The sequence below is a fragment of the Streptomyces sp. NPDC008163 genome (assembly GCF_042956885.1).
Classification (GTDB): Bacteria; Actinomycetota; Actinomycetes; order Streptomycetales; family Streptomycetaceae; genus Streptomyces; species Streptomyces drozdowiczii_A.
In genome coordinates this window covers 215658-330347 of sequence record NZ_JBIBHG010000009.1, presented here as the reverse complement: position 1 = coordinate 330347, position 114690 = coordinate 215658, and the positions used below count along the sequence as shown (strand labels likewise).

The window sequence follows — 114690 nt, the reverse complement described above, 5'->3', positions numbered from 1 at the left end:
ATCAGCGATACGGCGATGCCCAGCACCCGCCCCGCGGAGTCGTCCAGCCGGTAGAGCGACACCGACCAGGCGCGGTCGCCGTCCGGTGCGGCGGGGGAGCGGCCGACCACCTGGCGCGACACCTGCGGGACACCGCTGTCCAGGACCTCCCGCGCGGCCGCCGCCAGGCCGTCCGGGCCCAGGAACGACAGCGCCTCGTCGATCGGCCGCCCCAGGTGCCCGGCGGCGTCCATGCCGTCCATCCGTTCCAGCGCGGTGTTGGCGGACAGGAAGCGCAGATCCGGGTCCAGCACCGCGAGGCCGATCGGCGACTGGTCGACCAGGCCCACCGACAGCGCGAGATCCCGCTCCACCCGGCGCAGCACGTCCCCGTCGGCCGCGAGACCCAGCGCGTAGAACTCACCCCGGTCGTCCTGCAACCGCATGTTGCGGAACTCCAGCAGCCGGGTGGTGCCGTCCCTGTGCCGTACGGGGAAGACCCCGGCCCATGCCTCACCGCTGCTCATCACCTCGCCGAACAGGCGCAGCACCAGCTCGAAGTGCTCCTCGTCGACCAGCACCCGGGCGGCGAACTCGCCCAGCGCCTCCTCGGCGGAATACCCCAGGAGCCGTTCGGCCTGCGGGCTCCACAGGACGATGCGGCCCTCGGTGTCCAGGACGAGCGCGGCGACTCCGAGGACGTCGAGCAGACCGCTCTCGGACGACCGGCGCGCGCCCGCCCGGCGGGCCTCGCCCCAGCCGATCCGCATGTCATCAGTGCCGCCCACGGACGATCCTTCCCAGCCGTCACCGTGCCCGACGCAGGCCCGCCGTCTCCCATGATCGCCCCTGAGCCGCCGCCCCCGCAGCTTCGCGGGACGTGAAGAGGACGCGAAGGGAAGGGCCACCGGGGTTTCGCGGGCGAAATGCCGGTCACCCGCAGCGTACCGAGGCAAACGCGACGCACACGACTGTCAGGAGTGAGAGTCCATGGAGAACTGGCGCATGCACGCGGCCTGCCGCGACGCGGACCCGGACCTGTTCTTCCCCATCGGAAGCACCGGCCCGGCGCTCGTCCAGGTCGAGGAGGCCAAGGCGGTCTGCCGGCACTGCCCGGTACAGCAGGAATGTCTGCGGTGGGCGCTGGAGAACAACCAGGACGCCGGGGTGTGGGGCGGGCTCGGCGAGAACGAGCGCCGCGCCCTGAAGCGCCGCAACCGGCAGCGGACGCAACGCTCCGGATAAGGCAGGATGAAGCATGGACACCAAGGCTTGGATCATCGTCGGCGCGGCCCTCGCGCTGCTCATGCTGGCCGTCGCCGGCGTCCTCCTGGTGCGGGTCCTCAAGGCCAGGAAGCTGCTGGTGGACGCCGGTGTCCCGCTGCACAACAAGGCGCTGGTCTGGGCGGCGGTGCTGTACACCGTGTCGCCGGTCGACCTGCTGCCCGATCCGATGTACCTCGATGACATCGGGTTCCTCCTGCTGGCCCTGCGCTCGCTGCACGCCGCGGCGCGGGCCGCAGGGGTCGGCGGCCGCGCGGAGCACCCCGTCGAGCCCGGGCGGAACCTCGTTCCGTAACCCCTCGCGCACATTCCTGTGAACCCGGCGTGTCCTGATCGTTGACAGCTGGACGAGTACACGTCACTCTCCTGGGAGAGCGCTCTCCCAACCCGCCGCGGGATCCCCGTCCCGCACTCTTCCGCCAGGAGAGAATGTGCACAGAGCCGGTTCAGCCCTGCCCGCGAGACCCCGCGCGGGCACGCTGCTGATCACCCTTCTCGCCCTCCTCGCCTCGTCGCTGGTCATGCTGACCGCGCCGGGCGCCCGGGCCGCGGAATCCCTGCTGTCACAGGGGAAGACCGCCACCGCGTCCTCGTCCGAAGGCGCCGGATACGCGGCCTCGGCCGCCGTGGACGGCAACCTCACCGATACCCGCTGGGCCAGCCAGTGGAGCGATCCCCAGTGGCTCCAGGTGGACCTGGGCGCCACCGCCGACCTCACCAGGGTCGTCCTGACCTGGGAATCCGCCTTCGGCAAGGCGTACGAGATCCAGGCCTCCGACAACGGCTCCGACTGGCGCACCCTGAAGACCGTCACCAACGGCGACGGCGGCACCGACGACCTCGCGGTCAGCGGTTCCGGCCGCTACGTCAGGATGCACGGCACCGCCCGGGCCGGCGGCTACGGCTACTCCCTGTGGGAGTTCCAGGTGTACGGCACCACCGGCTCCACGAATCCCGACCCCGGCACCGGCGGGGCCGTCCGCGTCACCGGTTCGCAGGGCAACTGGCAGCTCACCGTCGGCGGCAAGCCGTACCAGGTCAAGGGACTGACCTGGGGCCCGTCCGTCAACGACGCGGCGCGCTACATGCCCGACCTGAAGTCCATGGGCGTCAACACCATCCGGACCTGGGGCACCGACGGCACCTCCAAGCCGCTGCTCGACGCGGCTGCGGCCAACGGCATCCGCGTGGTCAGCGGCTTCTGGCTGCAGCCCGGTGGCGGTCCCGGCAGCGGCGGCTGCGTCAACTACCTGACCGACGACGCCTACAAGTCCTCGTCGCTCACCGAGTTCGCCAAGTGGGTGGACACGTACAAGAGCCACCCCGGTGTGCTCATGTGGAACGTCGGCAACGAGTCGGTGCTCGGCCTGCAGAACTGCTACAGCGGTGACGAGCTGGAGAAGCAGCGCAACGCCTACACCAGCTTCGTCAACGACGTCGCGAAGAAGATCCACACCATCGACCCCGACCACCCGGTGACGTCCACCGACGCGTGGACCGGTGCCTGGCCCTATTACAAGCGCAACGCCCCCGACCTGGACCTCTACTCGGTCAACTCGTACGGCGACATCTGCGCCGTACGCAACACCTGGGAGACCGGCGGCTACACCAAGCCCTACATCATCACCGAGGGCGGCCCGGCCGGTGAGTGGGAGGTCCCCGACGACGCCAACGGCGTCCCGGACGAGCCCACCGACGTACAGAAGGCCGAGGGTTACACCAAGGCGTGGAACTGCGTCACCGCCCACCGGGGTGTCGCACTGGGCGCCACCTTCTTCCACTACGGCACCGAGCACGACTTCGGCGGCGTGTGGTTCAACGTGGTGCCGGACGGCAAGAAGCGGCTCTCCTACTACGCCCTGAAGAAGGCGTACAGCGGCTCCACCGCCGGTGACAACACCCCGCCCGTCATCAGCAACATGACGGTGCAGAACGCCGGCGGTGCCCCCGCGGGCAAGGAGTTCACCGTCCGCGCCGACGTCCGCGACCCGGACAACGACCCGGTCACGTACAAGATCTACCTGAGCGGCAACTACGCGACCGGCGACAAGGCCCTGGTGGAGGCCACCTGGCGGTCCACCGGCAACGGCACCTTCGCGGTGACCGCGCCCGCGCGGCTCGGCGTGTGGAAGGTGTACATCCAGGCCGAGGACGGGCACGGCAACGCCGGAATCGAGACCAAGTCGGTGAAGGTCGTGGTGCCCCCGGTCAGCGGCACCGACATCGCCCTCGGCCGCCCGGCCACCGCCTCCTCCGCCCAGGCCGGCAGCAGCGGCTGCCCCTGCACCGCGGCGATGGCGGTCGACGGTCGCCTCGACACCCGGTGGGCCAGCGACTGGAGCGACCCGCAGTCCATCCAGGTCGACCTGGGCGAGCGGAAGTCGTTCCGTCACCTCCAGCTGGTGTGGGACCCGGCGTACGCCAAGTCCTACGAGGTGCTGGTCTCGGACGACGGCAACTCCTGGCGGTCGGTGTACACCACGACCACCGGTGACGGGGACGCCGACGACCTCGACATCGCGCAGACCGCCCGTTACGTGAAGCTCAACCTCACCCAGCGGGGCACGGCGTGGGGCTACTCCCTCTGGGAGTTCGGCATCTACAGCTGACGACCGGGCGGGCACCGGCGGGTCCTCCCCGCCGGTGCCCGCCCCCCGTGCGTGTCGGTGGCCGCGCGGGGGAAGGCGAACGGCCATGGTTGAACGCATGAACGTCACCGACATCCTCACCGACGGGTACTCCCGCATCCAGGAGACCGTGCACGCGGCCGTCGAGGGCCTGGATCCCGACGACCTCCACGCCCGGCTCGACGACGACGCCAACTCGATCGCCTGGCTCGTCTGGCATCTGACCCGCGTCCAGGACGACCACATCGCGGACGCGGCCGGCACCGAACAGCTCTGGACCGCCCAGGACTGGGCCGGCCGCTTCGACCTGCCCCTCCCCGCCGACGCCACCGGCTACGGGCAGAACAGCAAGGAGGTCGCGGCCGTCCGCGTGGGCTCGGCCGATCTGCTCCTCGGCTACTACGACGCCGTCCACGAGAACACGCTCGCCTACATCCGGGGCCTGGACGGCCACGCGCTGGGCCGCGTCGTGGACGAGGCGTGGAACCCGCCGGTCACCCTGGGGGTGCGGCTGGTCAGCGTCCTGTCGGACGACCTCCAGCACGCGGGCCAGGCGGCGTTCGTCCGGGGCGTGCTGCAGCGCGGCTAGGCCGTGTCCGGAAAGTCCCGTCTGGCCCGCGACGCCTGGCACGCACTCTCGCCGCACCGGCCAACATCCCAAGTACGTCCAGTACGAGGGATGCCGGCCGGCACGCCGAGAGCACGCACCGGACGCCGCAGGCCACGCCCTGCGGGCGTACGACGGGACTTTCCGGACACCCCTAGAGCCTCACGCGCCGCGCGCGCGGGCGTAGTGGCCCGGGCCCGTACCCACGATCCGCTTGAAGTGGCGGCTCAGATGGGACTGGTCGTAGAAGCCCGCGGACGTGGCGACCGCCGACGCCGGGACCCCGCGCAGCAGCAGCCGGCGTGCCAGGTCGACCCGCCGGCCCGTGACGTACTGGTGCGGTGCCATCCCGAACTCGCGGCTGAACGCCCGTACCAGATGGGCATGGTGAGCGTGCAGCCGCGCGCCGGCCTCCTGGAGCGTGATGCCCTCGACATACGTCGCGTCGAGCAGCTCGCGCAGCCGGTGCGCGATCCTGCCGTCGTGGACGTACGGGGCGGAGCCGACCCGGTCGCCCAGATGCTGTTCGAGGCGTTCCGCGACGAGCGCGAGCCGGCTCGCCGCCTCCAGCTCGTCACCCGGGTCGGCGAGCGTGCGGTGGAGGCTGTCGATACGGCTGCGCAGCGCCGGGTCGTGCAGCACCGGCCGGTCCACCGCCCGGCCGATCAGGCGTTCGTCCACCTGGCCGGTGTCCAGGTACAGCACGCGCTTGCGGAAGCCCTCGGGAGTGGCCGCCTCGCCGTTGTGCGGGACGTGCGGCGGCAGCAGCGTCACCGTGTGGGTGAGCACACCGTGCTCGTGGTGGTCCAGGTCGTAGCGCACCATGCCCTCGTCCACGACCAGCAGCGTCCAGGCGTCGTGCGTGTGCATGGGATAGGCGTGGTCGGTGAAGCGCGCGTGGAAGACCTCGGCGATGCCCTCCACGGGCGGCGACCACGCGGTGATCTCGGGACGTGCTGCGGCCATACGCCGATCGTACGCCGCGCCCCATGTGCAAAATTCGTACAAGACCGGGCCCCGGACGGCCCGGCAGGCTCGGGGCATGACAGCTGAGACCACTGCCACCGCCCCCGTCCGCTTCGACACCAAGATCGCCGTGCTGCTCCGTGACGACCTGGAGACCTGGCAGCGGCTGAACGTCACCGCCTTCCTGGTCAGCGGTCTGTCCACGGCCGCCCCGGAGCTGATCGGCGAGCCCTACACCGACGCGGACGACACCCCGTACCTGCCGATGTTCCGCCAGCCGGTCATGGTCTTCGAGGGCACGAAGGAGATGGTCACCACCGCGCACACCCGTGCGGTGTCCCGGGGCGTGGCGCTGTCCGTTTTCACCTCGGACCTCTTCGCGACGGGCAACGACCGGGACAACCGCGCCGCGGTGCGCGCGGTGCACCGGGACTCGCTGGACCTGGTCGGGATCGCGGTGCACGGCCCCCGCAACGCGGTGGACAAGATCCTGAAGGGCGCCTCGATGCACCGCTGAACGGGACGGGCCTACGGTCGGGTGCCGGCGCCGGACAGATGGCTCAGGAACCACGCGCGCGCCCGCTCCGCGACCTCGTCCAGCGTGCCGGGCTCCTCGAAGAGGTGCGTGGCACCGGGGATGACGTCGAGCCGGCTCTCGCAGCGGAGCTCCGCCTGAGCCCGGCGGTTGAGGGCCAGCACCTGGGTGTCCCGGCCGCCCACGAGCAGCAGGGTCGGGGAGCGCACCTCGCCCAGGCGGGCCCCGGCCAGATCCGGCCGGCCGCCCCGCGAGACGACCGCACCGATGCCCGTCTCCCGGTCCGCACCCATGACGGCCGCCGCCTGGAGCGCGGCGGCCGCGCCCGTGCTGGCACCGAACACGCCGAGGGGCCCGGGCGCATGGCTCCGCAGCCAGGCGGTGGCGTCCACCAGGCGGCCGGCGAGGGCCGAGATGTCGAAGACATGGCCGCCCTCCGCCTCCTCGTCCGCGGTGAGCAGGTCGAACAGCAGGGTGCCCAGCCCGGCCCGGTTCAGCGCCGCCGCGACCGACCGGTTGCGCGGGCTGTGCCGGCTGCTCCCGGACCCGTGGGCGAACACGACGAGCGCCCCGGAGTCACCGGCCGGGGTGAGGGTGCCGGGCAGGTCCACCCCGCCGGCCTCCACCAGGACGTCGCTGGTCAGCCGGGGACCGGTCTGCCGGGCGGCCCGGGCCAGCAGCGCGACGACCTCCTCGTCCGGCGTCTGGCCGAAGTCCCGGTACCACTCGCCCACCGCCGAGAACGCTGCCGGTGACGACAGGCAGACCAGCTCGTCCGCCTCCTTCCGCAGCCGGGCCGCGGCGGACGGGGGCGCGACCGGCACGGCCAGCACCACATGCGCGGCGCCCTGCGCCCGGGCCACCGAGCAGGCGGCGAGGGCGGTCGCGCCGGTGGCGATCCCGTCGTCCACGAGGACCACGGTGCGTCCGGCGAGCGGGATGCGCTGCCGGTCGCCCCGGAACTCGCGGGCCCGACGCCGCAGTTCGGCCTCCTCCGCCTCCTGGACGGCCGCGATGTCGGAGTCCGACACGCCGGTTCCGCGCACGATGTCGTCGCTGATGATCCGGACCCCGCCCTCCCCGATGGCTCCGAAGCCCAGCTCGGGGTGGTGGGGGACGCCCAGTTTGCGGACCACGATGACGTCGAGCGGGGCGCCGAGCTCCTGCGCGACACGGAAGGCCACCGGCACACCGCCGCGGGGGAGGCCCAGCACGACGGGATCGCTCTGCGCGAGGGGCCGGAGGGCTTCGGCGAGCCGCCGGCCCGCGTCGGGACGGTCGGCGAACAGCACGGATCTCACCCCACATCGAGGACCACGCACGGCGGTCACCCGTCGATCGCCGGGCGACGCACGTACCTCATTCCAATCAACCGCGCCCGCGCGGCCCGCGCAAATCGGCGAACAGCACGGCACTCCGGCACGTGGATGAGAACGATCGACGGGGAGGGTGCTGGGCGTCCCGGAGCATCCGTGCACCGGGGAAGTCGTGGCGGCGGAACGGTCGTTCGGGGCGCCCGGCCGGAGCGCCGGGGGCCGCGCCTCAGCCGCCGTCGCCCCTCAGCGCCTCGATCAGGAGCAGCGCGATGTCGTCGCTGCCCGGTGTGACGTCCTTCGCGTACCGGACGAGGCTGTCGGCGACGGCCTCCATCGGGTGGCCGGTGTACAGGCCGAACTGCTCGGCGAGCGCCGTCGTCGACCGGTCGATATCGGTACCCGGGACCTCCACGAGCCCGTCCGTGTACAGGGCGAGCGCGGCGCCCGGTGGCAGCGGGATCTCGGTCGTCGGGTAGCGGGCGTCCCGGTCGACGCCCAGCAGCAGACCGGGCGGCAGCCGCAGCACCTCGGTCTCCCCGTCGGGGTGGCGCAGCAGCGGCGGCGGGTGGCCGGCCGTGGCCAGCAGGGCGCGGTGGCCCGCCAGGTCCAGATGGACGTAGAGGCAGCTGGTGAACAGGTCGGCGTCGAGATCGGCGAGGAGCCGGTTGGTGCGTGCCAGGACCTCGGCGGGCGGTGCGCCGGCCGACGCGTGCACCGCCGTGCGTACCTGCCCCATCAGGGCGGCGGCCGTCACATTGTGGCCCTGCACGTCGCCGATGGCGGCGGCCGCGGTGGTGGCGTCGAGCGGGATGACGTCGTAGAAGTCGCCTCCGATGCCCATGCCCCGGGTGGCGGGCAGATAGCGGGCGGCCACGTCCAGCCCGCCGATCCGGGGCAGCCTGTGGGGGAGCAGGTGCTCCTGGAGACTGTGGGCCAGCTGCTCCTTGGTGTCGTACAGGCGGGCCCGGTCCAGAGCCTGGGCGATGAGCCCGGCGATCGAGGTGAGGAGGGCCCGTTCCTCCGGCTCGAAGGGGCGCGTGCGCTCGTAACCGAACACCAGCGTGCCGACCGGGCGTCCGGAGGCGAACAACGGCAGGAAGGCCCACGCGGCCAGGCCCTCCTGGAGGGACGCAGGCCGGAAGGCGCGCCGGAACTCGTCGAAGGTCCGGTAGAAGGCGGGCACGCCGGTGCTGAGCACCCGGGCCACGGGGGCGTCGGATGTCAGGGGTGCGCCCTCGAAGCACTCCATCAGCTCGTCGCCGAAGCCCCGGTGCCCCTCGATGCGCAGCCGGCCCTCGGCCACGGTCAGCACGGCGAGCGCCTGGATACGGAAGGCGGGCACCAGCTGTTCGGCGATCAGCTCGACCACGTCCTGAATGCCCACGGCCTCCGTGAGCGTCGCGGCGAGGTGCATCAGGTGGTAGAGGGCGAATGCCCGGCCCGGGGTGAAGGGCGGGGTGTGGCCCGCGATCCTGGCGGGTGGCGTTCCCCGGTCGGCGCGCGTGATGTACACGCTGATGCCGGACGCGTCGGGATACAGGCTGAACGAGATCCAGTCATCCGGTGGCCGCAGAGCCACGAATGACGCCGGCTCCCGGCTGACCAGGGCTCCCCGGTACCGGTCCTCGGAGTGCGGGTCGGCAAGCCAGGGCAGGGACTCCCAGGGGACCGTTCCCCTCAGCTCCTCGGCGCGCGCCCCCACCAGACCGGCTCCGGCGTCGTTGATGTGGGTGATCCGGCCGCTGGTGTCCAGCGTGCAGAAGCCGCCGGGCAGCCGCGCGACGAAGTCCGCCGCCGCGGCGGCTTCGACGGGGGAGGCAGGCGTGGCGGCGACCGGAGGGATCACCCACAGCCCGTGGTCGGCGGTGATCGGATGCCCCTGCGTCCGGGCCCGGAGCAGCGCTCGCGCCGCGTCGTCGCAGATGCCTCGCACCGTCGCGCGTTCCTGCTCCGTCAGTCGCTCCGGGTGCGAGCCCGGCCACAGCAGGACGAGACCGCCCAGGCTCTCGGCGCCTGCGAGGACCGGCGAGGCGGCCAGGGAGAAGTTGTACGGCAGGACGAGCGCAGGGCGGGGATACCGCCGGGCCAGTTCCTCCTGGCTGCCGAGCCAGACGAGCCTCCGGTCCTTCAGCGCGTCCGACACCGGCAGCGGCGCGGACAGCGGAACCCGGACCCAGGGGTCGGCGATCTCGGACGGGACCCCGGCGAGTACCGCGAGGCGCAGGATCGAGCCGCCGGGCGGCAGCACGTACAGGAGCGCGACGGTGGCGCCCGTGTCCCGCATGGCGCGCGCCACCACCGCGTCGAGACGGAACCGCGCCGAGTCCGGCACGCGACCGCGATTGCCCATAAAAGTGACGATACGCCCACGCTTCGCGTGCGACACCGCGATACCGGCCGCCTCGACGCCCCCGGACCTCGCCCGGCCGGTCAGCCCGCCGCCGCCTCCCGGCTGATCTGCTCGAACCGCGCCCCCATCTCCGCAGCCAGCGCCTGCGCGGCCGACAGGGGGCGGACCATCACCATGAGGTCGTCGATCAGACCGTCCTCGTTCAGGTGCAGGAAATCGCAACCGGTGATCTCCCGGTCGCCGACCTTCGCGGTGAAGACGAGCGCGTGGTCACGCCCGTCCGGGCCGGCCATCTCCCGTACGTAGCGGAAGTCCCCGAAGACCTCCGAGACGGCCCGCAGGATCGCGGCCGTGACCGGCTTCCCCGGGTAGGGCTTGAACGCCACCGGGCTGGTGAAGACGACGTCGTCGGCCAGTGCGGCCTCGACCGCCGCCAGATCGTGCGCCTCGACGGCCTTGCGGAAAGCGAGCATCCCGACCTCCATAGTCAATTTGTTGAATAGGTGTGAACGACATTAATCACATGGGTGCTAGCGTGTCCAGATGTCCCTCAAGTACGCGGTCCTGGCAGCCCTGCTCGAAGGCGAGGCGTCCGGATACGACCTGGCGAAGGTCTTCGACGTCTCGGTGGCGAACTTCTGGTCGGCCACCCCCCAGCAGCTCTACCGCGAACTGGACCGGCTCGCCGAGGACGGTCTGATCGAGGCGCGTGTGGTCGAGCAGGTGCGCCGGCCGAACAAGCGGCTCTTCACGCTGACACCGGCCGGCCGCGACGCGCTCGGCGCGTTCACCGCCGAGGCGCCCCGGCCCACGGCCATCCGGGACGAACTGCTGGTGATGATCCAGGCCGTGGACATCGGCGACGCCGACGCGGTACGCGCTTCGGTCGAGGAGCGCATGGAGTGGGCGCGCGCCAAGCTCGCCCGCTACGAACGGCTGCGCCTGCGCCTGCTCGACGGCCGCGACGAGGCGGCGTTCCTCGCGGGGAGCGACCGCGTGGGCCCGTATCTGACCCTGATGCGCGGCCGGTCCTTCGAGGAGGAGAACCTGCGCTGGGGCGGGCGCGTCCTGGAGATCCTGGAACTCCGTTCGTCGGCACGGGTGATGGGCGGCGCGGACGCGATCTGACGGTGTTGTAGGTCCTGTCGTCACATTGCCGTCGCCCGGCAGACGGAATGTGACGACAGGGCCTAGGGTCCGCCCATGACTGAATTCGTACTGGTGGCAGGTGCCTGGCTGGACGAGACGGCATGGGACGAAGTGGTGCCGGGGCTGCGCGCGGCCGGACACGGCGTCCACCCGCTGACCCTGTCCGGGCTCGGCGGAAAACGGGACCGGCCGGTCGGCCGGCAGGCCCATGTGACCGACATCGTGGCCGAGGTGGAACGCCTGGATCTGCGCGACCTCGTCCTGGTCGGCCACAGCTATTCCGGCATCCCCGTGGGCCAGGCCGCCGAGCGCCTGGGCGACCGCGTGGCCCGAGTCGTCTTCGTGGACGCCTGCGTCCCCGCCGACGGTGAGTCGTTCGTCTCCGCGTGGTGGCAGGGGCCGGCGGCGCTCCAGGGGCAGCTCGACGCGAACAGCGGCCTCTGGGCCGTACCGGAGGCCGCCGAGTTCGCGGGCCAGGAGCTGACCGGCGACCAGATCGCGCGGTTCCGGAAGGGCGCGACGCCGCACCCCGGCGCCGCCCTCGCCGACCCGGCCGTCCTGGACCGCCCGCTCGGCGAACTGCCCGCGACCTACATCAAGTGCCTCCTCGAGGACCGGAGCCGGCCGAGGACGTGGTCCGGCTGCTGACGAGCGAGCGGTGGGAGCTGGTCACCATGGACACCGGCCACTGGCCGATGTTCTCCCGCCCCGACGAACTGGCCGCGATCCTCGACAAGGCCGCCTCCGCCTCCTGAACCGTGGGCGCGGTGGCCCGATCGGACGACCCGGACGAGCGCGCCCGGGCCGTGCGGGCTGCAATGGACGGGTGACCGCGCCCCCCGACGACTGCCTCGCGCGCAACGAGTGGATCTGCGGTGCCTACCTCAGCAGCCGCCGCCACATCCTCTGGGACGCGGCGCTGCAGCACATCCAGCTCACCGCGGTCTCCGTGCTCATCGGCCTCGTCCTCGCCCTGCCGCTCGCCCTCGCCGCACGACGCTGGCACTGGGCCGCCGGACCCGTCCTCGGCGTCACGACGATCCTCTACACCATCCCGTCGCTCGCCATGTTCTCCCTGCTGCTGCCGGTGTACGGGCTCTCCGCCTCGCTCGTCGTCGCGGGCCTCGTGCTCTACTCGCTGACCCTGCTCGTACGCAACGTGCTGGCCGGGCTGCGAGCCGTTCCCGAGGAGACCCGGCAGGCGGCGCGGGGCATGGGCTACGGCCCCGTCCGGCTGCTCGTCGCCGTGGAACTCCCGCTCGCCCTGCCCGCCGCGATGGCCGGGCTGCGCATCGCCACCGTCTCCGCGGTCTCCCTGGTCACCATCGGCGCGATCGTCGGCTACGGCGGGCTCGGCAACCTCATCTACGCCGGGATGAACACGTACTTCAAGGCCCAGGTGCTCACCGCCTCCGTCCTGTGCGTCGTCATCGCCGTCGCCGCCGACCTGCTCCTCCTGCTGCTGCAACGCCTGCTCACCCCGTGGACGAGGAGCCGGACGTGAACACCCTGACGGACGCCTGGTCCTGGCTCACCACCTCCGCGCACTGGCAGGGCCAGGACGGCATCGGTGCCCGGCTCGCCCAGCACTTCTACCTCACCGCCGTCTGCCTGCTGATCAGCTGTCTCATCGCGCTGCCCGTCGCCCTGCTCCTCGGCCACCTCGGCCGGGGCGGCGCGCTCGCCGTCAACATCTCCAACGTCGGGCGCGCCGTGCCCACCTTCGCCGTCCTGGTGCTCCTCCTGCTCACCCCGGTCGGCCGCTGGGGCGAGGGCCCGACGGTCGTGGCGCTCGTCCTGTTCGCCGTGCCCCCGCTGCTCACCAACGCGTACGTCGGCATGCGCGAGGTCGACCGGGACGTCGTCCGGGCCGCCCGGGGCATGGGCATGACGGGCCGCCAACTGCTCCTCCAGGTCGAGGTGCCGCTCGCCCTGCCCCTCATCATCACCGGGGTGCGCATCGCCGCCGTCCAGCTCGTCGCCACGGCCACCATCGCGGCGCTCGCGGGCGGCGGAGGGCTCGGCCGCATCATCACCGCCGGCTTCAACCTCGCCTCCACCCCGCAGGTGGTCGCCGGAGCGGTCCTGGTCGCGGCGTTCGCCCTGGTCGTGGAGGGGGTCTTCGAGGCGGCCCAGCGGTTCGCGCCGCGCCGGTTCGGGCTGCGCGTGGCGGAGGCGACCGCGTGAGGGCCCGACCCCGCTCCCGGACGGGCCGCCCGCCATGGCGCGTCCGGAGAGCCCCGTCCGGCCTGCGACGCCCGGCACGCACTCCCGCCGCGCTCCTGCTGCTGGCGGCCACCGCCTGCACCACCGGACCGGCGCTGGAGAACCAGGGCGCGGTCACCGCCCCGCCCGGCGACAGCAAGCATCTGACCATCGGCTCCGCGGGATTCACCGAGAGCGACCTCCTCGCTCAGATGTACGCCCTGCTGCTGGACCGCGCCGGATACTCCACCGAGATCATCTCCGTCACCAACCGGGAGATCTACGAACCCGCCCTCGAGAACGGCCAGATCGACGTCGTTCCCGAATACGCGGCCACCTTCGCCGACTGGCTCAACGCCAAGGGTCACGGTGCCGACGCCGCCCCCGTCGGCTCACCCGACCTCGCCGCCACGATGAAGGCCCTGCGTGCCCTCGCCGCACCGCGCGGGCTCACCGTCCTCGATCCCGGCAAAGCCGTCGACCAGAACGCGTTCGCCGTCACCGTCGCCTACGCGCGCGAACACCACCTGAGGACCCTCAGCGACCTCGGCCGCTCCGGCCTCCCGGTACGGCTCGCCGCAGGCGACGAGTGCGTCCAGCGCCCGTACTGCGCGCCCGGGCTGAAGAAGACGTACGGCATCGACATCACCGCCGTCGACCCGAAGGGCGTCGGCACCACGCAGGCCAAACAGGCCGTGCAGAGCGGCCGTGACCAGATGGTGCTGACCACCACCACCGACGCGACCCTGGACGACTTCGGGCTCGTCCTGCTCGCCGACGACAAGCACCTCCAGAACGCCGACTACCTCGTCCCCGTCGTCAACCGGGCCCGCGCGGGCGGCGCCGGGGTGCGCAAGGCCCTGGGCAAGCTGAACACCGTACTGACCACATCGGACCTGGCCCGGCTCAACGAGCAGGTCGACAGCTGGCGCCGGCTCCCCGAGGACGTGGCCCGCGCCTATCTGCGCTCCGAACACCTCGTCCCCGGCGAGAAGGGGTGAGCCCGCAGAGCGGCGCGCGGACCGATGACTCCGGGACGCCGCACCGGTCAACCCTTCGACACCCCCGGACAAGGCGGAGCGATGAGCACCCTGCGCGAAGTTCTCGAGAAGTACGTCCACGACGGATCGGTCCCCGGCGCCGTGGGCCTGGTGGCGCGCGGCGGACACGTAGAGGTGGCGGCGGTCGGCGACGCCGGTACGGACGACGGCACCCCGATGGCCCGCGACTCGGTCTTCAGAATCGCGTCGGTCACCAAACCGGTCACGGCCGCCGCGGCCATGACGCTGGTCGAGGACGGGCGGATCGCGCTGGAGGACCCGGTCGCGCCCTGGCTGCCCGAACTGGCGGCACCCGTCGTCGTCCGCATCCCCGACGGACCGGTGGAGGATGTGGTCCCGGCCGCCCGCCCCCTCACCGTGCTCGACCTCATGACCTCGCGCGCGGGCTACGGATTCCCGTCCGACTTCGCACTGCCCGCCGCCGGTCTCCTGTTCAGCGAGCTGAAGCAGGGCTCACCGCTGCCGCGCCGCGTCGCCCCGCCGGACGCCTGGATGGACACGCTCTCGCGCATCCCGCTGCTGGCCCAGCCGGGCGAGCAGTGGCTGTACAACACCTGCTCCGACATCCTGGGCGTGCTCATCGCCCGGGTCGCCGGGCAGCCGCTGCCGGAGTTCTTCGCCGAACGGATCTTCGGACCGCTCGGCATGAGCGACACCGGCTTCATGGTCCCGACGGAGAAGCTCGACCGCTTCACCGCGCTGTACCGGCCCGACGCGGACGGCGGAGTGGAGCTGGTCGACGTCCCGGCCGGGCAGTGGAGCAGCATGCCGGACTTCCCGTCCGGGGCCGGCGGACTGGTCTCCACCGCGGACGACCTGCACACCTTCGCCCGCATGCTGCTCGGCGAGGGCACGGTGGAGGGCCGGCGGATCCTGGCGCCCGCGTCCGTGCGGCAGATGACGACGGACCACCTGACGTCCGCGCAGCGCGAGGCCAGCGGGCTGTTCACGGAGGGCCAGGGCTGGGGCTTCGGCGGTGCGGTGGACGTCGACAGGACCGCCCCGTGGAACGTGCCGGGACGCTACGGCTGGGTCGGCGGCACCGGCACCACGGCGCACATCGTCCCGGCCACCGGCACGGCCGCGATCATGCTGAGCCAGGTGGAGATGACCGGTCCCACCCCGCCGTCCCTGATGCGCGACTTCTGGCAGTACGCGGCCGACGCCTGACCGGGGCGCGTCCCTCAGGCGTCCGCCACCGAGTCGAACCGCACCTCGTCGCGCCCCACACCCTGCGCGTCCGCGTCCACCGAACGCCGCAGGGCCTCATGGAGCTTCGCCGGGGTCAGCACCCCGAGGAAGCGCGCCCCGTCCAGCACCGCGATCCACCCCGCGTCCCGCTGGAGCATCTCGCTGAACGCCCGCTTCAGCGGCGCGCCCACCGGCACCCACGCGTCCATCCGGCGGGCCAGCTCGCCGACCGTGCCCTCGTCCCCGGCGATCCGCAGCGCGTCGGCCGACACCCAGCCGTGCAGCTCGCCCGCCTCGTTCAGCACGACCGCCCAGCGCGCACCGGCAGCGGCCAGCCGGGCCGCCGCCGCCCCCGCCGGCTCGTCCAGGCGGGCCAGCGGCGGCTGCTCCAGGTCGTCGGGTTCGATCGCGGTGACCGACAGCCGCTTCAGCCCCCGGTCCGCGCCGACGAACTCCGCCACGTACGGGGTCGCGGGCGAGCCGAGCACCGCGCCCGGCGTGTCGAACTGTTCGATGCGGCCCTGCCCGTACACGGCGATCCGGTCACCCATCCGGACGGCCTCCTCGATGTCGTGGGTGACCATCAGAACCGTCTTCCTCACCCTCGACTGGAGCTTGAGGAATTCGTTCTGCAGCCGCTCGCGCACCACGGGGTCCACCGCGCCGAACGGTTCGTCCATCAGGAGCACCGGCGGATCGGCCGCGAGGGCCCGCGCCACGCCGACGCGCTGGCGCTGGCCGCCGGAGAGCTGCGCGGGGTAGCGGGAGCCGTACACCGACGGGTCGAGCCCCACCAGGTCCAGCAGCTCGGCCGCCCGCTCCCGGGCCCTGGACCGCTTCCACCCGACCAGCGCCGGCACGGTCGCCGTGTTGTCGAGGACGGTCCGGTGCGGAAAGAGCCCCACCTGCTGGATGACGTAGCCGATGCCCCGCCGCAGCTTCACCGGATCGGTCTTCATGACGTCCCGGCCGTCCACCAGGATGCGGCCCGAGGTCGGTTCGATCAGCCGGTTCACCATCATCATCGTGGTCGTCTTGCCGCAGCCCGAAGGGCCCACCAGGGTGACCAGTTCCCCCTCGGCGACCTCGAAGGACAGCGCCTCGACCGCGGTCGTGCCGTCCGGATAGACCTTGCCGACCTGCTCGAACCGGATCATGAGAGCACGGTAGGAGCCCGGCGCCCGGGCCGCACACGGGCCGCGACCGTCCGGGGCACACCGGTGTGCTGAACTGTCCGGGAACCGTCCGATCCAGGAGCACCCTTGAACAGCTACCGGCAGCCCGGCCTCGTCCTCACCGACCACCGCTTCACCGTCCCGCTCGACCACGCCGACCCCGGCGGTGAGCAGATCGAGGTCTTCGGCCGGGAGATCGTGGCCGCGTCCAAGGCGGGCCGGGAGCTGCCCTACCTGCTGTATCTGGAGGGCGGTCCCGGCTTCGGCGCCCGGCGCTTCACCGGCGCCGAGGCATGGCTCGGGCGGGCGGTGCGGGAATTCCGGGTGCTCCTGCTCGACCAGCGCGGCACCGGCCTGTCGACGCCGGCCAACCGGCAGACCCTGCCGCTGCGCGGCGGGCCGCGCGAGCAGGCCGACTACCTCGCGCACTTCCGCGCCGACACCATCGTGCGGGACTGCGAATTCATCCGCCCACAGCTGACCGGCGGCGCGCCCTGGACGGTTCTCGGCCAGTCCTTCGGCGGCTTCTGCGCCGTCCGTTACCTCTCGTCCGCACCCGAGGGCCTGAACACCGTCCTGATCACCGGCGGCCTGCCCTCCCTCGACGCCCACGCGGACGACGTCTACCGGGCCGCGTACCCCCGTATCGAACGGAAGGCCGCCGCGCACTACGCCCGCTACCCGCAGGACGTCGAACGCGCCCGGGAGATCACCGCTCACCTCGCGGAGCACCGCCCCGAGAGTGCCGGGCACCGGCTGACGCCCGAGGGCTTCCAGTCCCTGGGCATCATGCTCGGCGGCGGCAGCGGCAGCCACCAGCTGCACTACCTCCTGGAGAACGCCTTCGTCCGCACCCCGCACGGCACCGAGCTCTCCGACAGCTTCCAGGAGGCGATGCGCACCGCGACCTCCTTCGCGGGACACCCGCTGTACGCGCTCCTGCACGAGGCCATCTACGGCCAGGGCGGGCGCCCCACGGACTGGGCCGCCGAGCGGGTACGCGCCGAGTTCCCGCAGTTCGACGCCGCCACGGCCCTCGCGGGTGACGGGCCGGTCCTGTTCACGGGCGAGTCCATCCACCCCTGGCACTTCGAGGTGGACCCCGCGCTGCGCCCGCTGCGCGAGACGGCCGCGCTGCTCGCCGCCCGCACCGACTGGGAGCCGCTGTACGACCCCGAGCGGCTGGCCGCCAACGAGGTCCCGGTGGCCGCCGCCGTCTACCACGACGACATGTACGTGGACACCGCCCACGCGCTGCGCACCGCCGCCGCGATCCGGGGGCTGCGCACCTGGGTGACCGACGAGTTCGAGCACGACGGGCTGCGCGCGGGCGGGCCCCGCGTGCTGGACCGGCTGCTCGCACTGGTCCGCGACGAGGCCTGACGTACATCGTCGCGGGGCCGGCCGTACGGCACCGGCCCCGCGACGTCTCAGCCCTGGAGGGCGTCCAGCGTCGCGTTCAGGCTCGGCGCCGAGCGCGGCGCGCGGTTGTGCGGGAGCTTCGACAGGGCCGCCGCCATCCCGCAGGTGTCGGTGACGGCGGAGAAGACGAGACCGGCGCCGACACCGGCGGACAGCCAGCGCGCGACGGGGTACTTGACGCCCGCCAGCAGCCCGGCCGCCACGAGCGAGCCGGCCGCCAGCCGGACCTGGCGCTCCATCGGCCAGGTGGCCCGGGCACCCTCCGGACGCTCCAGGCCGTGGCCCTGGCTCGCCCAGGCGGAGGTGCCGCCGGAGAGCGTCGCGGCCTCGATGTCGGCCGCCGACAGGAGGTCGCAGGCGCGCGTGGAACGGTTGCCCGAGGCGCAGACCAGGAGCAGCGCGCCGCGGGCGTTCGCGGACTTGAGCGCGGGCAGCGCTTCGTCGAGCCGGTCGAGGGGTATGTTCAGCGCCCCCGGCACGTGCCCCGCGGCGTACTCGCCGGGCGCGCGGACGTCGATCACGGTGAACTCCGTGAGGCGGGCGGCGGCCTGGGCGGGGGAGAGGGATACGGGGCTGGTCACGAGCTGTGTTCCTTTCGTTCACCGGGGTACGGGACAGGTCTCGCTCTCTCCTGCCCCGGACGGCCCAGGATACCCCCCTGGGTATCGAGTCGGTCGTGTCACGGGTCTCACCATTCCCTTGCCCGTTAGCCTGCTGATATGACCGAGCAGCTGAAGCCCATGCCCGAGGACTGGCGGCGCGCGCTCGCCGTGGTCGCGCACCCCGACGACCTGGAGTACGGCTGCGCGGCAGCGGTGGCCGGCTGGACCGACGCGGGACGCGAGGTCACGTATCTGCTCGCGACCAGGGGCGAGGCCGGAATCGACACCCTCGAACCGGAGGAGTGCGGGCCGTTGCGCGAGCGGGAGCAGCGCGCGAGCGCGGCGGCCGTCGGCGTCTCCCGTGTCGAGTTCCTGGACCACCGTGACGGGGTGATCGAGTACGGCGTCCCGCTCCGCCGGGACATCGCGGCGGCCATCCGGAGGTACCGTCCGGAGCTGGTGATCACGCTGAACCACCGTGACACCTGGGGCGGCGTGGCGTGGAACACTCCGGACCACCGGGCCGTCGGCCGTGCCACGCTCGACGCGGCGGCCGACGCGGGCAACCGGTGGACCTTCCCGGAGCTGGGGGAGCAGGGCCTCGAACCGTGGGACGGAGTGCGCTGGGTGGCCGTGGCGGGATCGTCCACGCCCACCCACGCGGTGGACGCGACCGCCGGTCTGGAACGGTCCGTGCAGTCCCTCCTGGCCCACCGCACGTACATCGAAGTCCTCACGGACGAAGACCCCGAGACCTACTGCCGCACCTTCCTCACGGGCAATGCCGAGGCCGCCTCCGAGCGTTTCGGCGGGCGGCCTGCCGTCACCTTCGAACTCTTCGCCCGGTAATCGCGCAAGGGTCGGTTGGTCGTAAAACCGCAGGTCCGCTCGCTGATGTTGTCCAGACCATTGACATGCAAGCGCCAGGATGTTGCATTCGGTCCCGTTGTGTTGCGCGACTTTGGTGTCTTGAGTGACCAATGGAGGACCTGTGACGCCTCGCCCGCCCCGCATCACCGCTCTCGCCGCCGCTGCGACCCTGCTCGCAGGCGGCATGCTCGCCGCCGGGCCGTCCGCCGAAGCGGCCGGCACCCCGCCCGCACCGGCCGGGGCCCGGGACACGCCCACGATCACCCCGACCCCGCAGTCCGCTGAGCGCCGCCCCGACCGGGTGACCGTCACCCCGACCGTCACCCTGATCACCGGCGGGACCGCCGACGGACCCACGCTCGACGTCGTGGAGACGGCCCTGCGCACGGCGGGCGCCCGCCACGTCGTCCGCGCGCAGCGCCCCGTTCCCGGCCGACTCACCGTGTACGCGGGTGATGCCGCCGCCCTCGCCGCGCAGAAGCTCGACGGGCCCGCCGAACTGCCCGCCGAGGGCTACGTCCTCGGGGTCGGCGCAGGCCGGATCGTCCTCGCCGGCAAGGACGCCACCGGCACCTACTACGCCGCGCAGACCCTGCGTCAGGTCCTGCCGCACCGGGGACACCCGGGCGCCGAGGTCGCCGGACTCGCCGTGCGCGACTGGCCCGGCACCGCGCTGCGCGGGGTCATCGAGGGCTTCTACGGCACCCCCTGGTCGCACGAGGCCCGCCTCGACCAGCTCGACTACTACGGCGAGCACAAGATGAACATCTACGTGTACTCGCCCAAGGACGACGACTATCTCCGGGCCAAGTGGCGCGACCCCTACCCCGCCGACCGGCTCGCGCAGATCAGGGACCTCGCCGACCGTGCGGCCCTGCGGCACGTCGAGTTCACCTACGCCCTCTCGCCCGGCCTCTCGGTCTGCTACAGCTCCGACGCGGACGTGAAGGCGCTCATCGGCAAGTTCCAGACGATGTGGGACATCGGCGTCCGCACCTTCGCGGTCCCGCTGGACGACATCAGCTACACCGACTGGAACTGCGACGCCGACAAGGCGAAGTGGGGGACCGGTGGCGGTGCGGCGGGCGCCGCCCAGGCCCATCTGCTCAACCGGGTCAACCAGGAGTTCATCGCCACCCACCCCGGCGCCCAGCCGCTCCAGATGGTCCCCACCGAGTACTACAACGTCAGCCCGTCGGCGTACAAGACGGCCCTGTCCCAACAGCTCGACCCCGAGGTGCTGGTCGAGTGGACCGGTGTCGGGGTCGTCGCCCCCACCATGACGGTCGCTCAGGCGGACGCCGCCCGTCAGGTATTCGGACACCCGATCCTGACCTGGGACAACTACCCGGTCAACGACTACGCGACCAACCGGCTGCTGCTCGGCCCCTTCAACGGCCGCGAGAAGGGGCTGCCCGGGCGGCTCGCCGGCATCACCGCCAACCCGATGATCCAGTCGTACGCGTCGAAGCTCTCGCTGTACACCGTCGCGGACTACTCCTGGAACGACGCCGCCTACGACCCGCGCGAGTCCTGGGGCAAGGGCATCGAGGAGTACGCGGGCGGCGACGCCCGGACCGCGAAGGCGCTGCGGGCCTTCGCGGACGTCAACTACAGCTCCGCGCTCAACACCGCGAAGGCGCCCGAACTGTCCGCCGCCATCGCCCGCTACTGGGAGTCCGGGGACGCGAGGCGGCTCGACTCCGTCCTGGCCTCGCTGGGCGCGGCCCCCGCCCGGCTGCGCGCGGCCCTCCCGGACCGGGGCTTCATCGCGGACTCCGGCCCCTGGCTGGACGCCACCGAGTCCTGGGCCACCGCCACACGCACCGCCCTGCGCATGGTCGAAGCGGCGCGCGCCGGGAAGGGCGCCCAGGCGTGGGAGCTCCGGCAGCGGCTGCCCGCACAGGTGGAGCGCGCCGCCTCGTTCACGTACACCGGGCTCGACGGGCGCAAGGTGCCGGTGCTGGTCGGCGACGGCCAGCTGGACGGGTTCACCGACGCCGCCACCGCCGAGTACGACCGGCTGCTCGGTGTGAGCGGCAGGCCCACGGCCTCGACCAGCCTGGGCACGTACCAGAGCAACACCGTCTCCCGGATGCTCGACGGCGACGACTCCACGTACTTCTGGAGCGACGGGGCGCCCGCGGCCGGGGACCAGCTGACCGTCGACCTCGGCGGGTCCCGGGCCATCGGCACCGTCACGCTCGCCATGTCCAAGCCGGGCAGCACCGACGACTACCTCCACGAAGGGGTCCTGGAGTTCTCGGCGGACGGCAGGAGCTGGCAGAAGCTCGCGGACCTCTCGGGGAAGCCCGACGTGGCGGCGGACCCGCCCGCAGGGACGAAGGCGCGCTATGTGCGCGCCCGGGCCACCGCGGGGCAGAGCAGCTGGGTCGTGGTCCGCGAATTCCAGGTCACGACCACGGACGGCGCGGTCAGCGGCAACCCGCCCGCCGCCACCGGCTCCTCGCTGCGCGCGGCGGCCGACGGCGACCCGGGCACCGTGTACCGGGGCGCGCGGGCGGCGGGCACGGGTGAGTCGCTGGTGGTGGACCTCGTCGCCGCGCGGCCGGTCGGCTCGGTGACGGTGCTGCGGCCGTCCGGCTCGGAGGGTACGGCCGATGTCCAGCTGCGTGCGGCGGACGGCACCTGGCGCACCGTGGGCGCGCTGCACGGCGCGTACACCGCCATCGACACCGCCGGGCGCACCGCCGACGCGGTGCGGCTCGCCTGGAAGGCCGGTGCGGCGGCGCCGGAGATCGCCGAGGTGGTGGTCGGCGAGTAGCCCTCGCCTGCGGCCGTGCGCCCGGCGCCCCGCGATCTTCGCGGACGGGGCCGGGCGCACGGCCGTGTGCGGGAGCGTTGTTTCGAAGGTTGTTCCGCAGGCTGTTCCCTCAGGGGCAAGCGACCGCTTAGTATGCGCCGGAGCAGTGGTAATGCCGACAGTGTTGTGGAGGCCCCTCATGCAGGCATGGCGAGTGCACCGGAACGGCGAGCCGAGCGAGGTGATGCGGCTGGAGGAGACGGACCGGCCGGTGCCCGGCGACGGGCAGGTGCTCGTCGAGGTGCTCGCGGCGAACATCAACTTCCCCGACGCGCTGCTCTGCCGCGGCCAGTACCAGGTACGGCCCCCGCTGCCGTTCACCCCGGGCGTCGAGGTCTGCGGCCGCACCGGGGACGGGCGCCGGGTGCTGGCGACCCCCGCCCTGCCGCACGGCGGTCTCGCCCAGTACGTCGTCGCCGACGAGGCCGCCCTGCTGGACGCCCCGGAATCCCTGGACGACGCGGAGGCCGCGGCCCTGCACATCGGCTACCAGACCGGCTGGTTCGGGCTCCACCGCCGCGCCCGGCTGAGGGCGGGGGAGACCCTGCTCGTGCACGCCGCCGCTGGCGGGGTCGGCAGCGCCGCCGTCCAGCTCGGCAAGGCCGCCGGCGCCACCGTCATCGGCGTCGTCGGCGGACCGGAGAAGGCGAAGACCGCCACCGCGCTCGGCTGCGACCTCGTCATCGACCGGCACACCGAGGACATCGTGGCGGCGGTCAAGGAGTTCACCGGCGGCCGGGGCGCCGACGTCGTCTACGACCCGGTCGGCGGAGACGCGTACGCCAAGTCCGTGAAGTGCATCGCCTTCGAGGGGCGCATCGTCGTCGTCGGCTTCGCGTCCGGCACGATTCCCACCCCCGGGCTCAACCACGCCCTCGTGAAGAACTACTCCGTCCTCGGCCTCCACTGGGGCCTCTACAACACCAAGGACCCGCAGGCCGTACGCGACTGCCACCGGGAGCTGACCCGCCTCGCCGCCGAAGGCGGCATCAAGCCGCTGATCAGCGAGCGGGTCGCGATGGGCGAGGCGGCGGCCGCCGTCCAGCGCGTCGCCGACGGCACCAGCACCGGCCGCATCGTCGTCCTCCCGTCAGGAGCCGCCCGATGACCGCACCCGACGCCGCCGAACTGCGCCGCCGCACCCGCGAACTGCTCGCCGCGCACCCCCCGGCCACCACCGGACGCACCGACTTCCTGAAGGCGCGCTTCGACGCCGGACTCGCCTGGGTGCACTACCCGGCCGGGCTCGGCGGCCTGGACGCCCCGCGCTCCCTGCAGCCCGTGGTCGACGCCGAACTCGCGTCCGCGAACGCCCCCGACAACGACCCGCGCCGCATCGGCATCGGCCTCGGCATGGCCGCCCCGACCATCCTCGGCTTCGGCACCGACGAGCAGAAGCAGCGGTTCCTGCGGCCGCTGTGGGTGGGAGAGGAGGTCTGGTGCCAGCTCTTCAGCGAACCGGGCGCCGGCTCCGACCTCGCCGCCCTCGGCACGCGCGCCGTGCGTGACGGCCAGGACTGGGTGGTCGACGGGCAGAAGGTATGGACCTCCAGCGCCCATCTCGCGCGCTGGGCGATCCTCATCGCCCGCACCGACCCCGACCTGCCCAAGCACCGCGGCATCAGCTACTTCATCTGCGACATGACCGACCCCGGCGTCGAGGTCCGGCCGCTCCGCCAGATCACCGGCGAGGCCGAGTTCAACGAGGTCTTCCTCACCGGAGTGCGCATCCCCGACAGCCACCGGCTCGGGCCCGTCGGCGAGGGCTGGAAGGTCGCCCAGACCACCCTCATGAACGAGCGCGTCTCCATCGGCGGCTCCCGCATCCCCCGCGAGGGCGGCATGATCGGCCCGGTCGCCAGGACCTGGCGCGAACGGCCCGATCTGCGCACCCACGACCTGCACCAGCGCCTGCTGACCCTGTGGGTCGAGGCGGAGGTCGCCCGGCTCACCGGCGAACGCCTGCGCCAGCAGCTCGTCGCGGGCCAGCCGGGCCCCGAGGGCTCGGGGATGAAGCTCGCCTTCGCCCGGCTCAACCAGGAGATCAGCGGTCTCGAAGTCGAACTCCTCGCAGACGAGGGCCTGCTGTACAGCGACTGGACCATGCGGCGGCCCGAACTGGTCGACTTCACCGGCCGCGACGCGGGCTACCGCTACCTCCGCTCCAAGGGCAACTCCATCGAGGGCGGTACGAGCGAGGTGCTGCTCAACATCGTCGCCGAGCGTGTACTCGGTCTGCCCTCCGAGCCCCGCAACGACAAGGACGTCGCCTGGAAGGACCTCTCCCGATGACCGCACAGACCGAAGCCGGCCAGGCCCCCGACCTCCTCTACTCCGAGACCGAGGAGGACCTGCGCGCCGCCGTCCGCTCCCTGCTGGCGGACCGCGCCGACGCGCCGTCGGTGATCGCCCGCACCGAGTCCGACACGCCGTACGACCCGCAGCTGTGGAAGGCGCTGGCCACCGGCATCGGTGCCGCCGGACTGCTCGTGCCCGAGGAGCTGGGCGGCCAGGGCGCCACGCACCGCGAGGCCGCCGTCGTACTGGAGGAGCTGGGCCGCAGCGTCGCGGCGGCGCCGTTCCTGACCAGCTCCGTCGTCGCCACCGAGACGCTGCTGGCGCTCGGCTCACCGGACGGGCCGGCCGCGGAGCTCCTGTCCGGGCTCGCCGAGGGGCGCCAGGTCGCGGTGGTGGCCGTGCCGTTCGCGGCCGCTTCGGCCGACCCGGCAGGTGTGCACGCCTCGGCCGCGACCGGCTCCCTGGCCGGGACGCTGGGCCCCGTGGCCGACGCGGCCGCGGCCGACGTGCTCCTGATCCCCACCGCGGACGGGCTGTACGCCGTCGCCACCGACGCCCCTGGGGTGCGCGTCGAACCGCTCGTCGCGCTCGACCTCACCCGACCGCTCGCCACCGTGACGCTCGACGGCGCCGCCGGAACCCGCCTCGCGGACGCCGGGGCCGGACGGCGCGCGGTGGACCGGGGGCTGCTCGCCGGTGCCGGGCTGCTCGCCTCCGAACAGCTGGGACTCGCCGAGTGGTGCCTCACCGAGACGGTGCGACACACCCGGGAGCGCCACCAGTTCAACCGGCCCATCGGTTCCTTCCAGGCGCTCAAGCACCGCATGGCGCAGCTCTGGCTGGAGGTGGTCTCGGCCCGGGCCGGCGCGCGAAACGCCGCCGACGCCCTGGCCACGGGCAGCCCCGACACGCCGCTGGCCGTGGCGGTCGCGCAGGCGTACTGCTCGAAGGTCGCGGTCCATGCCGCCGAGGAGTGCGTGCAGCTGCACGGCGGGATCGGGATGACATGGGAGCATCCCGCGCACCTCTACCTGAAGCGGGCCAAGGCCGACGCCACCGCGTACGGAACGGCGGGACGCCACCGGGACACCGTCGCCGCGCTCATGGAGCTGCCGGCCCCCTGAGGTTTCGCCGCAGGGGGCGCGGGAACGCCCCCGCGCCCCCTGCGCGACGGACTCCCCTTCCCCACTTCGGCGGCCTCGACCCAAGCCCTACCCGTTTGGCGGACACGCCGGTGCGCCGGACGGCCCGGGGGCTGCGCCACACTGACGCCGAATGCCGCAAATCAGGCGCGGCGGAGGAGGTTGGCCATGGCAATTTCGATCTCGGTGGTGCTGCTTCTGCTGATTCTCGCGGTGGTCTTCCTCCGCAACGGCGGAATGAAGCTCTCGCACGCACTGGTGTGCGGAATCCTCGGATTCCTCCTCGCGGGCACCAGCATGGCCCCCACGATCCAGGACGGCATCACAGCCACCGCGGACGTGGTGAGCGGCATCCGCCCCTGACCGCGCATGGGCACATCTCGATGGCCGGTCCCGTATGCGCACGGGCCCGGCCATTCACTCGGAGCCCGCGGCCTGCTCGGGGCCGGGTTGCAGTACGGGGACCGTCGCCGCCGAGCCCTGCCGGACCGCCTCCACGGCGGCCGCGTGCAGAGCGCGGCTCGCTTCCTCCGACGGACAGGGCACGGGGCTGCCCGCCATCGTGAACCAGTCGGCCGCATCGGTGTACTGCACGGTGATCTGTGCCGTGCCCTCGGCCCAAGTGGTGTGGATGGTCAGGTCGCCGGACAGCGGCCCGACCTCATCGGTGAGCACGCCGCCGTGCCCCGAATACACTCCGCGTGTTGTCCAGGACGCCCAGGTCATGCTTTCAGGCTCGCACCAAAGCCGCCGGATCGCGACCCGCGTGACCAGGGAATTCGGACGGTCGTCGCATCTTCGCCCGGCGTGCACGAAATCCCCTCGAACCCCGGCGACACGCGGGGCCGGGACGGGATGGCGGTCGATCGGGTGACACTGCCCGGTCATCCCACATGCCGGAGCCGCGCGGCGGTTAAGCATGCGGGCATGACATGTGACTCCCCCTCCAAGAACACCGGATTCCTCCGTGCCCACCGCGTGCGCGCCGCCGGCGTCGCCTGCGTCGTGGTCACCGCCGCCCTGCTGACCGGCTGCGGCCAGGACAGCGGCAGCACCTCCGCGAGCACGAAGACCTCGGAGGCGGCCCGCGCCGTGCCCGAGGCCACGAAGAGTCCGTCCCCCACCGGGAGCGAGAGTGCCTCGCCCGGCCAGATGACGGAGGACCAGCAGGAACGCAAGGACCTGATCTCCGCCACCAAGGTCACCTATGACAAGGCCATCACCACGGCCGAGGGCGAGGTCAAGGGCGGCAAGCTCGTCGATATCGAACTGAAGACCGCCGAGGACGCGGCCGACGACGATGAGAGCCCCAGCCCCTCTCCGACGGGCAGCCCCTCGCCCACCGGCAGCCCCACCGGCAGCCCCTCCCCGACGGGCAGCGCCGCGGCCGGCGCCCCGCAGTGGGTCGCGACCGTCGCCGCCAAGACCGGGACCAAGCACAAGGTCCACATCGACGCCGTCTCAGGCAAGGTCCTCAGCTCCTCCGAGGACACCGGCCAGAGCACGTCGGACAAGGCCAAGACGGCCAAGCGGATCACCCAGGCCAAGCAGACCCCGCAGCAGGCGGCGAAGGCCGCCACCGCGAAGCAGCAGGGGACGGTGACCGCCCTCGACCTGGACGACAACGACCAGGGCACGCTCGTCTGGAAGACCGACGTCGTGTCGAAGGACTGGAAGAAGACGACCTTCGACATCGACGCGTCGAACGGCTCGGTCACCCACCAGGAGACCGACAACGACTGAGCACCCCCCGCTCCCCGCGCCCCCGGTCCGTACGGACCGGGGGCGCTCGCGTCAGACGGACTTCACGGGCTCCTGCTGCTCGCCCGCCCCGTCCGGCGAGGCGAACTGCGTCCGGTACAGCTCCTCGTACCGGCCCCCCGCCGCCAGCAGTCCGGTGTGCGTGCCCCGCTCCACCACCCGGCCCTCCTCCACGACCAGGATCAGATCGGCGGCCCGCACCGTCGAAAGGCGGTGCGCGATCACCAGGGCGGTGCGCCCCTCCAGCGCCTCGGCCAGAGCCTCCTGCACGACCGCCTCGGACGTGGAGTCGAGGTGTGCCGTCGCCTCGTCCAGGATGACCACCCGCTGCCGGGCCAGCAGCAGCCGGGCGATCGTCAGCCGCTGGCGCTCACCGCCGGAGAGCCGGTATCCGCGCTCGCCCACGACCGTGTCGAGCCCATCGGGCAGCGAGGCCACCAGACCGTCCAGCCGGGAGCGCCGCAGCGCGTCCCAGATCTCGTCCTCGGTTGCGGAGGGCCTGGCCAGCAGGAGGTTGGCGCGCACCGAATCGTGGAAGAGATGCCCGTCCTGGGTGACCATGCCGAGCGTGTCACGGATCGAATCGGCGGTCAGATCGCGTACGTCGACGCCGTTCAGCCGTACCGCGCCCTCATCGGTGTCGTAGAGCCGGGGCAGCAGCTGGGCGATCGTCGACTTGCCGGCGCCGGACGAGCCGACCAGGGCGACCATCCTTCCCGGCTCCGCCCGGAACGAGACGTCGTGCAGCACCCGCGTGCCGCCCCGGGAGTCCAGGGTCGCGACCTCCTCCAGCGAGGCCAGCGACACCTTGTCGGCGGACGGGTAGCCGAAGGAGACACCGTCGAACTCCACGGACACCGGACCCTCGGGCACCGTACGGGCGTCCGGCTTCTCGGCGATCAGCGGCTTCAGGTCCAGGATCTCGAAGACCCGCTCGAAGCTCACCAGCGCGCTCATCACCTCGACCCGGGCGCCCGCGAGGGCCGTCAGCGGTGCGTAGAGCCGGGTGAGCAGCAGCGCCAGCGTCACCACCGCGCCCGGCTCCAGGCTGCCGTGCAGCGCGTAGTAGCCGCCCAGTCCGTAGACGAGGGCCAGGGCGAGCGCGGACACCAGGGTCAGCGCCGTGATGAACGTGGACTGCGCCATTGCCGTACGGATGCCGATGTCCCGTACGCGCCCCGCCCGAGCCGCGAACTCGGCGGACTCGTCGGCGGGCCGGCCGAAGAGCTTTACCAGGGTCGCGCCCGGCGCCGAGAACCGCTCGGTCATCTGCGTGCTCATCGCCGCGTTGTGCGCGGCCGCCTCACGCTGCATGCGCGCCATCCGCGAGCCCATCCGCCGGGCCGGCACGACGAACACCGGCAGCAGCACGAGTGCGAGCAGCGTGATCTGCCAGGAGATCGTCAGCATCACCGCGAGCGTCAGCACCAGCGTCACCACATTGGAGACCACCCCGGACAGGGTGTTGCTGAACGCCCGCTGGGCGCCGATGACGTCGTTGTTGAGCCGGCTCACCAGGGCCCCCGTCCGGGTCCGGGTGAAGAAGGCGACCGGCATCCGCTGCACGTGGTCGAAGACCGCCGACCGAAGGTCCAGGATCAGCCCCTCACCCAGCGTGGCCGACAGCAGCCGGGTGACCAGTCCGAGACCGGCCTCCGCCACGGCGATCACCGCGATCAGCAGGGCGAGACGGACGACCGTGCCGCTCTCCTTGCCCTGCACGATCGCGTCGACCACCCGCCCCGCCAGCATCGGCGTCGCCACGGCCAGCAGTGCCGTGACGACGCTGAGCACCAGGAACCGGTAGAGCTGCCGGCGGCGCGGCCGGGCGAACGAGGCGATCCGGCGCACGGTGGCCCGGGAGAAGGGGCGGCGGTCCGCTTGTGCGTTGATCGTGCTGTGCAGCGACGACCACGCGGTGACTTCCATGCTCATACGGGTGCCTCCGAGGCGGGACGGATCGGAACGGCCCCGGCGGCCGGTGCGGACCGGGGTGTGAGAGGAACGCTAGGAGCTCAAGCGAGCTTGAGGTCAAATGTGCGGAGCCCCGTGCGGACCCGGCGCCGGACCTGCGTAGAATCGGCCCCTGTTTCCGGCCGGACCACGGCAGACACGACCGATTGAGGCAGTTCGACGTGAGTTTCACAGACAGTTCCGAGGCACCGATCTACGCCGGTCTCGTGGAGGAGCACGGGGATGTGATGGCAGAGGTGCGCCGGGTGGCTGAAGAGACCATGCGGGAGGCCGACCGGGCCATCGACTTCAGCGATATCCGCAGGTCACCGGCGTACCGCTAGCCCACGAACCGTCCCGGCCAGGGCTTACGTCCGAGCGCTTCCGGACCCGCCGGTCACCCCGGCAGGCCCGCGCGGACGGCCCGGCCTCCCTACCCGCCCGGCACCTTCCGGGGGCGGTACGGCGATGTCTCGCACTGCGGACCCGGCTCTCCCGTCGGAGCATGGAATGAACAGTCGCCGACGACTTCGGGACGAAGGGAAGGCCGGATGGGTGGTGAACGGCATGAGCCACCGATCGACGCGTTCGAGGCGGAGCTGGACCAGATCCAGGCGCTGAACCGCATGCAGGCGCCCGGCCCCGACCCGGCCCGCCCCCCGGGGCCCGACCGGGATACCCGGGGCTCCGGCACCCCGGAAGAGGCCAGACGCCGCGACTCCCTGCTGCTCTCGGCCGGACACGCGGTCGCCGCCGCCGACACCCTCGACGAGGCCCTGAGACTCGCCGCCGGCCTGTACGCCCCCGATTTCCCGCTGGACGGGCAGTGCGTCTTCGGCGTCGCCGACGGCAACCTGACCGCGCTCGGGCAGTACGGATTCCGGCCCGGCGGCGCGGGCCGCGGTTTCCGCATGCCCATGAACACCGGCTACCCGGCCGCCGAGGTCGCCCGGACCGGGCGCGCCGTCTACCTGGGCTCGACGGAGGAGTACCGCCGCCGCTTTCCGGCCACCTGGCACCTGTCCGCGCGCAAGGGCCGCGAGGCGTGGGCCTTCCTGCCGCTGGTGACCGCGGGCCGGGTCGTCGGCGTCTGGCTGGCCGCCTTCCGCACCACCCTGGACTTCACAGCGAGCGAGCGGGCCCTGCTCACCGTCACCGGCCGCATGATCGCCCAGGTCCTCGAACGCGCCCGGGCCAGCCGCGCCGAACTGGAACTCTCCCGAGGCCTGCGCCGCAGCATGCACACCGCGGGCGCGGCCCTGACCGGGCTCAGCGTGGCCACCCGCTACGTGCCGACCGGCGGCGGCCTCATGGTCGGCGGCGACTGGTACGACACCATCGACCTGCCGAACGGGCGGATGGCCGTCGTGATGGGCGATGTCCAGGGACACGACGTGCACGCCGCTGGGCTCATGGCCCAACTGCGTACCGCCGTGCACGCGTACGCGGCCGAGGGGCACGGCCCCGACGCCGTCCTGGCACGCGCCTCCCGCTTCCTGACCACCCTGGACGAGGACCGCTTCGCGACCTGCCTGTACATCGAGGCCGATCCGTCCACCGGCGATCTGCACATCGCCCGCGCGGGTCACCCGCACCCCGTCCTGCGCATGCCGGACGGCACCTGCATGCTCAAGCACGTTAGCGGCGGGCTGCCGCTCGGACTGATGCCCGGCGAGGAGGACTACCCCATCGACACCGTGCGCCTGCACGAGGGCGAGATCCTCATGCTGTGCACCGACGGGTTCATCGAGAACGGCGGCCACGACATGTACACCGGCTGGGTGCGGGTACGCGACGCGTTCTCGCCCGGCCCCGCCGACGACCTGGAGGGCATGGCCGACCGGCTCATGGCGGCCGTCCTCGACCCCGGCCCCGGCGCCCGCGAGGATGCCGCCGCCCGCGACGGCGACGACATCGCCCTTCTGCTGCTGCGCCGCGACGCCATCCACGCCCGCGCCGAGGTCAGCCAGCGCCGGCTGATGCTCACCGTCGGCCAGGACCAGGGCGAGGGGCTGGCCGAGGCCCGCGCGGAGCTGAAGGCGCTGCTGCACGACTGGGCGCGCCCCGACCAGGTGGACACCGCCGTGCTCCTGGCGACCGAACTCCTCGGCAACGTGCTCGTGCACACCGACCAGGACGGCGCCCTCAACGCCACCGTCTCCGGTGAGACCGGCACCCGCCGGCTGATGGTCGAGGTCATGGACCGCGGCGACGAACTGCCTCACCAGCGCACTCCGGGCGAACTCGCCTCCTCGGGCCGCGGCCTGCTCCTGCTGGACATCCTCGCCGACCAGTGGGGCGTACGGCCCGAGCCGGAGGGGAAGACCGCCTGGTTCGCGCTGAACGAGGCCGCCCCGGCCGACGGCGGAGACATCCCGAACATCTGAGACCGGCCCGTCGGCGACCGGCCCGGCGTCAGGCGCTGCCGCCCGGCCGCTGCGCCGGCACCGCGCCCAGAAGCAGCCCGGTTCCGATCGCCGTCACGAGGGTGACCAGTTCCGTGAGGTCCTGGAAGCCCTCGATCGCGTACCCGCCTGCCAGCGCCGTCAGCCCCCGCATCCCCAGCGAGCCCACTGTCAGTGTGAAGAAGCCCGGCAGTACCAGGACCAGCCGGGGCGGACGCCCCGGACGGCGCGCCAGCCAGGTCGTGACCGCGCCGAGCACGACCGCCGCCGTGAACGTGCCGCCCACGTCACCGAGCAGCTTGGTGAAGCCCGTCTGCACGCCCACCGTCAGATACACGAGCACCAGGAGCACGCCCAGCAGCCGGGCGGGTACGGCGAAGGCCAGCAGGGCGCCCGCGGTGAAGACGAGCCAGCTCGCGAAGAGCACCCAGCGCGGCAGATCCGCCCCGGCCGCCACGTCGAACAGGTCCTCACGCGGGCGGCCCGTGACGACCAGGCCCAGGATCACGCCCACATAGAGCTGGACCAGGAGCGCGACCGCGTACACCAGCCGCACGGCACCGGTCGTGAGGTATCCGGCGGCCAGCTCGGCCGCCGCCGCGCTGAGATAGTCGCCCGGAACGAAGAAGAACAGCGCCGGAAGCATGAGCAGCACCGGGCCGCCGTGCGCGGGAGAGCGGGCGAACACCTCAAGGGCGAGCAGGGACACGGTCACCGCCGCGATCAGCGGCAGCACCATCGCCAGCCGGGGCAGCCGGTCCGCCGCGACGGCCAGGCACGCCGCGACCGTGGCGAGGACCGCGGTGCTCCCGACCTCGTACCAGGTCGGCTGCATCAGCGGCGCGAAGCCCACCGAGAACAGCACCACCCCCAGCAGCTTCGCCCACCAGGGGTACGGGGGAGCGGCGCGGGTGATCGCGGCGAGCCGGTCACCGGCCCCCCGGGCGTCCAGCCGGCCCGCCGCCACCTCGTCCAGGAGCGGCTTGAGCGCCACCACCCGGTCCATCCGGAAGGCTTCCGGGAAGGCACGCACCACGATGGCCGTGCTGCGGCCGTGCGAGGTGACCGCGACCGTGGCGGCGTCGGGCAGCACCGCCACCGACGCGGCACCGCCGAGGCCGCGGGCCGCCGAGGTGACGGATCGTTCGACCTGCTCGGCCCCCTCGCCGCTCGTCCCGAGCAGGAGCCGGGTCAGCCCGTCGAGGAAGCCGACGAGGGCGTCGTGACCTTCCGCTTCCCCGACGGGCTCCTTTCCCGTCACCGCGTTCAGCGCGGCGCGCGGGCGAAGGCGTGGAGGAAGAGGGCCTCCACATGGGCCATGTGCTCGATCTCCGCCGGGTCGACGCTCTCGTTGGGCGCGTGGATGAGGCACCGGGGCTCTTCGACGCCCATCAGGATGATCTCGGCCGAGGGGCAGGCGTCCGCGAGGACGTTGCAGAGCGGGATGGACCCGCCCTGGCCGAGGTACGCCATCGGCTTGCCGTACACGGTCCGCATCGCCTCGCCGAGCGCCCGGTACGCCGGACCGTCCGTGGCGGCGCGGAACGGCGCCCCGGCCTGCTCCGGCTGCACCTCGACCCGTACGCCCCAGGGGGCGGCCCAGGTCAGATGGTCCGTCAGCGCGTGCTGGGCGGTGTCGGCGTCGGTGCCCGGCGGGATGCGCAGGCTCACCCGCGCCCGGGCGGTGGGCGGGACGGAGGCGGAGGAGCCCACCACGGGCGGGCAGTCGATGCCGAGGACGGTGACCGCCGGGCGGGCCCACAGCAGATCGGACACCGAGCCGGTGCCCGTGCCGGTGAGGGGCACGCCGTCGAGGACGCCCGCGTCCTCGCGGAACTGCTCCTCCTCGTAGCGCGCCCCCTCCCAGGTGCCCGAGGCGTCCAGGCCGCGTACCCGGGTGGCCCCGGTTTCGGGGTCGCGCAGGGTGGAAAGCAGCTGGATCAGCGCGGCCAGCGCGTCGGGGGCCGGCCCGCCGAACATCCCGGAGTGCACCTCGCCGGCCAGCGTGTCGAGGGTGACCACGACGTTCACCACGCCACGGAGGGAGGTGGTGGCGGTGCCGACGCCGACGGCCGCGTTCCCCGTGTCGCAGACCAGCAGGGCGTCGGCGGCGAACTCCTCGGGGTGCGCGGCCACATACGCTTCGAGGCCGCCGGTGCCCTGTTCCTCCGAGCCCTCGGCCACAAACCTCAGCCCGACGGGAATGTCGTCGCCGAGCGCGCGCAGGGCGGTGAGGTGCATGACGATGTTGCCCTTGCAGTCGGCCGTGCCCCGTCCGTACCAGCGGCCGTCGCGTTCGGTCAGCGTGAAGGGCGGCGTGGTCCACGCGTCGTCGTCCAGCGGGGGCTGTACGTCGTAGTGGCAGTAGAGCAGTACGGTCGGGGCGCCGGGAGGGGGCGGGCGGTGCCCGATGACCGCGTTGCTGCCGTCCGGGGTCTTCGCCAGGTGCACGTCCCGCAGGCCGGCCTCGGTGAAGGCGTCGGCCACCCACTGGGCGGCCCGCTCGCATTCCTCGGGCGGGTACTGCCGGGGGTCGGCCACGGAGGGGATCGAGACCAGTTCGGTCAGATCCGTCCGTGCGCGGGACATCAGGCCGGAGATGCGTCCGGCGAGTTCGTCGGTGGCCATCAGCGCCTCACTGTGTTCTCGGTCCGGAGATCGGCGATCTTGTCCTCGATCTTGTCCAGCTTGTCCGGGCAGTAGATCTCCAGGATCTTCGCCTCGGCCCGGATCGCCTCGGTGTCCCCGATCACGGGGCGCATGCCGGGGCCGGTGGCGCCGTTGGAAATGCTGATCTTCCACAGCGCGGACTTGAGCGAGGAGCCCGGCTTCTCGCAGACCTGGCCGCCGTCGTCGCCCAGGGTGCGCTTGATGGTGCCGACGTCGGGACGGGGGTAGCCGGCCGCCGCGGCGGCGTCGGCCAGCTGCTCGGCCTTCTCCGTCGCCTTGTTGTTCGTCTTGACCTTCTCGTAGCGGATGATGCCGACGACCACGAGCGCCACCAGGAGGAGGATCGCGCCGATGTAGAGCCAGCGGTGCTCGGAGGCGAAGCGGGTCGGGCTCATGACGCGGCCTCCTCGCCGGCCGCCGCCGTGCGCCAGCCGGGTTTGCGCAGTTTCAGGAACAGCCACGGGATCAGCAGGCCGAGGATGACGAGCCCGCCACCGACGATGGCCACGTACACACCGACGCTGCCGCCGCCGAACTGCGAGGGCGGCACGAAACCGATGGCCAGGGCCGCGAGCGACGCCAGCAGACCGACCCCGCACAGCACGCCGAGCGCCGGCACGCGGTAGCCGCGCGGGTGGTCGGGCTGGGTCTTTCGCAGCCGGACGGCCGCCACGAACATCAGCAGATAGACGATGAGGTACACCTGCGTCGTGATGGTGGAGAAGATCCAGTAGACGCTCGACACGTTCGGGATCAGCGCGTACAGCAGCGCGATGACGGTGGTCACGATGCCCTGCGTGACCAGGATGTTCTGCTGGATGCCGTTCTTGTTGAGCCGCTGCAGATAGGGCGGCAGATAGCCCTCGCTGCGGGAGATCTCCAGCAGTCCCTTGGACGGCCCGGCCAGCCACGTCAGCATCCCGCCGAGCGCCGCCGACACCAGCATCACCGCGGCGATCGGCGTCATCCAGCCGACATGGAAGTGGGCGAAGAACGCGTCGAACGCCTGCATCACACCGGCCGTCAGGCTCAGCTGGCTGGCGGGCACGACCCAGCTGATCGCGAGTGCCGGCAGGATGAAGATCAGCAGCACCAGACCCATCGCCAGGAACATCGACTTCGGGTACTCCTTCGCGGGATCGCGCAGCGAGGAGACGTGCACGGCGTTCATCTCCATGCCGGAGTACGACAGGAAGTTGTTGACGATGAGCACCAGGCTGGCGAGCCCCGTCCACTGGGGGAGCAGATGGGCCGAGGTCATCGGCGCGGCGGAGGCGTTCCCCTGTCCGAGGAAGACCATGCCGAGCACGACCAGCACCGTGCCGGGGATCAGTGTGCCGATGACGAGCCCCCAGGAGGACAGGCCCGCCAGGGCCTTGGTGCCCCGGGACGAGACCCAGACGCCGGTCCAGTAGAGCACCATGATCACGATCGCGGTGTACAGGCCGTTGGACGCGAGCGAGGGATCGATGACGTAAGCGATCGTGGACGCCACGAACGCCAGGAGGCTCGGGTAGTAGAAAATCGTCATCGCGAACTGGCACCACACGGCGAGGAATCCGAGCGGCTTGGACAGCCCCTCGCTCACCCAGCGGTAGACGCCGCCGGGCCAGCCCGAGGCCAGCTCGGCCGAGACCAGCGCGGTCGGCAGCAGGAACACGACGGCCGGCAGGAGATAGAGGAAGACGCAGGCCAGCCCATAGACCGCCATCGTCGGTGCGGCCCGCAGGCTCGCCACCGACGCCGTGGTCATCAGGGCGAGCGTCAGCCAGCTGATCCTCGGTGCTGCCGGCCGGTCTCTGGCGGCGGTGCGTGCCGAGTCCTTCGGCAGATCCGCGGGCATGTCCATCGCGCTCATCTGTACCTCCGGTCGCGACGCCACAGGTGCGTTCAGAACGCCAGCCTTGGCCGAACAGGGCCCGTCCGCGCGCGGGGTCACCCGAACGGGTGGCCGGTGCGGTGTTCACGGCGGGCAGTGGCGCTGAAGAGGGCGTGCCGCAACCGTTGACAGGTCCCCCGGGAACTGGCTTCATGAGCAACGCCCTTGGGAGCGCTCCCACGCCCCCGTGGATCACGCACGCACCCCCGCACACACCCGGCACCCCCACCGACGTGACGAAGGGAAAGTCCGTTGCGCTCGCTCACCCTCCCCGCCCTGCGAAGGCGGTCCCGAAGACCAGGTCCGCTCGGGGCCGTGGCCCTGACGCTCACCGTCGGCGCAGGCCTGCTGCTCCCGTTGTCCCTGCCGGCCGGCGCGGCGGCCGCTCCCGCGTTCGACTACGGCGAGGCGCTGCAGAAGTCCGTCCTCTTCTACGAGGCCCAGCAGTCCGGAAAGCTGCCCGATACCAACCGCGTCTCCTGGCGCGGCGACTCCGCCCTGGACGACGGCAAGGACGCCGGCCTGGACCTGACGGGCGGCTGGTACGACGCCGGGGACCATGTGAAGTTCGGCCTTCCCATGGCCTACTCGGCCACCATGCTCGCGTGGGGCGGTACGGAGCAGAGGGCGGCGTACGAGGCGTCGGGCCAGCTGCCCCACCTGCGGAACAATCTGCGCTTCGTGGACGACTACCTCGTGAAGGCCCACCCCTCGCCCAGCGTGCTGTACGGGCAGGTCGGCAACGGCGGTGACGACCACAAATGGTGGGGCCCCGCCGAGGTGATGCCGATGAAGCGCCCGGCGTACAAGATCGACGCCTCCTGCCCCGGCAGCGACCTGGCCGGCCAGACCGCCGCGGCCCTGGCCTCGTCCTCGATGGTGTTCTCGGACAGCGACCCGGCGTACGCGGCGAAGCTGATCACCCACGCCAAGCAGCTGTACACCTTCGCCGACACCTACCGCGGCAAGTACAGCGACTGCATCACCGACGCGCAGAGTTACTACAACTCCTGGAGCGGGTACAACGACGAGCTGGTCTGGGGCGCCATCTGGCTGTACAAGGCGACCGGCGACGCCGCGTACCTCGCCAAGGCCGAGACATACTACGACAAGCTCTCCACCGAGCCGCAGACCACCACCCGGTCGTACCGCTGGACGCTCTCCTGGGACGACACCTCCTACGGGGCGTACGTGCTGCTCGCGCAGCTGACGGGCAAGCAGAAGTACATCGACGACGCGAACCGCTGGCTGGACTGGTGGACGGTCGGCGTCAACGGGCAGCGGGTGCCGTACTCGCCCGGCGGCCAGGCCGTGCTGGACAGCTGGGGATCGCTCAGATACGCCGCGAACACCGCCTTCGCCGCGCTGAGTTATTCCGACTGGCTGACCGGTGACGCCACCCGCAAGGCCCGGTACCACGACTTCGCGGTCCGCCAGATCGACTACGCCCTCGGCGACAACCCGCGCGGATCGAGCTATGTCGTCGGCTTCGGCGAGAACCCGCCGGCCAAGCCGCACCACCGCACGGCCCACGGCTCGTGGACCGACCAGATGACCAACCCGGTGGAGACCCGGCACACGCTGTACGGGGCACTGGTGGGTGGTCCGAGCGCACCCGACGACTCGTACACCGACGACCGCGGCAACTACGTCAACAACGAGGTCGCCACCGACTACAACGCCGCCTTCACCGGAGCGCTGGCCCGGCTCTACGCGGAGTACGGCGGGACCCCGCTCACCGGCTTCCCGAAGCCGGAGGAGCCGGACGGGCCGGAGATGTCCGTCCAGGCATCGGTGAACGCGGCCGGCGCGAACTTCACCGAGATCAAGGCGTACCTGATCAACCGGTCCGCGTGGCCCGCCCGCGCGCTCACCGACGCCTCGGTCCGCTACTACTTCACGCTGGAGCCCGGCGTCGCACCCGACGACATCAGCTTCACCACCAACTACAACCAGTGCGGCGAGGTGACGGGCCCGACGCATCTGGAGGGCGACGTCTACTACGCGACGGTGGACTGCTCGGACACGGACATCGCGCCCGCCGGCCAGTCCGCGTACCGCAAGGAGGTCCAGTTCCGGATCAGTTCGGCCGGTGCCTGGGACCCGTCGAACGACTGGTCGTACCCGTCGACGGCGACGACCCCCGGCGGCACGCCGGTCGACGCTCCGCACATGGTGCTCCTGGAGGGCTCGGCGCCCCAGTGGGGGAGCGCCCCGGACGGCACCGGCCCCGGGCCGGATCCCGACCCGACGACCACCCCCGACCCGACGGCCACCCCCGACCCCACCCCGACGCCCGACCCGACGGACACGCCCGACCCCGCTCCGGGGGCCTGCGATGTCAGCTACCGGGTCAGCCAGGCGTGGGGCACAGGTTTCACCGCCGATGTGACGGTGAAGAACACCGGGTCGGCTCCGCTGGACGGCTGGCAGCTGGCCTTCGACTTCCAGGGCGCCGAGAGCGTCAGCAACGCCTGGAACGCGACCGCCACGCAGAGCGGCACCCGGGTCACGGTCAGGAACGCCGGCCACAACGGCTCCGTCCCGGCGGGCGGCAGCGCCTCGTTCGGGTTCCAGGCGAACGGCGCCCCGGCCACCGACCCGGACTCCTTCACGCTGAACGGGAAGGAGTGCGGCTGAGTCCGCTCAGCGGGGGCAGCTCCAGTGCCCCTTCACCCAGTGGGTGTCCCAGTGACCGGGGACGTACACCTTGGTCCAGTGGCCCTTGACCCACTGGGTGTGGTGGGTCCAGTGACCGGGCTTCCAGTGCCCGTGCCGGTCGTAGTGTCCGGGGTGCCAGACCTTCTGGTCGGCGTAGTGGCCCTTGTGCCACTGCTTCGTCCAGTGGCCCTTGACCCACTGCTTCTGCCAGTGGCCCTGCTGCCAGGTGCAGTGGCCGTGGTGGTGGGTCGCCGCGGATACGGCGGCCGGTGCGGGGGCCGGGGCGGCCTCCGCCGCCCCGGCGGTCCCCAGGGCGGCACCTCCGGCGAGCAGGCCGGTCGCGGCGGCGCCGGCCAGCAGGCGGCGGACTCGGGTGGAAGCGGTCATCGGACGCACCTTCCTCGTGACGGAACGGATCCCCGAGCCCCGAGCCCCCGTGAAGGAAAATTGCCAAGAAAATATAAATATAGCCCGAATGGGGGAATATGGCTGTTCCGTCCGAGGGTCGCCCGTCACGCCCCGGTCGGCGTCCTGACTGCCGCGTACGTCCCCGACACCGCCGCCAGCACCATCACGCAGCCCGTGAAGACCAGCCCCGCGTCGCGCAGCCCCACCGCGGTCGCCAGCGCGCCCACGCCCACCACCGGCAGGGAGATGCCGGTGTAGGCGACGACGAAGAACGCCGAGATCGTGCCGCCCCGGTGCTCGGCGGGGGCCGCCTCGCTCACGAGCGTCAGCGCGGCCCGGAAGGCGAGCCCCTGGCCGATGCCCCCGCAGACCGCGCCCAGCACGAGCAGCACCAGCGACTTCGCCGGCAACGACGACGCGACCAGCGAAAGCCCCACGATCAGCACGGCACAGCCGAGCGGCAGCGCCCGGCGCGCCCCGATGCGCGGGGCCAGGGACTGTCCGACCGTCGAGGCGCAGAACACCGAGAACACCACCGCGCCCGTCACCGCCAGGTTGTGCACGTCCAGCGTCTCGGCCGCGAAGCTGGGGGCGACAGCGGTGAACAGGCCGAGCAGCGCGAAACCGGCGAAGGCGGCCAGCGAGGCCGGCACGAACACGCCCTTCACCTCGGCGGGCACCCTGACACCCTGCGGTTCGAGCCGGGGCCACCGCCGAGGTCCGGCCACCGTCTCCGCCAGCCGCCACGTGATGAGGCACGCCACGGCGACCAGACCCAGGTGCACCCAGAACGGCAGGGACAGCGGCCAGGGCGTGTACTCGGCCAGCACACCGGAGAGCAGCGGGCCGCAGCCCAGCCCGCCCATGTTCGCGGCCGTAGCGGCGAATCCGGCGCGCGCCTTCTGCCCCGGCGACGCGAGTTCGATGACCGCCGCGGTCGCCGCACCGCTCAGCAGGCCCGCCGCGCCGCCGGACAGCACCCGCCCGGCGAAGAGCAGGGGCAGCCCGCTCTCCAGCAGGAAGCACCCCGCGCTCGCGGCGGACAGTGCCAGGGCGGCCAGCAGCACGGGCTTGCGGCCCACCTTGTCCGAGTAGTTGCCCGCGACCAGGAGTACCGAGATGACCGCGACGGCGTACACCGCGAAGACCACGGTCACCATCAGCTCGGAGAACCCGATCTCCTTCTGGTACAGCCCGTAGAGCGGGGTCGGCAGCGTGGTGCCGGCCATGCCGATGGCGAAGACGACCGCCGCTGCCAGGTAGCCCGCGCGGCGCCCGCCCGTCCGTCCCGTATCCTCACGCACCATCACGCACGCCACTCTATGCAGCGGGCGGCCCCCGGTCAGGGCGACGGGCGCCGGCCCGCCGCAGCCCGAAAGAGAGCCACCATGAGGATCGCCGACGCGCAGGTCGTCGTCACCAGCCCCGGCCGCAACTTCGTGACGCTGAAACTGACGACGGACGAAGGAATCACCGGTCTCGGCGACGCCACGCTCAACGGCCGGGAGCTCGCGGTCGTCAGCTACCTCACCGACCATGTGGTGCCCCTGCTCACCGGCCTGGACCCGCACCGGATCGAGGACACCTGGCAGTACCTCTACCGGGGCGCCTACTGGCGGCGCGGCCCGGTCACCATGGCCGCCATCGCCGCCGTCGACGTCGCCCTGTGGGACATCAAGGCGAAGGCTGCCGGGCTGCCGCTCTACCAGCTGCTCGGCGGCGCCTCCCGCGACCGCCTCACCACCTACGGCCACGCCAACGGCCGCGACATCCCCGAACTCCTCGACTCCGTGCGGCAGCGGCTGGCCGAGGGCTACCCCGCCGTCCGCATCCAGACGGGCATCCCCGGCCTCAAGGCCGTCTACGGTGTGCACACCACCGACGAGCAGGGCGAGCGCGTCCTCCACCAGCAGACCCGGCCCCTGGTCGAGGACTGGGACACGGACGCGTACCTGCGCCACACTCCCGCCGTGTTCGAGGCGGTTCGCGCGGAGTTCGGTGCCGGGATACCGCTGCTCCACGACGCGCACCACCGCCTCACGCCCATTCAGGCGGCCCGGCTCGGCAAGGACCTGGAACCGTACCGCCCGTTCTGGCTGGAGGACTGCACCCCCGGCGAGAACCAGGAGGCCCTGCGACTCGTACGCCGCCACACCACGACGCCCCTCGCGCTCGGCGAGGTCTTCAACACGGTGTACGACTACCAGACGCTGATCACCGAGCAGCTGATCGACTACGTGCGCAGCGCGGTCACCCACTTCGGCGGGGTCACCCCGCTGCGCAAGCTCTTCGACTTCGCGGCGCAGTACCAGATCAAGAGCGCCATCCACGGGCCCGAGGACATCTCCCCGGTCGGAATGGCCGCCGCCGTCCACCTCGGCTTCGCCGTGCACAACTTCGGCATCCAGGAGTACTCGGGCCACAACGCCCTCACCGAGGAGGTGTTCCGGCACGCGTACACCTTCACCGACGGCTTCCTGCACCCCGGCGAGGCGCCCGGCATCGGTGTGGAGCTGGACGAGGAGCTCGCGGCGGCCCACCCGTACGAGCAGACCTACCTGCCGGTGAACCGGCTCCGGGACGGCACCGTCCACGACTGGTGAACGAGGGGCCCGGGAGCGCCCGGGCCCCTTCCTCCGCTACGGGAACGCCGGCTGGAGGCCCGCGTACACCCCGTGGCGGCCCAGCAGTTCCTCGTGCGTGCCGACCTCCGCGATCCGGCCGCCCTCCATGACCACGATCCGGTCGGCCCCCTGGATGGTGGAGAGGCGGTGCGCGACGACGAAGACGGTCCGGCCGTGCACCAGCCGGGACAGCGCCTCCTGCACCAGCGCCTCGGAGCGGTTGTCCAGTGCCGAGGTCGCCTCGTCGAGCACCAGGACCCTCGGATCACGGATCAGTGCCCGGGCGATCGCGAGCCGCTGCTTCTGGCCGCCGGAGAGCCGGGCACCGCGCTCCCCGACCACCGTGTCCAGGCCCTGGGGCAGCCGACGGACGAACTCCATGGCGTTGGCGTCCTCCAGGGCGCTGAGCAGCGTCGCCTCGTCGGTGTGCCCGAGCCCGTACGTGACGTTGTCGCGGATGCTGCCCTCGAAGAGGATCGACTCCTGCGGCACGACCGAGAGGAACCTCCGGTAGCTGCGCAGGTCGAGCCCCGCCATGTCGGTGCCGTCCAGGAGGATGCGCCCCCCGGTGGGCCGGATGAACCCGATGAGCAGATTGAGGACCGTCGACTTGCCCGCCCCCGACGCGCCGACCAGGGCGATCGTCTCGCCGGGCCGCGCGGAGAGCGTGAACCCGTCGACGGCGGGCCGCTCGTCCTCGTACGCGAAGGAGACGTCCTCGAAGTCGATGCGTCCGGTGACCTGCTCCAGCTGCGCCTTGCCCGCGTTGTGCTCCAGGTCGGGAGCCTGGAGCACCTCACCCGCCGAACGCACCGACTCAAGGCCCTTGGTGAGGATGGGGGCGAGCCCGAGGAGCGTGGTCACCGAGCCGGTCAGGACGGTGAAGAAGGCGCTCAGCATGACGACGTCACCGGCGGTGACGGCCAGCCAGCCGTGGTACGCGACCAGTGCGGACCCGGTCAGGCAGAGCACGCCCAGCGTGTTGAGCAGGACCCAGGCCAGCGAGCCGAAACGGCCGTTGAGCATGTCCAGGCGCAGACCGGCGGCGAACACCTGCCGCAAGGAGCCGTCCACGCGCCCCAGCGCGGTGCGCTCCAGACCGTGGGCGCGGGTGATGGGGATGAGGGTGGTCATCTCGCCGACCCGGGACGACAACTGCTCCACCTCGCGCCGGAAGGACTCGTTGTGGCTGCGCAGCCTCCCCCTCAGCTTCATCACGAGGAACCCGGCCGCGGGCACGACGACCAGGAAGACGGGCAGGAACGAGGGGACGCGGATGCCGATGACGACGAGCCCGCCGACCAGTGTCACGACGGCCCCGAGCCCCATGTCGGCGCTCTGCTGCACCATCTGCTCGACGGCTTCGACGTCGCGGACCACCTTGGCCTGGAGCACGCTGGAGCTGACCCGGGCGTGGTAGCCGACGGACAGCTGCTGCATCCGGCGGCAGAGCGCGGAGCGCAGGGTGATGCCCATGCGGCGGATGCTGCCGCCGAGGCAGCGCACGTACCACTGATGGAGCGGGTAGTTGAGGACGAGGACGAACAGCAGGAGGCCGGTGGCCTTCCAGAGCTCGGTTTCCGCACCGTGCTGGACCACCACGTCCAGCACGGTGGCGGTGATCAGGGGGAGCAGCCATATGGGGCTGTGCTTCACGGTGAAGAGGACGACGGCCAGAGCCAGTCGCCCCCGGTCGGGGCGGAAGAGGAGTGCGAGGGTGCGGACCGGGTGCTCGCCGCGGTAACGGTGGTCCAGGTGGTCGAAGGGCGCCGGGGATTCGGCGGAGGGGTGGGATACCGCTTTCTGCATGACACCATCCCAACCCGCTACCGATGCCCGGGGCAACTGTGTTCCACCTAGGGGACAGGGGGCCTTCGGCGGTTCGGAAGCGGTCAGCGCGCGGGGAGTCCGCTCGGCCGCGGTTCCGGTGCGGGCTCCTCGCGGCGCGGGCGTCCCACCGTGGCGATCGCGCTGGTGACGAGGCCCGCCAGCAGGCCCCAGAACGCGGAGCCGATGCCCAGCAGCGTCACGCCCGAAGCGGTGGCCAGGAAGGTGACGACGGCCGCCTCGCGCGACGCCTTGTCGGCGAGTGCGGTGGCCAGCGAGGACTCGATCGTCGCGAGGAGCCCGATGCCCGCGATCGCCAGGACGAGTTCGTGCGGCATGGCCGTCAGCAGTGAGGCGACGGTCGCGCCGAGGAGCCCCACGCACAGGTAGAAGAACCCCGCCCACACAGCCGCGAGATAGCGCTGGTCGCGGTCCGGGTGCGCCTCGTCGCCCGTGCAGATCGCGGCCGTGATGGCGGCGAGGTTGAGCCCGAACGCCCCGAAGGGCGCCAGCACGGCGTTGGCCGCACCCGTCCATGTCATCAGCGGGGACACCGGCACGTCGTCGTACCCGGAACCGCGCAGTACGGCGACACCCGGCAGATTCTGCGAGGCCATGGTCACGACGAACAGCGGCGCGCCTACGCTGATGAGCACCTTCCAGTCGAACTCGGGCGCGGTGAAGACCGGTGTGGCCAGGGAGAGCCGGACCTCGGCGGTCCGCCAGCCCCCGGTGAACAGAGTGGCCACCACCCCCGCGGCGAGCGCCAGCAGCACCGCGTAACGCGGCAGCAGACGGCGGCCCAGCAGATAGATCACGAACATCGGGAAGGCGACCGCGAAGCTCTGGTGCATGGTGCTGAACAGGCCCGTGCCGAACCTCAGCAGCACCCCCGCGAGCAGTGCGGCGGCCAGCGGCACGGGGATGCGGTTCATGACCCGGGCGAACCAGCCCGTGACACCGCTCACCACGATGAGCAGCGCCGAGAAGACGAACGCGCCGACGGCCTGCGCCATGGAGACCCCGCTCAGACCCGTCGTCAGCAGAGCCGCCCCGGGTGTCGACCAGGCGGTCACGACCGGTGCCCGGTGGCGCATCGACAGGCCGGCACTGGTGCAGGCCAGTCCGACGCCGAGCGCCAGCATCCAGGAGCAGATCTCGCGCGCGTCCGCCCCGGCCGCCTTCGCGGCGGTGAAGACCAGTGCGGCGGAGCTGGTGACCCCGACCATGACGGCGATCAGCCCGGCCACCACGGCGGAGGGAGGCGCGGCCGAACGTATGCGGGTCAACGCGGACATGAGTGAGCCACTTCCGGGATGCTGCCGGGCGTTCCGTATACGGAACGTTCTGTTTGTGGAACACTAGAGACGCGGGCCGGTGCCCGTCAACCGGATGGGCGAGCGGGCGGACGGCGATGGGGCTGAACGAGGACGTGGGGCGCAGGCTGCGGGCCCTGCGGCACGGCATGGACGTGTCGCTCTCGGAGCTCTCGCGGCGCTCCGGGGTCGGCAAGGGCACGCTCTCGGAGCTGGAGAGCGGCCGCCGCAACCCCACCCTGGAGACCCTGTACGCCCTCACCACCGCCCTCGGTCGCCCCCTGAGCGCGGTACTGAGCGACCCGCTGCCGGACGGCGCCCCCGTCGAGCGGCGGGCGGGTGTCTCCGGCAGCGCCGTCACCGCCGTGCTGATCGAGCGGTACGAGGACGGGGAAGCGGTCACCGATGTGTTCCGGGTGACCATTCGCGCCGGGGCGGTCCAGGAGTCGGAGGCCCACGTGCCGGGTACGTCCGAGAGCCTGATGGTCCTCGCGGGCACCGCCGTCGTCGGGCGCCCGGATGACCTCAGCACCGTCGGGCCCGGGGCCTCTGCCCGGTGGCGGGCCGATGTGCCGCACGTCTACGGCGCGCCCGACGGCGATGTGCAGGGAATCCTCTTCGTGCGCTGTCCGGTCACGGGGGGAGAGGCGGGGCTGCAACCGCCCCTCCCGCCGGAGTGATGGTCAGCTCGCGCCGAGAAGATTGACCAGGCGGATGTAGCGCACCCAGTCCCAGTGCGGACCCGGGTCGGTGTGGTCGGTGCCGGGGACCTCGACGTGCCCGAGGATGTGGGCCCGGTCCTTGGGAATGTTGTGACGGTTGCAGATATTCGCCGTGAGCAGCGCCGACTGCTCGTACAGGGAGTCGGTGAAGTACGCGGGCTGGTCCACCCACCCCTCGTGCTCGATGCCGATGCTGCGGGTGTTGTAGTCCCAGTTCCCCGCGTGCCAGGCGATGTCCTTCTCCCGCACCATCTGGTTGACGTACCCGTCGCCCGAACGCACCACATAGTGCGCGGAGACCTGCTTCGCCGGGTTCTGGAAGATGGACACCGTCTTGGAGAAAGTCTCCTGGGTGACATGGATGATGACGTACTGCACGGGGTACGCCGAAGGGCGCGAAGACGCCGTGTAGTTGGACGTCGAAGCGGGAACCCACTGCGCCGCCGGATAGTCCGTGGTACCCGTCGTCGCGGCGGCGGCGCGGACGGAGGCGGGCAGCAGCGCTCCCGCCGCCGCGACCGCGGCGCCCTGGAGGATTCTTCTGCGTTCCATGCGAACTCCTGTGGGGGTGAGACGGGCAGGGATACGGAAGGTGCGGCGCCGGGCGCGGGTACCGGCCGGCCCGTCCGCTCACCGGAACGTGCTGTCCGATGTACGGCCGAGCCGAGTGCGGGCCCCACCGTACGGGTGACACGCATGTCACGGAAGACGGCCGGTACCCCAAATCCTGTCCATACACGGGGTGTTCGGGCGCAGCCGACGCGCCGTCAGACGCCCTGTGCCTCCGCCCAGGCGGCTGCCGGATCATCGTCGGACGGACCCGCCGGGAACCACTGACCGTTCTCCTTCCGGTACGGATACCAGCGCCCGTCCGGCCCGTAGCGGAGCTGGAGGCCGCCGTCCGCCGACGTCCAGCGGTTGCGCTCGGCCCGCAGCCCGGGCGCCTCGTCCTCCTCCCACGCCTCGGCCAGCCGGGTCCTGGCCCGGGCCAACGCCTCGCCGTCCAGGGACCGGTCCTCGTCCAGCACGGCGAGCGCGGTCGCCCCACCGTACCGCCAGGCCGCGACCGCGGCGGGGAGCCCGGCGCGCGTCTTCCCCGCGCCGCTCGCCAATCGGTGGAGGATCCACGGCTCCGGGCGCCCGTCGGCGGCCAGCCTGACCGCGTCCTGGCGCACCGTCAGCACCTCGGGTACCGGCCGCCCCTCATGACCGGGCGCCAGGGCGTCGGCGAGCATCCGGTGCGCCCGGGCGGCCGCGTCCCGCACGAGCATCTCCAGCGCGGTCGGGTCCACCCCCGCCTCGGGGTCCGTCTCCGTGTCGAGCGAGGGGGCGGCGCCCGGCTCCCCGGGAAGCTCCGGAGGCGCCGGCAGAGCGGGCAGGATGGAGCCCGCGGCATACGCCTGATCCGCCGGTACGCCGGACCCACCCGGCTCCGGCGCCCGCTGCTCGGCCCCGGCCGTGAACTCCGGCGCCCCGGCCGTCGCCGCGATCCGCTCCTGGAGCCCGTCCAGCAGTATCCGCTCGCCGCGTCCCCGCATCAGCAGCAGCACGAACGGGTCCTGGTCCAGGAGCCGCGCCACCTGGTAACAGAGGGCGGCGGTGTGCAGACAGTGGTCCCACGCCTCACAGGAGCACCGCGGCTCCAGGTCACCGATGCCCGGGAGCAGATCCATGCCGGCCGCCGCGGCGTCCTCCACCAGGTGCGGCGGCATCTCCCGGTCGAGCAGCGCGGCGATGTGCCCCGTCCGCTCGGTCGCCATGTCCAGGAACCGGTCCCACTCCAGCTCGTCCAGCTCCTGGAGCAGCACATCGCTGCGATACGTGCTCCCGTCCCGCTCACGCACCACCGCCGTGATCCGGCCGGGCCGCACGGACACGGCACCGACCCCGCCCTCCCGGGCCACGCGCCGCCCCGCCTTCAGCTGCCGCAAGTCCAGAGCGGTGTCCTCCAGCGCCTTGAGCCACGCCTTTCCCCACCAGGAAGCGGCGAAACCGCGCCCCGGGGCCGGAGGCAGGGCGGCGAAGGTGCGTTCCTGCCCGGCCACCCCGTCCTCCCGCCCGTCGCCGCCCTCGGCGAACTCCTCGTTCTCGTATCCGTCCCTCATCGCGTCCCCCCTCGAAGCGCCACCAGATCGGCCAGCTCCGCGTCGCTGAGCTCGGTCAGCGCGCTCTCACCGGACCCCAGCACCGCGTCGGCCAGCCCCTGCTTGCGGGCGAGCATGTCCGCGATCCGGTCCTCGATCGTCCCCTCGGCGATCAGCCGGTGGACCTGCACCGGCTGCGTCTGCCCGATCCGGTACGCACGATCGGTGGCCTGTGCCTCGACCGCCGGGTTCCACCAGCGGTCGAAGTGCACCACATGACCGGCCCTCGTCAGATTGAGCCCCGTGCCCGCGGCCTTCAGCGACAACAGGAACACCGGCGCCTCGCCCGCCTGGAACCGGTTCACCATCGCCTCCCGCGCGGCCACCGGTGTGCCGCCGTGCAGGAACTGCGTGCCGATACCGCGCGCCGCCAGATGCCGTTCGAGGAGCCGGGCCATTCCGACGTACTGGGTGAACACCAGGACCCCGGCCCCCTCCGCCACGATGGTGTCCAGGAGTTCGTCCAGCAGTTCCAGCTTGCCCGAGCGTCCGGCGATGCGTGGCTCGTCCTCCTTGAGGTACTGCGCCGGGTGGTTGCAGATCTGCTTGAGCGAGGTCAGCAGCTTCACCACCAGACCGCGCCTGGCCATGCCGTCGGCCTCCGCGATCGCCGCCAGCGTCTCCCGTACCACCGCCTCGTACAGACCCGCCTGTTCGGGCGTCAGCGACACCGCCCGGTCCGTCTCCGTCTTCGGCGGCAGCTCCGGCGCGATACCGGGATCCGACTTGCGCCGGCGCAGCAGGAAGGGCCGCACCAGCGCGCCCAGCCGCTCCGCCGCCGCCGGGTCCCCGCCCTCCACCGCCCGCGCGTACCGGGTGCGGAACGTGCCGAGCCGGCCCAGCAGCCCCGGCGTCGTCCAGTCGAGGATCGCCCACAGCTCGGAGAGGTTGTTCTCCACCGGGGTGCCGGTCAGCGCCACCCGCGCCCCGGCGCCGATGGTGCGCAGCGCGCGGGCCGTCGCCGAGTACGGGTTCTTCACATGCTGCGCCTCGTCCGCGACGACCATGCCCCACCGGGCCGAGGCGAGCCTCGGGGCGTCCAGCCGCATCGTCCCGTACGTCGTGAGCACGAACCCGTCCGCCGCCAGGTCCTCCAGGGTGCGGGACGCGCCGTGGAAGCGGCGGACCGGGACACCTGGGGCGAACTTCTCGATCTCGCGCTGCCAGTTGCCCATCAGCGAGGTCGGGCAGACCACGAGCGTGGGCCCCGCACCGCCCTCCAGGGTCTGGCGGTGCAGGTGCAGTGCGATCAGGGTGATCGTCTTGCCGAGGCCCATGTCGTCGGCGAGGCAGCCGCCGAGCCCGAGCGAGGTCATGGTGTGCAGCCAGTTCAGGCCCCGGAGCTGATAGTCCCGCAGAGTCGCGGTGAGCGCGTCCGGCTGACCGACCGCCGGCTCCCCGTCCTGCCGGGCCGGGTCGGCGACGCGCTCACGCAGCCGTTCCAGCCAGCCGGTGGCCCGGACCTCGACCCGCCGGCCGTCCATCTCGGCGGAACCGGTCAGCGCCGCGCCCAGCGCGTCGATCGGGGTGACCTTGCGGTCCTGCGTCTCCCGGGCCCGCCGCGCCTCGTCCGGGTCGATGAGCACCCACTGGTCGCGCAGCCGCACCAGCGGCCGGCCCGCCTCGGCCAGCCGGTCCAGCTCCTCGCGGCTGAGCTGCTGGTCGCCGAGGGCGAACCACCAGTTGAAGGTCAGCAGCGCGTCGGACGACAGCAGCGGCGCGGCGTCCGACGCGGTGCGCCCGAGCCCCCGGGGCGCGCCGCCGTCCGCCTCCTCGCCGTCCGGTCCGATCACCGCGCGCGCCGTGAGCTTGCGGGCGCTCAGCTCCTTGGGCCAGTGCACCTGGACGCCCGTCGCGGCAAGCGCCCGCGCGGCGGGGCCGAGGAGGTCGGTGATCTCCTCGTCGGCGGGGTCCACCGCGTCGGGCACGGCCGCCGAGAGCAGCGGGGTGAGGGTCGGCCAGGCGCGGGCTGCCCGGCGCAGCATCAGCAGGGTGTCCATCCGGGCGCGCGGTCCGAACGCCTCCGCGGCCGGGCCGCCGCCCGCCCACACCTCGGCGGCATCGGCCACCACGGCCGGGTCGCTGACGCTGTGGATCTGCGGCACCACGCGGAACGAAGGCCCCTCGGCCCCGTCCAGCCCCCTGACCTCCACGCGCAACGACAGCCGTACGCCCGCGTCATGTCCCGCCGCCACATCGGCGGCCCAGGCCCGGTGGCCGGGCAGACGCTGCGGCTCCCACGCGGTGAACGCCGGCCCGCCCGCGGCGAGCGGTGCGGCGGGTGACCGGGGCAGGGAGTCGGCGACCGCGTCGAGGAACGCCCGCACCAGGCACTCCGGTTCGGGCAGGAGCAGCGGTCGGGCCGCCGCGTCGACGGGCACGGCGTGGGCGGTGGGCGGCATGGAGGCGGCCAGCGTACGGACGCGCATCAGGTCGTCCGGGGTGAGCGGCCCGGACCGCCAGCTGTCGTGGTCCGTGGCGCTCAGCCCCGGAAGGAGGAGGCCCCGGGCGGCGAACTGGAGGGCGAGCAGCCCCGCCGCACCCCAGAACGCCACCGCCGCGGAGGCGTGCGCCGCCGACCGCGCACGGGTGAGCACGGGCAGCCCGTCCGCGACGGACAGGAGGCGCGCCGGGACCTCGTACGGCAGGGCGTCGGGGCCCGCGACCGTCAGCGTGCCGGGCTCGCCGGGGCCTTCGGGCGGGCTGCTGCCGTCGGGGTGCCAGAAGGCGAGGCGGCCGGTGCGGGACGGGTCCGAGGGCAGGAAGACCACGGAACAGCCGGCGAACGCGGAGATTGCGGAGAGGGAAGCGGAGGAAGGGCTGTGCACAGCGATGTCAGAGTCCTCAAATTTGACTAGCCGACCGAGGTCGCCGAGGGTACCTCAACTTCCGCACCTCGGGGCCGCTGCTTCATGTGAGGTGTGCCACGTAGTGGCACGGGTGCGGGCCCCGGTGCGGTCGGCCCCCCGTCCGGGGCTGGTGCTGGCCCCACCATGCCCTTTGGTGGTGGCGCCATGGCTCTGAGTAACCACCGAACCGTACGTTTCTGGGGTCGGAGCGGAATCGAGACCGGAGACATCATGCCCCAGGCCATTCCTGCCGCAGCGGAACGAACGCGTGACGGCGCCCGAAGCCCAGGAAGCGACTTCGCGCCGCTGCTGCGAGACGCCAAGGCGCAAGGACTCCTCGAACGGCGCACCGGCTGGTACGCGGTTGGAATCACCGTCAACCTGCTCGCCCTGGCGGCCGTGGCCACCGGCATCGTCCTCCTGGGCAACACCTGGTGGGTGCTGCCGCTCGCCCTGCCCCTGGCGCTCCTGTGGGCCCGTACCGCATTCGTGGGACACGACGCGGGGCACGCCCAGATATCCACCAACCGCAAGGTCAGCCGTGTGATCGGCCTCCTCCACGGCAACCTGCTGCTCGGCATGAACGAAGCATGGTGGAACGACAAGCACGTACGGCACCACGCCAACCCCAACCACATCGACAAGGACCCCGACGTCGGGGTGGGCGCCCTCGTGTGGACCCAGAAGCAGGCCGCGCAGCGCGAAGGGTTCGCCCGCTGGCTCACCCGCAACCAGGCCCGGCTGTTCTTCCCGATGCTGCTCCTCGAAGGTATCGCCCTCAAGATCTCCGGATTCCAGTACCTGAAGCAGCAGTCCCCGCGCGAGCGAACCCTGTCCGCTTTCCTGCTCACCGCGCATCTCGGCCTCTACGCCGCCCTGCTCCTCACCGCCATGTCACCGGGGAAGGCCGTCGTCTTCGCGCTCCTGCACCACGCGCTGTTCGGACTCCACCTCGGCATGGCCTTCGCCCCGAACCACAAGGGCATGGAGATGCCCGACCCCGACGGGGACCGCTGGGACCACCTCCGGCGCCAGGTCCTCACCTCGCGCAACGTACGCGGAGCGGTCCTCACCGACTGGTTCCTCGGCGGCCTCAACTACCAGATCGAGCACCACCTCTTCCCGAGCATGCCCCGGCCGCACCTGCGCCTGGTCCAGCCCCTGGTCAGGGCCCATTGCGAGACCATGGGGCTGCCGTACACGGAGACCGGACTCGTCGAGTCCTATCGGCAGGCGCTCACCCATATGCACGAGGTCGGTGCGCCGCTGCGGTGACCGGGCGCTGTGCGAGTGACGGAACGGGCACCAGGAACCGATGAGGGCGCGCGGACGTTCTCACCATCAGAGGCGGCCACGGGTCGCGGAGGAGGTACGGACGATGTCGAACAGCGCCAAGGTTGCCATCGGGGGAGTCGTCGTCGCGGTCGTCCTGATGCCGTTCATCGGGTTCTGGCTGTCCCTGCTCGTGCTCGTCGGCGTTCCCGCGCTCGCGTATCTCGCCCTGGACCCCGGCCAGCGCCGACGGCTCCGTAGGATCACGCGCAAGGAGATCGGCCGCTGAGGGCCGTCCGCTGAGAGGGGTATCCGCCGTGAGTGGCACCGTGACCGCTGTCAGCAGGAGCGAGACCTACAGCTTCACCAAGCCCAACCACGAGAGCGTCACTCTGCTCGCCGGCCTCGGCGTGGAGGGCGATGTGCACGCGGGGGTCACGGTCAAGCACCGCTCCAGGGTCGCCCAGGACCCCACGCAGCCGAATCTGCGCCAGGTGCACCTCATCCACGAGGAACTGTTCGAAGAGGTCCGGGCGCTGGGCTTCGAGGTGGCGCCCGGGGACATCGGCGAGAACATCACGACCCGGGGCATCGATCTGCTGGCCCTGCCCGTCGGCACCCTGCTGCACCTCGGTGACGAGGCGGTCGTCGAGGTGACCGGACTGCGCAATCCGTGCATGCAGATCGACACCTTCCAGGGCGGCCTCCTCAAGCAGGTCGTCGGCCGCGACGAGGCGGGCAACATCGTCCGCAAGGCCGGCATCATGAGCGTCGTCACCGTCGGCGGCGTGGTCAGGCCCGGAGACCCGGTCGGGATCGAGCTCCCCGCCGAACCGCACCGGCCACTCGAACGCTCTGACCTCGCCCGCCCCCCGAGCCCGTCCGATCCCAGCGGCGGTCATCCCGCCGGCGATCAGGACGGGCGTACGGCTATGGCGTCCAGGGCCTTGAGGAGACCGGGCAGTTCGGGCCCGCGCCTGACCGGCAGGATCTCGCCCGGGACCTCGTCCAGGAGCATGAAGGCGATGTCGTCGGTCCTGGCCACCATCGACCAGCCGGGGCCGTCGGCCCGGATCATCCGGGCGTCCCCGGGCGCGAACGAGGACCGGATGCGGCCCGGGGGCGGCGGATCCTTCAGATAGCCGCGCGCCACGGCCAGCGCCAGCCGGATACCGGGGTGCGGGCCGGGAGTCTGCGGCTGCGGTGCGTCGTCCGGGGCGGAGCCCGTCGCTTCGTCGTCCGGGCCGGTGTCCGCCGCGTCGTCGTCCGAAGCGGAATCCCTCGAGTTGTCCGTGGTGGACTCCGGCGCGTCGTCCATCTGCTCGCGCCAGGCGGCCCACTGCGAGGCGATGGCGTCCGCGCCCATGCGGCGCTGGGCCGGGCCCCACACCTCTGTGTCGGGAGGCGACAGGGGGGCCGGGTCCTCCCCGTCCGGATCGGGTTCCGGGTCGTGCGGGGCCGGCACCCCCGGCGCGGCGACGGCCACGGCGAGCGGCCAGCCGGGCAGCGCGGCGACCACCGAGCCGTCGTCCGGCGACAGGTCGTACTCCATGCCGCAGTCCCACGACGCGATCGCCACCGCCACCAGGGACACGTCGTCCACGACGACGGTCCACCGGGCGCCGTCCGAGTCCTGGCCCAGGACCAGGCCGTAACCCTCGGCGTACGGCTCGAGCCCCAGCGCCGCGCAGGCCGCCGGATAGTCGTCGCCGAGCACACTGGGGAACTGCGCGGGCGTCAGCAGGATCGCGGTCAGCACATACAGCGCGTCCTCGTCGACTGCGTCGTCCGTCCCGGTCACAGTGTTCTCCTCGTCCGTCATGGATTCCGTCGGCGCACCCTAACCAGTGGGTAACCCCGCCGTCGAGGCCCTGACAAGCACGGATGTCCCACGGGGGCGCCCCCGGCCCCACCCGGCTCAGGCGTCGGAGAGGCCGAGCAGCTCCCGCGCCACGACCTGCGGCGATTCGTTCCGTTCACGGGCCAGCGCGATCACCGCCCGACAGGCCAGCTCGCTGACGCCGAAGGAGAGCTGCTCCGGCGACACCCAGCCGCTCGCCTCGTCCATCCGTTCCTCGTCGTCCTCGGCCGAAGCCGCGACGAACACGGCCGCCGCCTCGAAGAGATTGTGCTGCCTGCGACCGGCCGTCGCGGGGGCCGCCGCCGGGCGGCCGGCCCTGCGGCCCGTGGTCACGGCTCTGCGCAGGACACCGAATATCGCGGTCATGGGGAACCCTGCCTTCCGTCAACACGTCAACGCGCGTGCGTCGCGCGTACTCACCGTCTTGCCCCCGGACGTAGGCTGGGACACTCGACCTGGACAAGGGAGACGGTGCGGTGAAGCGTTACGACCGGCTGAGGGAGATCCAACGCCTCGATCCGGAGCGGGACTTCCTGGAGATCTACCGGATCACCGTCACCTACGAGTTCCCCTGGGACGTCACCCGCGCCCTCGAACTCGCCCTCTACCGCACCTATGCCGTCCCCAGCATCGGCCGTCTCCTCGCCGAGACAGCGGAACTGACGGACCGTACGCAGAAGCGGTACGACGACACCGCGCTCCTCCTGGACACTGTCGTCGAGCACGGCTTCGACAGCGATCCGGGGCGCACCGCCCTGCGCCGGATCAACCGGATGCACGGTGCCTACGACATCAGCAACGACGACATGCGCTACGTCCTGTGCACCTTCGTCGTCACCCCGAAACGGTGGCTCGACGCGTACGGCTGGCGCCGGCTCTGCGACCACGAGCTGCGCGCGTTCGCCGCGTACTACAGGACGCTCGGCGCGCGCATGGGAATCAAGGACCTGCCGCAGACGTACGAGGACTTCGAACACACCCTGGACACGTACGAGGACGCGCACTTCGGCTGGGACGCGGGCGCGCGCTCGGTCTCCGACGCCACGCTGGACCTGATGGCCTCCTGGTACCCCCGCCCCCTCGCACCGCTCGTGCGCGGCGCGAGCCTCGCGCTCCTGGACGACTCGCTGCTGAGTGCCTTCCGCTACGAGCGCCCGGCGCCCCTGGCCCGGAGCCTCACCCGGGGTGCGCTGCGGCTGCGCGCACGCGCCGTACGCCTGCTGCCGCCGCGCACCGCACCCCACTACGCCCGGCAGAACCCCGAGATCAAGGGCTACCCCGACGGTTACGAGGTGGCGGCCCTGGGGACGTTCCCCACCCCGGGCGTGCAGGGCTGCCCGGTCCGTGATCTCGCGCAGCCGGAGGCCGACACCCCCTAGGTGGTCCTTTCGTTCGGATCAGTGCGGCGCAGCTGCGCCAGCTCCTCGTTCATCGCCTGCAGGAAGCGGATCACGACACGCAGCTCGTCGTCGGCGAACTGCGTGCGCGCCGCCTCCGTGCCCGTCGCCAGCGGCTTGAAGAAGTCACGGGCCACAGGTTTCGCGGCGGCCGCGTAGTGAAGATGCACCACACGCCGGTCGCTGCTGTCCCGTACCCGCCGGATGTGTCCCGCGCGTTCCAGCCGGTCCAGACACGCGGTGACCGCCCCTGAGGTGAGATTCAGCTGTTCACGCAGCCGCCCCGGTGTCATCGTGTGGCCGCCCTCGCCCCGATCCGCGTCGAGGATGGCGACCAGGGCCTGCATGTCCGTCGGGTGCAGACCCTGTGCCTGGGCGAATTCATGTGCGATGCGGTTGAACTCGCTGTTCATGCGGCGCAGCAGCACAGCGAACGACTGGAGGCTCGTGGGCCCGTCGTCCATGCCTCTGCCCGGGCTCTCGTCTGCGGTGCGCATGCCTCTACAGTAATATCTCTTGATCGTTGAGATAATGAATGACCGAGAGACTTCGGGTCATGTGTGTCATGTGTCGATCCCTGAGGAAGCAATGAAGCCCCCACCGAGGCACCGCATCGTCCGCTGGCTCGTGCCCGTAGCCCTGCTCGTCGTCTGGCTCGGAATCGGCGGGACACTCGGCCCGTACGCCGGAAAGCTCGGCGAGGTGGCGACCAACGACCGGGCGGCGTTCCTGCCGCGCAGCGCCGAGTCGACCCAGGTCGCGGACGAGCAGAAGGCGTTCCAGCGGTCCGGGACCGTGCCCGCGATCGTGGTCTGGACCGGCGACGACGGGGGTCTCCCGGACGGCGCCCGCGCCTCCGCGACCCGTGCGCTCGCCTCCCTGGCCGGGAAGCCCGGCGTGGTCGGCACACCGTCGCCCGCGCTGCCGTCCGAGGACGGCGAGGCCCTGTCGGGCGTCGTGCAGCTGCGCTCCGACCTCGGCGACGAGCTGCCGGACACCCTGGACCGGGTGCGCGGGGCCGCCGGTTCGGTGGCGGGCACGAACGCCGAGATCGCCGGGCCCGCGGCCACCCAGGCCGACCTCAAGGACGCGTTCGCCGGGATCGACGGCCTCCTCCTGGGGGTGGCGCTGGCCGCCGTCCTCGTGATCCTGCTGCTGGTCTACCGCAGCGTGCTGCTGCCCTTCCTGATCATCATCAGCGCGGTCTTCGCCCTCGGGCTGGCCTGCGCCATCGTCTACGTCCTCGCGGACCACGGCGTCGTCCTCGTGGACGGTCAGGTCCAGGGCATCCTGTCGATCCTGGTGATCGGGGCGGCCACCGACTACGCGCTTCTCCTGACCGCGCGTTTCCGGGAGGAGCTGGCGGTCCACGGCGACCGGACGGCAGCCGCCCGCGCGGCCCTCCGCCGCTCCTTCGGCGCCATCGTCGCGAGCGCCGCCACGGTGGCGCTGGGGCTGCTCGCGCTGCTGCTCAGCGACCTGACGAACAACCGGGCCCTGGGGCCCGTCGGCGCGATCGGCATCGTCTGCGCGGTGCTGAGCACGATGACCTTCCTGCCCGCCGTGCTGGTGCTGTGCGGGCGGGCGGCGTACTGGCCGGCCAAGCCGCGCCCCGTGGACGAGGCGACCGGCGGGCACGGGATCTGGCGCCGGGTCGCCGCACGGGTCGACCGGTCCCCGCGCAAGGTGTGGCTCTCCTGCGCGGTCCTCCTGGTCGCCTGCGCCGCGTTCGCCCCCACCTTGAAGTCCCACGGCGTCCCGCTGGACGAGATCTTCGTGAACGACGCCCCTTCCGTCTCCGCCCAGGCCACGCTGAGCAAGCACTTCCCGGGCGGCTCCGGGAACCCGGCCGTCGTCATCGCCGACGCCGACAGCGCCGACGAGGTGACCGCCGCCGCCGAAGCGACGCCCGGGGTGGCCTCAGCCGCCCCTGTCACGGCGTCGGGACGGCCCGGCGGGGGCAAGCCGCTCGTGGTCGACGGCCGGGTCCGCGTCGACGTCACCCTGAAGGACGCGGCGGACAGCGACGGAGCGACGGAGACCGTCAAGCGCCTGCGTACCGCTGTGCATGCCGTACCCGGGGCGGACGCGCTCGTCGGCGGGTACACGGCACAGCAGTACGACACCCAGCGCACGGCCGAGCGCGACCGGAACATCATCGTTCCCGTGGTGCTCGTCATCATCCTGCTGATCCTGATGGGCCTGTTGCGGTCGGTCCTGGTGCCGGTGCTGCTGGTGGCCACGGTCGGTCTCAACTTCCTGGCGACGCTCGGGGTCTCCGCCCTGGTCTTCAAGCACGCCTTCGGCTTCAGCGGTACGGACGCCTCGGTGCCCCTGTACGGATTCGTGTTCCTGGTGGCCCTCGGCGTCGACTACAACATCTTCCTGATGTCGCGGGTCCGGGAGGAGGCGCTGGCGCACGGAGCGCGCAAGGGGATGCTGAGGGGGCTGGTGAGCACCGGAGGCGTCATCACGTCGGCGGGCGTGGTGCTGGCGGCCACCTTCGCCGCGCTGATCGTGATCCCGCTCGCCTTCCTCGCGCAGATCGCGTTCATCGTGGCCTTCGGCGTGCTGCTGGACACGCTGGTGGTGCGGTCGCTGCTGGCGCCCGCGCTGGTCGTGGACATCGGGCCCAGGGCGTGGTGGCCGAGCGCCATCAGCCGCACCGCGCGAGAGAGGGAACCGTCACACTCCGGCTGACGGGAACCCGGACGCGGCCGGCCCGGCCACCGCTGACGCGGAGCCGGGCCGGTGGGGCGGTCACCCTCAGACGTTCACACCGAAGTCCTTCGCAATACCCGCCAGGCCGGAGGCGTACCCCTGGCCGACCGCGCGGAACTTCCACTCGCCGCCGTGCCGGTACAACTCGCCGAACACCATCGCGGTCTCCGTCGAGGCGTCCTCGCTGAGGTCGTACCGGGCGAGCTCGACTCCGTTGGCCTGGTTCACGACGCGGATGAACGCGTTGCGCACCTGGCCGAAACTCTGCCCCCGGCTCTGCGCGTCATGGATGGAGACCGGGAAGACTATCTTCGCGATGTCGGCGGGGACCGCCGACAGGTTCACGTTGATGGACTCGTCGTCGCCGTCGCCCTCACCCGTCAGGTTGTCCCCGGTGTGCTGGACGGAGCCGTCCGGGCTGTTGAGGTTGTTGTAGAAGACGAAGTGCAGGTCGGAGACCACCTTTCCGTGATCCGCGCACAGCAGCGCACTGGCGTCGAGGTCGTAGTCGGCCCCCGTCGTCGTGCGTACGTCCCAGCCCAGGCCGACCGTCACCGCGGTCAGGCCGGGCGCCTCCTTCGACAAGGAGACGTTGCCGCCCTTGGCCAGGGTCACACCCATGAACTTCCTCCAATGATCCCGTGGTTCACCGACCGCGACCCGCACGTTCCAGCCGGCCGCGGTCCGGCCGTCGCCCGGAGCGGACGGCGGCTGTCCCCTCACTCTTCAGGAAACGCGAGGATTTGCCCAGGGCGCGGGTGGCGTCCGGCCCGATTCATCGCACGGCGCGCGGGGAAGGCGCTCTGCGCCCCACCGGCTTCAGGTGTCTTCCGGTCAATGTTTCCGACGGCCCTGTGGGGAGAGGGGATCCGACTGACGATGGTCAGGTCCGGGGGCGCACGAAGCCACCGCACGTCACGACCAGAAAACCGCACAACTGCACGACCGTACGGGCGCCGCCGGGAGGCGGACCCGCGCGGCAGCCGTACGAACGGGGTGGCCCATGGCAAGCAGGAACAGAGCGACAGGGGCGGGGAGGAGGGGGAGCCGGCTGCGGCGGACAGCGGTGTCCGCGCTGTCCTTCCTCGTCCTGCTGGTCGCCGGGGTCGGCTGGGGGTATCTGAAACTGACCGGCAATATCGACACGTTCAGCGCCGATGGCGTCTCCGGCGACCGGCCGCCCGGCTCTTCCGGGGGACAGAACGTCCTCGTCATCGGGTCGGACACCCGCTCGGGCAAGAACAAGGGACTGGGGGGAGCCACCGGTGAGGTCGGCCGCTCGGACACCGTGCTCCTGCTGCATGTATACGCCGATCGCAAGCATGCTGTAGCCGTGTCCGTGCCCCGTGACGCCATGGTCGACATCCCCTCCTGCCGGAAGCCCGACGGGAGTTGGACCGCCCCGCGCCACCACAGTCAGTTCAACGGGGCGTTCTCGGTGGGGGAGACCGTCGAAGGCAATCCGGCCTGCACCCAGAACACCGTCGAGCAACTCACCGGACTGCGCGTCGACCACACCGTCGTCATCGACTTCGCCGGATTCTCCGCGCTGACCTCCGCTGTCGGCGGAGTGCCGGTGTGCCTGCCCAACGACATCTATCAGCGCGACCTCAACCCCAAGCGCACGACCCGGGGCACCCTGGTCTTCGAGAAGGGCCCGCAGACGGTGTCGGGTCAACGCGCCCTCGACTACGTACGGCTGCGGCACGGCATCGGTGACGGTTCCGACATAGGGCGGATCAAGAGGCAGCAGGCATTCGTCGCCTCCCTGGTGAAGAGGGTCAAGTCACGCGGCATGAACCCCACGGCCCTCCTGCCGCTGTCCGATGCCGCCACCGACGCGATGACCGTCGACCCCGGCCTCGGCTCCGCCGACAAGCTGCTCTCCTTCGCCCTCTCGATGAAGAACATCGACCTGCACAACACCAAGTTCGTCACCGTTCCGTGGCGGTACGAGGGCGAGCGCGTCGCCGTCGTGGAGCCGGACGCCGACGCGCTGTGGGCCGCCCTGAAGGCCGACCGCCCCCTGGACGCCAAGGCGGGCGCCGCCGCTTCCCCCAGGGCTTCGCGGTCCCCGGTGCCGGGTGCGGGCATCCAGGTCGCCGTCTACAACGGCACCACGGTGCCCGGACTCGCGGCCAGGGCGGCCGGGCTCCTGCGCGCGCAGGGCTTCACCGTCACCAACACGGCCACCGCGCAGGACCAGAACCGCTCCGCGACCCTCGTCGCGTACGGCCCCGGGCTGCGGGACGAGGCCCGCACCACGGCCGGGCTCTTCCCCGGCGCACGGGTCACCGAGACCGCCGATGCGGGCAGCGGCATCCAGGTCACCGTCGGACAGGACTACGCGGACGGGCCATCCGCCGCACCCGGCGCCGGGTCGGCCACCCCGGAGGTACCGGCCGCGATCGCCGACGAGGCCCGGTCGGCGGACGACGACCCGTGCGAGGACCTCTCCTACGGCTGAACGGAAGTGGCCGCTTACCGACCTGTGCCGGGCGCGGGGTGCTTGCCCGTACGTGACCCGTGCGCAAGGCTTGCTTGCGAGCGAGGCACGGGGAACGCGTGAACGGGGAGGAAACAGAATGGCGATGGACAGGGGACTCGACTGGCTCCTGGACGATCTCACCAAGCGGGTGGCGCACATACGCCACGCCCTGGTGTTGTCGAACGACGGTCTGGTGACCGGTGCGAGCACCGGGCTCGCCCGTGAGGACGCCGAGCACCTGGCGGCCGTCTCGTCGGGGCTGCACAGCCTGGCCCGTGGCTCGGGGCGGCACTTCCGTGCCGGAAAGGCCCGGCAGACCATGGTGGAGTTCGACGAGGCACTGCTCTTCGTGACGGCGGCGGGAGAAGGCAGCTGCCTGTGCGTGCTGAGTGAGGCGGAGTCGGACGTCGGTCAGGTGGCGTACGAGATGACGCTTCTGGTCAACCGAGTGGGACAACACCTCGGCGTGGGCTCACGGCAGGACGGCACCGGGGGAGTCGACCGGCTCTGACGCGCCTGACGCACTCCGGCCGCCGCCGGGCCCGTGGAGTTGTCCACAGGCTCGGCGGCGGTTGACTTCCCCGGACTACTCTGGTCGCAGAGAGTAATCGCTACGTGCGGGGGAGTGACGTCATGGCAACGACGAAGCAGCTGAAGAACATGGTGGGCAGGGTCGACTCGGGGCCCGGAGAGATGCCGGCGCCCGACACCGTGCGTGACGAAACGGGGTGCACGTTCGGCGCGGCCCGCGCTGCTTCGGAGCTCGGCCTGAAGCGCAACGAGTTCGACCTCGCCGTGTATCTGGGGGCGGTCCGCGTGACGGCCGGACCGGACGGCCGGCACAGGACCGACCAGGAGGAGATCGAGCGCGTACGGGCCCAGGACGGCTTCCCCGGCGTTCTGCGCGAACGGGTGCGCACGGTGGGGACCGCCGAGGGGGCCCAGCTGCTCGGGATCAGCCCGGTCCGGTTCACCCGGCTCGCCCGGGCCGGGTGCCTGACCCCCGTCGCCTTCTACCTCAACCGGTATCGGGCGGTGGTGTGGGTCTATCTGGCCCAGGAGCTCGAAGCGCTGGCCTCCCGATCGCCGGAGCTGTTGGTGGGCAACAGTCCGCCCTGGATGCGCGGCCGGCTGGACACCGGCGCCGACTGGCGGCCGCGCAACTGGCGTTCCCGACGGATCGAGCGTCTGCTCGCCCTCACCGACGACCCATGGGTGCGCGCCGCGATCGTCGCCCAGGGCCTGGATCCGGTCCAGCTGGCGGAGGTGGTGGACGACCCCTACGAGTGAGCCCACTTCTCCAGGGTCAGGCCGGAGGCGGTGTTCGGGCGGCGAGGATCGGTGGCTGGCCGCGAGGCGATGGAGCGGCTGATGACCGCCGACGAACCGGACGAGATCCTGTGGCGCAGGATCAGCCTGATCACGGAGCTGGACGCCGCCAGGGAGGCGCGTCCGGCACCACGACCGGGGGATGCGGCGGACGGGGCGCTTTCCGGTTCGGCCGTCTCGGTGCGGCCCTGTGTGCCGAGCGGGGCGGCGCTGCCGGCCGAGTCCGTCGAGCCCGGACCTGAGCCTGCCGGGTTCGGACCTGAGCTTCCCGCGCCCGGACACGAGGCTTCAGGGCCGGCGGCCACCCCTGCCCGGCACGCCCGGGCCGGGGGCTCCCCGGGGTTGCTGGCCCGGCTGCGGGGGCGTGCGGTACGCGGGTGGGGGCTCCGTCGGCCCCGGCCCGGCGGGCCGCCGCGCAGGGTGCGGCCGGGCCGGCGCCGGAGGGCGGGGAGCCGGGTCGGTGCGCACGTGGAGCGGGGTGCTCCGGATAACCGCTGGTGATCGCGGGTCCGGCCAGGCATCCTGAGCGCCATGTTGATCAGGGAAGCCACCCCCGAGGACTGGCCCGCCATCTGGCCGTTCTTCCATGAAATCGTCGCCGCGGGCGAGACCTTCACCTACCCCCTCGATCTCCAGGAGGCAGACGCCGCCGGCTGGTGGCTCCTGGAGCCACCCAACCGGACCGTGGTCGCGGTCGCCGACGACGGGACCGTCCTCGGCACGGCGAAGATGAACAACAACCACATGGGCAACGGATCGCACATCGCCAGCGCCAGCTACATGGTCGACCCCCGCCACTCCGGGCGCGGTGTCGGACGCGCCCTGTGCGAGTACACCATCGACTGGGCACGCACGGCCGGGTACCGGGCCATGCAGTTCAACGCGGTGGTCGAGACCAACACCCACGCGGTCAAGCTGTACCGCTCGCTGGGCTTCGACATCCTGGGCACCCTGCCCGAGGGGTTCGACCACCCGGCCGAGGGTTTCACAGGGCTCCACATCATGCACCGCCGACTCTGAGGACGGGACGGGCGCCGGGGGCGAGCGGGCGGTGCCGGCCCGTGTCCGGCATGTCCCAACCGGCGACGGTGTGGGGGTGGTTGTGACGCGGAAACGGCTGTGGGGCGGGTGCACACGGTGGGGAAGGGGGCAGTACTGTGCGCTGCACCGCCCATACGGGCGCGAAACATCTGCGGAGGAAATATCCATGACCATACCCAGGAGATCGTGGCGCGCAGCGGGAACTCTCGTCGCCGCCGCGGTGGTCGGCCTCTCCGGCGCGGTCCTCACCGCCGGTCCGGCCGCAGCTCACACCCCCACCTGGGACGTGACCTGTGACGGAGTGAGCCTGCACCTCACTCAGTACAACCCCGGCGTCACCAACGAGGTGACCGTCACCGTCGACGGCAACGCCCTGCTGCCGACGGAGAAGTTCGGCAAGGACTTCGAGAAGAAGCTTTCGCTGCCGGAGCACGACGAGCCGCTGACGGTCTACCTGGTCGTCAAGGCCGGGGACGGCGACCAGTACTCGAAGGAAGACACCAAGCAGGCGCCGGTGTGCGAGGACACCCCGCCGTCGAAGCCGACGCCGAGCCCGTCCAAGACGAAGCCGTCCGAGACACCCACCACGGCGTCCCCCAGCCCGACCGTCAAGCCGAGCGAGTCCGCTCCGTCGTCGTCCGCGCCCGTCGCGGCGGCGCCGAGCCCCAGCTCGCCGGACCTGGCCGAGACCGGCTCCTCGTCCGCCACGCCGATCATCGGTGGCGCGGCGGTGGCCGTGCTGCTGGCCGGCGGCGGCATCATGTGGTCGGTGCGCAAGCGCCGCACCGCACAGCACTGACGTAGACCGCGCCGCCCGGACGCGTACAGCGGAGGGGCGGCGGGGCCGAGGGGCGTACCGTCACGCGCGACGTGGCGGTGCGCCCCTCACCGTTGTCCGCGCCCGCCCCGCGGGCCGCCCCCGGGCGGTTCCGCGGTGTGCCGGTGCACGGGGGGTGTGGTGGGCGGCGCGCTCGGACCGATCTCGCACCAGACCGCCTTTCCCTCCCCCCGGGGCTCGATGCCCCAGCGCGTGGACACGGCGTCGAGCAGCAGCAGCCCCCGGCCCGACGTCGCGGTCTCGCCCGGTGACCGGCGGCGGGGCCACGCGCTGGAGCGGTCCTGCACCGAGAGACGCACCCGGCGGACCGGCTCGGGCAGCACCTCCAGGGTCAGGACGGCCCCGCCCTCCGTGTGCAGGAGCACGTTCACCAGCAACTCCCCGGTCACCAGCTCGGCGTCGTCGGCCAGTTCGGCCATGTCCCAGTCGGTCAGGGCCTGTCGCACGATGGTCCGCGCCTCGGACAGCCCCTCCGGGTCGGCCTGGTGGATGTACTGGTGGAGCCTCGGCGCCCGCGGCGACCCCGGGTCCGGGCTGCGCCGCAGCACCAGCAGGGCGACGTCGTCACCGGAGCCCCACCGCTCCCACAGCCGGTCCGACAGATGGTCGGCCAGCGCCTCCGCACCCGCCGGCCCCGCGCTGACCTCGGTGATCAGGGTGCGCACCCCCGCGTCGATGTCGGCGCCGGGCTCCTCCACCAGCCCGTCGGTGTACAGCACCAGCGTCTCGCCCGGCACCAGATCGAGCCGGGTCTCCGGATACTCCTCGTCGCCGAAGTCGGTCGAGATGCCCAGCGGCATGCCGCCACGCACCCGGGGGCTGCCGACCCGGCCGTCCATGTGCCGGATCAGCGGCCCGAAATGGCCGGCCCGCACCACCCGGACGGTCCCGGTCTCCAGATCGACCTGGGCATAGGCACACGTCGCGAACCGGTCCGTGTCCAGCTCGGCGAGGAACCGCGAGGCGCGGGCCAGCACCGTGGCGGGCGGATGCCCCTCGGCGGCGTACGCGCGCAACGCGATCCGCAGCTGGCCCATGATCGCCGCGGCGTGCGTGTCGTGCCCCTGGACGTCGCCCACCACGATCCCGAACCGCCCCTTGGGCAGGGCGATCACGTCGTACCAGTCACCCCCGACCTGACGGCCGCTCCACGCCGCGTGGTAGCGGACCGCGATCTCGCCGCCCTCGATGTCGTGGATGCGGCGCGGCAGCATCGCGGACTGCAACCCCGTCGCGAACTCGCGCTCCTCGTCGAACAGCTTGGCCCGCTGGAGGGACTGGGCGACGATCGCGGCGAGCCCGAGGCACAGATTGCGCTCGTCGGCCGTGAAGGCGGTGCGCTGCCGGTAGAAGAGGGCCAGTCCGCCGAGCGTCCTCGCCTGCGCGACCAGCGGCAGATAGGCCGCCGCCTGGAACCTCAGCCGGCCCACGTACGGCTCCAGCACCGGGTAGCGCCGCGTCAGCGCCGCCAGCGAGCCGACGAAGCGGGGACGTCCGCTGAGCACGGTGTCGGCCAGTGGATACGTCGGGTCGAGCCGTCCCGAGCCCAGCTCGTCCAGGACCTCCAGGGACTCACCGCTCAGCGCGATCACGTTCAGCGCCGCGTTGTCCAGCAGCCCGAGCGCCAGCCCGTCCGCGCCCAGCCGCGCCAGCCCGCCGGGACCGGTCAGGGCGGCGGTCACATCGTCCACCGTCACCGCACGCGACAAGGCACTCGTCGTGCGCTCGACGATGTCCGTCTGGCGGCGTCGCCGTTTTTCCAGCTCCAGCACGAAGTCCGAATGGGTGACCTCGGCCGTCGCGTCCCGCACCAGACCGATGACCCGGTGCGCCTTCCCGTCCTCGCCGCGCAGGATGCGCCCCTGGACATGCGTCCACTGGTCCCGGCCGTCGGCGAACGGAATCCGGAAGTGGACACTGTAGGAGCTGCCCGCGCCCTTCAGCGCCTCGTCCGTCGCCACGCCCAGACGGTCGCGCTCCTCCGGTTCCAGCAGCTCCGCCAGGGACTCCGGGCGAGCGTCGTAGTCAGCCGGGTCCAGACCGAAGACCAGCAGGCCGGCCTCGTCCATGTCCAGGGTCCGGGCATCCAGGTCCCAGTCGAAGCTGCCCGTCCGGTTCAGCGCGAGCCGTTCCGCCGTATCGGTCTCGGCGGCCGGCGTCCTGCCCTCCGGCCGACCGGGCGGGCCGGGAACGACCGGGGGCCGGTTCTGATCGGTCATTCCAGCTCCGAGGGTCGTCCGGCGGGTCCGCCGTACGGCGTGCCTCAATTGTCCGGCCGCTCCGGCGCGCCTGCCACAGCGGAACCACCCCGCACCGCCCGCCCCTCCGGGGCCCGCGCACAATGACACCGGAGGACCGTCCCTCGACCGGAGGACGGCACGGCACCCGGGCTGAGCGGAGCGCACGCATGAACCACGAGGACCCCGTCCTGCTGCACACCGAAGGGCGCGTCCGCCACCTCACGCTCAACCGGCCCCGCGCCCTGAACGCGCTCAACCACGCCATGGTGCGGCTCATGGCCGACGCGCTCGACGCGGCCGGGAGCGACGAGGCCGTCGTCGCCGTGCTGCTCACCGGCGCGGGGGAGCGCGGCCTGTGCGCCGGCGGCGACATCCGTGCCGTCCGCGACGACGCCCTGGCCAAGGGCACCGGCTCGCTGGACTTCTGGCGGGACGAGTACCGGCTCAACGCACGCATCGCCCGCTTCCCCAAGCCGTACGTCGCCCTGATGGACGGCATCGTGATGGGCGGCGGCGTCGGAGTCTCCGCCCACGGCTCCGTCCGGATCGTCACGGAGCGCTCCCGCATCGCCATGCCGGAGACCGGGATCGGGTTCGTCCCGGACGTCGGCGGAACGTACCTGCTGGGAGCCGCACCCGGTGAACTCGGTACGCATCTCGCGCTCACCGGCGAGGCGGTCGGCGCGGCCGACGCGCTGCTCTGCGGACTCGCCGACCACTTCGTGCCCGCCGAAGGGCTCCCCGGCCTCGTCGCCGCACTCGCCGAGTGCACCACCCCCGAGGCCGTCACCGCGACCGTCGCGGCCCACGCCCGCCCCGCCCCCGGAGGCGAGCTCGCCGCCCATCGCGGGTGGATCGACGCCTGCTACGCGGCGGACACCGTCGAGGAGATCCTGGACCGCCTCGCAGGCCACGGGGACCCGGCCGCCAAGCAGGCCGCGGCGACCATCCTGGCCAAGGCGCCCACCTCACTGAAGGTGACGCTCGAAGCCGTGCGCCGGGCGCGCCGCCTCGGCGGACTCGAAGCGGTCCTCGACCAGGAGTACCGCGTCTCGACCGCCGCCTTCGCGGGACCCGACCTGGTGGAGGGCGTCCGCGCCCAGATCGTGGACAAGGACCGCAACCCCCGTTGGCACCCCGCCGAGCTCGCCCAGGTCACCCCCGAGGAGGTGGCCCGTCACTTCGCGCCCCTCGGCGACCGCGAACTCGGCCTCGCACCGCTCCCCGAGGCCGGCTGAGGCACCACCGGCGGGGCTGAGGCACCCCGGCGGGACCGCCCCGGCGCTCTCCTCAGTGGCCGCTGCCCGTCAGGCTCGGCCGGAGCGAACCGACCAGTTCGAAGAACCGCGTCTCATTGCCCGCGAACCCCGCTCGCCGGAGCGCCCCGTCCGCCTCCTCCATCGGTGACGTGAGCAACGGCAGGTAGACCGGGGCGTCGTCCGGGTCGGAGAGGGCGGCCCGGGTGGCCTCCAGTAAACGGACATACGCCTGCGCCGCCGCGAGTTCGTCCTTGCGCATCTCAGCATCTCCAGTTCAGAGGTGTCGGACCCCACCAGCATCCCCCATGGGTCTGACAACAGCGGCCGGCGAGTGGCACGGCACGGCGACTATCGGCCGTCCGGACGACCCGCCGACGGCTCGACCTCCAGAAAACGGCGACCGCGCGGCCCCCGGTACAGCAGCGCGGTCCAGCCCAACTCCCGCAGCGCCGCCGCGCACCGGGTCAGCTCATCGGCCTCCTCGTACGCCGCCCCGCTCCCGGCCGGCCCCGGCCACTCCACCCGCACCGTGCCGGGCGACGCCCCCTCCGTCACCCGGTAGCCCTTCCCCGTACGCTCCCCTGACGGTCCGACCGCAGAGGCGGGGAGCCCGGCGGCTTCCAGGGCCAGGGCCACGGCCCGTACCGGACGGTGCAGTTCCCACGGGGCGGGCACCGACTCCGGGTCGGCCCGGCCGCCGTTCGCCAGCCGCCTGATCTGCAACAGCCCGGCCCACGCCGACCGCACCGAAGCGGCGCGCGCCGCCGCCTCACCGGGAGCCGACGGGCCGTCCCCGGTCGCCGGTTCGAACCCGTTCTCCTCCTCGCCGCCCATCCGCGACCCCCTCCTCCCGTCCCCGTGACGCACTGCTGCCAGTGTGCGCCGCACCACCGACAACGGCCGACCGGACGCGAAGCCGATAGGCTCCGGTGCTGCTCGTGAACACCGCGCCCCGAAGGACCCACCCCTGTGCCCGACACCGACCGGCCCGCCGGCACCGACCGTCAGGACGACGACGGCCGTGCCGCCCTGCGCGCCGACTGCGGCAGCTGCTTCGCCCTGTGCTGCGTCGCGCTGACGCTCACCCGCTCCGCCGACTTCGCCGTCGACAAGGCGTCCGGCACACCCTGCCGGAACCTCCGGGACGACTTCCGCTGCGGCATCCACTCCCGGCTGCGCACCGAGGGGTTTCCCGGCTGCACCGTCTACGACTGTTTCGGGGCCGGTCAGAAGGTATCGGTGGAGATCTTCGGCGGCCGGGACTGGCGGGCCGCCCCCGAGACCAAGCAGCAGATGTTCGAGGTGTTCCCGGTCGTCCGGCAACTCCATGAGCTGCTCTGGTACCTGACGGAGGCGGCCGGCCTCGCCCCCGCCCGCTCCCTGCGCGGCGAGATCCGGCGCACCCTCGAAGCGACCGAAGCCCTGACCCGCCTCGATGCCACCGCCCTGTCGGAGCTCGACGTGGCCGCCCACCGGGGCGAGGTCGCCGTGCTCCTCGGGCGCGTGAGCGAACTCGTCCGCGCCACGGCACCGGGCCGCCGGAAGCGCAGCCACCGAGGCGGCGACCTCATGGGCGCCCGGCTGCGGAAGGCGGACCTCCGGGGCGCCGATCTGCGCGGCGCCTACCTCATCGCGGCGGACCTCGGCGGCGCCGACCTGCGCATGGCGGACCTGATCGGCGCGGACTTCCGGGACGCGGACCTGTCCGGCGCCGACCTCACCGGCGCGCTGTTCCTGACCCAGGCGCAGGTGAACGCGGCCCGGGGGAGCGGTACCACCCGGCTCCCGCCGTCGCTCGCCCGCCCTGCCCACTGGACGCCGTGACCCGTCAGGCGGCCGGTGACTCCAGAGCCGCCTTGAGGCGTTCGAGCGTGGTGCGGATGTTCCGGCGCTGGAACGCGGCGAAGGTGTGCCCCCGCGTGGCCACCCGGTCGAAGGCATTCGCCACGACGTCCGGCCAGGCGCGGCGGTCGTCCGTCCACGTCTCCGTGACCCGGGTGCCGCCCTCCACCGCCTCGAAGCGGTACTCCCACGTGGCGATCGGCCCGCGCAGCAACGGCCGCCGCGCACCGATCGCATGGACCCGGAACGCGAACCGCCTCCCGGGATCGGCCGCCGTCACCGTGCACCGTGTCGTCCAGCTGACCGGCCCCCGCTTGTTGCGGCCGTCGAAGACCATGCCGACGTACGTCTCCCGGCGCTCGCCGCGCACCCGCGCGCCCAGGTTCTCCGGGCTCCACCGGCCCATCGCGGTGGGGTCGCTCAGCCGCGCGTACACGTCCAGCGGTCCGGTGCGCACGACGATGCTGTCCGACACGGACATGGTGCGGGGCATGAAGCACCTCCGATCCGCGGCCGGCGGCGGTCACCAGCGGGCGTCGGACCGGCCGCACGGCCGACGGGCTCCCGCCCCCACACCTTACTGACCGGTCACATAGGATTCGGAAGCGGGGAGTGACGCATCCGGCAGCCGGGAAGAGAACGCCCCGCGGCCGTGGTTCGTTGCACAGACGTCGCATCCGGAACACGCCGACGACCGACCGAGGAGCCCGCACATGCCCAGCCGCACCGATCCCAGCCGCACCGAGCCCGGCACCGCAGACCGCACCCGGCTCGTCGAACGGCTGATGGAGCAGTTCCCGCACGTGCCGCGCGAGGCCGTCATCAAGGAGGACCTGCTGCGCGGCGGCGTCGCCTTCGACGAGTCCGCGCTCAGCGACAACGAGGGCGGTGACGTCAAGCCGAAGTCGTACTTCATCTTCTCCTTCGACCACGGCACCCTGCCCGAGCTCGGCGCGGCCGCCCTGCGCCGCCCGCCCGAGGAGATCGTGCTCACCGGCGGCCCGTACGAGCTGCGGCGCACCGTCGTCTCCGTGCGTGTCAACCCCGCGTCCCCCTACCGTGTCGCGGCGGACGCGGACGGGATGCTGGGGCTCTACCTCGACGGCAGGCGCATCTCCGACGTCGGCCTGCCCCCGATGCCCGACTACTACCGGCACACGCTCGCCAACGGGAAGTCGGTCATGGAGGTCGCTCCGACCATCCAGTGGGGCTACCTCGTCTACCTCACGGTCTTCCGCGTCTGCCAGTACTTCGGCGCGAAGGAGGAGTGCCAGTACTGCGACATCAACCACAACTGGCGCCAGCACAAGGCGGCGGGCCGCCCGTACACCGGGGTGAAGCCCGTCGAGGAGGTGCTGGAGGCGCTGGAGATCATCGACCGGTACGACACGGCGAAGACCTCCACCGCTTACACCCTCACCGGCGGCGCCATCACCTCGCACATCGGCGGCCGGGACGAGGCGGACTTCTACGGCCAGTACGCCAAGGCCATCGAGGAGCGTTTTCCGGGCCGGTGGATCGGGAAGGTCGTCGCCCAGGCCCTGCCCAAGGCGGACGTGCAGCGCTTCCACGACTACGGGGTGCAGATCTACCACCCCAACTACGAGGTGTGGGACCGCCGGCTGTTCGAGCTGTACTGCCCCGGCAAGGAGCGCTACGTCGGCCGTGACGAGTGGCACCGCCGCATCCTGGACTCCGCCGACGTCTTCGGCGCCCGCAACGTCATCCCGAACTTCGTGGCCGGTGTCGAGATGGCCGAGCCGTTCGGTTTCACCACGGTGAAGGAGGCCATCGACTCGACCACCGAGGGCCTGCGCTTCTTCATGTCGCACGGCATCACCCCGCGCTTCACCACCTGGTGCCCGGAGCCGACGACCCCGCTCGGCAAGACCAACCCGGACGGGGCGCCGCTGGAGTACCACATCCGGCTCCTGGAGTCCTACCGCGCGACGATGGAGGAGTTCGGGCTCAGCTCGCCTCCCGGTTACGGCCCGCCCGGAGCGGGGAACGCGGTGTTCTCCGTCAGCTCCTTCATGGACAGCCTGCCGCCCGCCCCGGAGGACGCCCCCGGAGCGGAATGAGGGGTTACGCCTCCGAGGCGAGCTCGCGCACCACACGGGCGAAGCCCCGTACCAGCGCCGTGTCCGCGCCGTCCGCCCAGGCCAGGACCACGCGCAGCGGCTCGACATCGGTGAGCGGCACCCAGGACAGATCGGGGCGCGCGTAATAGCGGGCCATGCTCTCGGGTGCGAAGCAGATCGCGGACCCCTGCGCCACCTGCTCCAGCATCTCCTCGACGTTGTCGTTGGTCGGCCCCCAGACCGGGGCCGACCCGTCGGGGCGCGGATTGACGGCCCACCAGTCCACCCACTGCCGGGGCGCCCGCCGGGTCCAGAGCAGGGGCTCGTCCTTGACGTCGAGGACGGAGACGCCGGAGCGGGACGCCAGCGGGTGCGCCGTGGGCAGGCCGACGACACGGGACTCGGTGTGCACCGTCTCGTACGTGAGCCCGGTCAGGTCGTTGGGCAGCCAGACGAACGCCACGTCCGTGAGACCGTCCCGCAGCGCGTCGGCCTCCTGGCCCCAGTCGTACCGCTTGGGCGCCACCCGCACTCCGGGATGGAGGCGGGCGAACTCCGCCCGCGCCCTGGTGGTGAGTTCGCCCGCCCCGCTCGCCTCGAACCCGACCCGCAGCACACCCGTCTCGCCCCGCGTGTGACGCGCGGCCGCCGCGGTCACACGCTCGGCCTGCCGTACGGTGAGCAGCGCCTCGGCGATCACATCGCGCCCCGCCGCGGTCGCCGAGACTCCGCCCGCGTGACGGTCGAACAGCTTCACGCCGAGCTCCGTCTCCAGACTCTTGAGCGCGTACGAGAGAGCCGGCTGGCTGACGAAGAGCCTGCGGGCGGCCCGGCCCAGGTTCTCCTCCTCGGCCATCACCGTGAGGTAGTGCAGCTGGCGCAGTTCCATGGCGCGATCATAAGCCGTCTTTATCGCTCCGGTGAATCCATGTCTTGGACCGTCCTCGGGTGCGGATGACATAAAGGGATCACCACAACGCGCCGACGAAAAAACGGAGTTGGACATGAACACCGCCCCCGCCACCCCCGCCCGCGACAACGCCCCGGGCCGTGTCTGGCTGATCACCGGCGCCTCCTCGGGCTTCGGCCGGTCCATCGCCGAGGCCGCCCTCGCCGCCGGGGACACGGTCGTCGCCACGGCTCGCCGCCCCGAGGCGCTGGACGACCTCGTCGCCGCACACCCCGACCGCGCGGTCGCCGTCCAGCTCGACGTCACCGACACCGCCCGCATCGCCGACGTCGTCGCGGACACCGTGCTCTGGTACGGGCGGATCGACGTGCTCGTGAACAACGCGGGCATGGGACTCGTCGGCGCGGTCGAGGAGACCACCGACCGCGAGCTGCGGGACCTCATGGACCTCCACTTCTTCGGCCCCGCGGCTCTGGTCCGGGCCGTGCTGCCGCACATGCGCCGCAACGGTTCGGGCGCCGTGGTCCAGATGAGCAGCATGGGCGGCCGGTTCACCTTCCCCGGCGTCGGCGGCTACTCCGCGACGAAGTTCGCCCTGGAGGGGCTGTCCGAGGCGCTGGCCGCCGAGGTCGCCCCGCACGGCGTCAAGGTCCTGATCGTCGAACCCGGTTCCTTCCGCACCGGGTTCGCCGGCGGGGGCGCCCTGCGCCAGTCCGCGCCGCTGGACGCCTACGCGGACTCCGTCGGGCCGGTCCGCAGCGGCCTGCCCGAGTCGGACGGCAAGCAGGAGGGCGACCCGGCCAAGGCCGCCGCGGCCATCCTCACCGCGCTGGCCGCCGAGGACACCCCGCTGCGACTGCCGCTCGGCAACGACGCGACGGACGCCGTGCTCGGCGCGCTCGACGCCTCCCGCGCGGAGACGCTCGCCTGGGAGAAGGTCAGCCGCTCCACCGGCTTCGATGCCTGACCTCCCGTCCGGGTCACCCGTGCGTGTGTGCCGGAGCGTGCGCCCCGGCACACACGCGCATTCGCGCTCCCGGCATGGGTGAAGAGCGGGCGGGAGGGGAAGACAAGCGGAACAGAGCCAGCCATTTGTAGAGGCGGTGCCCATGCTGCACGGTGTCGATGTCAGCGCCTATCAGTCCTCGTTCGACACGGACGGACTGGACTTCGTCTTCATCAAGGCCACCGAGGGCCGTTCGTACGTCAACCCACGCCTGACCGACCAGACGAAACGTGCCCGCGACGCCGAATGCGTCGTCGGCTTCTACCACTTCCTGTGGCCCGGAAACATCACGGCCCAGGCCGAGTACTTCCTGAGCAAGGCGCCCGAGAAGGCGGGTGACCTGCTCGCCGTCGACTGGGAGCAGAACGGCGAGGGCACCCGGCCGAGCAACGCCGAGAAGGACCGCTTCATCCGTGAGGTCAAACGCCTCCGGCCGCACCACCGCGTCCTGCTCTACTGCAACCGCTACTTCTGGCTCAACCACGACACCACGTCGTACGCCGGGGACGGGCTCTGGGTCGCCGACTATGTGAAGGCGGGCAAGCCGCGCATCAAGGCTTCCTGGCGCATCCACCAGTACACCGACCAGCCGCTCGACAAGGACGTCGCGGACTTCTCCTCGCGGGCCGCGATGCGCGCCTGGGCGCGGAAGTGACGGCGGCCGCCACCGGTCAGTAGGACTGCAGCTCCACGAGATGCCCCCCGGGGTCGCGCACATGGGCGGTGCGCAGCCCCGGCCCCCACTCCGGGCGGTCGCACGCGGGCGCGGTCAACTCCGCACCGTGACCGAGGCAGAGGGCCAGCCCCGCGTCGACGTCCGCCACGCGCAGGACGAACATCGACCGGTCCTGGGCCGGCGGCGGGTCGGCGGGCAGATGCTTGGTCCCGGCGACCGTCGCCATCGCGCCCCGGTCGAACAGCACCAGTACACCCTGGCCCTCGACGTCCCAATGCGCGTACGGCCCCGATGCGTTGCCACTGGCCCGTACGGCACCGATCAGCTCCGGCAGTACGGCGTCGTAGAAGCGGAAGCAGTCGGCGAACCGGTCGACCAGCAGGCGGGGATGCAGCGCGTCCACAGAGGCTCCTTCAGTAGGTGCACACCCATCATTGGGTTGGCCCTACGATATACCCGATGAACGAAACCCCTCCCAGTCTCCTGGGTATGACGACCTACCTCATGTCCAAGACCGGCAAAGCGGCGCGCGGCAGGCTCGCCGACCGGCTCGCCGAACGCGGGCTGAGGCTCTGGCACATGGCGGTCCTCGCCGCGCTCGCCGACTTCGGCCCCCATGTGCAGCGCGAACTCGCCACGCGGCTCTCGATCGACCGCAGCGACGTCGTGAAGATCGTGGACGGGCTCGGCTCGTCCGGCCTGGTGGAGCGGGCCCGCGACACCGCCGACCGGCGACGCGTCACGGTCACCGTCACACCGGCCGGCCGCGCCCTGCTGGAAAGCCTCAAGTCCGAGGCGCTGGCGGTGCAGGACGACGTCCTCGCGCCCCTGACCTCCCGCGAACGCGCCCAGCTGACCGCCCTGTTGCTCCGCGTCCACGAAGGGGCGCGGGAGAACGCACCGGTACGGCCAGGTCGCTGACCCATTCGACGTGCCGGGTGCGGCAGAATTCTCCGGTGACCACACCCGCGGCCCAGCCGCCTCGTGACCGTGCGCTCGGGCGCGGCATCACCACCCTCATCCCGCAGGCCGCGCCCGCCACACCGGCCGAGCAGGCGGCGGCCGTGCTGACGGCCATGCGGTCCGTTCCGGTGCGCGTCGGCGTACTCCAGGCGGCGGTGGTGCTGCTGGAGGAGCGGGTGCGGGCCACGGAGGACGAGGCTGAGCGGGCCGCCGCGGCGACCACCGTGGCCATGCTCCGCAGCGCCATCGGACAGGCCGGCTGACCGCCTCCCCGATCACCTCCGTCGAATTCCCTTCGCGCCGACGCCGGAAGTGAGCCATCCTGATCACCGCTCCCGGCCGGGCGCGATGACCGAAGGGCAGTGGGAGCGCGTTGACGGGCAGCGGTGTGTACGAGACGGCAAGCGGTCGGGTGCGCGGACGCGCACCGCACGGGGGCGTCGTCGCCGTCCTCGGAATCCCGTACGCCGAGCCGCCGTTCGGCGAGAACCGCTTCCGGGCCCCGCGCCCGCGCGCTCCGTGGCCCGGAGTCCGCGACTGCGCGGAGTTCGGCCCCGTCGCCCCGCAGTCCGCCGAACTGCCGGGCGCTCCGGTCTGGTCACCCGGTGACGAGGACGTGCTGAGCCTCAACGTCTGGGCCCCCGCGACCGCACCGGGCCCGCTGCCCGTGCTGGTCTGGATCCACGGCGGCGCCTACACCTTCGGATCGAGCGCCCAGCCGGACTTCGACGGTACGGCCCTGGCCCGCACCGGCCTCGTCGTCGTCACCCTGAACTACCGCGTCGGCTTCGAGGGCTTCGGGCAGATCCCGGACGACGCCGGACCGCCCAACCGCGGTCTGCTCGACCAGCTCGCCGCCCTCGAATGGGTCCGCGACAACATCGCCGCGTTCGGGGGAGCCTCGGACAATGTCACCCTGGCCGGACAGTCGGCCGGAGCGACGTCCGCGGTCTGCCTGATGGTGATGGACCGCGCGCACGGGCTCTTCCGGCGGGTGATCGCCCACAGCGCGGTCGGCCCCGTCTTCGCACCGGAGCTCGCCGAGCAGGTCACCGCCCGCGTCGCCGCCGCCGCGGGGACCTCCGTGACCGGGGCCACCCCGCAGGAACTGCTCGCGGCTTCGGACCGGGTCGTCGGGGACTACCGCGACGACCCCGGCTCCGGGGCGCTGCACTGGGACCCCGTCATCTACGGACCGGTCGCCGACGGGGAGGTTCTGCGCGACGACCCGCTCGCCCTCGTCGCCGCCGGAGCCCCCCGGCACATCGACCTCCTCGTCTGCCATACGACCGAGGAGTACTGGCTGATGGACGCCGTCGGCAGCGCCTGCGAAGTCCCCACGGACGAACGCCTTCGGTGCTTCGCCGCCGACTTCGGCCTGCCGTCCGGGCTCGTCGACGGGTATCGCGCACTCATGCCCGGCGCCGAACCGTACGACCTCCACCTCGCCGTGTACGGGGACCTGATGTTCGCCGAGTACAGCAGCCGGCTCGCCGAGGCCCACACGGCGGCGGGCGGCCGCGCCTTCCTCGCCCGCTTCGACCGCAGGGGCGGGGGAGTGCGCGCCTGGCACTGCGCCGACGTGCCCTTCGCCTTCGGCAACGTGGACGACGAGCGCACCCGGTTCCTCATCGGCGGCGCCGCGCCCACGGCCGAGGACCGGGCCCTCGCGCACCGGATGACCTCGGCCTGGGCCGGGTTCGCGGCCATCGGCGACCCCGGCTGGGTGCCGGGCGCCGGCCACGTCAGGGTGTGGGAAACGCCCGGCCGGGCCGCGGCGCCCGGGCGCTGGACGGACAGCGACGCGGTCCGGGCGCTGTGGGACACGTACACCTACCGTCCCGCCCGCTCCTGACACGGCGGATCACATCGGGGGCAGCTCCAGCGGTCCCCGGCCCTCTCGGACCTTGCCGATCTCCCGCAGACCGCCGCGGAGGTCGGTTGTGGCCAGAACAGCCCGGTTGCCCGGACACGGCTTCTCCCCGTCCGGCTCCTCGGAGCAGAGGACGTACCCCGTCGGCCGGTCGACGGTGCCGGGCTCCAGGCGCCCGATCCACTCGTAGCCACTGACCCGCACGCGGGGGTGGGCCGCTTCCCGGCGACGGCCGGGGAGACCAGACTGACCGACGCGCCCTTCACCTCGGTTCCGTCCTTCCGCTGCCGCGCGCATGCTCCGATGTCCTTGAGCAGGCCGGTGACCGTCGCGTTGGTGGGGGACGCGGCGATCCACGGCGCCCCGGTCTGCGGGTCGACGGCGACCACCTCGTGGCCGCAGCGCCGGAACGCGCCGAGGAGCCCCCGCAGCGCCGCCGCGTCGCGCCGTCCCCGCTCCACCGCCTCGTCCATCACGCCCCGGCAGTCATGGGTGTCGCAGGTGCCCGCGTCGGCGTCCACCCGCATCCTGACCACGGCGTCGGGGTCGTCGGTCATCGCGAAGGTGATCTCCGAACCGCCGGAGCGCGGGAGCAGGGTGTGCGCGTCGATGACGCGGAGGACGCTCGGGTGATGCTTCGCGGCCGGCTTCTCGGCGTACGCGCGGTCCTCCTCGGTGGTGGTCACCCACCCGCACCCCGCGAGGGCGGCGGCGAGTCCGAACGCCAGTGCCCCGGCCGTTTCGGCCGCCGTCCTGCGCCGTCTCGGCGATCCGCCCATCTCCGCCCGCCCCCTGCTCGCGTTCCGGGCGTCCAACGGCCGGACCTGCTCCTTCATCTGATGTGACGGTAGGACGGCGCCGCGTGCGGGGGATGAGTACGGCTACTCAGCGGGCGGCCCGTACCGTCACCCATGTCATTGGCATGGACCTGCTAATGACTTCTCCGCTACAGTCCGGAGCGGCACACTCTGAGAGCGCTCTCACGGAGGACGCCTCGGACGCCTGCTGTTCCTCCCCCACCCAGCCGGAACAACAGAAGGGCCAAGACCTTGAGATGCTCCACAGCCTTGAGGACCGCACTCTCCGCCGTACTGCTCCTCGGAGCCTGGGCGGGCGCGGGCTTCCCCTCGGCCTCCGCCGCCGACACCCCTGCCACCGCTCCCGCGCCCGCATCCGACGGTCTGCTCACCGCCATGCAGCGCGACCTCGGCCTGACGGCCCATCAGGCAAAGGTCCGGCTCTCCCAGGAGAAGACCGCCACCGCGCTCCAGCCGAAGGCGCGCCACGCCGCCGGAGCGGCATATGGCGGCTCCTGGTTCGACCCGGCGACCGGCGGTCTGACCGTCGCCGTCACCGATGCCGGCCAGGCGAACGCCGTACGGGCCACGGGCGCCGCCGTGCGCATGGTGAGCCACACCGAGAAGCGCCTCGACTCGGTCAAGGCGAAGCTGGACAAGCTGGACGCCCCGCAAGGCGTCAGCAGCTGGCACGTCGACCCCCGCACGAACTCGGTCGTCGTGGACGTCGTCGCGTCGCAGCGTTCTGACAACGATGTCCAGGAGTTCGTCCGGAAGGCCCGCGCGGCCGGTCCGGTCACCGTCGAGCAGACCGCCGAGGCACCCCGGACCTTCTCGGCCGGGACCGTCGGCGGCGACCCGTACTACACGGGCAACGTACGGTGCTCCATCGGCTTCTCCGTCTACGGCGGCTTCGTCACGGCCGGGCACTGCGGCCGGGCGGGTGCCGGGGTCAGCGGCTGGGACGGCTCCTTCATCGGCAACTTCCAGGGCTCGTCGTTCCCCGGCGACGACTACGCGTGGGTCAGCGTGGGCAACGGCTGGTGGACGGTCCCCGTCGTCCTCGGCTGGGGCACCGTCTCCGACCAGCTGGTCCGGGGATCCAACGTGGCTCCGATCGGCGCCTCGATCTGCCGCTCCGGCTCCACCTCGCACTGGCACTGCGGCAATGTGCTCGCCACCAACGACACGGTCAACTACGCGGACGGCGCGGTCTACCAGATGACCAAGACCAGTGTCTGCGCGGAGGGCGGGGACTCCGGAGGCTCCTTCATCAGCGGTGACCAGGCGCAGGGTGTCACCTCGGGCGGCTGGGGCAACTGCAGCTCCGGCGGCGAGACCTGGCACCAGCCGATCAACGAGATCCTGAACCGGTACGGGCTGACGCTCCACACCGCCTGACCGCGATCCGCGCGACCCGGGGCCTGCCGAGCGGGACGGCGGGCCCCGGTGCGCGTGCCAGCCGGGGCGTCAGGCCAGCCGGAGGTCGATGAACGGCACGGTGTCGCCCGGCAGGACGTACCGCTCGGTCTCCACGAAGCCGTTCCGCAACGCGAACCGCAGGCCCTCGGGGTTCGACTCCAGGACACACGTCTCGATGACCTCGGCGCCGAGCTCCCGGGCCAGCTCCAGCCCGTGCGCGTACAGCTGTCCGCCGAACCCGTGGCCCCGGTGCTCGGGCAGGATGCGGGCGATCACGGTCCCCACCGGATGGTCCGTGCCGGGCGGGCGCACCGTGGAACACCCCACCAGTACGTCCCCCGCGTACGCGACGCACAACCGGTTGCGCCCCGCGCGCTCCTTCACTTCCGCGAACGACAGGGCGGCCGTCGGGATGATGGCGTTGTGGACGGACTGCCAGTCCAGGAGCGAGGCGTCGCACTCCACCCGCTCGATACGAAGATCGGTCATCGCGCCAGGAAACCGGTCGCGGGGGTGCGCGTCAACCGGCGCCGGAGGACGGGGCGGGCCGACCGGATTCGAACCGGCGTGCTCCTACATGCCGTGAAGGCGCGACGACCACTGCGCTACGGCCTACCCCGCCGGGCAGCCTACCGGCCGTACGGCCCCGGGCCTCAGCTGGTGTCACACCCGGGCCTCCCCTCGCACCTTCCAGGGACGGGAGAGACCCGAGGAGGCCCAAGTGACCACAGTGACCGGACCCGGCTCCGCGCAGACCGGTGCCGCGCCGGCGCCCATCCGCCGGGTGCGCGAAGTGCCCGTCTTCCGCAACCGCTTCGGCACGCTGTACAACGACGACGTCGTCGCCCCGTCCGGGGCCACCGGACAGTACCTGCGATGGCAGGCACGCAAGGAAGGGGCCGTCGTCGTACCGGTCGGCCCGGACGGTTACGCCTTCGTGGCGAACTACCGCTACCCGGTCCAGGCCGCCTCCCTGGAGTTCCCCCGGGGTGCGAGCGAGGACGGGGAAGGGCTCGCGGCGTCCGCCGTCCGCGAACTGCGCGAGGAGACGGGGCTCGTCTGCGCGTCGCTGCGGTCCCTCGGCGTCATCCACGCCGACACCGGCATCCTCGCCGCTCCGGTCCAGGTGTACGTCGCGGAGGTGGACGTGGCGACCGCCGGGCGGGCGGAGCCCGAGGCGATGGAATCCCTCACCGAGCCCGTCTGGGTCACGCCCGGGGAGTTGCCGGGTTGGCTGACCGAGGGACGTATCACCTGCGGCATCACCCTCGCGGCGCTCGCGCTCCTCCAGGCCCACCACCCGGCCGGGCGGCCCTGAGCGGCTTCGCTCGGCGCGCACGGCCGCTCAGGCCGCCCAGGTCCCGCGCAGCGCGGCCGTGGCGAAGCCCGGCCCGTACGCGACGGCGATCCCCTCGGCGCCGGCCGGCGGCGGTTCGGCGTGGGTGCGTTCGAGGATGCGGAGTACGGAGACACCGCCGAGGTTGCCCTCGTCGGCCAGGGTGGCGGTGGAGTGCCGGCTGTCGTGGGCGTCGAGGCCGAGCGCCGTCGCGGTGTCGCTGATGATGCGCGCGCTGCCGGGATGGATGACCCCGAAGTCGACGGAGGGCCGGCCGAGCCAGGACAGCAGAGCGGGCAGCACGTCGTCCGCCGCGCTCAGCGCCTCCTTCGTGCTGTCGAAGTGGAAGCCGGCCGGATCGAGGCGGCCGGCGTACCGGGTGAGGCTGTCCGGCAGGACGTGCTCGTAGGTGTCGGCCGGGGAACCCACGCGGAAACCGGGGCCCAGCCGGGCATCGGTGACGAGCGTCGCCGCCGCGCTGTCCCCGAACAGCACCTTGTAGATCATGTGCTCGACCGCGTCGTCCTGGTGGTTGTACACGGCGGAGATGACTTCGGCGGCGACCACCAGGACGGTCGCCCCGGGTCTCGCGGCCAGCAGGTCGACGGCCCGGATCAGCGCCTGGGTGCCGCCCGCGCACGCCAGCGTCGTCAGGGCGATCCGGCGGACGTCCGGCCGCAGGCCCAGCCGGTCGATGAGATGGATGTCCATGTTGGGGACCGACCAGCCCGTCGAATGCGTCGTGATGACGGCGTCCACATCGTCCGGTCCCACCCCGTACGCCCCGAGCACACCCCGTGCCGCCTGCTCCGCCATGTCCAGCGCGTCGGTGAACGCCGCCTCGGCCCGGGCCGTGACATCAGCGTCCCCCGACACCGTCGGCGCCGTCAGCGGCCGGGTGAAGTACCTGCTGCGCACCCCGGTGTTGGCCACGATGCGGAGGATCGCGGCGAGCCGCGGGTGGTCCGGGTGATGGGCGCGGATGTCGTCCGCGATCTCACCGGTGGTCACTTTGTGGGCGGGGAACACGGTGGTGGGGCGGGCTATGTAGGCAGGCACGACATCCTCCGGCGGGCACAGTGCGGCGGCGATGTGGGGGTGGGCACAACCTAAGCCACAAACGGCTGTTCCGCCCTGATCACAACACCGCGAAACCCCTGGAGGGAAGCCCCTACTGAGCGCGCAGTACCGGAACGCGGGTGTGCGCGCGCCGCGCGCCCGCGTGGAAGACGAGGACGATCATGCGCGCGCCCGGAGCCGCCATGGGCTGCGCGGCACACATCGTCACCCACCCCGGACCGTCGACGGCGTGACGGATGGGCCGTTCGTCGCCGTCCGGATGGATGTGCGCACCGCCCGACTCCCAGATCGGGGCGCACTCCGGGTCGGCCAGCACGTCCTTCTCCAGCCGGCGGAGCACCTCGTCGTCGGGCCTGCTGGCGAGCGCCGCCCGCAGTTGCGGCACGACCAGCGGCGCCCAGGCGGTGTCCCAGTCGATGAGCATCTCGCGGCCCTGGGGTTCGATGAGCATCCACCTCATCGTGTTCGTGGGCACGTTCCCGCCGGGGAACAGCCGCGCGAACTCGCCGTTGTGCGCGATGAGCTCCCAGGAGGCGTCGGTGATGTACGCGGGATGGGTCATCCCGTCGATGGCCTCCTGCCACACACCCGGGACCTCCTTGCCCGAGCGGGCGGTGAGCGGTCCCGGCGGGTCGCCTATCCCGGCGTACCGGCACAGCGACACCCACTCCTGCTCGTTGAGGGCGAAGAGCATCGCCACATCACGGAGGAAGCCGGTGTCCGGCCGCGGCCAGGCGCCCGACTCCAGCCGGCGATAGGTACCAGGGGTGCGGTGCAGCAACTGGTCGACCTGGTGCTGGGACAGCCCGGGGGCGCGGCGACCCTGCCGGGACGAACGGTGGAAACCGTGCCCGGTGGGGTCGATCAGCGCACGGCGGACTCTGAGCAGTGTCCGCAGTGCCGTCTTGTCCGTGTTGGTCATGCGATCAAATCCCCCGCGTATGAGCCCGGTTGCGCGGGCGTGAGCCTAATTGGCGCGACGTGGCTTAGCGCTAAAAACTGGACGTAGAAAACAGTCTGTTTACCTTCCATGCTGGAGCCCGTGAGGCAGCGGACCACAGCTCTTCGGGGCGGTGAGCCCGGGCCTGACGTGCGGTCTTCCTGCTGTCCTCTCCTGGCAATGTTCGCAGCCGGAATTCCGCACCCGTTCAGAACGGTGGCGGGAAGGGCTTGACCAGCAGACCGTATTTCGTCCCCCCGGCGGGGCGGACTGCGCACCACGGTCCGCTGATCTGGCTCTTTCCGTCACCCACCTCGGTCTCCCGGGCCGAGGCGGGGCGGTACTCGGTGCGGTCGGCAGCCCCCCTGCCGGCCGCACCATTCTCATCCCGGCGGGCACTGCTCCATCCGGAGCCCGTTCGTGCCCCCTCCGGTGCTCCGGTCCGGTGACACCGTCCCGGGTGTCAGGTTCGCCACCTGCCCCGGTTCCCCGTGACTACGGCCCCATCAGCGGCTTTCCCCGGCATCCGGCGCGACGCGAAGTCGTTGCTCTCTGGTGGAGAGGGGTTTCGCCATGTAGCGTCACTGCCGGAAGTCGTGGTTCGCCGAAACCGCCCGTGCTCCGGCGCGGGCGCCTTGCTGTGCAGGGGGCGGAGCAGGACACCACTGGGACCGCGTGGTGCGGCTCCCGATATCGACTGAGAGGCACCGGCATGGCCAGCGGAACCGTCAAGTGGTTCAACGCCGAAAAGGGTTTCGGCTTCATCCAGCAGGACGGCGGCGGGCCGGACGTCTTCGCTCACTACTCGAACATCAACGCCTCCGGCTTCCGTGAGCTCCAGGAGGGCCAGGCGGTGACCTTCGACATCACGCAGGGCCAGAAGGGCCCGCAGGCGGAGAACATCACGGCCGCCTGACGCCGTCGTACCACCGTCCGGCCCCCGGGGAGCACGCTCCCCGGGGGCCGGACGTGTGACACGGCCTTGTGCACGCCCTCAGCCGGCCACCGGCGCCTCGTCGCACTCGGACGCGACAGATGCCGTCGCCGTGTACATGGCCGTGCCCTTCTGGATGCCCTTCCCGACGACGCCCCGCTTCACCAGGGTCTCCAAGGTGTTGCGCACCACCTGCACCGAAGTGCCGCGCTCCGGGTGCGCCTGCGCCAGATCCGCGTGCACCTCGCGCACCAGGCGCGGTTCGCCCAGGGGCATCAGGGCGCGGATGAGCTGGTGCAGGGGAGGGGTCGCGGTGGGCGCCGCCTTCTTGGGGCTGGTCCTGGCCCGGGACGGCCTCGCCTTCGCGCGCCCGGCGGGCCGGGGGCCGGGGACGGGCGTGCCGGCCGGGGCGTCACCCCCGGCCGGCTTCGCACCGGTGCGCGGCGCGCGGCGCGGCCTCGGGGGCGCCGTCTCTCCCGGCAGCGCGGCCTGCATTCCGGTCAGCCAGGTCTCGTCCGCCCTCAACTGGTCCAGGCGGGCCCGCAGCCGTTCGATCTGTGCGGCGAGTTCCTTCTGCTCCGCACGGTTGTCGGTGAGATCGGTGGCGAATCGCTCGGCATACATCGTCTGTACGCTCTGCGACGCACTGTCCGCGTTGTTCATGATGGTCCACGCTCCTCGGGCCGGGGGTTTGCTGTCGCACGCCCCCATTCACCACCCGGAAGGACGCGAAAAGCGTAAATTGCGCCCAAGATCCAGCCGAAGGGATGAACGCCCGGGCGGAGACGGGGCGATCTCGTCGGCCGGGCCGCATGCGCAGGTCGGATCTCTCAACTCCGTTTGTGTGTACAGGTCTTGCATTGACGCATGCGTGTGCTGTTCATAACATCGCAACACCTGAAGCCGTGAATGACCGGATCTCGCCGATGACGAGACCGTTCGGCCGCCGCGGTATCCCCGTGCCGCTCCGTCCCCCACACGCTCCACACGTCCCCATTGACCTGAAGCAACCGCACACCACGCCGCTCGGCGTGCGCGCCGAGGGAGTCGGATGAGTACCCAGGCCGTCCAGTCGTACCTGACGCATGGCCAGAAACGTCTGTGGTTCCTGCACCAGATGGAACCCGACGACGCCTCGTACAACATTCCGCTCGTCCTGCGCCTCTCCGGAGGTCTGTCCGAGCCCGCCCTCCGCGCGGCCTTCGACGCGGTGGCAGCCCGGCACGAGGCGCTGCGCACCCGCTTCCCCGCCGAGGACGGCGAGCCCGCCGCACTGGTGGCCGCACCGGGCCCGGTCGACGTGGAATGCCGCGACCTGCGCGGTGAGCGGGACCGGCTCGGACCGCTGATCGCCGAGCGCACCAACCGCGCCTTCGACCTGGCCCGGGGCCCCTTGCTGCGCGTCGCCCTCTTCCGTACGGGAGACACCGAGCACGTCCTGTGCGTGGTCCTGCACCACATCGTCGCCGACGGCTGGTCCCTCAACGTCCTGCGCGACGAGCTGGCGGCGCACTACACCGCACACCTCCGGGGCGGGACAGCCGACCTGCCCGCTCCGCCCGCGCACCCGGCCGCGCAGGAGCGGGACGCGGACGAGGCGCAGGCGCGCGAAGCTCTCGCCTACTGGCGCGAACGCCTGGACGGCGCACCCGTTCTGGAACTTCCCCTCGACCGTCCCCGCCCCGAACATCCCTCGCCCGAGGGCGCCTTCCACACCCAGCTCCTCACCGGCGCCGGACCCGTGATCGACGCCCTGGCCCGGGCCCGCCGCTGCACCCCGTTCATGGTGCTGCTCGCCGCCTACCAGGCGACCCTGCACCGCTGCACCGGACAACGCGACTTCTGCGTCGGCGTTCCCACGGCGGGCCGGTCGGGTCCGGAGGCCGAACGGGTCATCGGCTACTTCTCGCGGACCCTGGTCCTGCGCTCCGACCTGACCGGGACGCCCACCTTCGCCGACCTGCTGCGCCGCGCCCGCTCCACGGTGCTCGGCGCCTTCGCCCACGACCGCATCCCCTTCGAGGAGCTGGCCGAATCCCTGCGCCTCGACCGGGACCCCGGGCGCACCCCGCTGTTCCAGACGATGCTGACCGTCCACACCCAGGACGCGGGGCTGCTCCGCGACGCGTCCTTCGCCGGTCTCGGCTGCACCGAACTGGACCCCGCCATGCGGGCCTGCAAGTTCGACCTCACCCTCGACGTACGCCGGGACGGCGAGGACGTGGTCGCCGTCTTCGGCTACCGCACGGACCTGCTCGACGGGGACCGGGTCGCCCGCCTCGCGCGCTGGTTCGAGACGCTGCTGCGCGCAGCGGCGGACGCCCCGGACACCCCGGTCCACCTCCTCCCGCTGCTGGACGAGGACGAGCGCGCCGCCCTGGACGCGGCCGGCCGGGGCCCCGCCCTGCCCGAGGGCCCCTCCACCGTGCACGACGCCATCGCCCGGACCGTACGCGACCGCCCCGACGGCGAGGCCCTGCGCGGGCGCGACGCCTCACTCCCGTACGCAGAACTGTGGGACGCCGCGGGCGTGCTCGCCGCGCGGCTGACCGCGCGGGGGGTACGGCGCGGGGACACCGTCGGTGTGCTGCTGCCACGCGGACCGCGTGCCGTCGTGGCGATGCTCGCCGCCTGGCGCGCCGGTGCCGCCTACCTTCCCCTGGACCCCGACTACCCGCCCGCCCGGATCGCGTACATGGTCGCCGACAGCGGCGCCCGCACGGTCCTGACCTCGCGAGACACCCCACCGATCGAGCTGCCCGCAAGCATGGGGACGCTGTACGTGGAGGACGCCGCCGGCCCCGGCACGGCGGGGGACGGGCCCACCCGCCCCCTCGCGCCCCACCCCGACGACCCCGCGTACCTCGTCTACACCTCGGGCTCGACCGGCAGGCCCAAGGGCGTCCTCGTCCCGCACCGGGCGCTCGCCGAGCGGGTGCGCTGGATGCGCGAGGGATACGGGATCACCGCAGAGGACCGCGTCCTGCACTGCGCCTCACCCAGCTTCGACACCTGTGCCGAGGAGCTGTTCCCCGCCCTGGCCGCCGGCGCCACCCTCGTCGTGGCCGACCCCGGCGCCACGCTGCCCGACCAGCTGGCCGAGGACTTCACCTCCGACGTCACCGTCATGGACCTGCCCACCCCGTACTGGCAGCACCTCGTCGGCGACCCGGACGTCGTCCCCTGGCCGGACGGGCTGCGGCTGCTCATCCTGGGCGCCGATCAGGTCCAGGCCGCCGCCGTCGGGGCGTGGCGCGAGCGGTTCGGCGACCGGGTACGCCTCATCAACTCCTACGGCCCCACCGAGACCACCGTCATCGCCACGACCGCCGGCCTCGGCGACGCGGACACCCGCGCCCGTCCGCCCATCGGCACCCCGATCGGCGGCGTCACCGCCACCGTGTGCGACGAGCACGGCGGCCCGGTCCCGCCCGGCACCCCCGGCGAACTCCTCATCGGCGGAACGGGGGTGACCTACGGCTACACCGGCCGGCCCGGCGCCACCGCGCGCGCCTTCGTCCCCGACCCGTACGGCCCGCCCGGCTCCCGCCGCTACCGGACCGGCGACCTCGTGCGCCGCAGGCCCGACGGCGCCCTGGAATTCCTGGGCAGGCTGGACGGGCAGCTCAAGGTACGCGGCTACCGCGTCGAACCCGGTGAGACCGAGAGCGCGCTCCTCGCTCAGCCCGGGATCGCCGAGGCGGCGGTCGTGGCCCACCGCGACACCCTGGTCGCCTACGTCGTCCCCGCCGCCACGGGCGTCGATCCCGCCGCCGCGCGGAGCGCCGTGGGAGCGCTCCTACCGGCCCACCTCGTGCCCGCCGCCGTCCTCGTCCTGGACCGGCTGCCGCTCACCCCGAACGGCAAGCTGGACCGTGCGGCCCTGCCCGCGCCCGAGCAGCGCCCCGAACTCCGCGCGAGCTACCTGGCCCCGCGCACCGAGGCCGAGGAGCTGGTCTCCGACATCTGGCGCGAGGTGCTGGACGTCGAACGGGTCGGCGCCCTGGACGACTTCTTCGACCTGGGCGGGCACTCCCTGCTCGCCACCCGGGTCATCGCCCGCGTCCGGGCCACCGCCGAACTCACCGTCCCCCTGCGCACCCTCTTCACCCACCGCACGGTCGCCGCCTTCGCCGAGGCCGTGGAGGCCGCCCTGACGGCCGAGATCGACGCCCTGTCCGAGGAGGAGGCCGCCGCCCTCCTCGCCTCGGACGGCGGCGCCCTGGAAGGAACCGGAACGCCGTCATGAGCGACACCACCACACCCCCGGCCGGGCTCTCCGACGCCAAGCGCGCCCTGCTCAGCCGCCGGCTCAAGGCCGGCCGCGCCGCCGCGTCGCGCCCGGTCGTCCCCCGGAGACCCGAGGGCGCCGTGCCGCCGCTCTCCTTCGCGCAGGAACGCCTCTGGTTCATGGAGCAGTTCGCGCCCGGCACCGCCGCGTACAACATCCCCGTCGCGCGCAGGCTGCGCGGCGCACTGGACCGGGAGGCGCTGGCTCACGCCGTGGACACCGTCACCGCACGCCACGAGACGCTGCGCTCCCGTTACCCGGTGACCGACGACGGCCGCCCCGTGCTGGAGATCGCGGCGCCCGCGCCCGCGCCGCTGCCCTTCGTGGAGGCGCGGGACGAGGGGCACGCGGCCCGCCTCGTGGACGAGGCGGGGGCCGAGCCCTTCGACCTGGCCGCCGGTCCTCTGCTCCGTACCCTGCTCGTACGTGTATCCGACCGGGACCACATCCTGCTGCTGGTCGTCCACCACAGCGTCAGCGACGGCTGGTCCAGCGAGATCCTGATCTCCGAGATCCTCCGCTGCTACGCGGCACGCCTCGCGGGGGACGGCGACCCTCTCCCCGAACTGCCCGTGCAATACGGGGACTTCGCGCAATGGCAGCGCGACCGGCTGTCCGGGGACGCGCTCACCGCCGAAGTCGCCTACTGGGCGGACGAGCTCGCCGGAGTGGAACCGCTCGTCCTGCCCACCGCCCGCCCCCGCCCGGCGCGGCAGACCTTCGACGGGGCCGGCTTCGGATTCCGGGTAGAGCGTGAACTCCTCGACCGGCTCGCCGCCCTCGGCAAGGCGCACGGCGCCACGATCCACATGGTGCTGCTCGCCGCCTTCCAGGAACTCCTGGCCCGGTTCAGCGGCCAGCGCGACTTCGCCGTCGGATCACCCGTCGCCGGCCGCCCCGAACCGGAACTCGAGGGCCTGGTCGGCATGTTCGTCAACGTCCTGGCCCTGCGTGCCCGGCTCGACGGCGACCCCACCTTCTCCGAGCTGCTGGAACGTACGCGCGAGACCTGCCTGGAGGCCTACGCCCACCAGGAGTTGCCGTTCGCGCAGCTGGTCACCGAGCTGAACGTGGAACGCGATGTCTCCCGCTCCCCGGTCTTCCAGGCGGTCCTGGCCGTTCAGAACTACGCCACCGGCCGCCAGGCCACCGCCGGTCCGGGCCTCGAAGCGGAGACCTACGGCCTGCGCGCCTCGGGCACTCGTTTCGACGTCGAACTCTTCCTGATGGAATGGCCGGACGGGCTGCGCGGCGCCTTCAACTACAACACCGACCTCTTCGCCGAGGCGGACATCGCCCGGCTCGCCGCCCACCTCGACCGGCTGCTGCGCGCGGTGGCCGACCGCCCCGACGTACCGCTTTCCGGGCTCGACCTGCTCTCGGACGACGAACGCGCCCTGGAAACCGACGATTTCAACCGGACGGAGGTGCCGGTCCCGGCCGACGCCACCCTGGTCTCCCTCATCGCCGAGCAGATCGCCCGCACCCCCGACGCCACCGCCGTGACGGCCGACGAACGCAGCCTCACCTACGCCGAACTGGACGCCGCCGCCGACCGCGTCGCCGCCCGGCTCGTCGCGTCGGGCACCGGTCCCGGAGACGTCGTCGCCGTCGGCGCGGAACGCTCCCTGGAACTGGTCACCGCACTCCTCGCCGTCCTGCGCACCGGCGCCTGCTACACCCCGCTCGACACCGAATATCCGCCCGAACGGCTCGCGTTCATGCTGGAGGACAGTGGCGCGCGAGTGCTCCTGACCCAGCGTGGCATGACCGTCCCCGAGGGCTGCCGTGCCACCGTCCTCTGCCTCGAAGACGACTGCGCCCCGTCGTGCGGGAGCGCTCCCACGACATGTGTTCCGGCACCGGACGACCCCGCTTACCTCATCTACACCTCCGGCTCCACCGGCCGCCCCAAGGGCGTGCCCAACACCCACCGCGCCATCGTCAACCGCCTGCTGTGGATGCAACGGAGCTACCCCATCGGGCCCGAGGACTCCGTGCTCCAGAAGACACCGGCCGGATTCGACGTCTCCGTCTGGGAGTTCTTCTGGCCGCTGATGACCGGTGCGCGCCTCGTGCTGGCCCGTCCCGGGGGCCAGAAGGACGCCGCCTACCTGACCGGACTCATCCACTCCGCACCCGTCACCGTCGCCCACTTCGTCCCCTCCATGCTGCCGCTGTTCCTCGCCGATGAGGGGGCGGGGCGGTGCACGGCCCTGCGCCGCGTCGTGTGCAGCGGCGAGGCGCTGCCGCCGGACACGGCGCGCGCCTTCCGCGAGACGCTGCCCGGCTGCGCCCTGGCCAACCTGTACGGGCCCACCGAAGCGGCCGTCGACGTGTCGGCCTGGGAGTGCGCGGGGCCGTCCGATGTGGTCCCCATCGGCTTCCCGGTCGACAACATCCGCCTCTACGTCCTGGACCGGGCGCTGCGGCCGGTGCCTCCGGGCGCGCCCGGAGAGATCCACATCGCCGGGACCGGGGTCGCCCTCGGCTACCACCGGCGGCCCGGCCTCACCGCGAGCCGGTTCGTCCCCGACCCGTACGGCCCGTCCGGCTCACGCCTCTACCGCACCGGTGACCTGGGAAGACGCCGCCCCGACGGGGCGCTGGAACACCTCGGCCGCATCGACCAGCAGGTCAAGCTGCGCGGCCTGCGCATCGAACCCGGCGAGATCGAGTCCGCCCTGCGCGCCCTGCCCCCGGTGAGCGAGGCGGCCGTCGTCATACGCGAGGACACCCCCGGCGACAAGCGGCTCGCCGCCTACCTCGTGACCACCGGCGAGGAGCCCGCGCCCGACCCGAAGGAACTGCGCGCCGCGCTGAAGCGGGCGCTGCCCGATTACATGGTGCCCGCCTCCTTCACCGTCCTGCCCGCCCTTCCGCTCACGCCCAACGGAAAGCTGGACCGCCGTGGGCTGCCCGCGCCCCAGGTCCACCGGGCGACCGGCACGGGCAGTGCGCCCGGGACCCCGGCGGAGCGGGTGCTCGCCGCGATCTGGGGCGAGGTGCTCGGCCTCGACGAGGTCGGTGCGGACGAGGACTTCTTCGACCTCGGCGGCCACTCGCTGCTCGCCACCCAGGTCGTCGCCCGCGCCCGCAGACTCCTCCCGGAGGCGGGTGCCAGGCCGGTCAGTGTGATGGACCTGTTCACCTGCCGGACCGTCAGGGACCTCGCCGCCCTCGCGGACACCCCCGAGGACGCCCGGGGTCCCCGCAGACTGCTGCACCGCCTCACCCCGCAGGCCCCGGGCGGACGGCTGCGCGCCACGCTGGTGTGTGTGCCGTACGGCGGGGGAAGTGCCGTCGTGTACCAGCCCGTCGCCGATCTCCTGCCCGAGGGCTACGAACTGTGGTCCGTCGCCATTCCGGGCCATGACGTCGGTGTGACGGAGGAACATCTGCCGTTCGGCGAACTCGCGGAGAGCCTGGCCGCCGAGATACGCGAACGGGTCCGCGGCCCGCTGATCGTGTACGGGCACTGCGGTGTCGGCACCGCGCTGGCCGTGGCGACCGCACGGCTCCTCGAAGCGTCGGGCCGCGAGCTCGAAGCGGTCTACGCGGGTGCGCAGTTCCCCTTCGCCAAGCCACGCGGACGGGTGCTCGGTGCCCTCTCGAAGGTGGCCTCACTGGAATCGCTGCTCGGCAACCGGGTGTACGTCAACTGGCTCACGGGCATGGGCGTCGACACCTCCCAGCTGGACCGGGAGCAGACCGAGTTCATCGTGGGCAACATGCGCCGCGACAGTCGGGCCGCCGAGGAGTACTTCACCGGAGCCATCGCCGACGTCGGGGCCGGCGCCCCGAGGCTGCGGGCCCCGCTGGTGTCGCTCGTCGGCGACCGCGACCCGGCCGCCGACTTCTACCAGGAGCGCTACCGGGAGTGGCTGCTCCTCGTGGAACGCTCGGCGGTCGCGGTCATCGACCAGGGCGGGCACTTCTTCGTGAAGTACCGGGCCGCCGAGGTCGCCGAGGCGGTGACGAGCGTCCACGAGGCGATCCGCGCCGAGACCACCGAGACCCTTCCCGCGCGCTCTCCGGACGCGGCCTGGTGGTTCCACGCGGAGACCGGGCCGCCGGGGGATGCCGAGGCGGACCGGGCGGACGGCGAGGCCCCGGAGGCATCGGGCGCCCCCGCCCCTGGGGCCGCTCGTTTCCTGGCCGTCGTGCTCGGGCAGTTGGGGTCGATCGTGGGTTCCGCGCTCACGGAGTTCGCCCTGCCCATCTGGATTCTGCTGGAGACGGGCTCCCTGGCCCGGTTCGCGCTGTACTCCGTCGTGGCGATGCTGCCCGGCATCCTCGTCGGCCCGCTGGCCGGCGCCGTCGTGGACCGCTTCGACCGGCGCAAGGTCATGCTCGCGGGCGACCTCGCGGCGGGACTCAGCCAGGTCGCCATGCTGAGCCTGCTGATCGCCGGGGCACTCGACACCTGGTATCTGTACGTGCTCCTCGGCGGTCTCTCGGTGGCGCTCACCTTCCAGCGCCTCGCGTACAGCTCCGCGATCCCGCAACTCGTCCCCAAACGCTATCTCGGCCACGCCAACGGGATCGTCCAACTCGCTTTTGGTGCGGCTCAGTTCGTCGTGCCACTCGTCGCGGTGGCGCTGATGGCGGGCGTCGGTCTGCGCGGCATCCTGATCCTCGACATCGCGAGTTACGTGGTCGCGGTCGCCGTACTCGGCTGCGTGAGGTTTCCCCGCACCCTGCCCTGGACCCGCCGGGAACCGGTCATCGATGAGATCAAACAGGGTTTCGCCTACACCTGGCGGCACCGGGGCTTCCGCTCCATGCTGCTGTGGTTCGCCGCGCTCAACCTCTTCCTGTCGCCGCTGTTCCTCCTGGTGACACCGCTGGTGCTGTCCTTCGACACCCTGGACGGGGCGGCGGCGGTCGCCACGGCGGGCGGGGCCGGAGCCGTCGCGGGCGGGCTGATCATGGGGGTGTGGGGAGGGCCCCGCAGACACCGGGTGCGCGGGATGCTCGCGCTGGCCGGGGTGTTCGCCCTGGCCGGGGCGGTGACCGGGCTGCGCGCCGACCTCTGGGTGATCGGTGCCGGTGCCTTCGGGATGTCCTGCGCCATCGCCCTGGTCAACGGGGTGTACTCGACCATCGTCCAGGTGAAGGTCCCGCAGCGCTTCCACGGCCGCGTCTTCGCCCTGAACACCATGGTCGCCTGGTCCACCCTCCCCATCGGCCACGGACTCGTCGCACCCCTGGGAGCCCGGCTCTTCGACCCGTTGCTGGCCGACGACGGGGTGCTGGCCGACAGCGTGGGCCGGGTGCTGGGCACCGGGCCGGGGCGCGGGATCGGGCTGATGTACCTCCTGTGCTGCCTGGTCATGCTGGCGCTGGTGGCCCTCGCGCTGCGGCTGCCGGTCCTGGCCCGCTTCGACCGCGATGTGCCGGACGCCGAGCCCGACGACCTCATCGGACTCCGGGAACGCGCGGCCGCGCTCGCCGCCACCTCGGGGGACGACCGGTGATCCGTATCGCGCCCCCGGGCTCCCTGGTCGAGCTGCTGGTCCACCGCGCCGCCCTCCATCCGGACCGCGTCGCCCTCCGCAACGGGCCGCGTGCCCTGGACTTCGGCACCTGGCACGACCGGGCCGCCGCCCTCGCCCACGGCCTCCTCGCCCGCGGTCTGCGTCCCGGCGACCCGGTCGGGCTGCGCTACGGCAGTACGGGGTGGACCGACTACGCGGTCGCCTACTGCGGGGTGCAGTGGGCGGGCGGCATCGCCGTACCCCTGTCCGACCGGCTGGCCCCGGCCGCCGCCGCGCACATCGTCGAGGACAGCCGGTGCGCCGGCGTCCTGCACGGCGAGGGCGGGCCACCGCCCCGGCTGCCCGCAGGGGTGTGGCAGGCGGCCGCGGAGGACATCGAGAGCGGGGCGACCGGTGCCGGGGACTGGCTGCCGCTGCCCGACCCGTCCGCACCCGCCCAGTACCTCTACACCTCCGGCACCACCGGCCTGCCCAAGGGCGTCCGGGCAAGCCACGCCAACCTCGCCCACGGCTGCACCCTCGACGAACGCCGCAGGCCCCTGCGCCACTCCCGCACCTTCCTGCACAGCTTCCCGATCGGCACCAACGCCGGGCAGACGATGCTCGTGAACTGCCTGGACACCGCGGCCACCGGAGTCGCCGCCCCGCAGTTCACCCCGCTGCGGTTCGCCCGGCTCATCGAGGAGCACGCGGTCGGCAGCGTCTTCCTGGTGCCGGCCACCGCCATCGAACTGCTCGCCTCCACCGCCCTCACCCGGCGCGACCTCAGCACGGTCAAGCTGGTCGGCTCCACGGCGGCGGCACTCCCGCAACCCGTCGCGCTCCGGCTGTCGCAGGCGTTCCCCGGCGCGCAGATCGTCAACTACTACACGTCCACCGAGGCCGCCCCCGCCCAGATCACCCTGCTCTTCGACCCCGGCCACCCCGACTCACCCGGCCGCCCCGCCGCACTCGACCACCTGCGCGTCACCGACCCCGAAGGGCGTCCGGCGGCCCCCGGCGAACCCGGCGAGATATGGCTGCGCTCACCCACCGCCCCCCGCGCCTACCTGGGCGCCCCCGACGCGGACGCCGAGGTCTTCCGGGGCAGCTGGGTGCGCATGGGAGACATCGGGCGGCTCGACGCGGACGGCTACCTCCACCTGCTCGACCGGGAGCGCGACGTCATCAAGTCCGGCGCCCACAAGGTGTCCACGATCCAGGTCGAGAACGCGCTGCACGCCCACCCGGACATCGCGGACGCCGCCGCCTTCGGCATCCCTCACCCCGTGCTGGGCAGCGTCGTCGCCGCCGTCGTCGTGCCCCGGCACGGCGAGCCGGACGTCACCCGGCTGCGAGCCTTCCTGCTCGACCGGCTCGCCGCGCACGAACTCCCGGCCCGGATCCTCTTCCGCGCCACCCTGCCCCGCAACGAGGGCGGCAAGGTCCTCAAACGCGAACTCCACCTGCTCCTGGACGACGAGGCGACCCCATGACCCCTGCTTTCGGAACACCGGTCCCGCTCGACCCGGCCCAGCACGGGCTCTGGGTCACCGAGCAGACCCTCGACACCGGTTCGGCGTACCACCTCAGCCTGGCCCTGCATTTCCGAGGACCCCTGGACCCGGCGGCCCTGGCTGCGGCCTGGCTCGACTGCGTGAGGGCCGCCCCCGTGCTCGCCTCTCGCACCGATCCCGCCGGGCCCCACCTGATCCTGGGCGAGGCACCACCCCTCCGGCTGGTCGCCGCCACGCCCGACGATCTCGGCAAGCTCCGCGAGGAGGAGACCGCCGCCCGCTTCGGACCGGGCGAGGCCCTGACCCGCGCCACGCTGTTCACCACCGCCCCGGACCACCACCTGCTGCTCGTGGTCGCCCACCACCTCGTCTTCGACGGCGAGTCCAAGGACCTCCTGGTCACCGGGCTGGCCCAGGCGTACCGGGCGATGACGGGGGAGAGCCGGCCACCATCGGCGACCGAGGCGCCGACACCCGCGCCGCCCGTCACCGGGGCGGCCGTCCAGGACGCGGCCCGCTTCTGGGCCGGCCGCTGGCGCGACGACCCCGCCCCCGCCCTCCCCGGTCTCACCGCCCGCCACGCGGACCCCGTCGCCCCCGCCCCCGGCACCGCCTGCGGCTTCCGGCGAGACGGGGAGTGGCACGCCCGCCTGGTGACCGCCGCCGCCGCGCTCGGAGTCACCCGCTTCGAACTCCTCACGGCGGCCTGGCACGCCCTGCTGCTGCGCTACGGCAACACCGCCCCGGCCACCGCGATCGAACTCTCCACCCGCGTGCCCGGTGCGCCCCGGCAGACCGGCCTCCACGTCAACGAACTGCCCCTCTTCACCGACCCGGGCCCACAGACCGCCTTCGCCGCCTTCGTCCACGCGGTCCGGGCCGAGCTGCGCGCCCTCTACGCCCACCGCACCGTCCCCCTCAGCCGCGCGGTGCGCGGACTCACCCCGCGCACCGCGCTGTGCCCGGTCTCCCTCAGCTACCGGCGGCGCGACACCTCCGAACCCGCCGACTTCGGCCCCGGCCTCGACACGCGCACCGAATGGACCGGCTTCGCGCGCACCGCCCGGAACATCGCCCACCTCCACCTGGTCGACGCGCCCGACAGCCTGGAAGGCAGCCTTCACTACCGCACCGCCGCCTTCGAGAGCGAGGCGCCCGCCCGCGTCCTGGACCACTTCCTCACCCTGCTCGACGGCGTCCTGGCCGCCCCGGACACCGCCCTCGGCCGACTGCCGGTCCTGCCGCCCCGGGAACGCGCGACGCTGCTCGCCGACACCACCCACGCCCCGGGCAGCGCCCCCGCCACCCTGCCCGAACTGTTCGCCGCCCAGGCCGCCGCGACCCCGGACGCCGTCGCCGTCATCGAGGGCGACACCACCCTCACGTACGCCGAACTCGACGCGGCCGTCCGCCGGCGCGCCCACCGGCTGCGCGCCCAGGGGGCCGGTCCCGGCGTCCTCGTCGGCATCGCGCTGCCCCGCTCGGCCGCCCAGCTCGTCGCCGCCCTCGGCACGCTCGCCGCAGGGGCCGCCTACCTGCCGCTCGACCCCGATCACCCGGCGGAGCGCCTGGCGTTCCTCCGCACCGACTCCGGGATCGCCCTGGAGACCGCCACCGACCCGGGGCCCGAGGACCTGGACCGGCTGCCCGAGGCCCCGCCGCCCGCGCCCGCGCCGCCCGCCCTCACGGACCCCGCCTATGTGCTGTACACCTCCGGCTCCACCGGTGTGCCCAAGGGCGTCGAGGTGTCGCACGCGGCCCTCGCCAACCTCCTCGCGGCGCTGCGGGACATCACCAGTACGGGGCCCGGCAGCCGCTGGCTCGGGCTCACCTCGCTCTCCTTCGACATCTCCACCGTCGAACTCTTCCTGCCCCTGGCCACAGGTGGCACCGTCGTCCTCGTCCCCGAGGGCCGCCACCGCGACGGCACCGCGCTCGTCGCGCTCGTGGACCGGCACCGGCTCACCCACGTACAGGCCACCCCCAGCGGCTGGCGCACCCTGCTCGCCGCCGGGCTCCACGCACCGGACGTGGTGGCCCTGACCGGGGGAGAGGCACTGCCCGATGCCCTGGCCCGCGAACTGCGCGCGGCGGTGGGCCGGTTGGTCAACGTGTACGGGCCGACCGAGACGACGGTGTGGTCCACGGCCGCCGAGCTCGGACCCGATGACCCCGTCACCATCGGCCGCCCGCTGGCCAACACCCGCACCTACGTCCTGGACGCCCGCCTCGAACCGCTGCCGCAGGGGCTGACCGGCGAGCTGTACATCGGCGGCGACGGCGTCGCCCACGGCTACCGGGGCCGCCCCGGACTCACCGCCGCCCGCTTCGTCCCGGACCCGTACGGCCCGCCCGGCGCCCGCCTCTACCGCACGGGCGACCTCGTCCGGCTCACCGCGGACGGCCGCATCGCCTTCGCGGGCCGGTCCGACACCCAGGTGAAGGTCCGCGGCCACCGCATCGAACTCGGCGAGATCGACACCGCCCTCGGCAGCCACCCGCAGGTCGCGCAGGCGGCGACGGTGCTGCGGGAGGCCCCGGACGGCGAGCCCGGACGGCTGGTCGCCTACGTGGTGCCCGCGCCCCACCGCGTACCACCCACGCCCCAGGCATTGCGCGACCACCTCGCCCGCTCCCTGCCTGCGGCGGCCCTGCCCGACGCGTACGTGCCCCTCGACACGATGCCTCTCACCCCCAACGGCAAACTCGACCGGGCCGCCCTGCCCGAACCACCGCGTGAGCGCGCCACCGGTGACACCCCCGTCGCGGACGCGGGCGACGAGGGCGTCACCGGCACCGTCCTGGCCATCTGGCGCGAGGTGTTCGACCTCGACGACCTCGGTCCCGACGAGGACCTGTTCGACCTCGGCGGACACTCCCTGACCATCACCGCCATCGCGGGCCGGATCCGCAAGGAGTACGGCGTCGCCGTGCCCTTCGACACCTTCTTCGACAGCCCCACCGTCCACGGCGTCGCCGCGTGCGTCGCCGCACTCATCGAGGAGAACCAGTGAACACACCCGCCCTCCGCTATCTGGTGGCGGTCAACGACGAGGAACAGCACGCCCTTTGGCCCGACGGGACACCCCTGCCCGCCGGATGGAGGCCCGAGGGGTTCAGCGGCACGGAGGACGAGTGCATGGCCCATGTCGACCAGGTGTGGACCGACATCAGGCCGCTGAGCCTGCGCCGCCGACTGGCCGGGAAGGAGGACCGTTGAGCACCGCCCAGGACCCGGCCGCCGGCCCACGCGCACGGATCGCCGGGCTCATCAGCGACGCCATGGACGGGCAGCTCGCCACGGCCGAGATCCTCACCGCCCGGGGCACCCTCACCGAACTCGGCGTCAGCTCACTGGCGCTGCTCCGGCTCGCCGACACCCTGGAGGACGAGTACGGCATAGAACTCGACCTGGCCGACCCGGCGTTCTACCAGGAGAGCGTCGACAGCCTGGCCGCCCGGCTGGTGGCGGAATGAACGGCCTCGCCACCGCCCGCACCCTGCACATCCCCTTCGCGGGCGACAGGGCGGGCACCGCACCCCTCACCTGGGGCCAGCGGGCCATCTGGAACGCGATCCTGCGCACCGCCCCCAACGACGTCTACTTCAACATCGGACGCCTGCTCCCGCTGGGGGAGCGGGGAAGGGCCACCGACCTGCCCCGGCTCGCCACCGCCCTCACCGCCCTGCTGGAACGCCACGAGGCACTGCGCACCCGGCTGTACGACGGCGAGGACGGCGACCCGCGTCAGTCGCTCACCGACTGCGGCGCCCTGCCGGTCACCGTGGTGGACGAGCCGGACCCCGACCGGACCGGGCCCACCGCACGCGCCCTGCTGGACGAACTGGCCGCCACCCGCTTCGACTACGCGCGGGAATGGCCGCTGCGCGTCGGCACCGTCTGCCACCGGGGCCGGGTCACGCACGCGGCGCTGGTCCTCTGCCACCTCGCGGCCGACGGCCACGCCGCCGAGCAAGTGGTACGCGACCTGCGGCTGTTGGTGCGCCGGGGCTCGGCCGGGCGGCCTCCGCGCACCAACCCCCTCGACCTCGCCCGGGACCAGCACACTCCCGCCGGTGTACGCCGCAGCGAACGGGCCCTCGCCCGCTGGGAGTCCTTCTACCGGACCATGCCGCCGACGATGTTCCCCCGGCAGGCCGCCGCACCCCGCACCCCCCGCTTCTGGAGTGGCAGGCTGGTGTCCGAGGCGCTGATGAGGGCGACGGACACGCTCGCGGCCGCGCACCGGATCAGCGGATCGACGGTCCTGATGACCGCCCTCGCCGCCCTGGTCGCAGCCGAGGGCGGCCACCCGGCGGCGGCCATGATGCCCATCGTCGCCAACCGGGCCGCCGAGGACCGGCGCGACCTGGTGGCGATGCTCTCCCAGGACGCGCCGTTCCTGCTCGACACGACCGGCGCCGAACGGTTCACGGACCTCCTGCCGGTGGCGTGGCGCGCGGCCCTGGCGGGCTACCGGGCCGGGTCCTACGACCCGGTCGCCTGGGAGGCCCTGCGCGAGCGCGTCGGCCGGGAGCGCGGCACCCCCGTACACCCGTACTGCTGCTACAACGACCAGCGGTTCTTCGTACGCCCACCGGACGAAGGCCCGCCGCCCGGTGCGGCGGAGCTGCGCGCCGCACGGTCCCGTACGGAGTTCGGCTTCCCGGCCACCGAGGACAAGCTCGGCTGCCGGTACTGCGTCCACGTCACCGAGGAGGAGGGCGTCCTCGCCGTCATGCTCACCGCCGACACCGCCTACCTCCCACCGCCCAGGATCAGGGCCCACCTGTGGGCGCTGGAGGAGATGGTCGTCGCCTCGGCGTGCGGCGATGCCCCGCTCCTCGCCGGGCTCCCGGCACTCCTGGCGCGCGCGGAGGCGGCGGCCTGACGTGCGACCACCGCCTGCTCACGGCCGTCGCGGGCGGCGCCCCCACGCGGAGATCATCGGCGCCGTCGCGAGATCGAGGCGGCCGGTCTCCACGTTCGTCAGATGGCGGTCGATCTCCTCGTCCGTGGCCAGCCCCGCCGCCACCAGGCGGCCACGGATCTGCCGCACCGTCGCCGCCTCCAGGACCGTGCACGCCGGAGAGGTGATCGGGAAGTAGGCGTCGGCCCGGACATCGTCGAGACCCGACTCGCGCAGCAGCCGTGGCAACGTCCTGCCGTACTCCAGGTCCGCACCGCGCCCGGCCATCAGCGACCGGAAGCCCGAACGCAGCCGATTGGCGAGCCGCTGCTCCGGCCCCGACTCGTCCGGGCACAGCAGCGGCTGCAACCCCGGGTCCGCGTCCTCCAGGAGCAGCACGCCGCCCGGCCGCAGCGCCCGGACCATCCGGCGCAGCGCCTCCGAACGGTCGGTGACGTGCACCAGGACCAGCCGCGCGTGCACCAGGTCGAAACCGCCCTCCGGGGGCGGATCGGCGGCCACGTCATGGGCCCGTACCTCGATCACCCCGCCCGCGACCCCCTCGGTCCAGGACACATCGATGTCGGTGGCCACCACCGCCCCGTCCGGGCCGACCCGTTCGGCCAGACCGAGCGGGACGGACGGCCCGCCCGCACCGACCTCCCAGCACCGCATGCCGGGACCGATGCCCAGGTGATCGACATGGCGGAACGTCACCGGGTCGAAGAGTGCGGAGAGGGCGCCGAAGCGGTCGCCCGCCTCCGACTGCTGGTTGTCCAGGAGATAGCCGTGATCGGATTCGTGCTGAGCCATGGCGCAATTCTGGCAGCCTGGCCGGAAAGGGCCGCATGACCTTCCCTGGAAAAGGATTCGACATGCCGGGGCGCGCGGCGGTGTGATGGTCCGGACCGCCCGCCGCACGCAGTGGGCCGACGACAGGGACCGCCTTTGGCATCCACGAGCGACCGCCCCGCCATCGACACCCCGCTGGTCAGGCGGCTGGTCGACAGCCAGTTCCCGCAGTGGGCCGGACTGCCGCTGGAACGGCTGGCCCAGGCCGGATCGGACCATGTGATCCACCGGCTCGGCCGCGATCTTTCCGTACGACTGCCGCGCCACGCCGGTGCGATCGGGCAGGCCCGCAAGGAGCTCACCTGGCTGCCCAGGCTCGCCCCGCACCTCCCGCTGGCCGTCCCCGAGCCGGTCGCGGTGGGGGAGCCGGGCCTCGGCTACCCGTGGCCATGGGCGGTGACCCGGTGGCTCGACGGCGAGCCCGCCACCGTCGAGGCCCTGGAGGACTCGGAGGAAACCGCCGTGGCGCTCGCCGGATTCCTCACGGCCCTGCAACGCTTCGAGGCCGACGGCCTTCCGCTCACCCCCGGCATCGACCGCACCGCGGACTCGCTGCACAGCCGGGACCACGCCACGCGCGCGGCGATCTCCGCGCTTGACGGTGTGTTCGACGCCGGGGCCATGACGAAACTGTGGGACGCGGCACTGGAGGCGCCCGCCTGGGACCGGCCCCCGGTCTGGGTGCACGGCGACTTCCACACCGGCAATCTACTGACCCGCGACGGCCGCCTCAGCGCCGTCATCGACTTCGGCGGATTCGGCCTCGGCGACCCGGCCTGCGACCTGATGATCGCCCACACCCTGCTGTCGGCGGACAGCCGGGCCGCCTTCCGCGCCGCGCTCGGCCCGGACGACGCGACCTGGACACGGGGGCGCGGCTGGGCCCTTGCCACGGGACTGAACGCCTACTCCTTCTACGGCGCGACCGACTCGCGCATCGCCGCGCAGACGACCCGGCAGATCCACGCGGCCCTCCTCGGCTGAACGTTCCCGGACCCGGTCGACCCTGCGGAACACCGGCAGGCAGACTGGGCCCGTGACGACACTGAGCAAGGGCGCCAACATGCCCGTGGCCGCATCCGCCGTCCGGGCCGTGCTGAGCTGGACGCCGGGGCCGGGCGTGCCCGACGTCGACGCCTCCGCGCTGGTGCTGGGCGCAAACGGGCGGGTCCGCTCGGACGGGGACTTCGTCTTCTACAACCAGCCCCGGCACGCCTCCGGGGCCGTACGCCACCTCGGCAAGCAGCCCGGCTCCGACACCCTGGAGGCCGATCTCGCCGCGCTGGGCGCCGATGCGGAACGGATCGCCCTGTGCGCCTCGGCGGACGGCGGCACCTTCGGTCAGGTGCCCGGTCTTGGACTGCGGCTGCTGGACGCCGTGTCCGGCGCGGAACTGGCCCGCTTCGACTTGGCGGCGGGCCCGGAGACCGCCTATGTGTGCGGGGAGCTCTACCGCCGGTCCGGCGGCTGGAAGTTCCGCGCCGTGGGCCAGGGGTACGCGAGCGGGCTCGCCGGCCTGGCGACGGACTTCGGCATCACCGTGGACGAACCCCGCACGACACCGGCGCCCGCCGCTCCCGGCGCGCCGCGCCTCGGCAAGGGCGAGGAGCACCTGCCGGTCGACATGCGCAAGCGGCTCTCGCTGCGCAAACAGCAGGTGGCCGTCAGCCTGGGCAAGCACGGCCTGGACCGGCTGACCGCCCGGGTGATCCTCGTCCTGGACGCCTCCGGGTCGATGAGCACCCTCTACACACGCGGCACCGTCGCGGGTGTCACCGAACGCATGGCGGCCGTCGCCGCCCAGCTGGACGACGACGGCGAGATGCAGGCATGGACCTTCGCCTCGAACCCGGCGCGGCTCCCCGACCTGACCATCGCTGAACTGCCCGAGTGGCTGCGGCTGCACGTGCGGGTCGGCCAGGTCGGCCTCTTCGGGCGGAAGAGGCCCCCGAAGGGGCTGGTCCCCGGCCAGGTCGACATGCGCGCGGTCGGCATCCAGAACGAGGAGCAGAAGGTCATCGCCGAGGTCCGGGAGTACGTGCGCTCGCATCCGGTGCCCGCGCCCACGCTCGTCCTGTTCTTCTCCGACGGCGGTGTGTACCGCAACGACGAGATCGAGCGCGAACTGCGCGCGGCGGTCGAGGAACCCGTCTTCTGGCAGTTCATCGGCCTCGGCCGGGCGCAGTACGGAGTACTGGAGCGGTTCGACACCATGCCCGGCCGCCGGGTGGACAACGTCGGCTTCTTCGCCGTGGACGACATCGAGCAGGTCTCCGACCAGGAGCTGTACGACCGCCTGCTGTCCGAGTTCCCGTCCTGGCTGCGGGCCGCCCGGCAGGCCGGCGTCCTGCGCTGAGCCGTACGGGTCATGAGCCGCCGGGCGGCCGGGTCACGGTACCGGTGACCGGGAGCCCCCGGCTTACGGTGGCGGCCGGCCACCCCGGCTCACGGAAGGCTCGTCCATGAAGATCACGGTCATCGGCGGTACCGGACTCATCGGCTCCCAGCTCGTGTCGAAGCTGCGCGAGGCCGGGCACACGGTGGAATCCGCCTCCCTGTCGACCGGTGTCGACCTGCTCACCGGCCGGGGCCTCGGCCAGGCGCTCACCGGCGCGGAGACGGTCGTCAACGTCACCAACTCGCCCACCTTCGACGCGGCGTCGCCCGACTTCTTCCGCACGACCATGAGGAACCTGCTGACGGCGGGCGAGCAGGCCGGTGTACGTCACCAGGTCGTGCTGTCCATCGTCGGAGTCGACCGGGTGCCCCAACTGGACTACTACCGGGCGAAGACGCTCCAGGAGGAGCTGCTGCGCGACGGGCCCACCGCGTACTCCGTCGTGCGGGCCACGCAGTTCTTCGAGTTCATCGACGCGATCATGTCGTGGACCTCGGACGAGGACACCGTCCGGCTCCCCGCCACCCGCCTCCAGCCCATCGCGACGGCCGACGTGGTCGCCGCCCTCGCGGACACCGCCACCGGTGCGCCGCTGAACGGGACGCTCGACGTGGCCGGGCCCGACGTGTATCCCCTGGACGAGCTCGGGCGCCTCACGCTGGCCGCCCGGGGCGACCGCCGTACCGTCGTCACGGACGACCGGGCGGGCATGTTCGCGGCCGTGGAGGGCGACATGCTCATCGCGGGACCCGGAGCGCACCTCGCCCGCACCTCGTACAGGGAATGGCTCGCCGGGGCCCGCTGACACGGAAGGGCGGCCACCGGGTGCGGACCGGAGCCCGTTCCCAGTGGCCGCCCTCCTGCCGGCCGGTGTCTCAGGTGTTGTTGGCCAGAGCCAGCAGCCGGGTGGCGTCGCCGTTGAACCGGTCGCGGTCCACGGCTCCCGAAATGCCGCCCACCGAACCGGAGTCGGTGTACTGCCAGAACGTCCAGTACGGGAAGCCCTTCGGGATGGTCGGGCTCGCCGCGCTCGTCCAGTGCGCGGTGAACAGCGGGCTGCGCGCCGACATGCCGCTCCAGCCGCCCGTGCACGAGTTCCACCAGCTGGCGCTGGTGTAGATGACGACGTCACGGCCCGTCTTGGCCTTGTACGTGTTGTAGAAGTCGAGGATCCACGACTGCATGGCGGAAGCCGACTTGCCGTAGCAGCCGCCCTCCAGGTCGAGCATCCCCGGAAGCGTCAGGTTGTCCCGCGACCACGCGCCACCATGGCCGGCGAAGTAAGTGGCCTGGGCCGCTCCGCTGGACAGGTTGGGACGCGCGAAGTGGTAAGCGCCCCGGATCACCTTCGCGTTGTAGGCGTTGAGGTAGTTGGCGTTGAAATTGGGGTCCTTGTACGTGGTGGACTCGGTGGCCTTGATGTAAGCGAACTTGATGCCCGCCGACTTCACCGACGACCAGTTGATCGAGCCCTGGTAGTGCGAGATGTCGATGCCGGGGAGCGTCGTCGCCTGGATGGACGCGCTGCTCTCCGGAGTGAGGTCGACGTGCCGGTTGTCCGGGGCGAACGTGTCGCCGTCGGCGAGGTAGCCGGCACCCATGTACCCGTCACCGAGCGGGATGGACCCACTCGACGACGCGGGCGGCTGCGGCGACGCCGAGGCCGGCACGGCGGTCATGGTGGGCACCGCCACCAAGCCGATGCCGACGGCTCCGAGGGCCACCAGCTTGCGGAGTGCGGGTCTGCGGCTGCGGATCGATAACACGGGAGCCTCCTGGGGTGAGCGGCACGAAGGGGGTCTACTCGCGTAGCATGTGGAGCGGTTCCGAGCGTAGCGGCGGGTCCGGGGGATGGCCTGTCACGGAGTGCGGGGGAGCGACTCGCTTGACGAGGGCACGACACGAGTGACGCATGAACACCACTGTGTCGTAAAGGGTTTTGGACTGGTCTCTGTGGTCCAGTCCAGTGAAGAATCCGGAGAGCTGGGGCGACACCGCCAACCGGGTGAGAAGTTTCACTCCGCTGAAACCCCGGCGCGCGCCCGGCGCTCCCCGAGGCGGCCGCCGGGGGCGGCATCGGCACCGGCCTACACTGCCCGGATGGAACCGGTCACGCTGGACGCACTCGACCTGCGGCTCCTGCACGCCCTCCAACTCGACGGCCGGGCCCCCTTCAGCAAGATCGCCGCAGTGCTCGACGTCTCCGACCGCACCGTCGCCCGGCGCTTCGGCAAACTCAGGTCCGGCGGCATCGCCCGCATCGCCGGAGTGACGAACAGCCACCGCCTCGGCCACGCCGAATGGCTCGTCCGGCTGTGCGTTCCGCCCTTCCGGAGCACCGTCCTCGCCCGCGCCCTGGCCCACCGCCCCGACACCGCCTGGGTGGCCGCCCTGTCGAGCGGCACCGAGATCGGCTGCGTCTTCCGCGTCGCCGGGGAGGGCCCGGCACCGCTGGCCGCGTTGGGCCGCCTGCCGTACGTCAGCCACGTCGAGGCACACCGGGTGCTGCGCCCGGTCATGGAACGGCGGTGGTCCGGCCGGAACCTGGCGCTGACCGACGACCAGATCACCGCGCTCACGCCCGAGCCGGCCGTCGACCCGGAACCGGTGGAGCTGACCGACCTCGACCACCGGCTGCTGCCCGCCCTGGCCGCCGACGGCCGCGCGGCCTACCCGGACCTGGCCCGGCGGATCGGCTGGTCGGAATCCGCCGTACGCCGACGGCTGCACGAACTGCGCCGCATGGGCGTGCTCCAGCTCGATGTCGAGATCGACTCGGGCCTCTTCGGCTTCTCCGTGCAGTGCATGCTGCGGCTCTCCGTCGCGCCCGGCAGCCTCGCCCAGGTGGCCCGGGCCCTGGCGGAGGACGCCGAAGCGGCCTTCGTCGGCACCATGACGGGCTCCCGCAACCTGGTCGCCGTCACCGTCTGCCGGGACGCCTCGGCCCTCGACACGTACCTCACCGAGCGTGTCGGCACCCTCGGCGGCGTCGAACGCGTGGAATCAGCCCTGGTCACCGCCTACTTCAAGCGCTCCGCCCCGGCGGGCTGAGACCCGCCGCTCAGCGTTCCGGGGCCGTACCCGTCAGCTCGGGTTCCAGACCTTCCGTCATCTCGCTGCGCCCCAGACCGGATTCGGCGCGCCACGCCTCGAAGGCCCAGGCGGTCCACGCCACCACGGCGAGCCCGAGCAGCCAGCCGCCGACCACATCGCTGAACCAGTGGACACCCAGCGCGACCCTGGTGAAGCCGACACCGAGCACCGACAGCACCGCCACCGCCCAGCACACCACCCGGCCGCGCCGGGGCACCAGCGGCAGCAGGACCAGCAGCAGCACCGCGAACGTCGTCGTGGCGGTCATCGCGTGCCCCGACGGGAACGAGAAGCCGGGCGCCCGCGCCACCGGATCCTCCAGCGACGGCCTGGCCCGCTCGACCACCACCTTCACCAGGAGGCCCGTCAGCCCCCCGGCCACCGCCGTCACGGCGGACCAGGCCGCCAGCCGCCAGGCCCGCCGGTACAGCAGCCAGCCGGTCAGCAGCGCGACCACACAGCGCAGCGTCAGCGGGTCCCAGACCCAGTCCGACAGAAAACGCAGCGCACTCGTCCAGCCCGGGTGCGCGAGCGCCGTGCTGTGCAGCCGGTCGGCCGCACCCGAGTCCACCGCCCGCACCGGCCGCCAGTGACCCTCCACGAGGACCAGCACCAGTGCGAACGGCACCGCGCACACCGCCGCGACGGCAGCAGCACCGAGCAGGCGCATCCCGAACGCGCGGTCAGCGGCCCGTCGGCGGTGCTCCCGCAGCAGACGTGTGGTGGTTCGTACAACCATTCATGCTCCCGGATCATCTTGAATCGGCCCGGGCCGGCGGGCGCGGGCAGCCTCCAGCTGCGCCGCGAAGGACAGCCCGAGGAACAGGGCTATGGAGGTCAGATAGGCCCACAGCAGCAGCGACATGAAGGCGCTCAGAGGCCCGTAGACCGTGTCGAAGGAGCCGCTGAGCGAGAGGTACTGGCTCAGCAGATACGTCAGCGCCGTCCACAGCACCAGATAGAGGGCCGCGCCGAAGGCCAGCCAGGTGTAGCCGGGCTGGTTGCGGCGCGGGGAGCGCCGGAAGATCGCGCTCGCCGACATCAGGGCCAGCAGCAGACCGATCGGCCAGCGCAGCAGGTCCCAGGTGAACCGCGCCGTGTCACTGAGGTGGTAGACCGTCGCGGCGGCCGCGACGAGGTCGCCGCCGACGACCATCAGGATGAACCCGAGCCCCAGCGGGATGCCGGCCGTCAGCGACATCACCAGACCCCGGAAGTACTTCTGGTGGAAGGGGCGGTCGCGCTCGACCCCGTAGATACGGTTGGCCCCGCGCTCTATCTGGCACATCGCCGTCGTCACGTTGACCAGCGAGAAGAGCAGACCGAACCAGAGCGTGAGCTGCGACCCCTCACCGGCGCGCCGGCGGCTGCGGTCGAGCGCGTCGTCCACCACCTCGGCGCTCGGCCCGGCCGCGATCCGATGGATCGTCAACTCCGCGAGCCTGCCCACGTTCTCGGTGTGCAGCGAGGCCGACAGGCCGACGAAGGCGATCACCAGAGGTATCACCGCGAGGACCGTCTGCAGCGCGAGTGCCCGTGAGTGGCTGAAGCCGTCGGCGTAACGGAACCGTACGAACGAGTCACGCACCAACGGCCAGCGCCCGTAGCGTCGCAGCGACGCCAGCGCCTCGTCCGCCGTCAGCTCGTCGCCCGTCATGTGACGGGTCTGCGGCACTCGCGTCGCCGTACCCATCACTCACCCCCGGACGGCAGGAGCACGGTCAGCGCTCCCGGACGCACCTCGGCGACGAGCCGGCGGCCCCGGTCGACCGGGTCGCCGTCCAGCTCCCTCGACTGCGCTGTGGCAAAACGGAGTTCGGCGCGGCGGAAGGTGAAGTACTCCACGGGTGTGCCGGCGGAGCCGCCCGCCTTCGGACGCCCGCGCAGCACCGCCCCGACGGCGCGCAGCCAGCCGCCCGGGCCGTGCGGGTCGAACACCGCGAGATCCAGGAGCCCGTCGTCGGGCTCGGCGGACGGGACGAGCGTGGCCCCGCCCTGTACGTCCCCGATATTGGCGAGCAGCACCATCCGCGCCGTACGACGGACCACCGGGCCGTCGTCCAGCTGGAACGACAGCGACATGCGCGGCGCCCGCAGACCGCGCAGCCCGGCGATCACATACGCGGGCCAGCCGATCGCGGCCTTCGCCGCACTGCCGGTGTTCTCCAGCATGGCGGCGTCCAGGCCCGCCCCGGACATCGCGGTGAAGTGGGTGGCGGGCAGGCCGTCGCCCTCGATCCGGCCGAGGTCGATCCGGCGCTCGGTGCCCGAAAGCGCGGCTGCCAGCGCATCGGCGGGCGCCACCGGCAGACCCAGGTTCCGGGCGAGCAGGTTGCCCGTGCCGCACGGCACCACGGCCAGCGGGACATCGGTGCCGGCCAGCCGGTCGGCCGCCGCCCGGATCGTCCCGTCGCCGCCGCACACCACGATGAGCGACGCGCCCTCGCGCACCGCCTCCGCGGCCTGCCCGCCGCCGGGGTCGTCGGCGGTGGTCTCGATGAACTGCGCCGCGTGATGCCCGTGCTGTTCCAGGACGAGTCGCAGGGTCTCGCGCTGCACCTCGTCCGTCACCGTCGGGTTGACCACGACCACCGTGCGGCCGGGGATCCGCTCGGCACGCTCGGCGGCCGCATCCTGGGCGATCTCCATCGCGTTCTTCGGGACCGGGGCCGGGCTCGTGCCCTCTGCCAGCAGGGTGCGGCCCGCCACCAGGAGCGACAGGGCGCCGTTCAGCATGCCGCCGAGCACGTCGGTGGGGTGGTGCATGCCCCGGTAGAGCCGGGCGAGCCCCACGAGGAGCGGAATGAGCAACAGCAGCCCGGCCAGCACCTTGTTGCGCCGGGTGCGCCCGCCGGGCAGGAGGGCCAGCACGGCGAGACCCGCGTAGAGGGCCGTCGCCGCGCCGGTGTGCCCGGAGGTGTAGCTCGCCGTCGGCGGAGACGCGTCGAGCCGGTCCACATCGGGGCGGTCGCGGTCCACGCATATGGTGATGACCAGGAACACCAGGGACTGGAGCGAGACACCGACGGCCAGGAAGACGGCCTGCCGCCACTTCGGGAGCCGGGGGAGCACCACCAGGCCCAGGCAGACCAGAACGGTGATCGCGATGATGGTGAGGGTGTTGCCCGCCTCCGACGCGACGAACGACATGTCGGTCAGGGGCCCGGTCCGCAGGCGCTCGAACCCCTCATTGACCTCGTCCTCGACGCTCAGGGGCCAGATCGAGTGCGCGGGCCCCGTGATCAGGAGCCCGAGTCCCACCATCAGAGCGGCCTGGCACACGGTGAGCGCGGCGAGGCGCAGCCCTGCCGTGCGGACACCGGTCGTCAGGGCGGGGGAGCGGCCCGGACCGGCGGGGGCACGGGGCTCCGTCGTCCGGACGGGTCTCTCCGGCTGGGTGGCAGACATGGGTTCCCCCTGTTCGGCGGTGGGGAAGGCTTCGGCCTTCCGGTGCACCGCCGTCTGCCCCGTAATCCGCCGGGCAGGCATGCAACGAGCCGCGGCCATGAATTCGCAGGTGACCGGGTGTGACCGGAGGAGGCGCGGGTACGTGGAGCGGCGTCCGGAGAACGAGAACCCGCGAACAGGAGGACGGTCATGGCGGTGCCGAAAACGGGTCTGCTGGTGCTGGACTGCGCCGAACCGCAGGAACTGGCGGACTTCTACGCCGCCCTCCTGGGCGCCGAGGTCCGTCCCGGTGACGACCTCGATGTCATCGAGGTGGTGGGCGCGGCCGGGATCCACCTCGCCATACGCAGGGACCACGGCTACGCACCGCCGAGCTGGCCGAGGCCCGACGATTCGCAACAGGCCCATCTGCGCATCCTGGTCGCCCGCGAGGACATGGACGAGGCGGAACGGGAAGCGGTCGGCCTCGGCGCACGTCCCCTGGACACCAAGAACAACGGCGGCCCACGCGACACCCGCCTCTACTCCGACCCCGCCGGACACCCCTTCACGCTGGCCACGCGCTCCTAGCGCTGTCCGCCGGCACCGATCGCACCTACCTACGACTAGGAGTCCCCATGTCTTCCTCGATCGTCGAGACCGTCGATATCAAGGCCCCGGTCGCCGTGAGCTGGGCCCTGTGGAGCGATGTCGCCCGCTGGCCCTCCTTCCTGAGCCACGTCAATCGCGTCGACCCGCTGGACGCGCGCCGGTTCGCCTGGCAGCTCTCCCTCCCCGGTGCCGACAAGGAGTTCGTCGCCGAACTCACCGAGGTGATCCCGGAGAACCGGATCGCCTGGAAGACCATCGAGGGCGTTCACCACGCCGGGGTCGTCACCTTCCACCGGCTGGACGACCAGTCGAGCCGGGTGGCCCTCCAGATCGAGTACGAGCCGCAGGGTTTCGTGGAGTATCTGGGCGCCCTCACCGGCCTGGACAAGGTGCTGGCCAATTACGACCTCGGCGAGTTCCAGAAGCTGGCCGAGCGGACCGCGCGGGGCGACTTCTGACGGTCCGGCGCTCAGTCCACGGGGTGGCCCGGCGGAATACCGATGGCGTCGGTGACCGACAGGAAGGGGAAACCCTCGTCCGCCGGGTGGTGCATCTCCTCCGGGGCGAGCAGATGCCCGATGTGGTCGCCGCCGTCGACACGCTGCTCGACGCGGCCGACGAACCAGGCCGGTGCCTCGTCCAGCACCGGCACCCCGCCCGGCCCGGCGTGCCAGGCGACCTGCGCGAACTTGTCCGTACGGTCGCCGGTTCCACCGCCGAAGAGCCGGGCCAGCCGGTCCTGGTCGCGGCGGAGCAGATGGACGGCCAGCCGGTCGGCGCGGGCCGCGATCCGGCAGGTCCGGTTCAGCTCCGACAGCCACACCATGAACCGGGGCGGCCGCATCGAGCACTGCGACCCGAAGCCGACCAGGCAGCCGGCCCGCTCCCCGTCCGCCTCGGCGGTCACGACGTACATCGGGTAGTCCAGCGCGTCGGTGAACCGGTCGAATGCGTGCACGGCGGGGCGCTCCTTGCCGGGGTCTCGGGTCTCTGACGGCACCACCCCGCCGGTTCGCGAACCGGCGGGGTGGTGCGTCGCCATACGTTACCCAGGGACGTGGACGGCGGCTCAGGCCATTTCGGGCTGCGGCTCCAGCTTCGGAACGGGGGCGGCCTTCGGCTCCCAGCGCCGGTTGATCCGTACGTACCCGTAGATCACCGAGCACATGGACAGGACGACCAACGGTCCGAACACCCACGGGTGGTGGGCCATCTCCAGCGACAAGTAGCGGTACGACACCAGGAGCGCGGCGAAGACCACGGTGCCGTAGGCGACCAGGCCCACGGCCGGCCGGTCCCAGCCCCGCTCCAGCGCGCGCATGCCCGTCTCGATCGTCAGCGTGAACACCACACCGGCGACGAGGTCCGCGCCGTAGTGGTAGCCGAAGCCCAGGGTCGCGGCGAGCGTGGCGAGGAGCCAGAAGGTACCGGCGTACCGGAGGAACTGCGGGCCCTTGCGGGAGTGGATGAAGATCGCGGTGGCCCACGCGGTGTGCAGGCTGGGCATGCAGTTGCGCGGGGTGATCTCGTCGAACGGCATGTGGTGCGGGGTGCCGACCGGCACGACGGCGTCGGGCCACATATCGGCCACCGCCCAGTGGCCGCCGTCGGAGCCGAACGCGAAGACCGGGCCGACCACCGGGAAGATCATGTAGATCGCCGGGCCGAGCAGACCGATCACCAGGAAGGTGCGCACCAGGTGGTGGCCGGGGAATCGGCGGTCCTTCGCCACGTTGCGCAGCTGGTACACCGCGACACAGACCGCGGCGACGGCCAGCTGCGCGTAGACGGCGTTGAGGAAGTGGGTGCCGGCCGAGCCGGTCGCGTTCACCAGGCGGCCCACCACCCAGGAGGGGTTGCCGAGCGCGTGGTCGGCGTTGGCCATGTACTGGTCGAGCACCTCGGGGCGGGTCTTGGACGTGATGACCAGCCAGGTGTCACCGGTCTTCCGTCCCGCCACCAGCAGCAGACCCAGACCCACTCCCTTCAGGAGCAGCATGCGCTCCTGGCCCGTGCGACGGGTCAGGGCGATGACCGTGACGCCCACGATCACCCAGAGGGCACCGTTTCCGAAGGGGTGGCCCTCCTCGACCGGGACATCGGCCATCCACCTGATCAGGGCGATGACGACGTCGATACCCGCGGCCACACCGAGCGCGACGAACCGCTGGCGCCAGGTGAGGACCACCATCATCAGACCCATGCTGGCGTACAGCAGGAAGCCCGATTTGGGAGCGATGACGATTTCCTGCACCTGAGTGGTGACCGGCCCCGGCAGCCCGTAGTGGCGTGCGGCGATCTCCAGCGCGACGAGGAACGCGAGTGTCACCACCGCCGCCCCGGTCCAGAGGATCACTCGTGGCCGACGCCATGCGGCGAAGGGTATTCGGCGGTCTATTCGCGAAAACACCCGCGATGTCCTAGATATCAATTCTCTGGCCGATGTCCTGGGTTTTGGTCAAATAGGTCGCTTTTCATGCCGCATGGCATGGTGTGCGGGCGATGAGGGTGGTCGCCGGGGTGGGATCATGCTAGCCGAGGCGTTTCGACGGGTATTTCGGTGGTCGTGTCCGCGTTCGAAAGTGGTGTCCCGAATGCGGTGTAGCCCGCCACGAGGGGCGGGCTACAGTGCTCCCTTCCGGAGCGGTTCGTGCGGACGGGCGGTCAGGACAGCGTGCAGCTCACGGTCGGCACGGCTCCGGCGGCCGGTGTGCCCTGGAAACCGAAGCTGGTGTGCGCTCCCGCCGCGAGCGCGCCGTTGTAGTCGGTGCTGGTGACGGTGACGGAAGCGCCGCTCTGTGTATAGGACGCGTTCCACATGTTGGTGATCTTCTGGCTGCCGCCGTAGGTCCAGGTCAGCTTCCACGAGGTGGCCGGTGCCGTACCCGTGTTGGTCACGGTGACGTCCACCCCGAAGCCGCTGCCCCAGTCCCCGTTCACCGTGTAGACCGCCTTGCAGCCGGTGTTGCCGCCGGAGCCCGTGGTGGTGGCGGTGACGGACGCGGAGGACGCGGAGGTGTTGCCGGCCGCGTCGCGGGCCCGGACGGTGTACGTGTACGAGGTGCCGGACGTCACACCGGTGTCGGTGAACGTGGTGCCGGTGGCGGTGCCGGCCTTGGTGGAGCCCCGGTACACGTCGTAGCCGGTGACCCCGGTGTCGTCGGACGCGGCCTTCCAGGACAGGGAGACGGACGTGCCGGTGGTCCCGGTGACGGTGAGGCCCGTCGGGGCCGTGGGCGCCTGGGTGTCGCCGCCGCCGCTGCCGCCCCCGTTGCCGAAGTCGGGCGCCTTGATGCTCGCGAGGTAGCCGTCCTTCACGGTGTCGACCGAGGTCCAGTCGTCCTTGAGGATGCCACCGGTGTCGCCGGAGTTCGGGTTCCAGGACCAGAAGGTCCACGAGAAGCTGTCGCCCCCGTACTGGCTGGTGGGCCGCAGATAGTCGGCGAGGGCCTTCAGCCACTTCTGGTCGGTGGTGGACTGGAGCGTCGTGCCGAACTCGCCGACCCACACCGGGGCGATGTTCTGCTTGAAGATGTAGCCCCAGTACTTGTCCCAGACGCCGGGCATGTTGGCCGGGAACGAGGAGTCGGTGAACCAGGGCTGCTGGGCGACGCTGGTGGCGTAGTCGTGCGCCGAGTACACCACCTTGTGCGGCACGCTCAGCTCCACCGGATACTGCCCGACGCCCATGAGGTTGCCGCCCCACCAGCCGGACACCCCGTCGAAGGTCTGCACGCCCTCCACGAAGATCAGCAGGTTCGGGTTGGCGGACAGTACGGCGTTCCCGCCGCGCTGCGCCGCGAGCCGCCAGTCCTTCGTGGTGTCACCGCAGCCCCAGCAGGCCGGGTCGTGCGGCTCGTTGTGCAGGTCGATGCCGACCACCGCGTCCTTGCCCGCGTACCGGGCGGCGAGGGACTTGAGGTTGGCGAGCCACGTGGACTCGGGGACGGCCGAGGTGTACCAGAGCGCGGACTGGCCCGCCGAGTCCGGGCGGTGCCGGTCCAGGATGACCTTCATGCCGACGCTGCCCGCGTGGTCCACGATGCGGTCCATCACCTGGAGCGAGTCGAGGCCCGCCAGATCGGAGTTCATCCCGGCCGAGTAGTTGATGCTCGCCGGTTCGGTGCCGGTGAAGATGTCGTCGCTGTAGGGCAGCCGGATGGTGTTGTAACCCAGCGACCGCATCTGGTCGATCATGCTCTTGTAGTCGCGGGACCAGAGTCCGTGCGGCACGTAGTTGGCGGTTTCGAAGCCGAACCAGTTGATGCCGGCGATGCGGACCGGCTGGTTGCTCGCGTCCAGGATCTGCCGCCCGCTGGTGTGCCAGTAGCCGGAGCCGGCGGCGGCCGTGGCGGTCGCGTCGGCCGATGCCGTGTGGGCGCCGGCGAGGGGCAGGAGCAGGGCCGCCGCGGCGACGGCGACGGTTCGGGCGGCTCTTCGGAAGGTGCGGAGAGGGTGAAGCACGGTGCTGGTTCCTCTCTCGGAGGCGCGGTGCGGGGCACGAGACGGAGTGGGAGCGCTCCCATCTGGCGCAATAAAAGCGATAGAGCAATGAGCATGTCAATGGGCGTGCGGCGTTCACATGTTGAACGCGCCAGGAGGCGCCGGTCCGGGCGGTCGCACCTGGTCGCGCGGAGCGCGGGGAGGGTGCCGCCGCGTGGGTCGCCCGGCCGGGAAACGGGCTGGACGCGCCACTCTCCATGCTGCAAGAATATTCCACATGACGCATGAACATGCATTGTTGACGAATGATCAGCCGACCTGGCCCACCGGCTTTCGCGGGTACACCGGTCATGGCGGGTTGCGCGACTTCGGGGACGACATCTCGATCGTCGCCTCGGACCGGCCCGCGACCAGCGCCGCCGTGTTCACGCAGAGCCTCTTCGCTGGTCCGGCCGTGCTGCTCAGTCGCAGGCACGCCGCGGGGCGCAGCCTCCGCGCCGTCACCACCCTGGCGCAGAACGCCAACGTCGCGACCGGGCGCCGGGGCGAGGAGAACGCCGCCGAGGTCGTCCGGCGCGT

General features: G+C 72.3%; 99 protein-coding genes, 1 tRNA gene and 3 pseudogenes (2 of these 103 running past the window's edge). 59 read left to right on the top strand and 44 right to left on the bottom strand.

The window, feature by feature from the left end:
- Positions 1-749, bottom strand: the 5' end (the start) of a protein-coding gene (locus tag ACFZAT_RS21935; protein ID WP_391266064.1) for a SpoIIE family protein phosphatase. It extends 1309 nt beyond the left edge of the window; only the first 749 of its 2058 coding nucleotides appear in the window; its start codon is at positions 747-749; its stop codon lies beyond the left edge, outside the window.
- A gap of 220 nt (positions 750-969) precedes the next feature.
- On the opposite strand from ACFZAT_RS21935, the gene ACFZAT_RS21930 reads away from it, so the two are divergent.
- From ACFZAT_RS21930 to ACFZAT_RS21915, 4 genes are all read left to right on the top strand, one after another.
- Positions 970-1224, top strand: coding sequence for a WhiB family transcriptional regulator (locus tag ACFZAT_RS21930; RefSeq protein WP_391265943.1), 255 nt, complete (start codon positions 970-972; stop codon positions 1222-1224).
- 13 nt (positions 1225-1237) lie between these two features.
- Positions 1238-1558, top strand: a complete 321-nt coding sequence (locus ACFZAT_RS21925) for a DUF1232 domain-containing protein (RefSeq protein ID WP_391265941.1) — start codon at positions 1238-1240, stop codon at positions 1556-1558.
- Between the two features lie 136 nt (positions 1559-1694).
- Positions 1695-3872 (top strand): discoidin domain-containing protein, encoded by a 2178-nt coding sequence (locus tag ACFZAT_RS21920; protein ID WP_391265938.1) that lies wholly within the window; start codon positions 1695-1697, stop codon positions 3870-3872.
- Positions 3873-3969: 97 nt separating this feature from the next.
- Positions 3970-4479, top strand: coding sequence for a DUF664 domain-containing protein (locus ACFZAT_RS21915; RefSeq protein ID WP_391265935.1), 510 nt, complete (start codon positions 3970-3972; stop codon positions 4477-4479).
- 180 nt (positions 4480-4659) lie between these two features.
- On the opposite strand, the gene ACFZAT_RS21910 is transcribed toward ACFZAT_RS21915, so the two are convergent.
- On the bottom strand, positions 4660-5463 hold the full coding sequence (locus ACFZAT_RS21910) for an AraC family ligand binding domain-containing protein (protein WP_391265933.1): 804 nt from the start codon (positions 5461-5463) through the stop codon (positions 4660-4662).
- A 76-nt stretch (positions 5464-5539) separates the two neighbouring features.
- Here ACFZAT_RS21910 and ACFZAT_RS21905 point away from each other — a divergent pair, with 76 nt between their 5' ends.
- Positions 5540-5980: a DUF2000 family protein gene (locus ACFZAT_RS21905; protein ID WP_391265932.1), complete on the top strand. Its 441-nt coding sequence runs from the start codon at positions 5540-5542 to the stop codon at positions 5978-5980.
- Between the two features lie 11 nt (positions 5981-5991).
- Here the strand turns inward: ACFZAT_RS21905 and ACFZAT_RS21900 are convergent, their stop codons facing one another.
- The 3 genes from ACFZAT_RS21900 to ACFZAT_RS21890 all read right to left on the bottom strand — a co-directional run bounded on the left by ACFZAT_RS21900 (position 5992) and on the right by ACFZAT_RS21890 (position 10137).
- Positions 5992-7290 carry a phosphoribosyltransferase family protein gene (locus ACFZAT_RS21900; RefSeq protein WP_391265931.1) on the bottom strand — a complete coding sequence of 433 codons (1299 nt, stop codon included), beginning with the start codon at positions 7288-7290 and terminating at the stop codon, positions 5992-5994.
- A gap of 250 nt (positions 7291-7540) precedes the next feature.
- A complete protein-coding gene (locus ACFZAT_RS21895; protein WP_391265930.1) occupies positions 7541-9664 on the bottom strand; it encodes a SpoIIE family protein phosphatase in 2124 nt (707 codons plus the stop codon).
- A gap of 80 nt (positions 9665-9744) precedes the next feature.
- Positions 9745-10137 (bottom strand): nuclear transport factor 2 family protein, encoded by a 393-nt coding sequence (locus ACFZAT_RS21890; protein ID WP_391265929.1) that lies wholly within the window; start codon positions 10135-10137, stop codon positions 9745-9747.
- A 70-nt stretch (positions 10138-10207) separates the two neighbouring features.
- On the opposite strand from ACFZAT_RS21890, the gene ACFZAT_RS21885 reads away from it, so the two are divergent.
- From ACFZAT_RS21885 to ACFZAT_RS21860, 6 genes and pseudogenes are all read left to right on the top strand, one after another.
- Positions 10208-10792: a helix-turn-helix transcriptional regulator gene (locus ACFZAT_RS21885; protein WP_391265927.1), complete on the top strand. Its 585-nt coding sequence runs from the start codon at positions 10208-10210 to the stop codon at positions 10790-10792.
- 75 nt (positions 10793-10867) lie between these two features.
- Positions 10868-11568, top strand: a pseudogene (locus ACFZAT_RS21880) (alpha/beta fold hydrolase).
- A gap of 71 nt (positions 11569-11639) precedes the next feature.
- Positions 11640-12317 carry an ABC transporter permease subunit gene (locus ACFZAT_RS21875; protein WP_391265925.1) on the top strand — a complete coding sequence of 226 codons (678 nt, stop codon included), beginning with the start codon at positions 11640-11642 and terminating at the stop codon, positions 12315-12317.
- The gene (locus ACFZAT_RS21870) at positions 12314-13000 is read left to right on the top strand and encodes an ABC transporter permease subunit (RefSeq protein ID WP_391265923.1); all 687 of its coding nucleotides are present in this window, start codon (positions 12314-12316) and stop codon (positions 12998-13000) included. Before ACFZAT_RS21875 ends, ACFZAT_RS21870 begins: the two co-directional genes overlap by 4 nt.
- Before the next feature lie 62 nt (positions 13001-13062).
- Positions 13063-14019 (top strand): glycine betaine ABC transporter substrate-binding protein, encoded by a 957-nt coding sequence (locus ACFZAT_RS21865; RefSeq protein ID WP_391266063.1) that lies wholly within the window; start codon positions 13063-13065, stop codon positions 14017-14019.
- Positions 14020-14100: 81 nt separating this feature from the next.
- Positions 14101-15249 carry a serine hydrolase gene (locus tag ACFZAT_RS21860; RefSeq protein ID WP_391265921.1) on the top strand — a complete coding sequence of 383 codons (1149 nt, stop codon included), beginning with the start codon at positions 14101-14103 and terminating at the stop codon, positions 15247-15249.
- Between the two features lie 14 nt (positions 15250-15263).
- Here the strand turns inward: ACFZAT_RS21860 and ACFZAT_RS21855 are convergent, their stop codons facing one another.
- Entirely contained in the window at positions 15264-16427 is a 1164-nt protein-coding gene (locus tag ACFZAT_RS21855) for a betaine/proline/choline family ABC transporter ATP-binding protein (RefSeq protein WP_391265920.1), read from the bottom strand.
- A gap of 105 nt (positions 16428-16532) precedes the next feature.
- On the opposite strand from ACFZAT_RS21855, the gene ACFZAT_RS21850 reads away from it, so the two are divergent.
- Positions 16533-17828: an alpha/beta fold hydrolase gene (locus ACFZAT_RS21850; protein WP_391265917.1), complete on the top strand. Its 1296-nt coding sequence runs from the start codon at positions 16533-16535 to the stop codon at positions 17826-17828.
- 47 nt (positions 17829-17875) lie between these two features.
- On the opposite strand, the gene ACFZAT_RS21845 is transcribed toward ACFZAT_RS21850, so the two are convergent.
- Positions 17876-18448: a rhodanese-like domain-containing protein gene (locus tag ACFZAT_RS21845; RefSeq protein ID WP_391265916.1), complete on the bottom strand. Its 573-nt coding sequence runs from the start codon at positions 18446-18448 to the stop codon at positions 17876-17878.
- A gap of 138 nt (positions 18449-18586) precedes the next feature.
- Between ACFZAT_RS21845 and ACFZAT_RS21840 the strand changes: the two genes are divergently transcribed.
- The 6 genes from ACFZAT_RS21840 to ACFZAT_RS21815 all read left to right on the top strand — a co-directional run bounded on the left by ACFZAT_RS21840 (position 18587) and on the right by ACFZAT_RS21815 (position 25966).
- Positions 18587-19318 carry a PIG-L family deacetylase gene (locus tag ACFZAT_RS21840; RefSeq protein WP_391265915.1) on the top strand — a complete coding sequence of 244 codons (732 nt, stop codon included), beginning with the start codon at positions 18587-18589 and terminating at the stop codon, positions 19316-19318.
- 142 nt (positions 19319-19460) lie between these two features.
- Complete coding sequence (locus tag ACFZAT_RS21835) at positions 19461-22124, top strand: beta-N-acetylglucosaminidase domain-containing protein (protein WP_391265914.1); 2664 nt, start codon at positions 19461-19463, stop codon at positions 22122-22124.
- 178 nt (positions 22125-22302) lie between these two features.
- A complete protein-coding gene (locus ACFZAT_RS21830) occupies positions 22303-23271 on the top strand; it encodes a zinc-binding dehydrogenase (protein ID WP_391265912.1) in 969 nt (322 codons plus the stop codon).
- A complete protein-coding gene (locus ACFZAT_RS21825; protein WP_391265911.1) occupies positions 23268-24455 on the top strand; it encodes an acyl-CoA dehydrogenase family protein in 1188 nt (395 codons plus the stop codon). The genes ACFZAT_RS21830 and ACFZAT_RS21825 overlap by 4 nt, the downstream gene beginning before the upstream one ends.
- Positions 24452-25585, top strand: coding sequence for an acyl-CoA dehydrogenase family protein (locus ACFZAT_RS21820; protein ID WP_391265910.1), 1134 nt, complete (start codon positions 24452-24454; stop codon positions 25583-25585). Before ACFZAT_RS21825 ends, ACFZAT_RS21820 begins: the two co-directional genes overlap by 4 nt.
- Before the next feature lie 186 nt (positions 25586-25771).
- On the top strand, positions 25772-25966 hold the full coding sequence (locus ACFZAT_RS21815) for a hypothetical protein (RefSeq protein ID WP_391265908.1): 195 nt from the start codon (positions 25772-25774) through the stop codon (positions 25964-25966).
- 54 nt (positions 25967-26020) lie between these two features.
- On the opposite strand, the gene ACFZAT_RS21810 is transcribed toward ACFZAT_RS21815, so the two are convergent.
- Entirely contained in the window at positions 26021-26329 is a 309-nt protein-coding gene (locus tag ACFZAT_RS21810) for a hypothetical protein (protein WP_026171776.1), read from the bottom strand.
- A 201-nt stretch (positions 26330-26530) separates the two neighbouring features.
- Between ACFZAT_RS21810 and ACFZAT_RS21805 the strand changes: the two genes are divergently transcribed.
- Positions 26531-27346, top strand: coding sequence for a PepSY domain-containing protein (locus ACFZAT_RS21805; protein ID WP_391265906.1), 816 nt, complete (start codon positions 26531-26533; stop codon positions 27344-27346).
- Positions 27347-27397: 51 nt separating this feature from the next.
- Here the strand turns inward: ACFZAT_RS21805 and ACFZAT_RS21800 are convergent, their stop codons facing one another.
- Positions 27398-29299 carry an ABC transporter transmembrane domain-containing protein gene (locus ACFZAT_RS21800; protein WP_391265903.1) on the bottom strand — a complete coding sequence of 634 codons (1902 nt, stop codon included), beginning with the start codon at positions 29297-29299 and terminating at the stop codon, positions 27398-27400.
- Positions 29300-29499: 200 nt separating this feature from the next.
- Here ACFZAT_RS21800 and ACFZAT_RS21795 point away from each other — a divergent pair, with 200 nt between their 5' ends.
- Together ACFZAT_RS21795 and ACFZAT_RS21790 are read left to right on the top strand one after the other, a co-directional pair.
- Positions 29500-29661, top strand: coding sequence for a hypothetical protein (locus ACFZAT_RS21795; protein ID WP_328903992.1), 162 nt, complete (start codon positions 29500-29502; stop codon positions 29659-29661).
- Positions 29662-29868: 207 nt separating this feature from the next.
- On the top strand, positions 29869-31704 hold the full coding sequence (locus ACFZAT_RS21790) for a SpoIIE family protein phosphatase (protein WP_391265900.1): 1836 nt from the start codon (positions 29869-29871) through the stop codon (positions 31702-31704).
- Positions 31705-31732: 28 nt separating this feature from the next.
- Here the strand turns inward: ACFZAT_RS21790 and ACFZAT_RS21785 are convergent, their stop codons facing one another.
- The 4 genes from ACFZAT_RS21785 to ACFZAT_RS21770 are packed head-to-tail and all read right to left on the bottom strand — an operon-like array spanning position 31733 to position 36250.
- Positions 31733-32983, bottom strand: coding sequence for a threonine/serine exporter family protein (locus ACFZAT_RS21785; protein WP_391265899.1), 1251 nt, complete (start codon positions 32981-32983; stop codon positions 31733-31735).
- A 5-nt stretch (positions 32984-32988) separates the two neighbouring features.
- Complete coding sequence (locus tag ACFZAT_RS21780) at positions 32989-34350, bottom strand: M20/M25/M40 family metallo-hydrolase (protein ID WP_391265898.1); 1362 nt, start codon at positions 34348-34350, stop codon at positions 32989-32991.
- Positions 34350-34787: a hypothetical protein gene (locus ACFZAT_RS21775; RefSeq protein ID WP_391265897.1), complete on the bottom strand. Its 438-nt coding sequence runs from the start codon at positions 34785-34787 to the stop codon at positions 34350-34352. Before ACFZAT_RS21775 ends, ACFZAT_RS21780 begins: the two co-directional genes overlap by 1 nt.
- Complete coding sequence (locus ACFZAT_RS21770) at positions 34784-36250, bottom strand: amino acid permease (protein ID WP_391265896.1); 1467 nt, start codon at positions 36248-36250, stop codon at positions 34784-34786. The genes ACFZAT_RS21775 and ACFZAT_RS21770 overlap by 4 nt, the downstream gene beginning before the upstream one ends.
- A 336-nt stretch (positions 36251-36586) precedes the next feature.
- Here ACFZAT_RS21770 and ACFZAT_RS21765 point away from each other — a divergent pair, with 336 nt between their 5' ends.
- A complete protein-coding gene (locus ACFZAT_RS21765; protein WP_391265895.1) occupies positions 36587-38911 on the top strand; it encodes a glycoside hydrolase family 9 protein in 2325 nt (774 codons plus the stop codon).
- A 6-nt stretch (positions 38912-38917) separates the two neighbouring features.
- Here ACFZAT_RS21765 and ACFZAT_RS21760 read toward each other — a convergent pair whose 3' ends face one another.
- Both ACFZAT_RS21760 and ACFZAT_RS21755 read right to left on the bottom strand, forming a co-directional pair.
- Positions 38918-39319, bottom strand: a complete 402-nt coding sequence (locus ACFZAT_RS21760; RefSeq protein ID WP_391265894.1) for a hypothetical protein — start codon at positions 39317-39319, stop codon at positions 38918-38920.
- 125 nt (positions 39320-39444) lie between these two features.
- Positions 39445-40647, bottom strand: a complete 1203-nt coding sequence (locus ACFZAT_RS21755) for an MFS transporter (RefSeq protein WP_391266062.1) — start codon at positions 40645-40647, stop codon at positions 39445-39447.
- A gap of 81 nt (positions 40648-40728) precedes the next feature.
- Between ACFZAT_RS21755 and manD the strand changes: the two genes are divergently transcribed.
- The gene (gene manD, locus ACFZAT_RS21750; RefSeq protein WP_391265892.1) at positions 40729-41943 is read left to right on the top strand and encodes a D-mannonate dehydratase ManD; all 1215 of its coding nucleotides are present in this window, start codon (positions 40729-40731) and stop codon (positions 41941-41943) included.
- Positions 41944-41979: 36 nt separating this feature from the next.
- Here the strand turns inward: manD and ACFZAT_RS21745 are convergent, their stop codons facing one another.
- Positions 41980-43773: an ATP-binding cassette domain-containing protein gene (locus ACFZAT_RS21745; protein WP_391265888.1), complete on the bottom strand. Its 1794-nt coding sequence runs from the start codon at positions 43771-43773 to the stop codon at positions 41980-41982.
- An 83-nt stretch (positions 43774-43856) separates the two neighbouring features.
- Positions 43857-45089 carry a benzoate/H(+) symporter BenE family transporter gene (locus tag ACFZAT_RS21740; RefSeq protein WP_391265885.1) on the bottom strand — a complete coding sequence of 411 codons (1233 nt, stop codon included), beginning with the start codon at positions 45087-45089 and terminating at the stop codon, positions 43857-43859.
- Positions 45090-45205: 116 nt separating this feature from the next.
- Between ACFZAT_RS21740 and ACFZAT_RS21735 the strand changes: the two genes are divergently transcribed.
- Positions 45206-45787, top strand: a complete 582-nt coding sequence (locus ACFZAT_RS21735) for a helix-turn-helix domain-containing protein (RefSeq protein WP_391265884.1) — start codon at positions 45206-45208, stop codon at positions 45785-45787.
- Positions 45788-45790: 3 nt separating this feature from the next.
- On the opposite strand, the gene ACFZAT_RS21730 is transcribed toward ACFZAT_RS21735, so the two are convergent.
- The 3 genes from ACFZAT_RS21730 to ACFZAT_RS21720 all read right to left on the bottom strand — a co-directional run bounded on the left by ACFZAT_RS21730 (position 45791) and on the right by ACFZAT_RS21720 (position 50801).
- Positions 45791-46381 carry an N-acetylmuramoyl-L-alanine amidase gene (locus ACFZAT_RS21730; RefSeq protein WP_391265883.1) on the bottom strand — a complete coding sequence of 197 codons (591 nt, stop codon included), beginning with the start codon at positions 46379-46381 and terminating at the stop codon, positions 45791-45793.
- A gap of 215 nt (positions 46382-46596) precedes the next feature.
- Positions 46597-47934, bottom strand: a complete 1338-nt coding sequence (locus ACFZAT_RS21725) for an SWF or SNF family helicase (protein WP_391265882.1) — start codon at positions 47932-47934, stop codon at positions 46597-46599.
- Entirely contained in the window at positions 47931-50801 is a 2871-nt protein-coding gene (locus ACFZAT_RS21720; protein WP_391265881.1) for an SNF2-related protein, read from the bottom strand. Before ACFZAT_RS21720 ends, ACFZAT_RS21725 begins: the two co-directional genes overlap by 4 nt.
- 252 nt (positions 50802-51053) lie before the next feature.
- Between ACFZAT_RS21720 and ACFZAT_RS21715 the strand changes: the two genes are divergently transcribed.
- The 3 genes and pseudogenes from ACFZAT_RS21715 to ACFZAT_RS21705 form a co-directional block, all read left to right on the top strand.
- A complete protein-coding gene (locus ACFZAT_RS21715) occupies positions 51054-52097 on the top strand; it encodes a fatty acid desaturase (RefSeq protein WP_391265879.1) in 1044 nt (347 codons plus the stop codon).
- A gap of 103 nt (positions 52098-52200) precedes the next feature.
- Positions 52201-52383, top strand: a complete 183-nt coding sequence (locus tag ACFZAT_RS21710) for a hypothetical protein (RefSeq protein WP_018523268.1) — start codon at positions 52201-52203, stop codon at positions 52381-52383.
- Positions 52384-52423: 40 nt separating this feature from the next.
- Positions 52424-52948 (top strand): annotated as a pseudogene (locus ACFZAT_RS21705) (MOSC domain-containing protein); the annotation flags it as partial.
- 59 nt (positions 52949-53007) lie between these two features.
- Here the strand turns inward: ACFZAT_RS21705 and ACFZAT_RS21700 are convergent.
- Positions 53008-53895, bottom strand: coding sequence for a hypothetical protein (locus tag ACFZAT_RS21700; RefSeq protein WP_391266061.1), 888 nt, complete (start codon positions 53893-53895; stop codon positions 53008-53010).
- Positions 53896-54012: 117 nt separating this feature from the next.
- Complete coding sequence (locus ACFZAT_RS21695; RefSeq protein ID WP_391265878.1) at positions 54013-54321, bottom strand: hypothetical protein; 309 nt, start codon at positions 54319-54321, stop codon at positions 54013-54015.
- 110 nt (positions 54322-54431) lie between these two features.
- On the opposite strand from ACFZAT_RS21695, the gene ACFZAT_RS21690 reads away from it, so the two are divergent.
- Entirely contained in the window at positions 54432-55334 is a 903-nt protein-coding gene (locus tag ACFZAT_RS21690) for an oxygenase MpaB family protein (protein ID WP_391265877.1), read from the top strand.
- On the opposite strand, the gene ACFZAT_RS21685 is transcribed toward ACFZAT_RS21690, so the two are convergent.
- Positions 55331-55849 carry a MarR family transcriptional regulator gene (locus ACFZAT_RS21685; protein WP_391265875.1) on the bottom strand — a complete coding sequence of 173 codons (519 nt, stop codon included), beginning with the start codon at positions 55847-55849 and terminating at the stop codon, positions 55331-55333. The genes ACFZAT_RS21690 and ACFZAT_RS21685 overlap by 4 nt on opposite strands.
- Before the next feature lie 91 nt (positions 55850-55940).
- Here ACFZAT_RS21685 and ACFZAT_RS21680 point away from each other — a divergent pair, with 91 nt between their 5' ends.
- Positions 55941-58052, top strand: coding sequence for an MMPL family transporter (locus ACFZAT_RS21680; protein WP_391265873.1), 2112 nt, complete (start codon positions 55941-55943; stop codon positions 58050-58052).
- A gap of 66 nt (positions 58053-58118) precedes the next feature.
- Here the strand turns inward: ACFZAT_RS21680 and ACFZAT_RS21675 are convergent, their stop codons facing one another.
- Positions 58119-58694: a TerD family protein gene (locus ACFZAT_RS21675; protein WP_391265871.1), complete on the bottom strand. Its 576-nt coding sequence runs from the start codon at positions 58692-58694 to the stop codon at positions 58119-58121.
- Positions 58695-59139: 445 nt separating this feature from the next.
- Here ACFZAT_RS21675 and ACFZAT_RS21670 point away from each other — a divergent pair, with 445 nt between their 5' ends.
- The 5 genes and pseudogenes from ACFZAT_RS21670 to ACFZAT_RS21650 all read left to right on the top strand — a co-directional run bounded on the left by ACFZAT_RS21670 (position 59140) and on the right by ACFZAT_RS21650 (position 63730).
- Positions 59140-60540 carry an LCP family protein gene (locus tag ACFZAT_RS21670; protein WP_391265870.1) on the top strand — a complete coding sequence of 467 codons (1401 nt, stop codon included), beginning with the start codon at positions 59140-59142 and terminating at the stop codon, positions 60538-60540.
- Between the two features lie 118 nt (positions 60541-60658).
- Positions 60659-61072, top strand: a complete 414-nt coding sequence (locus tag ACFZAT_RS21665) for a roadblock/LC7 domain-containing protein (protein ID WP_391265869.1) — start codon at positions 60659-60661, stop codon at positions 61070-61072.
- A 182-nt stretch (positions 61073-61254) separates the two neighbouring features.
- Positions 61255-62391, top strand: a pseudogene (locus ACFZAT_RS21660) (DUF6397 family protein).
- A gap of 30 nt (positions 62392-62421) precedes the next feature.
- The gene (locus tag ACFZAT_RS21655) at positions 62422-62910 is read left to right on the top strand and encodes a GNAT family N-acetyltransferase (RefSeq protein WP_391265868.1); all 489 of its coding nucleotides are present in this window, start codon (positions 62422-62424) and stop codon (positions 62908-62910) included.
- A 187-nt stretch (positions 62911-63097) separates the two neighbouring features.
- Positions 63098-63730, top strand: coding sequence for an LAETG motif-containing sortase-dependent surface protein (locus ACFZAT_RS21650; protein ID WP_391265867.1), 633 nt, complete (start codon positions 63098-63100; stop codon positions 63728-63730).
- A gap of 86 nt (positions 63731-63816) precedes the next feature.
- Here ACFZAT_RS21650 and ACFZAT_RS21645 read toward each other — a convergent pair whose 3' ends face one another.
- Positions 63817-65988, bottom strand: coding sequence for a SpoIIE family protein phosphatase (locus ACFZAT_RS21645; protein WP_391265866.1), 2172 nt, complete (start codon positions 65986-65988; stop codon positions 63817-63819).
- A 188-nt stretch (positions 65989-66176) separates the two neighbouring features.
- Between ACFZAT_RS21645 and ACFZAT_RS21640 the strand changes: the two genes are divergently transcribed.
- Entirely contained in the window at positions 66177-67247 is a 1071-nt protein-coding gene (locus ACFZAT_RS21640) for a 3-hydroxyisobutyryl-CoA hydrolase (protein WP_391265865.1), read from the top strand.
- 52 nt (positions 67248-67299) lie between these two features.
- Here the strand turns inward: ACFZAT_RS21640 and ACFZAT_RS21635 are convergent, their stop codons facing one another.
- Positions 67300-67527: a hypothetical protein gene (locus ACFZAT_RS21635; protein ID WP_073862049.1), complete on the bottom strand. Its 228-nt coding sequence runs from the start codon at positions 67525-67527 to the stop codon at positions 67300-67302.
- An 89-nt stretch (positions 67528-67616) separates the two neighbouring features.
- Entirely contained in the window at positions 67617-68102 is a 486-nt protein-coding gene (locus ACFZAT_RS21630; RefSeq protein WP_391265862.1) for a hypothetical protein, read from the bottom strand.
- Between the two features lie 135 nt (positions 68103-68237).
- Here ACFZAT_RS21630 and ACFZAT_RS21625 point away from each other — a divergent pair, with 135 nt between their 5' ends.
- Positions 68238-69092 carry a pentapeptide repeat-containing protein gene (locus ACFZAT_RS21625; RefSeq protein WP_391265859.1) on the top strand — a complete coding sequence of 285 codons (855 nt, stop codon included), beginning with the start codon at positions 68238-68240 and terminating at the stop codon, positions 69090-69092.
- A 4-nt stretch (positions 69093-69096) separates the two neighbouring features.
- Here the strand turns inward: ACFZAT_RS21625 and ACFZAT_RS21620 are convergent, their stop codons facing one another.
- Positions 69097-69603, bottom strand: coding sequence for an SRPBCC family protein (locus tag ACFZAT_RS21620; RefSeq protein WP_391265855.1), 507 nt, complete (start codon positions 69601-69603; stop codon positions 69097-69099).
- 220 nt (positions 69604-69823) lie between these two features.
- Between ACFZAT_RS21620 and ACFZAT_RS21615 the strand changes: the two genes are divergently transcribed.
- Positions 69824-71191 carry a radical SAM protein gene (locus ACFZAT_RS21615; protein ID WP_391265852.1) on the top strand — a complete coding sequence of 456 codons (1368 nt, stop codon included), beginning with the start codon at positions 69824-69826 and terminating at the stop codon, positions 71189-71191.
- A gap of 4 nt (positions 71192-71195) precedes the next feature.
- Here the strand turns inward: ACFZAT_RS21615 and ACFZAT_RS21610 are convergent, their stop codons facing one another.
- Positions 71196-72080, bottom strand: a complete 885-nt coding sequence (locus tag ACFZAT_RS21610; RefSeq protein WP_391265849.1) for a LysR substrate-binding domain-containing protein — start codon at positions 72078-72080, stop codon at positions 71196-71198.
- A gap of 115 nt (positions 72081-72195) precedes the next feature.
- Here ACFZAT_RS21610 and ACFZAT_RS21605 point away from each other — a divergent pair, with 115 nt between their 5' ends.
- Positions 72196-73068: an oxidoreductase gene (locus ACFZAT_RS21605; RefSeq protein WP_391265847.1), complete on the top strand. Its 873-nt coding sequence runs from the start codon at positions 72196-72198 to the stop codon at positions 73066-73068.
- A gap of 142 nt (positions 73069-73210) precedes the next feature.
- On the top strand, positions 73211-73762 hold the full coding sequence (locus tag ACFZAT_RS21600; RefSeq protein WP_391265846.1) for a GH25 family lysozyme: 552 nt from the start codon (positions 73211-73213) through the stop codon (positions 73760-73762).
- Between the two features lie 16 nt (positions 73763-73778).
- Here ACFZAT_RS21600 and ACFZAT_RS21595 read toward each other — a convergent pair whose 3' ends face one another.
- Positions 73779-74186, bottom strand: coding sequence for a VOC family protein (locus tag ACFZAT_RS21595; RefSeq protein WP_391265845.1), 408 nt, complete (start codon positions 74184-74186; stop codon positions 73779-73781).
- A gap of 56 nt (positions 74187-74242) precedes the next feature.
- Here ACFZAT_RS21595 and ACFZAT_RS21590 point away from each other — a divergent pair, with 56 nt between their 5' ends.
- The 3 genes from ACFZAT_RS21590 (at position 74243) to ACFZAT_RS21580 (ending at position 76601) form a co-directional block, all read left to right on the top strand.
- Entirely contained in the window at positions 74243-74704 is a 462-nt protein-coding gene (locus ACFZAT_RS21590) for a MarR family transcriptional regulator (protein ID WP_391265843.1), read from the top strand.
- A gap of 35 nt (positions 74705-74739) precedes the next feature.
- Entirely contained in the window at positions 74740-75009 is a 270-nt protein-coding gene (locus tag ACFZAT_RS21585) for a hypothetical protein (protein WP_391265842.1), read from the top strand.
- A gap of 110 nt (positions 75010-75119) precedes the next feature.
- Positions 75120-76601 (top strand): carboxylesterase family protein, encoded by a 1482-nt coding sequence (locus ACFZAT_RS21580; protein WP_391265840.1) that lies wholly within the window; start codon positions 75120-75122, stop codon positions 76599-76601.
- Here the strand turns inward: ACFZAT_RS21580 and ACFZAT_RS21575 are convergent.
- A complete protein-coding gene (locus ACFZAT_RS21575) occupies positions 76580-77455 on the bottom strand; it encodes a hypothetical protein (protein ID WP_391265839.1) in 876 nt (291 codons plus the stop codon). The two genes, ACFZAT_RS21580 and ACFZAT_RS21575, sit on opposite strands and share 22 nt — an antisense overlap.
- A 213-nt stretch (positions 77456-77668) precedes the next feature.
- Between ACFZAT_RS21575 and ACFZAT_RS21570 the strand changes: the two genes are divergently transcribed.
- Complete coding sequence (locus tag ACFZAT_RS21570) at positions 77669-78817, top strand: alpha-lytic protease prodomain-containing protein (protein ID WP_391265838.1); 1149 nt, start codon at positions 77669-77671, stop codon at positions 78815-78817.
- A 69-nt stretch (positions 78818-78886) separates the two neighbouring features.
- On the opposite strand, the gene ACFZAT_RS21565 is transcribed toward ACFZAT_RS21570, so the two are convergent.
- Positions 78887-79327, bottom strand: a complete 441-nt coding sequence (locus ACFZAT_RS21565) for a GNAT family N-acetyltransferase (protein WP_391265836.1) — start codon at positions 79325-79327, stop codon at positions 78887-78889.
- A 53-nt stretch (positions 79328-79380) separates the two neighbouring features.
- Positions 79381-79453: transfer RNA gene (locus ACFZAT_RS21560), tRNA-Ala, on the bottom strand.
- Between the two features lie 106 nt (positions 79454-79559).
- Here ACFZAT_RS21560 and ACFZAT_RS21555 point away from each other — a divergent pair.
- Complete coding sequence (locus ACFZAT_RS21555; RefSeq protein ID WP_391265835.1) at positions 79560-80156, top strand: NUDIX domain-containing protein; 597 nt, start codon at positions 79560-79562, stop codon at positions 80154-80156.
- Positions 80157-80183: 27 nt separating this feature from the next.
- On the opposite strand, the gene ACFZAT_RS21550 is transcribed toward ACFZAT_RS21555, so the two are convergent.
- Positions 80184-81233 carry a PhlD gene (locus tag ACFZAT_RS21550; protein WP_391265833.1) on the bottom strand — a complete coding sequence of 350 codons (1050 nt, stop codon included), beginning with the start codon at positions 81231-81233 and terminating at the stop codon, positions 80184-80186.
- 112 nt (positions 81234-81345) lie between these two features.
- Positions 81346-82176, bottom strand: a complete 831-nt coding sequence (locus tag ACFZAT_RS21545) for a helix-turn-helix domain-containing protein (protein WP_391265832.1) — start codon at positions 82174-82176, stop codon at positions 81346-81348.
- A gap of 730 nt (positions 82177-82906) precedes the next feature.
- On the opposite strand from ACFZAT_RS21545, the gene ACFZAT_RS21540 reads away from it, so the two are divergent.
- Positions 82907-83110, top strand: coding sequence for a cold-shock protein (locus ACFZAT_RS21540; protein ID WP_018104984.1), 204 nt, complete (start codon positions 82907-82909; stop codon positions 83108-83110).
- A 78-nt stretch (positions 83111-83188) separates the two neighbouring features.
- On the opposite strand, the gene ACFZAT_RS21535 is transcribed toward ACFZAT_RS21540, so the two are convergent.
- Positions 83189-83791: a hypothetical protein gene (locus ACFZAT_RS21535; protein ID WP_391265830.1), complete on the bottom strand. Its 603-nt coding sequence runs from the start codon at positions 83789-83791 to the stop codon at positions 83189-83191.
- 388 nt (positions 83792-84179) lie between these two features.
- Between ACFZAT_RS21535 and ACFZAT_RS21530 the strand changes: the two genes are divergently transcribed.
- Genes ACFZAT_RS21530 through ACFZAT_RS21500 form a run of 7 tightly spaced genes read left to right on the top strand, consistent with a single transcriptional unit; the run spans position 84180 to position 99308 of the window.
- Positions 84180-87377: an amino acid adenylation domain-containing protein gene (locus ACFZAT_RS21530; protein ID WP_391265829.1), complete on the top strand. Its 3198-nt coding sequence runs from the start codon at positions 84180-84182 to the stop codon at positions 87375-87377.
- Complete coding sequence (locus ACFZAT_RS21525; protein ID WP_391265828.1) at positions 87374-92899, top strand: amino acid adenylation domain-containing protein; 5526 nt, start codon at positions 87374-87376, stop codon at positions 92897-92899. The genes ACFZAT_RS21530 and ACFZAT_RS21525 overlap by 4 nt, the downstream gene beginning before the upstream one ends.
- Complete coding sequence (locus ACFZAT_RS21520) at positions 92896-94395, top strand: AMP-binding protein (protein WP_391265827.1); 1500 nt, start codon at positions 92896-92898, stop codon at positions 94393-94395. The genes ACFZAT_RS21525 and ACFZAT_RS21520 overlap by 4 nt, the downstream gene beginning before the upstream one ends.
- A complete protein-coding gene (locus ACFZAT_RS21515; protein ID WP_391265826.1) occupies positions 94392-97430 on the top strand; it encodes an amino acid adenylation domain-containing protein in 3039 nt (1012 codons plus the stop codon). The genes ACFZAT_RS21520 and ACFZAT_RS21515 overlap by 4 nt, the downstream gene beginning before the upstream one ends.
- Positions 97427-97636 carry an MbtH family NRPS accessory protein gene (locus ACFZAT_RS21510; RefSeq protein WP_391265825.1) on the top strand — a complete coding sequence of 70 codons (210 nt, stop codon included), beginning with the start codon at positions 97427-97429 and terminating at the stop codon, positions 97634-97636. Before ACFZAT_RS21515 ends, ACFZAT_RS21510 begins: the two co-directional genes overlap by 4 nt.
- Positions 97633-97893: a phosphopantetheine-binding protein gene (locus ACFZAT_RS21505; protein ID WP_391265824.1), complete on the top strand. Its 261-nt coding sequence runs from the start codon at positions 97633-97635 to the stop codon at positions 97891-97893. The genes ACFZAT_RS21510 and ACFZAT_RS21505 overlap by 4 nt, the downstream gene beginning before the upstream one ends.
- Positions 97890-99308: a condensation domain-containing protein gene (locus tag ACFZAT_RS21500; RefSeq protein WP_391265823.1), complete on the top strand. Its 1419-nt coding sequence runs from the start codon at positions 97890-97892 to the stop codon at positions 99306-99308. The genes ACFZAT_RS21505 and ACFZAT_RS21500 overlap by 4 nt, the downstream gene beginning before the upstream one ends.
- A gap of 18 nt (positions 99309-99326) precedes the next feature.
- Here the strand turns inward: ACFZAT_RS21500 and ACFZAT_RS21495 are convergent, their stop codons facing one another.
- Positions 99327-100139, bottom strand: coding sequence for a methyltransferase domain-containing protein (locus tag ACFZAT_RS21495; RefSeq protein WP_391265822.1), 813 nt, complete (start codon positions 100137-100139; stop codon positions 99327-99329).
- Positions 100140-100274: 135 nt separating this feature from the next.
- Between ACFZAT_RS21495 and ACFZAT_RS21490 the strand changes: the two genes are divergently transcribed.
- From ACFZAT_RS21490 to ACFZAT_RS21480, 3 genes are all read left to right on the top strand, one after another.
- Positions 100275-101162: a phosphotransferase gene (locus ACFZAT_RS21490; RefSeq protein ID WP_391265821.1), complete on the top strand. Its 888-nt coding sequence runs from the start codon at positions 100275-100277 to the stop codon at positions 101160-101162.
- Positions 101163-101214: 52 nt separating this feature from the next.
- The gene (locus ACFZAT_RS21485) at positions 101215-102534 is read left to right on the top strand and encodes a VWA domain-containing protein (RefSeq protein ID WP_391265820.1); all 1320 of its coding nucleotides are present in this window, start codon (positions 101215-101217) and stop codon (positions 102532-102534) included.
- A gap of 106 nt (positions 102535-102640) precedes the next feature.
- A complete protein-coding gene (locus ACFZAT_RS21480; protein WP_391265819.1) occupies positions 102641-103381 on the top strand; it encodes an NAD(P)H-binding protein in 741 nt (246 codons plus the stop codon).
- A 70-nt stretch (positions 103382-103451) separates the two neighbouring features.
- Here ACFZAT_RS21480 and ACFZAT_RS21475 read toward each other — a convergent pair whose 3' ends face one another.
- Positions 103452-104342 (bottom strand): GH25 family lysozyme, encoded by an 891-nt coding sequence (locus ACFZAT_RS21475; protein ID WP_391265818.1) that lies wholly within the window; start codon positions 104340-104342, stop codon positions 103452-103454.
- Positions 104343-104676: 334 nt separating this feature from the next.
- Between ACFZAT_RS21475 and ACFZAT_RS21470 the strand changes: the two genes are divergently transcribed.
- On the top strand, positions 104677-105627 hold the full coding sequence (locus ACFZAT_RS21470) for an AsnC family transcriptional regulator (protein WP_391265817.1): 951 nt from the start codon (positions 104677-104679) through the stop codon (positions 105625-105627).
- Positions 105628-105637: 10 nt separating this feature from the next.
- On the opposite strand, the gene ACFZAT_RS21465 is transcribed toward ACFZAT_RS21470, so the two are convergent.
- The 3 genes from ACFZAT_RS21465 to ACFZAT_RS21455 are packed head-to-tail and all read right to left on the bottom strand — an operon-like array spanning position 105638 to position 109077.
- Positions 105638-106408 (bottom strand): phosphatase PAP2 family protein, encoded by a 771-nt coding sequence (locus ACFZAT_RS21465; RefSeq protein ID WP_391265816.1) that lies wholly within the window; start codon positions 106406-106408, stop codon positions 105638-105640.
- The gene (locus tag ACFZAT_RS21460; protein WP_391265815.1) at positions 106409-107362 is read right to left on the bottom strand and encodes a YhjD/YihY/BrkB family envelope integrity protein; all 954 of its coding nucleotides are present in this window, start codon (positions 107360-107362) and stop codon (positions 106409-106411) included.
- On the bottom strand, positions 107362-109077 hold the full coding sequence (locus ACFZAT_RS21455) for a diacylglycerol kinase family protein (protein WP_391265814.1): 1716 nt from the start codon (positions 109075-109077) through the stop codon (positions 107362-107364). Before ACFZAT_RS21455 ends, ACFZAT_RS21460 begins: the two co-directional genes overlap by 1 nt.
- A 189-nt stretch (positions 109078-109266) precedes the next feature.
- Here ACFZAT_RS21455 and ACFZAT_RS21450 point away from each other — a divergent pair, with 189 nt between their 5' ends.
- On the top strand, positions 109267-109647 hold the full coding sequence (locus ACFZAT_RS21450; RefSeq protein ID WP_391265813.1) for a VOC family protein: 381 nt from the start codon (positions 109267-109269) through the stop codon (positions 109645-109647).
- A gap of 47 nt (positions 109648-109694) precedes the next feature.
- A complete protein-coding gene (locus ACFZAT_RS21445; protein ID WP_391265812.1) occupies positions 109695-110126 on the top strand; it encodes an SRPBCC family protein in 432 nt (143 codons plus the stop codon).
- An 11-nt stretch (positions 110127-110137) separates the two neighbouring features.
- Here ACFZAT_RS21445 and ACFZAT_RS21440 read toward each other — a convergent pair whose 3' ends face one another.
- The 3 genes from ACFZAT_RS21440 to ACFZAT_RS21430 form a co-directional block, all read right to left on the bottom strand.
- On the bottom strand, positions 110138-110626 hold the full coding sequence (locus ACFZAT_RS21440; protein ID WP_391265811.1) for a flavin reductase: 489 nt from the start codon (positions 110624-110626) through the stop codon (positions 110138-110140).
- Between the two features lie 111 nt (positions 110627-110737).
- On the bottom strand, positions 110738-112021 hold the full coding sequence (locus tag ACFZAT_RS21435; protein WP_391266060.1) for a DUF5933 domain-containing protein: 1284 nt from the start codon (positions 112019-112021) through the stop codon (positions 110738-110740).
- A 311-nt stretch (positions 112022-112332) separates the two neighbouring features.
- Positions 112333-114132 carry a cellulase family glycosylhydrolase gene (locus tag ACFZAT_RS21430; RefSeq protein ID WP_391265810.1) on the bottom strand — a complete coding sequence of 600 codons (1800 nt, stop codon included), beginning with the start codon at positions 114130-114132 and terminating at the stop codon, positions 112333-112335.
- Between the two features lie 277 nt (positions 114133-114409).
- Here ACFZAT_RS21430 and argJ point away from each other — a divergent pair, with 277 nt between their 5' ends.
- Positions 114410-114690 carry the 5' end (the start) of a bifunctional glutamate N-acetyltransferase/amino-acid acetyltransferase ArgJ gene (gene argJ, locus ACFZAT_RS21425; protein ID WP_391265809.1) on the top strand. The gene runs 892 nt beyond the window's last position, so 281 of the gene's 1173 nt are visible here — the first part of the coding sequence; its start codon is at positions 114410-114412; its stop codon lies beyond the right edge, outside the window.

Excerpts from the sequence above, each read along its gene's own strand:
- ACFZAT_RS21810 (WP_026171776.1), bottom strand. The coding sequence starts at position 26,329 with ATGACCTGGGCGTCCTGGACAACACGCGGAGTGTATTCGGGGCACGGC.
- ACFZAT_RS21565 (WP_391265836.1), bottom strand. The coding sequence starts at position 79,327 with ATGACCGATCTTCGTATCGAGCGGGTGGAGTGCGACGCCTCGCTCCTG.
- ACFZAT_RS21515 (WP_391265826.1), top strand. The coding sequence starts at position 94,392 with ATGACCCCTGCTTTCGGAACACCGGTCCCGCTCGACCCGGCCCAGCAC.
- ACFZAT_RS21915 (WP_391265935.1), top strand. The coding sequence starts at position 3,970 with ATGAACGTCACCGACATCCTCACCGACGGGTACTCCCGCATCCAGGAG.
- ACFZAT_RS21885 (WP_391265927.1), top strand. The coding sequence starts at position 10,208 with ATGTCCCTCAAGTACGCGGTCCTGGCAGCCCTGCTCGAAGGCGAGGCG.
- ACFZAT_RS21755 (WP_391266062.1), bottom strand. The coding sequence starts at position 40,647 with ATGGTGCGTGAGGATACGGGACGGACGGGCGGGCGCCGCGCGGGCTAC.
- ACFZAT_RS21930 (WP_391265943.1), top strand. The coding sequence starts at position 970 with ATGGAGAACTGGCGCATGCACGCGGCCTGCCGCGACGCGGACCCGGAC.
- ACFZAT_RS21800 (WP_391265903.1), bottom strand. The coding sequence starts at position 29,299 with ATGAGCATGGAAGTCACCGCGTGGTCGTCGCTGCACAGCACGATCAAC.
- ACFZAT_RS21790 (WP_391265900.1), top strand. The coding sequence starts at position 29,869 with ATGGGTGGTGAACGGCATGAGCCACCGATCGACGCGTTCGAGGCGGAG.
- ACFZAT_RS21745 (WP_391265888.1), bottom strand. The coding sequence starts at position 43,773 with ATGCAGAAAGCGGTATCCCACCCCTCCGCCGAATCCCCGGCGCCCTTC.
- ACFZAT_RS21545 (WP_391265832.1), bottom strand. The coding sequence starts at position 82,176 with ATGACCAACACGGACAAGACGGCACTGCGGACACTGCTCAGAGTCCGC.
- ACFZAT_RS21925 (WP_391265941.1), top strand. The coding sequence starts at position 1,238 with ATGGACACCAAGGCTTGGATCATCGTCGGCGCGGCCCTCGCGCTGCTC.
- ACFZAT_RS21640 (WP_391265865.1), top strand. The coding sequence starts at position 66,177 with ATGAACCACGAGGACCCCGTCCTGCTGCACACCGAAGGGCGCGTCCGC.
- ACFZAT_RS21905 (WP_391265932.1), top strand. The coding sequence starts at position 5,540 with ATGACAGCTGAGACCACTGCCACCGCCCCCGTCCGCTTCGACACCAAG.
- ACFZAT_RS21525 (WP_391265828.1), top strand. The coding sequence starts at position 87,374 with ATGAGCGACACCACCACACCCCCGGCCGGGCTCTCCGACGCCAAGCGC.
- ACFZAT_RS21530 (WP_391265829.1), top strand. The coding sequence starts at position 84,180 with ATGAGTACCCAGGCCGTCCAGTCGTACCTGACGCATGGCCAGAAACGT.
- ACFZAT_RS21855 (WP_391265920.1), bottom strand. The coding sequence starts at position 16,427 with ATGATCCGGTTCGAGCAGGTCGGCAAGGTCTATCCGGACGGCACGACC.
- ACFZAT_RS21610 (WP_391265849.1), bottom strand. The coding sequence starts at position 72,080 with ATGGAACTGCGCCAGCTGCACTACCTCACGGTGATGGCCGAGGAGGAG.
- ACFZAT_RS21715 (WP_391265879.1), top strand. The coding sequence starts at position 51,054 with ATGCCCCAGGCCATTCCTGCCGCAGCGGAACGAACGCGTGACGGCGCC.
- ACFZAT_RS21910 (WP_391265933.1), bottom strand. The coding sequence starts at position 5,463 with ATGGCCGCAGCACGTCCCGAGATCACCGCGTGGTCGCCGCCCGTGGAG.
- ACFZAT_RS21780 (WP_391265898.1), bottom strand. The coding sequence starts at position 34,350 with ATGGCCACCGACGAACTCGCCGGACGCATCTCCGGCCTGATGTCCCGC.
- ACFZAT_RS21540 (WP_018104984.1), top strand. The coding sequence starts at position 82,907 with ATGGCCAGCGGAACCGTCAAGTGGTTCAACGCCGAAAAGGGTTTCGGC.
- ACFZAT_RS21480 (WP_391265819.1), top strand. The coding sequence starts at position 102,641 with ATGAAGATCACGGTCATCGGCGGTACCGGACTCATCGGCTCCCAGCTC.
- ACFZAT_RS21605 (WP_391265847.1), top strand. The coding sequence starts at position 72,196 with ATGAACACCGCCCCCGCCACCCCCGCCCGCGACAACGCCCCGGGCCGT.
- ACFZAT_RS21460 (WP_391265815.1), bottom strand. The coding sequence starts at position 107,362 with ATGGGTACGGCGACGCGAGTGCCGCAGACCCGTCACATGACGGGCGAC.
- ACFZAT_RS21500 (WP_391265823.1), top strand. The coding sequence starts at position 97,890 with ATGAACGGCCTCGCCACCGCCCGCACCCTGCACATCCCCTTCGCGGGC.
- ACFZAT_RS21860 (WP_391265921.1), top strand. The coding sequence starts at position 14,101 with ATGAGCACCCTGCGCGAAGTTCTCGAGAAGTACGTCCACGACGGATCG.
- ACFZAT_RS21445 (WP_391265812.1), top strand. The coding sequence starts at position 109,695 with ATGTCTTCCTCGATCGTCGAGACCGTCGATATCAAGGCCCCGGTCGCC.
- ACFZAT_RS21820 (WP_391265910.1), top strand. The coding sequence starts at position 24,452 with ATGACCGCACAGACCGAAGCCGGCCAGGCCCCCGACCTCCTCTACTCC.
- ACFZAT_RS21825 (WP_391265911.1), top strand. The coding sequence starts at position 23,268 with ATGACCGCACCCGACGCCGCCGAACTGCGCCGCCGCACCCGCGAACTG.
- ACFZAT_RS21650 (WP_391265867.1), top strand. The coding sequence starts at position 63,098 with ATGACCATACCCAGGAGATCGTGGCGCGCAGCGGGAACTCTCGTCGCC.
- ACFZAT_RS21895 (WP_391265930.1), bottom strand. The coding sequence starts at position 9,664 with ATGGGCAATCGCGGTCGCGTGCCGGACTCGGCGCGGTTCCGTCTCGAC.
- ACFZAT_RS21685 (WP_391265875.1), bottom strand. The coding sequence starts at position 55,849 with ATGCGCACCGCAGACGAGAGCCCGGGCAGAGGCATGGACGACGGGCCC.
- ACFZAT_RS21465 (WP_391265816.1), bottom strand. The coding sequence starts at position 106,408 with ATGGTTGTACGAACCACCACACGTCTGCTGCGGGAGCACCGCCGACGG.
- ACFZAT_RS21615 (WP_391265852.1), top strand. The coding sequence starts at position 69,824 with ATGCCCAGCCGCACCGATCCCAGCCGCACCGAGCCCGGCACCGCAGAC.
- ACFZAT_RS21575 (WP_391265839.1), bottom strand. The coding sequence starts at position 77,455 with ATGAAGGAGCAGGTCCGGCCGTTGGACGCCCGGAACGCGAGCAGGGGG.
- ACFZAT_RS21470 (WP_391265817.1), top strand. The coding sequence starts at position 104,677 with ATGGAACCGGTCACGCTGGACGCACTCGACCTGCGGCTCCTGCACGCC.
- ACFZAT_RS21890 (WP_391265929.1), bottom strand. The coding sequence starts at position 10,137 with ATGCTCGCTTTCCGCAAGGCCGTCGAGGCGCACGATCTGGCGGCGGTC.
- ACFZAT_RS21735 (WP_391265884.1), top strand. The coding sequence starts at position 45,206 with ATGGGGCTGAACGAGGACGTGGGGCGCAGGCTGCGGGCCCTGCGGCAC.
- ACFZAT_RS21740 (WP_391265885.1), bottom strand. The coding sequence starts at position 45,089 with ATGTCCGCGTTGACCCGCATACGTTCGGCCGCGCCTCCCTCCGCCGTG.
- ACFZAT_RS21665 (WP_391265869.1), top strand. The coding sequence starts at position 60,659 with ATGGCGATGGACAGGGGACTCGACTGGCTCCTGGACGATCTCACCAAG.
- ACFZAT_RS21725 (WP_391265882.1), bottom strand. The coding sequence starts at position 47,934 with ATGAGGGACGGATACGAGAACGAGGAGTTCGCCGAGGGCGGCGACGGG.
- ACFZAT_RS21770 (WP_391265896.1), bottom strand. The coding sequence starts at position 36,250 with ATGAGCGCGATGGACATGCCCGCGGATCTGCCGAAGGACTCGGCACGC.
- ACFZAT_RS21590 (WP_391265843.1), top strand. The coding sequence starts at position 74,243 with ATGAACGAAACCCCTCCCAGTCTCCTGGGTATGACGACCTACCTCATG.
- ACFZAT_RS21450 (WP_391265813.1), top strand. The coding sequence starts at position 109,267 with ATGGCGGTGCCGAAAACGGGTCTGCTGGTGCTGGACTGCGCCGAACCG.
- ACFZAT_RS21535 (WP_391265830.1), bottom strand. The coding sequence starts at position 83,791 with ATGAACAACGCGGACAGTGCGTCGCAGAGCGTACAGACGATGTATGCC.
- ACFZAT_RS21495 (WP_391265822.1), bottom strand. The coding sequence starts at position 100,139 with ATGGCTCAGCACGAATCCGATCACGGCTATCTCCTGGACAACCAGCAG.
- ACFZAT_RS21815 (WP_391265908.1), top strand. The coding sequence starts at position 25,772 with ATGGCAATTTCGATCTCGGTGGTGCTGCTTCTGCTGATTCTCGCGGTG.
- ACFZAT_RS21710 (WP_018523268.1), top strand. The coding sequence starts at position 52,201 with ATGTCGAACAGCGCCAAGGTTGCCATCGGGGGAGTCGTCGTCGCGGTC.
- ACFZAT_RS21830 (WP_391265912.1), top strand. The coding sequence starts at position 22,303 with ATGCAGGCATGGCGAGTGCACCGGAACGGCGAGCCGAGCGAGGTGATG.
- ACFZAT_RS21760 (WP_391265894.1), bottom strand. The coding sequence starts at position 39,319 with ATGACCGCTTCCACCCGAGTCCGCCGCCTGCTGGCCGGCGCCGCCGCG.
- ACFZAT_RS21805 (WP_391265906.1), top strand. The coding sequence starts at position 26,531 with ATGACATGTGACTCCCCCTCCAAGAACACCGGATTCCTCCGTGCCCAC.
- ACFZAT_RS21635 (WP_073862049.1), bottom strand. The coding sequence starts at position 67,527 with ATGCGCAAGGACGAACTCGCGGCGGCGCAGGCGTATGTCCGTTTACTG.
- ACFZAT_RS21695 (WP_391265878.1), bottom strand. The coding sequence starts at position 54,321 with ATGACCGCGATATTCGGTGTCCTGCGCAGAGCCGTGACCACGGGCCGC.
- ACFZAT_RS21655 (WP_391265868.1), top strand. The coding sequence starts at position 62,422 with ATGTTGATCAGGGAAGCCACCCCCGAGGACTGGCCCGCCATCTGGCCG.
- ACFZAT_RS21455 (WP_391265814.1), bottom strand. The coding sequence starts at position 109,077 with ATGTCTGCCACCCAGCCGGAGAGACCCGTCCGGACGACGGAGCCCCGT.
- manD (WP_391265892.1), top strand. The coding sequence starts at position 40,729 with ATGAGGATCGCCGACGCGCAGGTCGTCGTCACCAGCCCCGGCCGCAAC.
- ACFZAT_RS21600 (WP_391265846.1), top strand. The coding sequence starts at position 73,211 with ATGCTGCACGGTGTCGATGTCAGCGCCTATCAGTCCTCGTTCGACACG.
- ACFZAT_RS21775 (WP_391265897.1), bottom strand. The coding sequence starts at position 34,787 with ATGAGCCCGACCCGCTTCGCCTCCGAGCACCGCTGGCTCTACATCGGC.
- ACFZAT_RS21675 (WP_391265871.1), bottom strand. The coding sequence starts at position 58,694 with ATGGGTGTGACCCTGGCCAAGGGCGGCAACGTCTCCTTGTCGAAGGAG.
- ACFZAT_RS21620 (WP_391265855.1), bottom strand. The coding sequence starts at position 69,603 with ATGCCCCGCACCATGTCCGTGTCGGACAGCATCGTCGTGCGCACCGGA.
- ACFZAT_RS21730 (WP_391265883.1), bottom strand. The coding sequence starts at position 46,381 with ATGGAACGCAGAAGAATCCTCCAGGGCGCCGCGGTCGCGGCGGCGGGA.
- ACFZAT_RS21630 (WP_391265862.1), bottom strand. The coding sequence starts at position 68,102 with ATGGGCGGCGAGGAGGAGAACGGGTTCGAACCGGCGACCGGGGACGGC.
- ACFZAT_RS21680 (WP_391265873.1), top strand. The coding sequence starts at position 55,941 with ATGAAGCCCCCACCGAGGCACCGCATCGTCCGCTGGCTCGTGCCCGTA.
- ACFZAT_RS21645 (WP_391265866.1), bottom strand. The coding sequence starts at position 65,988 with ATGACCGATCAGAACCGGCCCCCGGTCGTTCCCGGCCCGCCCGGTCGG.
- ACFZAT_RS21840 (WP_391265915.1), top strand. The coding sequence starts at position 18,587 with ATGACCGAGCAGCTGAAGCCCATGCCCGAGGACTGGCGGCGCGCGCTC.